Origin of the sequence: Pseudomonas sp. R3-52-08, from assembly GCF_003851745.1 — a bacterium.
In the GTDB taxonomy this organism is placed as follows: Bacteria; Pseudomonadota; Gammaproteobacteria; order Pseudomonadales; family Pseudomonadaceae; genus Aquipseudomonas.
Genome location: NZ_CP027730.1, coordinates 3,590,857 through 3,704,969 on the forward strand (window position 1 = coordinate 3,590,857; position 114,113 = coordinate 3,704,969).

Below are 114,113 nucleotides of genomic sequence, written 5' to 3' on the forward strand. Positions count from 1 at the left end.
CCTGGTACGCAACCCGAGCGCGCGCCTGGCCTGGTCGGAAGTGGACGACGATGTGCTGCTGTTCGCCAGCGGCCAGAGCCGTTACCTGCCGGGCAAACTGCGCGAACTGTTGAAACTGGTGTGCTCGGCAGACGCCCTGCACAACGAAAATCTGGGCGTTTGGCTGGCGGACGAAGACGGTCGCGACCTGCTGTGCGAACTGGTCAAGCAAGGCAGCCTGGGGTTTGCGGATGAATAAGATTCACGTAAGTGTCGCGGACTGGCGAAAGGATATCGACGAGATTCGGCGCATTCGTGAAGCGGTATTTATCGCTGAACAATCGGTCCCACCTGAGCTGGAGTGGGACGCGGACGACGCCGGCGCAATGCATTTCCTGGCCTTCGAAGGCGACTTTCCGATTGGCACCGCTCGCTTGCTGCCCAGCGGCGAGATCGGACGCGTATCGGTGCTCAAGGACTGGCGCGGGCTTAAAGTCGGCGACAAGCTGATGGAAGCGGTGATCGGCCAAGCCGAGAAGCGTGGCCAGACCCGGCAGTTCCTCAGTGCGCAGGTATACGCGGCGCCGTTTTATGAGCGGCTGGGTTTCAAGATCGTCAGCGATGAATTCCTTGAAGTCGGGATTCCGCATGTTGATATGGTGCGCGAGGGCTGAGCCGAGACCGCAGCGCTGCCATCGGGGGCAAGCCCCCTCCCACATTTTGACCTGTGAACCCGATCAAGTGTGGGAGGGGGCTTGCCCCCGATAGCTATCCCAGCCACACCCCAAAATGCCCTGCCAGCCAGGGCATTTTGCCGTCTAGTATTCAACTTGCGACCCGCCGGGCCGACAAACTGGCACTATCCAGCCTTTGACTCGCAGAGATAACGGACATGTCCCTACGCACCCTGCTCACCGCCCTCCTCCTGGCCGCCAGCGCATCAGCCATGGCCGACACCGAAGTGGTCAACCTGAGCAACCGCACCAGCGCCGACCTGCTGCCCGTAGCGCAGAACTTCATCGGCAAGGACGGCACCGTGAGCGCCTATGGCAATCAACTGATCATTAACGCCGACCCCGGCAAGATCCAGGACCTGCGCACCCTGCTCTCTCAACTCGACACCCCTGCCAAGCGCCTGCTGATCACCGTCGACACCAACGAAAACAACCAGCAGAACAGCGGCGACAGCCAGACCCGCATCATCAGCTACGGCACTACCAGCCGCGACGGGGGCATCCAGCAGATCCACGCCAGCGAAGGCGTACCCGCGCTGATCCAGGTCGGTCAAAGCGTACCGCTGACCACGACCCAGCAGGACAGCTACGGGCGCCTGCAGAACCAGACCCAGTATCGCAACGTCACCCAGGGTTTTTACGTGACCGCCAGCGTCACCGGCGAGACCGTTCACCTCGCCATCAGTACCAACCGTGACCGCATGAGCCAGGAACGTCCCGATGTAGTGAACGTGCAAAGTACCGACACAAGCGTCAGCGGGCGCCTCGGTGAATGGATCTCCCTGGCCGGCGTCAACCGCGAAACCCAAGCCGACAAATCCTCTACAACCCGCAGCTACTCTACTCAGGGCCGCGATGACCTGACTTTGCGGGTCAAGGTCGACACGCTGAACTGAAGCACCAAAAACTGACCGTCGAGTCGTCCCGGAACAAATATGTAGTGCCTGAAAAAAAGCACTACAAAACATTTGACGCCCTCAAAAAGGCTGTGCATGATGGCCTCGCTCCTGCTTATCAGGGGCCCTGGCAAGGGCCTTCGAACCCTACAAGACGCGACGACGAGGTTTATCTACATGGCACTGACACGTGAACAGCAAATTGCAGCCCTTGAGAAAGACTGGGCTGAAAACCCACGCTGGAAAGGCGTGACCCGCGCTTATTCCGCTGCTGACGTCGTCCGCCTGCGTGGCTCGGTCCAACCCGAGCACACCTTTGCAAAACTCGGCGCCGAGAAGCTGTGGAACCTGGTCACCCAAGGCGCCAAGCCGTCCTTCCGTCCCGACAAAGATTTCGTCAACTGCATGGGCGCCCTCACTGGCGGCCAGGCAGTGCAACAGGTAAAAGCCGGCATCCAGGCGATCTACCTGTCCGGCTGGCAAGTGGCAGCGGATAACAACTCCGCTGAATCCATGTACCCCGACCAATCGCTGTACCCGGTGGACTCGGTGCCAACCGTGGTCAAGCGCATCAACAACGCGTTCCGTCGCGCCGACCAGATCCAGTGGAAAGCCGGTAAAGGCCCGGGCGACGAAGGCTACATCGACTACTTCGCGCCGATCGTGGCTGACGCTGAAGCCGGTTTCGGTGGCGTACTCAACGCCTACGAGCTGATGAAGAGCATGATCGAGGCGGGCGCCGCCGGCGTGCACTTCGAAGACCAGCTTGCGTCAGTGAAGAAATGCGGCCACATGGGCGGCAAAGTACTGGTCCCGACCCAGGAAGCCGTACAGAAGCTGACCGCTGCCCGCCTGGCCGCTGACGTTGCCGGTACGCCGACCATCATCCTGGCGCGCACCGATGCCAACGCCGCCGACCTGCTGACTTCGGATTGCGACCCGTACGACCAGCCATTCGTCACCGGCGAACGCACCCAGGAAGGCTTCTACAAAGTACGCGCCGGTCTCGACCAGGCGATCGCTCGCGGCCTGGCTTACGCACCGTACGCCGACCTGATCTGGTGCGAAACCGCCAAACCGGACCTGGACGAAGCGCGTCGCTTTGCCGAAGCGATCAAGAAGGAATACCCGGACCAACTGCTGTCCTACAACTGCTCGCCTTCCTTCAACTGGAAGAAGAACCTGGACGACGCGACCATCGCCAAGTTCCAGCGTGAACTGTCGGCCATGGGCTACAAGCACCAGTTCATCACCCTGGCCGGCATTCACAACATGTGGCACAGCATGTTCAACCTGGCGCACGACTACGCCCGCAACGACATGACCGCCTACGTGAAGCTGCAGGAGCAGGAATTCGCTGACGCCGCCAAAGGCTACACGTTCGTGGCGCACCAGCAGGAAGTGGGCACCGGCTACTTCGACGACATGACCACCGTGATCCAGGGAGGCACCTCGTCCGTGACTGCGCTGACCGGTTCGACCGAAGAAGAGCAGTTCCACTGAGTGACTGAGTACACGGCCATTGCGGCCCCAGGGAAGACCTAACCGCAGTGCCGCACAACATCACGCCCCGACTGGTTCGGGGCGTTTTTTTTGTTTCAGTCACACCCAAAATCAAATGTGGGAGGGGGCTTGCTCCCGATTGCTGAGTGTCAGTCAGCACATCTGTTGCTGATCCACCGCCATCGGGGCATAGGTATCTACACAACTTTGTAGCAGCCTACGGTAACCACGATGCGAAGCGAGTCGCTCTTGATCTTGCTCTTGCTCTTGATCTTAAGCGCCCCGTTAAACCACGCTGGCCGCAATTCGATAGTGATTTGGGGGGTAAACCGGCAGGGATGCCGGTTTAGCCGCCCCGCGCCATGGATGGCGCGTGGCGGCGGCCCCCCAAATCACTGTCGGATTACGGGCACACCGAGCCTAGGCGAGGTGCCGAGTGGTGGGGCAAGAGCCCTTTGGTTACTTTGGGGCTCTTTTCCAAAGTGACCCGCCGTCAGGGCGGAACCCTAAGCCGCCGTTACCGCAGCAACGGATATGTACTCGCTCTGATCCAACATCCTGGTCGGCCCTGAGGCCGCCATCGGGAGCAAGCCCCCTCCCACATTTTGGTCGCGGGGCGTCAGTTAGAGAGGCTTCGGCTCTTGGGCCGCCACAGGTTCAGGACCACGCCAAAGTTGTGTAGATACCTATGGCCATCGGGGGCAAGCCCCCTCCCACATTGGAATGCGATGAGCCTGAAGATTTTGTGCAAAACCTTGATCCAGAGCGGTATTCGCTGCAGATAAATCGGTTACAAAATCCGTTCCATCAACCGGCGACAATCACACAAGTAACGGCAACTTCCCCCGCCACACGAGAAACATTCGCTTAAACCCTGCGCAAACAATATTCATTATCATTTAAACCATGAAAACTTTCTTACCGGTCAAACAAAACGCAATTGTTCAAAAGCCCGCTAATGCCCATGCTGCAAGGGCTACAGCCCCACAACGGTGCACTATGTGCTTATTCCATCGAATAATTTCGCCACAGGAATTTTACTTGCCCGGTGTTTAGCCATAAAATCACCGCGATTGATTGCAGTGCGACATATCGTCACTGCATCGTTACTTTTTCGAGCTCAGAGACCTTTGCTCTCTGTTAAGGATTTCCAGCATGACCGACGCGACAGGACTCATGGCCCACAACTGGGGCTTTGCCATTTTCCTCCTCGGTGTTGTAGGCCTTTGCGCTTTCATGCTCGGCGTCTCCAGCCTCCTCGGGTCAAAAGCCTGGGGCCGCAGCAAAAACGAACCGTTCGAGTCCGGCATGCTACCTACAGGTGGCGCCCGCTTGCGGCTCTCAGCAAAATTCTATCTGGTCGCGATGCTCTTCGTGATCTTCGATATCGAAGCCCTCTTTCTCTTTGCCTGGTCTGTGTCCGTTCGCGAAAGCGGCTGGACCGGATTCGTCGAAGCTCTCGTTTTCATAGCAATTCTGTTGGCAGGTCTTGTCTACCTGTTCCGAGTGGGCGCCCTTGACTGGGCTCCGGAAGCTCGTCGCAAGCGGCAGGCGAAGCTGAAACAATGAGGCTTTGGCGATGCAATACAATCTCACCAGGATCGACCCGGATGCTCCTAACGAGCAGTACCCCATCGGCGAACGGGAAACCGTTTCCGACCCGTTAGAAGACCAAGTCCACAAGAACATCTACATGGGCAAGCTGGAAGACGTGCTGAGTGGCGCGGTCAACTGGGGGCGTAAAAACTCCCTGTGGCCGTACAACTTCGGCCTTTCGTGCTGCTACGTGGAAATGACCACCGCCTTCACGGCGCCCCACGACATCGCGCGCTTTGGCGCCGAAGTCATCCGGGCCTCGCCGCGCCAGGCGGATTTCATGGTTATCGCCGGTACCTGCTTTATCAAGATGGCGCCGATCATCCAGCGTCTCTATGAGCAAATGCTCGAACCCAAATGGGTAATCTCCATGGGCTCGTGCGCCAACTCCGGTGGCATGTACGACATCTACTCGGTCGTTCAAGGGGTGGACAAGTTCCTGCCCGTGGACGTCTACGTGCCTGGCTGCCCGCCCCGCCCCGAAGCTTTCCTGCAAGGCTTGATGCTGTTGCAGGAATCGATTGGCAAGGAGCGTCGCCCGCTGTCCTGGGTCGTCGGTGATCAAGGCGTGTACCGCGCCGAGATGCCGTCACAAAAGGAACAGCGCCGCGAACAGCGAATCGCAGTCACCAACCTGCGCAGCCCCGACGAAGTCTGATCCAGTCCGCTTCTTTTATAGAACGAAAACCTGGCTTCATTCTTTACGTTGACCGAAAGCGATAAAAAACCATGACTACAGGCAGTGCTCTGTACATCCCGCCTTATAAGGCAGACGACCAGGATGTGGTTGTCGAACTCAATAACCGTTTTGGCCCTGACGCCTTCACCGCCCAGGCCACACGCACCGGTATGCCGGTGCTGTGGGTGGCGCGTGCCAGGCTTGTCGAAGTCCTGAGCTTCCTGCGCAACCTGCCCAAGCCGTACGTCATGCTCTATGACCTGCATGGCGTGGACGAGCGTCTGCGCACCAAGCGCCAAGGCCTGCCGAGCGGCGCCGATTTCACCGTGTTCTACCACTTGATGTCGCTGGAACGTAACAGCGACGTGATGATCAAGGTCGCCCTGAGCGAGAGCGACCTGAGCGTGCCGACCGTGACCGGGATCTGGCCGAACGCCAGCTGGTACGAGCGTGAAGTCTGGGACATGTTCGGTATCGACTTCCCGGGCCACCCGCACCTGACGCGCATCATGATGCCGCCGACCTGGGAAGGTCACCCGCTGCGCAAGGACTACCCTGCCCGCGCCACTGAATTCGACCCGTTCAGCCTGACCCTCGCCAAGCAGCAGCTTGAAGAAGAGGCCGCGCGCTTCCGTCCGGAAGACTGGGGCATGAAGCGTTCCGGCACCAACGAGGACTACATGTTCCTCAACCTGGGCCCGAACCACCCTTCGGCCCACGGTGCCTTCCGTATCATCCTGCAACTGGACGGCGAAGAAATCGTCGATTGCGTCCCGGACATCGGCTACCACCATCGTGGTGCCGAGAAGATGGCCGAGCGCCAGTCGTGGCACAGTTTCATCCCCTATACCGACCGTATCGACTACCTCGGCGGCGTGATGAACAACCTGCCGTACGTGCTCTCGGTGGAGAAGCTGGCCGGCATCAAGGTACCGGACCGCGTCGACACCATCCGCATCATGATGGCCGAGTTCTTCCGCATCACCAGCCATTTGCTGTTCCTGGGTACCTATATCCAGGACGTCGGCGCCATGACCCCGGTGTTCTTCACCTTCACCGACCGTCAGCGTGCCTACAAGGTCATCGAAGCCGTCACCGGTTTCCGCCTGCATCCGGCCTGGTACCGCATCGGCGGTGTGGCCCACGATCTGCCGAACGGCTGGGAGCGCCTGGTCAAGGAATTCATCGACTGGATGCCCAAGCGCCTGGACGAATACCAAAAGGCCGCCCTGGATAACAGCATCCTCAAGGGCCGTACCATCGGTGTGGCCCAGTACAACACCAAAGAGGCCCTGGAATGGGGCGTCACCGGTGCCGGCTTGCGCTCCACCGGTTGCGATTTCGACCTGCGCAAGGCGCGCCCGTATTCGGGCTACCAGAACTTCGAATTCGAAATTCCGACTGCCGCGAATGGCGATGCCTACGACCGCTGCATCGTGCGCGTCGAAGAAATGCGCCAGAGCCTGAAGATCATCGAGCAGTGCATGCGCAACATGCCGGCCGGCCCGTACAAGGCGGATCACCCGCTGACCACGCCGCCGCCCAAAGAGCGCACGCTGCAGCACATCGAAACCCTGATCACGCACTTCCTGCAAGTCTCGTGGGGCCCGGTGATGCCGGCCAACGAGTCCTTCCAGATGATTGAAGCGACCAAGGGCATCAACAGTTATTACCTGACGAGCGATGGCGGCACCATGAGCTACCGCACCCGGATTCGCACCCCAAGCTTCCCGCACTTGCAGCAGATCCCTTCGGTGATCAAAGGCGAGATGGTCGCGGACTTGATTGCGTACCTGGGTAGTATCGATTTCGTTATGGCCGACGTGGACCGCTAAGCATGAACAGCACGCTTATCCAGACAGACCGTTTCACCTTGAGTGAAACCGAGCGCTCGGCCATCGAGCACGAGCTGCATCACTACGAAGACCCGCGCGCGGCGTCGATCGAAGCTTTGAAGATCGTTCAGAAGGAACGTGGCTGGGTGCCAGACGGCGCCCTCTACGCCATCGGCGAGATCCTCGGCATCCCCGCCAGCGACGTTGAAGGGGTGGCGACGTTCTACAGCCAGATCTTCCGCCAGCCGGTCGGCCGCCACATCATTCGCGTGTGCGACAGCATGGTGTGCTACATCGGTGGCCACGAGTCCGTGGTCAGCGAAATCCAGGCCAAGCTGGGCATCGGCCTCGGCCAGACCACCGCCGACGGCCGCTTCACGCTGCTGCCGGTGTGCTGCCTGGGCAACTGCGACAAGGCGCCGGCGTTGATGATCGACGACGACACATTCGGTGACGTGCAGCCTGCTGGCGTGACCCAATTGCTCGAGGGCTACCCATGACCCTGACATCTTTCGGCCCGGCCAACCTGATCAAGCGTTCGGCCGAGACCCACCCGCTGACCTGGCGCTTGCGTGACGACGGCGAGCCCGTGTGGCTCGACGAGTACCAGGCCAAGAACGGCTATGCAGCCGCGCGCAAAGCCTTCGCCGACATGGCCCAGGACGACATCGTCCAGACCGTGAAAGACGCCGGCCTCAAAGGCCGTGGCGGCGCAGGTTTCCCCACGGGCGTGAAGTGGGGCCTGATGCCCAAAGACGAATCCATCAATATCCGCTACCTGCTGTGCAACGCGGATGAAATGGAGCCCAACACCTGGAAAGACCGCATGCTGATGGAGCAACTGCCCCATCTGCTGATCGAAGGCATGCTGATCAGTGCCCGTGCGCTGAAAACCTACCGTGGCTATATCTTCCTGCGCGGTGAATACACCACCGCCGCCAAGCACCTCAACCGTGCCGTGGCCGAAGCCAAGGCGGCGGGCCTGCTGGGCAAGAACATCCTCGGTTCGGGTTTTGACTTCGAGCTGTTCGTGCACACCGGCGCCGGGCGTTATATCTGCGGTGAAGAAACCGCACTGATCAACTCCCTCGAAGGCCGCCGCGCCAACCCGCGCTCCAAGCCGCCCTTCCCCGCCGCCGTGGGCGTGTGGGGCAAGCCAACCTGCGTGAACAACGTCGAGACCCTGTGCAACGTACCGGCGATCATCGCCGACGGCGTGGACTGGTACAAATCGTTGGCCCGTGAAGGCAGCGAAGACATGGGCACCAAGCTCATGGGCTTTTCCGGCAAGGTCAAGAACCCTGGCCTGTGGGAGCTGCCGTTCGGCGTGACCGCGCGCGAGCTGTTCGAGGACTACGCTGGCGGCATGCGCGACGGCTACACCTTGAAAGCCTGGCAGCCAGGCGGCGCCGGCACCGGTTTCCTGCTGCCCGAGCACCTCGACGCACAGATGTATGCCGGCGGCATCGGCAAGGTGGGCACCCGCATGGGGACCGGCCTGGCGATGGCGGTGGACAACACGGTGAACATGGTCTCGTTGCTGCGCAACATGGAGCAGTTCTTTGCCCGTGAATCCTGCGGCTTCTGCACCCCGTGCCGTGACGGTCTGCCGTGGAGCGTCAAGCTGCTGATGGCCCTGGAAAACGGTGAAGGCCGCGAGGGTGACATCGAAACCCTGCTCGGGCTGGTCGGTTTCCTCGGCCCAGGCAAGACCTTCTGTGCTCACGCACCGGGCGCCGTGGAGCCGTTGGGCAGCGCAATCAAATACTTCCGCCCTGAATTCGAGGCCGGCATCGCGCCGACCCGCGCGGGCGAACTCACTCAGGTGGTATCACCGACCATGGTCGGTGCGTAACGCTTAAAGAAGCGAAGGGTTCGTGCCCTTCGCTTTTCTCATGTGCGGACGCCTTGATGGCTGTGTAGATGCACATGAATAACAAGATTCCATTAGCCACGCCCGCTGACAACGGGCCAACGAAGAACTTTGAACCATGGCCACTATCCACGTAGACGGCAAAGCGCTCGAAGTCGATGGGGCAGACAACCTGTTACAGGCATGTCTGTCACTCGGCCTCGACATCCCGTATTTCTGCTGGCACCCCGCGCTCGGTAGCGTCGGTGCCTGTCGCCAGTGCGCGGTCAAGCAGTACACCGACGAAAACGACACCCGTGGTCGTATCGTCATGTCCTGCATGACCCCAGCCACCGACAACACCTGGATTTCCATCGACGATGATGAGTCCAAGGCGTTCCGCGCCAGTGTCGTCGAATGGCTGATGACCAACCACCCCCACGACTGCCCGGTCTGTGAGGAAGGCGGTCACTGCCACCTGCAAGACATGACGGTGATGACCGGCCACAACGAGCGCCGCTATCGCTTTACCAAGCGTACCCACCAGAACCAGGACCTCGGCCCGTTCATCTCCCACGAGATGAACCGCTGCATCGCCTGCTACCGTTGCGTGCGCTTCTATAAAGACTACGCCGGCGGCACCGACCTCGGCGTGTTCGGCGCCCACGACAACGTGTACTTCGGTCGCGTTGAAGACGGCGTGCTCGAGAGCGAATTCTCCGGCAACCTCACCGAGGTCTGCCCGACCGGTGTGTTCACCGACAAGACTCACTCCGAGCGCTACAACCGCAAGTGGGACATGCAATTCGCCCCGAGCATTTGCCATGGCTGCTCCAGCGGTTGCAACATCTCGCCGGGCGAGCGCTACGGTGAACTGCGTCGTATCGAAAACCGCTTCAACGGTTCGGTCAACCAGTACTTCCTGTGTGACCGTGGCCGCTTCGGCTATGGCTACGTCAACCGCGAAGACCGCCCGCGCCAGCCACTGCTGGCCGATGGCGCCAAGCTGAGCCTGGACGCGGCGCTGGATAAAGCCGCCGACCTGCTGCGTGGCCGTAACATCGTCGGTATCGGTTCTCCGCGCGCCAGCCTCGAAAGCAACTTCGCACTGCGCGAACTGGTCGGCGCCGAGCACTTCTACAGCGGTATCGAAGCCGGCGAACTGGAGCGCATCCGCCTGGTCCTGCAAGTGCTGAACGACAGCCCGCTGCCGGTGCCGAACATGCGCGACATCGAAGACCACGATGCGATCTTCGTGCTCGGTGAAGACCTGACCCAAACCGCCGCGCGTATCGCGCTGTCGCTGCGCCAGTCGGTCAAAGGCAAGGCCGAAGCCATGGCCGACGCCATGCGCGTGCAGCCTTGGCTCGACGCCGCCGTGAAAAACATCGGCCAGCACGCGCTGAACCCGCTGTTTATCGCCTCCCTGGCTGAAACCAAGCTCGACGACATCGCCGAAGAATGCGTCCACGCTGCACCGGACGACCTGGCGCGCATCGGTTTCGCCGTGGCCCACGCCCTTGACGCCAGCGCGCCTGCCGTCGACGGCCTGGACGCCGAAGCCGTGGCACTGGCCCAGCGCATCGCCGACGCCCTGCTGGCCGCCAAACGCCCATTGATCATCGCCGGCACCTCGCTGGGTTCCAAGGCGCTGATAGAAGCAGCCGCCAACATCGCCAAGGCCTTGAAGCTGCGCGACAAGAACGGCTCAATCAGCCTGGTGGTACCGGAAGCCAACAGCCTCGGCCTGGCCATGCTCGGTGGCGAGTCCCTGGACGCCGCCCTGCAAGCAGTGACCGACGGCAACGCCGACGCCATCGTGGTGCTGGAAAACGACCTGTACACCCGCACCGACGCGGCCAAGGTTGACGCTGCACTCAACGCCGCCAAGGTGCTGATCGTGGCCGATCACCAGAAGACCGCCACCAGCGAACGTGCGCACCTGGTGCTGCCAGCGGCCACCTTCGCCGAAGGCGACGGTACCCTGGTCAGCCAGGAAGGCCGCGCCCAGCGCTTCTTCCAGGTGTTCGATCCGAAGTACATGGACGCCAGCATCCTGGTTCACGAAGGCTGGCGCTGGCTGCATGCCCTGCGCGCAACCCTGCTGAACCAGCCGATCGACTGGACCCAGCTCGACCACGTCACCGCCGCTACCGCTGCAAGCGCACCGCAGCTGGCGCGAATTGTCGATGCTGCCCCGTCTGCTTCGTTCCGCATCAAGGGCCTGAAGCTGGCCCGTGAACCGCTGCGTTATTCCGGTCGTACCGCCATGCGCGCTGACATCAGCGTGCATGAACCGCGTACCCCGCAAGACATCGACACCGCGTTCGCCTTCTCCATGGAAGGTTATTCGGGTTCGGCCGAACCGCGTCAGCAGGTGCCGTTCGCCTGGTCGCCGGGCTGGAACTCGCCGCAGGCCTGGAACAAGTTCCAGGACGAAGTCGGTGGGCATATCCGCGCTGGCGACCCGGGCACCCGCCTGATCGAACCTCAGGGCGACGCGCTGAACTGGTTCGCTGCCGTACCGCGCCCGTTCAACCCGGCCCCGGGTACCTGGCAGGTGGTGCCGTTCTTCCACCTGTTCGGCAGCGAAGAGACTTCTTCCAAGGCCGCGCCGGTTCAAGAACGCATTCCAACCGCCTACGTGGCCCTGGCCAAATCCGAAGCCGACCGCCTGGGCGTCAACGACGGTGCCCTGCTCAGCCTGAACGTGGCCGGCCAGACCTTGCGTCTGCCGCTGCGCATCAACGAAGAGCTGGGTGCCGGCCTGGTTGCACTGCCTAAAGGCATCGCCGGTATTCCTCCAGCGATCTTTGGCCAAACCGTTGACGGTCTGCAGGAGGCAGCGCAATGACCTGGTTCACCCCTGAAGTGATCGACGTGATCATCTCGGTCGTCAAGGCCATCGTGATCCTGTTGGCCGTGGTCGTCGCGGGCGCCCTGCTCAGCTTCGTCGAACGTCGCCTGCTGGGCTGGTGGCAGGACCGTTACGGTCCGAACCGCGTTGGCCCGTTCGGCATGTTCCAGATCGCCGCCGACATGCTGAAGATGTTCTTCAAGGAAGACTGGACCCCGCCGTTTGCCGACAAGGTGATCTTCACCCTGGCACCGGTCGTGGCCATGAGCGCCTTGCTGATCGCCTTCGCGATCATCCCGATCACCCCGACCTGGGGCGTGGCGGACCTGAACATCGGCTTGCTGTTCTTCTTCGCCATGGCTGGCCTGTCGGTGTACGCGGTGCTGTTCGCCGGTTGGTCGAGCAACAACAAGTTCGCCCTGCTGGGCAGCTTGCGTGCCTCGGCGCAGACCGTCTCCTATGAAGTGTTCATGGGGTTGGCGCTGATGGGCATCGTGGTGCAGGTTGGCTCGTTCAACATGCGCGATATCGTCGAGTACCAGGCGCAGAACCTGTGGTTCATCATTCCGCAGTTCTTTGGCTTCTGCACCTTCTTCATCGCCGGCGTGGCTGTGACTCACCGTCACCCCTTCGACCAGCCGGAAGCGGAGCAGGAACTGGCCGACGGTTACCACATTGAATATGCCGGCATGAAATGGGGCATGTTCTTCGTCGGTGAGTACATCGGCATCATCTTGATCTCGGCCCTGCTGGTCACGCTGTTCTTCGGCGGCTGGCACGGTCCGTTCGGCATCCTGCCGCAGTTGGCCTTCTTCTGGTTCTTCTTGAAGACCGCGTTCTTCATCATGCTGTTCATCCTGCTGCGCGCCTCGATTCCGCGCCCGCGCTATGACCAGGTGATGGATTTCAGCTGGAGATTCTGCCTGCCGCTGACCCTGATCAATTTGCTGGTGACGGCCGCCGTCGTGTTGTTGAACACGCCAGCAGCCGCGGTTCAGTGAGGATTTGACCCATGTTCAAATATATTGGCGACATCGTTAAGGGTACCGGTACCCAGTTGCGAAGCCTGGTGATGGTGTTCGGTCACGGCTTTCGCAAACGCGACACCCTGCAATACCCGGAAGAAGCGGTATACCTGCCGCCGCGCTATCGCGGCCGCATCGTCCTCACCCGCGATCCCGATGGCGAAGAGCGTTGCGTAGCCTGCAACCTGTGCGCCGTGGCGTGCCCGGTGGGTTGTATCTCCCTGCAGAAAGCTGAAACCGAAGACGGTCGCTGGTACCCGGACTTCTTCCGCATCAACTTCTCGCGCTGCATTTTCTGCGGCCTCTGCGAGGAAGCTTGCCCGACCACCGCGATCCAGCTCACACCGGATTTCGAGATGGCCGAGTTCAAACGTCAGGACCTGGTGTACGAGAAAGAAGACCTTTTGATTTCCGGTCCCGGTAAAAACCCTGATTACAACTTCTATCGTGTTGCAGGTATGGCCGTTGCCGGTAAGCCCAAAGGCGCCGCACAAAACGAAGCCGAACCGATCAACGTGAAGAGCTTGCTGCCTTAAGGAAGAAAGATGGAATTCGCTTTCTATTTCGCATCGGGTATTGCAGTGGTGTCCACGCTTCGCGTGATCACCAACACCAACCCCGTGCACGCCCTGCTCTACCTGATCATTTCGCTGATCGCCGTGGCCATGACCTTTTTCGCCCTCGGCGCACCGTTCGCCGGTGTGCTGGAAGTGATCGCCTACGCCGGCGCCATCATGGTGCTGTTCGTGTTTGTGGTGATGATGCTCAACCTCGGGCCCGCCTCGGTCGCCCAGGAACGCGTCTGGCTCAAGCCCGGCATCTGGCTCGGCCCGGTCGTGCTGGCAGCGCTGCTGCTGGGTGAACTGCTGTATGTGCTGTTCGCTCACCAGAGCGGCCAGGCCATCGGCCACACCACCGTAGACGCGAAAGCCGTGGGCGTCAGCCTGTTCGGCCCGTACCTGCTGGTAGTCGAACTGGCTTCGATGCTGCTGCTCGCCGCAGCCATCACCGCCTTCCACTTGGGCCGCAACGAAGCCAAGGAGCAATGACGATGCCTGCTATCCCTTTGGAGCATGGTCTGGCGGTTGCCGGCATCCTGTTCTGCCTTGGCCTGGTCGGCCTGATGGTTCGCCGTAACATTCTGTTCGTGTTGATGAGCCTGGAAATCATGATGAACGCTGCCGCACTGGCGTTCATCGTGGCGGGTGCGCGTTGGGGCCAGCCGGATGGACAAGTCATGTTCATCCTGGTGATCAGCCTGGCAGCCGCCGAGGCCAGTATCGGCCTGGCGATCCTGCTGCAACTGTATCGTCGCTTCCACACGCTTGATATCGACGCTGCCAGTGAGATGCGCGGATGAACATGATCTTTCTGACTTTCGTATTTCCCCTGATCGGTTTCCTGCTGCTGTCGTTCTCTCGCGGACGCTGGTCGGAAAACCTCTCGGCCCTGATCGGCGTCGGCTCGATTGGCCTGTCGGCCATTGTGGCTGCCTACGTCATCTGGCAATTCAACGTGGCGCCGCCGGAAGGCGGTCACTACACCCTGGTGCTGTGGCAGTGGATGTCGGTGGAAGGCTTCAAGCCCAACTTCGCCCTTTACGTCGACGGCCTGTCGATCACCATGCTCGGCGTGGTGGTAGGTGTAGGCTTTTTGATCCACCTGTTCGCGTCCTGGTACATGCGCGGTGAAGCGGGCTACTCGCGCTTTTTCTCGTACACCAACCTGTTCATCGCCAGCATGCTGTTCCTGGTGCTCGGCGATAACCTGTTGTTCCTGTACTTCGGCTGGGAAGGCGTGGGCCTGTGCTCGTACCTGTTGATCGGTTTCTACTACAGCAACCGCAACAACGGTAACGCGGCACTCAAGGCCTTCATCGTCACCCGCATCGGCGACGTGTTCATGGCCATCGGCCTGTTCATCCTGTTCCAACAGGTGGGCACGCTGAACATCCAGGAACTGCTGGTGCTGGCGCCGCAGAAATTCCAGGTCGGCGATTTCTGGATCACCCTGGCCACCCTGATGCTGCTGGGCGGCGCCGTGGGTAAATCCGCGCAACTGCCGCTGCAAACCTGGCTGGCGGATGCGATGGCCGGTCCTACCCCGGTGTCGGCACTGATTCACGCGGCAACCATGGTCACCGCCGGTGTCTACCTGATCGCGCGTACCCACGGCCTGTTCACCCTGGCGCCGGACATCCTGCATCTGGTAGGCATCGTCGGCGGCGTGACCCTGGTGCTGGCCGGCTTCGCCGCGCTGGTGCAGACCGACATCAAGCGTATCCTCGCCTACTCGACCATGAGCCAGATCGGCTACATGTTCCTGGCCCTGGGCGTTGGCGCCTGGGACGCGGCGATCTTCCACCTGATGACCCACGCCTTCTTCAAGGCCCTGCTGTTCCTTGCTTCCGGTGCGGTGATCGTGGCCTGCCACCACGAGCAGAACATCTTCAAGATGGGTGGCCTGTGGAAGAAACTGCCGTTGGCCTACGCCAGCTTCATCGTTGGTGGTGCCGCGCTCGCCGCGCTGCCGCTGGTGACTGCCGGTTTCTACTCCAAAGACGAAATCCTCTGGGAAGCCTTTGCCAGCGGTAACCAGAACCTGCTGTACGCAGGCCTGGTGGGTGCGTTCATGACCTCGCTGTACACCTTCCGCCTGATCTTCATCACCTTCCACGGTGAAGCCAAGACCGAAGCGCACGCAGGCCACGGCATCTCCCACTGGTTGCCACTGTCGGTGCTGATCATCCTGTCGACCTTCATCGGCGCCCTGATCACTCCGCCACTGGCCGGTGTACTGCCGCAAAGCGTCGGCCATGCCGGCGGCGCCGACAAGCACAGCCTGGAAATCGCCTCCGGCGCCATTGCCATCGCCGGTATCCTGCTGGCGGCCCTGCTGTTCCTCGGCAAGCGTCGCTTCGTGACGGGCGTTGCCAACAGCGGTATCGGCCGGTTCCTGTCGGCCTGGTGGTTCGCTGCCTGGGGCTTCGATTGGATCTACGACAAACTGTTCGTCAAACCTTACCTTGCGATCAGCCACGTGCTGCGCAAAGACCCGCTCGACCAGACCATCGGTTTGATCCCGCGCGCCGCCAAGGCCGGTCACACCGCCCTGAGCCGCAGCGAGACCGGCCAGTTGCGTTGGTATGCGGCGTCCATGGCAGTGGGTGCCGTGCTGGTGATCGGCGCCATCGTCGTGGTAGCGGTCTGACTATGTTTAAGTGCACTGCGTACTTTGCGAACTTGCGAAAGGAAACGAGCCCGTCATGATTCTGCCCTGGCTAATCCTGATCCCCTTTATCGGCGGCCTGCTCTGCTGGATGGGTGAACGCTTCGGCGCCACCCTCCCCCGCTGGATTGCGTTGCTGACCATGTCCCTGGAACTCGCACTCGGCCTCTGGCTGTGGGCCCATGGCGACTATTCATTCGCCCCCGCTCCGGGTGTCGACCCGACCTTCGCGCTTGAATTCAAGCACGTATGGATCCAGCGCTTCGGCATCAACGTGCACCTGGCCCTCGACGGCCTGTCGCTGTTGATGATCCTGCTGACCGGCCTGCTGGGTATCCTCTCGGTACTCTGCTCCTGGAAAGAAATCCAGCGTCACGTGGGCTTCTTCCACCTGAACCTGATGTGGATCCTGGGCGGCGTTGTCGGCGTGTTCCTGGCGCTGGACCTGTTCATGTTCTTCTTCTTCTGGGAAATGATGCTGGTGCCGATGTACTTCCTCATCGCGCTCTGGGGTCACAGTTCTTCGGACGGCAAAAAAACCCGGATCTACGCGGCGACCAAGTTCTTCATCTTCACCCAGGCTTCCGGCCTGATCATGTTGGTGGCGATCCTCGGTCTAGTCCTGGTCAACTTCAACAGCACGGGCGTGATCACGTTCAACTACGCCGACCTGTTGAAAACCAAGATGTCGCTGACCACCGAGTACATCCTGATGCTGGGCTTCTTCATCGCCTTCGCGGTGAAGCTGCCGGTGGTGCCGTTCCACTCCTGGTTGCCCGACGCCCACGCCCAGGCGCCGACCGCCGGCTCCGTGGACCTGGCCGGTATCCTGCTGAAAACCGCTGCCTACGGCCTGCTGCGTTTCGCCCTGCCGCTGTTCCCGAATGCCTCGGCCGAGTTCGCGCCGATCGCCATGACCCTGGGTCTGATCGGGATCTTCTACGGTGCGTTCCTGGCCTTCGCGCAAACCGACATCAAGCGCCTGATCGCCTTCTCGTCCGTTTCCCACATGGGTTTCGTACTGATCGGCATCTACTCCGGCAGCCAGCTGGCGCTGCAGGGCGCGGTGATCCAGATGTTGGCCCACGGTGTCTCGGCCGCTGCACTCTTTATCCTGAGTGGCCAGCTGTATGAGCGCCTGCACACCCGTGACATGCGTGAAATGGGTGGGGTGTGGTCGCGCATCGCGTACTTGCCGGCAATCAGCCTGTTCTTCGCCGCTGCATCGCTGGGCTTGCCGGGTACCGGTAACTTCATCGGCGAGTTCCTGATCCTGATGGGTGCCTTCGTGCAGACGCCGTGGATCAGCGCCATTGCTACCTCCGGCCTGGTGTTCGGTTCGGTCTACTCGCTGATCATGATCCACCGCGCCTACTTCGGCCCGGCCAAGTCCGACACCGTCCTGCAAGGGATGGATGCGCGCGAACTGATCATGGTGCTCGGTCTGGCGGTACTGCTGATCTACATCGGCGTATACCCACAGCCGTTCCTGGACACTTCTGCCGCAACGATGCATGGCGTGCAGCAGTGGTTCGGCACCGCCTTCTCTCAACTCGCTTCGGCCCGGTAAGAGCGCTATGGAATTCACGATCCAACACTTTATCGCGCTTGCGCCGCTGCTGATCACCAGCCTCACCATCGTGGTGGTGATGCTGGCGATCGCCTGGCGCCGCAATCATTCGCAAACGTTCCTGCTGTCCTGTGCCGGTTTGAACCTGGCCCTGCTGTCGATCATTCCGGCCCTCAAGGTCGCACCACTGGCGGTCACGCCATTGATGATGGTCGATGACTTCGCGCTGCTGTATATCGCGCTGATCCTGGTCGCGACCCTGGCCTGCGTCACCCTCGCCCACGCCTACCTCGGCGAAGGCGGCACCGGGTACCCAGGCAACAAGGAAGAGCTGTACCTGCTGATCCTGTTGGCAGTGGCCGGCGGTATCGTGCTGGTCAGCGCGCAGCACCTGGCCGGCTTGTTCATCGGCTTGGAGCTGCTGTCGATCCCGACCTACGGCCTGGTGGCCTACGCCTTCTTCAACAAGCGCTCCCTGGAAGCCGGCATCAAGTACATGGTGTTGTCGGCTGCCGGTTCCGCGTTCCTGTTGTTCGGCATGGCCCTGCTCTACGCCGAAGCCGGCAGCTTGAGCTTCACCGGTATCGGCCACGCCCTGGCCGCCACCAACAGCCCTGCGCCGATTGCCCAACTGGGCCTGGCGATGATGCTGATCGGCCTGGCGTTCAAGCTGTCGCTGGTGCCGTTCCACCTGTGGACCCCGGACGTGTACGAAGGCGCCCCGGCGCCTGTGGCCGCATTCCTGGCCACTGCGTCGAAAGTGGCCGTGTTTGCGGTGATGGTGCGTCTGTTCCAGATCTCGCCTGCCGCCAATACCGGCGTGCTGAGCAATGTACTGACTGTGATCGCCATCGCGTCGATCCTGTTCGGCAACCTGCTGGCGCTGACCCAGAACAACCTCAAGCGTCTGCTCGGTTACTCGTCCATCGCTCACTTCGGCTACCTTCTGATCGCCCTGGTGGCGAGCAAAGGCCTGGCCGTGGAAGCCATCGGCGTGTACCTGGTCACCTACGTGATCACCAGCCTTGGCGCATTCGGCGTGATCACCCTGATGTCCTCGCCGTACAAAGGCCGTGACGCCGACGCCCTGTACGAATACCGCGGCTTGTTCTGGCGCCGTCCGTACCTGACAGCCGTACTCACCGTGATGATGCTGTCCCTGGCGGGTATCCCACTGACTGCCGGCTTTATCGGCAAGTTCTACATCGTCGCCACCGGCGTCGAGGCCCACCAGTGGTGGCTGGTCGCGTCCCTGGTCCTGGGCAGCGCCATCGGCGTGTTCTACTACCTGCGCGTGATGGTCACCCTGTACCTGATCGAGCCGAACCTGCGCCGTGTGGATGCCGAGCTGCATTGGGAACAGAAGGCCGGCGGCGTGATGCTGCTGGCCATCGCCCTGCTCGCCTTCTTCCTGGGCGTGTATCCGCAACCGTTGCTGACGTTGGTGCAGCATGCGGTGCTGGGGGTTTGATCATTTAGGTTGATGCAGTAAAAGAACGGCGCCTTTGGGCGCCGTTTTTGCGTCTCAGAGGGAAACAATAGAGATGCAGTGCAACCACTATCGTCTTCGCGGGCAAGCCCACTCCCACAGGGGTATGCATTCCAAATGTAGGAGCGGGCTTGCCCGCGAAGGCGCCTGAACGGGCACTACGGAAGCGCCTTACCTAATACACAACTCCGTCTGACATACGGTCCCAACTTCCTTTCTTAGAGTGACCCGCTCATACGCAATCTACGTAGGAGCGACTATGACTCGCAATACCGCTTCAGAGCTAATCGAAGGCTTCGACGCCCTGGCCGATGAACGCCAGGGCAAAATCACCCTGCGCACCCACAAAGTCCACCTCAACAAGCTGGCGCCACTCACCGCTGATGAGGTAATCGCCGTACGCCAGCAACTCAACCTCTCCCGCTCGGTATTCGCCATGTATCTGCGCACCAATACCCGCACCCTGGAGAACTGGGAACAGGGCCGCGCCAAGCCCAATGCACAGGCTGTCACGTTGATACGACTGGTGGCGCGTTTTCCCGAGACCGTGGCGCAACTGGCGGCACTGGGCTGACCTGCAAATTGGTTCACATGATCGTTCCCACGCTCTGCGTGGGAATGCCACCCGGGACGCTCCGCGTCCTGCTTTAAGCGCAAGATCCGGCACTTGCGCAAGGGTGACGCGGAGCGTCACGGGATGCATTCCCACGCGGAGCGGGGGAACGATCAACTGGGCTGATCTGAAACAGCTGCAAAAAAAAACGCCCCGACAGTTCGGGGCGTTTTTTTACAGGGCTACAGCGTCAGAACGCGATACCGACCTTGAAGCCATACTCATCACGCTTGAGCTTGGTATTGTCGGCCACATAGGAGTCGTCATCGAGCTTGTACTCGGTACGGGTGTAGTAAAGGCCCGCCATCACCGGCAGGTCGCCCTTCTGGTTCATCAGCAGGCTTACTTCGGCGTATGGGTTGGTGCGGTCCTTGAGGTCGACGCTGTCGCTGCCGACGCCATCCACCTTGAGTTTGGCGCGACCATCGATGGTATGACGGGCGCCGGCTTCAACGCGCAGGGTCATGTCATCGAACTGGTGGTTGTAGCCCAGGGCCGCCTTGGCGAACGGCGACTTATTGGTGAGCTTCATGTCGTAGCCATTGGTGTCCGGTTCATAACGGGTCCAGGTGTAGCCACCGCCGACGATCACGTCGACAAAGTTGCGCGCATCCAGCGCGGCACGCCAGCCGAGGTCGAGGTCGGCCTGGCCTTCCTTGAGTTTGTTGTCGCTTTTCTCACCGTACTTGGCTTCGATACCGGCCTGGTAGATAAAGCCGGATTCAGCGGTGAGCTTGTTGCCGAAGTTATAGAACAGGCCCGCCTCGGGCATGTGCTCCTTGTCGCTGTCGCTACCGCCTTCAAGTTTGAAGTCGTTATAGCTGCCGAGAATCCCGAAGGTGGAAATCGGGTCGGTGGACGGTGCTGCGAACACCACGGTTGGTGCTGCTACCAAGGCCAGCAGCGAGGTGTTCTTGAGAAATTTTCCGAATAGTTTGGACATCGTTTACATCTCCATTTTTGAGTGGGCAAAGTATTCAGGAATCGGTTCGAACCTCGGCGCTTGCAAAAAGTTCGAACGGATTTGCACCAAAATGGACAAAAAACGGTTCAGCGAAGGCTCTAGTTCAATACTCTTCGCTATCGGGCCGGCCCCGGTGTTCAAGTCCCCGCGCAAGTGCCGCTGCGAATTGTGATTTTGAATGAACCTTTCCGCGCGCCTACCTATCCATCTATAACAAGACAGGGAGGCAACATGAGTACCGCTAAGATCTACACCATCCACTATCAACTGCACGGTAAACCCAAGTCTTTCGTGGTACGCGCCGAGGTGATGAACAGCACCGAAGCTTGGCATTGGGCGGCCGTCGATGCCGACATTGCACACGTCAGCCGCATCGGCCGCGTGGGGCACGAGCAAGTAAAGAAAACCACCCGACCCTGGGCTGAAAAGTACGGCATCACTGACGTGAGCTGGAACCCTCCAAAATAAACCCCTCCAAATAAACAAAGCCCCGCAAAGTGCGGGGCCTGGTTCACTTCTTCAAGTCGCCCAGCGGATCGTAGGGCGGCTTTTTTTCCGGCTGCTCTTTTTGCTTGTCCAGCGGCGCGATGGCCGGGCCGACGGGGTCGACCTGCGGGTCAGACAGGTCAGGCGAGTCAGGGTCGAAACCCAACTCATCGTTACCGCTGGCGTGTTCGTCGGAACGCGGACCGTTCGGGGGATTACTCATGAAGACCTCCTTGCTTACAGCGGGCGAGCTTTGTCGTGAAGGTTTTCCAGGTCGTGTTCGACCCGTTCCACGTCGTCGTTGTCTTGACGTTCCGCCGGGTCATTAGGGCGCAGTGCATCGTTATCGCGCTCCTCTTCACCGGGCGTGCGATCAGGATCGGGGGTGCCAGGCGGCGGTTGCTTGTGTTCGGACATGATGGCTTACCTCATGGGGACTTCATGGATTTAGAGGAACCCCTTGTGGCCATCGTTCAACTTGATTGCTTCAAGCATGAGAATATGCCCTCCCGTGCTGGAGGCCCGACCCGAATGTTCGAACTCAAACCTTGTGACCCCGCTGTCTACCGGCAGCAGACCCGCCGCAGCACGCTGATCGTCGCTGTGGTGTTCCTGGCTCTGGCGATGTTGCTGTCGAGCCTGGCGGTGATGCTGTTCGGTGAACCGGGCGGTGATAACTTACGCTTCAATGTCGGCGGGGTGTTTGCCGGGGTATTGATCACCGTCGCCCTGGTACGCGGCCCGTTCTGGAACCAGGCGTGGTTGGCGCCGGCGGTATACGGCTGGCAGCTCAAGCGTAGCCTGATGAGCGTGACCAATGTGATGCATAAGGTCAGCGAACGGGTCCAGGCCAATGACCCCAGCGCGATCAAGCTGCTGCGCTTCTACCACCTGGGCCTGACGCAGATGCATGCCCTGGATGCCAACTCCAGCGCCCAGGCGCAACTGGCCGATGAGATCGACGCGCATGCGGCGAAAATGCAGGCACTGGGCATCGATACCGAACAGACCCGCCTCGATCCGGCGTGGCTACAGCTATAAAGGCTGATCCGTGCGTTTATAGGGCAATAAACGCAGGCCGCTGGCCACGGCCCCGGCCAGCGCGAACACGCACCCCAGCCACAGTGCGTATTGCGGGCCGCTGTCCACGAACAGATGAAAACACAACGCTACCAACGATGCGCCCAACGTCTGCCCCAGCAGCCGCGAGATCGCCACGATGCCACTGGCCCCGCCGCTGCGAGCCAACGGTGCGCTGGTCATCAAGGCCTTGAGGTTGGGCGATTGGAAAAAGCCGAAACCGGCGCCGCAGAGGGCCATGCGCCAGCCGATCTCGAAAGCCGAGGCGTCAGTGCCCAAGGTGGCCAGCGCGGCCATGCCGACGCTGAGCATCAACAAGCCAATGCCGCACAGCAGGCCCAGTGACACGCGATCGGCCAGGCGCCCTGCGATCAAGGCCATGACCGCCACCACGGCCGGCCACGGTGTCATCAGAAAACCAGTTTCCACTTGGCTGTGGCCCAGCGTCGTCTGCAACAGAAACGGCAGCGCCACAAACGCCAGCCCCTGGGCACTGAAGGCACAGATCGCCGTCAACGAAGACAATGCAAACACCGGGCGCTTGAACAAATCCACCGCCAGCATCGGCGCCGGGTGCCCGGCCTCGCGGCGCAGCAGCAACGCGCCGAACACCAGCGCCAGCGCGATCAGTCCCAGGGTCAGCGCGCCCTGTGCGCCATGCACGGCGGCGCCCAATCCCAAGACCAGCAAAGCGAACAAGCCTGCGCACAACAGCGCCGCCAAGCGGTCGAAAGCGTGACCCATGATTGGCAGCACGGGTAACGAACGCAGACCCAAGCCGAGGGCCAGCAGCCCCAACGGCACATTGATCAGGTATAGCCAGTGCCAGGTGGCGACCGAAAGGATCGCCGACGCAGCGGTCGGGCCCAAGGTAAACGCCAGCCCCACCACCAGCGAGTTATAGCCCAGGCCACGCCCGAGCATGTTTGCGGGGTAGATATGCCGCAGCAACGCGGTGTTGACGCTCATCAGCGCCGCCGCCCCCAGGCCCTGCGCCACCCGTGCGGCGGTCAGGGTCAGTAGCGAATCGGCCAGCCCGCACAACAACGACGAAACAATGAACAGCAGCAACCCGCCCAGGTACACGCGGCGATGCCCCAGTACATCGCTCAGCGCCGCGAACGGCAGCACCGTCGCGACAATCGCCAACTGGTAGGCGTTGACCACCCAGATCACCGAAGCCGAGTCAGTGCCAATACCCTCTGCCAGAGTCGGCAAGGCGGTATTGACGATGGCGGTGTCGAGGGTCGCCATGCCGATGCCCAAGGACAGGGCAATCACGGCCGGCAAGCGTTTATTGAGGGGCAGCCCATCGGCAACAGAAGACATGAACAATCCGCACGGGTGGCAAGGCGCTTAGATTACGGCCAGTGCGGATTTTTTTCAGCGGTCATTGGCGTGGCTGTCAATTTTTTCATGTTCGCCGAGGCCAGGCCTGGCCCGGGCTTCAGGGGGCAAGCTGTCACCTGTGGATCGGCGTAGCCGGGGTAATCGCGCTCAGGTCCAAATGCCCCTGTTTCAACGGCGGGCACCAGTAGTAGCCACCGGTCAACGGTGTGCTGATGCGATACAAACCATCGACAATCCCGTCTTCCAGGCCACTCATGCGGCGCAGTTGCGCTTCGAATGCATCGAAGGAATGCCCGAACGCGAGAAACATCAGCCCCGCCTGGCCGTTCTCGGCCCATGGCATCGAACGACGCACCACGAAGGCCTCCGGGGTGAAGCTTTCCTGTGCGGTGCGCTTGGTGTGGGCAAATTGGGGGGCGTCGTCGAGCTCTTCGTTGTCGCCATGGCGGCGGCCGATGATGTGGTCGCGCTCCTGGGCCGGTAGCGCGGCGAAACCGTCGAGGTCGTGCTGCCATTGCTGGATAGCGGCGAAGCTGGCGCCGCTGTCCGTCAGGGCCGCTTCAACGGCCGCGTCGTCGTGGGGATTCTCGGTGCCGTCTTCGTAGTCGGTCAGGTCGAAACCGGTCTTGTAGCGAAAGCCTTCGGTCATTTGTACCAGGCGCAACGCCGGCGCCAGGGCTTTTTCGAACGCGCGGCTGCGCAGCAACAATTCTCCCCGGTCCACGCCATGCAGCCATACCCACAGGGCCTGCTGGGTAGAGGGGTTATGCGCACCCGGGCCGCTGAGGGCCGGGAAGCTACGCAGCCCTGCGATGCGTGCACCCAATGCGTTTACCAGCGGCTCACCGAGACCGACCACCGCCGCGGAATCCGTCAACTGCACCAGTGCGTCCAGCGCAGCGGGCAAGGCCTGCGGTGACTCAATGGCAAAAAACAGATGGCGTGCCTGCAACGGCACCGGTGCGGCAAGAATGCCCGGCTGGTACTGACTCATGTGAACTCCTTCAAGAAAGCCGCGCAGTTTATCCCGAAGCACCCGGAATGCGCAGGGGAAAGCGCGCAAGCCTTGCCACAGAGCCTCGGTATGGGTGACTCTCTAGTCATGATTTGCAACTATTCCAGGGGTAGCGCCATGACCACCAGTAACCTGCTCGCCCAGTTGTTTCCCGCCTCCACCGCCGACATTCCCGAGGCGTTTCGCCTAGGCGCGCCGATTGAACAGCGTGATTACCTGGTCGACGGCCAGTTGCGGGTGTGGAATGGCCCGTTGGCGCGTATCCAAAGCCCGGTGCAACTTGGCGATGAACGCGTGCACATCGGCAGTACCCCGCTGCTGGATGCCGAGACCGCCCTCACCGCCCTCGACGCTGCCGTGCGCGCGTATGACCGGGGCCAGGGTGAATGGCCGACCCTGCGCGTGGCCGAGCGCATCCAGCATGTGGAAGCCTTCCTGCGGCGCATGCGCGAACAGCGCGACGCGGTGGTCAAGCTGCTGATGTGGGAGATCGGCAAGAACCTCAAGGACTCGCAGAAAGAGTTCGACCGCACCTGTGACTACATCACCGACACCATCAACGCCCTCAAGGAACTCGACCGGCGCAGCAGCCGCTTCGAACTGGAACAGGACACCCTGGGGCAAATCCGCCGCGTACCGCTGGGCGTGGCGCTGTGCATGGGGCCATATAACTACCCGCTCAACGAGACCTTCACCACGCTGATCCCGGCACTGATCATGGGCAATACCGTGGTGTTCAAGCCGGCCAAGCTCGGCGTGCTGTTGATCCGCCCGTTGCTGGAAGCGTTCCGCGATAGCTTCCCGGCCGGGGTGATCAACGTGATCTACGGCAGCGGCCGCGAAACCGTCAGCGCGCTGATGGCCAGCGGCAAGATCGATATCTTTGCCTTCATCGGCACCAACAAAGCCGCCAGCGACCTGAAAAAACTGCATCCTAAACCTCACCGCCTGCGCGCCGCATTGGGCCTGGATGCGAAAAACCCCGGCATCGTGCTGCCCGAGGTCGACCTTGATAACGCGGTCAGCGAAGCGCTTACCGGCTCGCTGTCGTTCAACGGCCAGCGTTGCACGGCGTTGAAAATCCTGTTTGTGCATGAGGCGGTGGTCGACAGTTTTATCGAAAAATTCAACGCCAGGCTGGCCACCTTGAAACCCGGCATGCCCTGGGATGACGGCGTTGCGCTGACCCCGCTGCCGGAAGTGGGCAAAGTCGATTACCTCAACGACCTGGTGGCCGATGCCACACAGCATGGCGCCCAGGTGGTGAATGCCAATGGTGGCACCCGCCGTGGGTCGTTCTTCTACCCGGCGGTGCTGTACCCGGTGAGCCCGCAGATGCGCGTGTACCACGAAGAACAATTCGGCCCCGTCGTGCCGATCGTGCCCTACCGTGACCTGGATACCGTAATCGACTACGTGCTGGACTCGGATTTCGGCCAGCAGTTGAGCATTTTCGGTACCAACCCCGTCGAGGTCGGACGCCTGGTGGATACCTTCGCCAACCAGGTCGGCCGGATCAATATCAACGCTCAGTGCCAACGCGGGCCGGACACCTTCCCCTTCAACGGGCGCAAGAACTCGGCCGAGGGCACGTTGTCGGTACATGACGCGCTGCGTGTGTTCTCGATCCGCACCTTGGTCGCGACCAAGTTCCAGGAGAGCAACAAGGCGTTGCTCAGCGATATCCTGCGCAACCGTGACTCGAGCTTCATCAGCACCGACTACATTTTCTAAGCACAACGCCGATCTGAATGTGGGAGGGGGCTTGCCCCCGATGGCGGTGGATCAGTAAAGAGTCTGTTAGCTGACACACCGTCATCGGGGGCAAGCCCCCTCCCACATTGTTTGACCGAGTTTACCCTGATGGATGAGGCCCCTTTACTACCGATGAACCTGCCTATGCTCGCCCGGCGCCTGCTGCGCCCCGTGCTCGACCCGTACCGCCGCTATCGCCATGCCAAGCTGATCCACGCGGTACGCGTGTCCATCGGCTTGCTGGCGACGATCCTGCTGACCACCGGCATCAACCTGCCCCATGGTGAGTGGGCGTCGGTGACCATGCTGATTGTGATCGGCGGGCTGCAGCACCACGGCAATATCGGCAAGAAAGCTGTGGAACGCGCCTACGGCACGTTGATCGGGGCCAGTGTCGGCTTGTTGGTGGTGGTACAACATGCCTGGCTGGGTATGCCGCTGCTCACCTACTTATTGATGTCCGCGGTGTGCGGGTTCTTTTCCTACCACGCCATCGGCAAGGGCGGCTATATCGCGCTGCTGTCGGCGATCACGGTGTTCATCGTGGCCGGGCACGGCGACAACCCGATCTCGGATGGGTTGTGGCGCACCGTCGATATCCTGATCGGCATCGCACTGGCCCTGGCGTTTTCCTTCGCCCTGCCGCTGTACGCGGTGTATTCGTGGCGCTACAACCTGGCCAGTGCCCTGCGCGATTGTGCAGCGATCTATAGCCGGATCATCAATGGCCAATCGGTCACCGATGATGAACATCTCAAACTGCTCAACCGCTTGAACGCGGCCATGCTGCAGCTGCGCTCGCTCATGCCGTCGGTGTCCAAGGAAGTGCGGATTTCCATGACCGAGCTGGATAAACTCCAGCGGCACCTGCGCATGTGCATCAGCACCCTGGAGATTCTTGGCAATACCCGACCGGACCCGCGTGATGAGCAAGCTACCGCGCGGATGCGCGTGATGCTCAAGGCCGAGCATCGGCAGATTCGGGTGCAGTTGGTGGGAATGGCACGGGCGTTGAAATCGGGCGTTACGGAGCGTCTGCAACGCCCTCATACCGCCAGCGGCACCCAAACCACACTGGATGCACCCGTATACAGTGCGCTGGATGGTTATCGATTGTTGACCGTACAACTGGCGGATAACGTGGATCAGATGCGCCAACGGCTGGCGAAAAGTGCCCCTCGCTGGAAAATCTAGAGAAGGCCGTTGGGTAAGTTTGCTCGCATTAACGTATTCACACTTTCTCTTACATATTTTTCACGTTTTATTCACAAGCCGAGACGTAGTGTGAAGCCTCATCCGTTACAAACGTTGCATATCAAGCCCGCCGCCCCAGCGGGCTTTTTTTTGCCCTGGATTTGACCTAGCGCGCGACCTTGCCGGCAGGTGCCGTCGTCTGCTCACGAATCGCCCGCTGGGTCTCCAGCACTTTGGCCAAGGCCGTTTCGGCCTCAGCGCTCTGCTGCGGCACACGAATGGCCGCCGACACCAGGGTGATCAACTTGGCCATCACTTCGGCATCCGTCGCCGGGCGCCCGAGGCTCATGGAGTTCATCAGCAGGCGCAATTCAGTGCCGGCCATCACCCCGGAAATCGCCTTGAGCGCAAATTGCAGGCGCACGCCCAGTTCATTGCGTGGCAAATCCGGCAATGCCAGGGCGAACGCCTCGAAAAAACGCTGGAACACCGGCTGGTAATGCACCTTGAGGTATTCCTGGATAAACGGCGAGGTGTCGCTGTACACCCGACCGAGAAAACGGATGAAGGAACGCCCTTCCCCACTGGCCGGATCGCTGCGTTCCAGGCCCATGGCCGGGGCGAACAGCACGCCAAGCAGCGTGTCGCAGTCCAGCGGGCCATCGGACTCGGCCTCGCAACGCGCCAGCAATTCCAGGCGCTGCTCGTTGAGCGGCTCGAGGCGCTGCATCAGCAGGGTTTTCATCAGGGAGTCCTTGTCCCCGAAGTGATAGTTCACCGCAGCCAGGTTGACCTGGGCGCGCTCGGTAATCTGCCGTAATAAAACCGCGTCATATCCGTACTTAATAAAGAGCGCCTCTGTCGCATCCAGCAGTCGAGTCTTGGTAATGTTTGGAGCGCTGAGCTTCTTCGCGGCCATAAGGGTTCCACGGGGGAAATATTGTTTTAAAAAATAATTTGATTTTTTATACCGGGGCCTTCGTTCGAAAGCAAGTAATGACACGGTGCCATATGAGCAAAAGCCTTGCATGCGAGAATATTCATGGCCGCCAACGGATTTTCAACCCTTCGCGAGGCCTGCGCAAACGTCGTCTCAACGCAACAAACCGCTCTACATCCATAGCTGGCGAAGCCGATTGAACGCGGTTACTATTCAAACAATTTTTTAAAAACAAGAAATTAAACTAGTCGGTGACGGCATCGGCAGCCCCGCAAACTTGTTACAAACATTTGCAGGGCCACCCAAGACCGTCGAGACTGCAGGCGTAGTCATGATGACCGAGACCCCCGCGCACCCCAGCTTGATTTCCCTGCAAGGCATCGGCAAAAGCTATCAGCTTGCCGGGCAACAGTTGTCGATTCTGAATGACGTGTGCCTGTCCATCGCCAGCGGTGACAGCTGCGGCATCCTCGGCGCATCCGGCTCCGGCAAAAGCACCCTGCTCAATATCCTCGGCCTGTTGGACTTGCCCAACTGCGGCCAGTACCACTTCGCCGGCCATGACATTTTCAACGCCACGGCGGATGAACTGGCGGCGATCCGTAACCAGCAGATCGGTTTCGTGTTCCAGAGCTTCAACCTGCTGCCGCGCCTCAGCGCCCTCGACAACGTCGCACTCCCCCTCAGTTATCGTGGCGTATCTCGCCATGAATCGGTGGAGCAGGCCTTGCGCATGCTCGAGCAAGTCGGCCTGGCCGAGCGCGCCCACCATCGCCCCGCCGACCTCTCCGGTGGTCAACGCCAGCGCGTCGCCATCGCGCGGGCGCTGGTCGGCAAGCCCTCGGTCATCCTCGCCGACGAACCCACCGGCAACCTCGACAGCAGCACCGCCCAAGACATCATGGACCTGCTCCTCACCCTCAATCGCGAGCAACAGGTAACGCTGATCATCGTCACCCACGACGCGCAGATCGCCGGGCGGCTGGAGCGCAAGATCCGAGTGAGCAACGGCGTAGTGCACGAGGACCAGCGCCGATGAGCCTGCGGGTCGAGCAGAGCCTGAGCCAACTGCTGCATGAAGCGTTCATCAGCCTGCGCACCCTGGGCAAACGCTCGGTGCTGGCCCTGCTGGGTATCGTGATCGGCAGTTCATCGGTGGTGGCGTTGATCAATATCGGCCATAACGCCGCGATGGACGCCGCGATGATTTTCAAGGACATGGGCACCGACACCCTGATCGTCCAGTTCCCGCCCAAAGGCACCAGCAACGTAGCGATGCGCAGCCAGATTGACCTGGAACCGGTGCGCCAGGCTGTGCCGGGCATCGCCCATATCGGCGCGCTCAGCCTGTTCAGCGGGCCCATCGTGTTCCATGGCCGCAGCGCCAATGCCAACTTCGTCGGCAGCACCCCCGATGTGCACGCCGCCATGCGCCTGGCGCTGCGCGAGGGGCGTTTCCTGTCCGCCTTCGATGCCAATGAAACCTATGGGGTGATCGGTGACCAGGTCGCCCAGACGCTCGGCGCACCCGGTGAGCCGCTCAAACTGGGCGACCGCGTGCGCATCAACGACTACCTGTTCCTGATCATCGGCATCCTGCACAACCAGCCCCGCGCGATGCTGATGCCGGTGCAAGCCAATGAATCGCTGTTCATTCCCGTCGAGGGCATGCGGCGTATCCTCGCCAGCCCGCAGATCAACAATGTGATCATCCGCGCCCAGCCTGGACAAGACATGGAACGTGTGGCGCGGGACGCCGCCGCCGCGCTGCAACCGCAATTGACCGAGCACACGGTCGACATCACCGTACCCCAGCAAATGATCGACGGCATGACCCGCCAAAGCCGCACCTTCGCCTATCTGCTGTTGGCCCTCGGCGCGATTTCGCTGGTGGGCGGCGGTGTCGGGGTGATGAATGTGATGCTGATGAACGTTTCAGAACGGCGCCGTGAGATCGGCATCCGCATGGCCCTGGGCGCGCGCCAGCGGGATATCCGCAACCTGTTCCTGCTCGAAGCCGTCAGCTTGACTGCCGTTGGCGCATTGTGCGGCGCGGTATTGGGCATGACCGCCGCCTGGTTCTACGCGTGGCTTTCGGGCTGGGCATTTTCCCTGGCGGTGGCCGCCCTGCCCCTGGGCGTCGGCAGTACGTTGCTGGTGGGTCTGTTCTTCGGCATCTACCCGGCGGTCTCGGCCTCACGGTTGCAACCGGTGGAGGCCTTGCGCGATGAATAAAGGGCTATTGCTGCTGGCGCTGATCAGCCTGCCCGGCATGGCGGCCGACGTGGTCGTCAAACCCTCGGCGCCCAGCAGCACCCGCAGCGGCTATGACCGCGGCGTATCGCTGAACGCCCAGGTGACGACCTTGACCCTGGGCGACGCCGTGTACCTGGGCCTGCGCAACAACCCGGCGATCCGCAGCGCTTACCTGCAGCGGGTCGCGCAGAAGTTCGACCTGCGGGTCGCCGAAGACGTGTTCAACCCCAAGCTCATCCTCAACAGTTATTACCGTGGCACACGCGGTTCCCAGGACAGCGCGCGCAACGCCAACCTCGCACCGTCCACCAGCCTGCTCGGCGAATACGGCACCCGTTTGAGCATGGCCTGGACCCAGCAACTGAACAACGCCGACCGTGCCGGCCGTTACCGCAGCGACGGCCTTGACCTGGCCGTCATCCAGCCGCTGATGCGCGGCGCCGGCTGGGACGCCACCACGGCGCCGCTGCGCCTGTCGCGCCTGGCGGAGCAGGCCAACCGTCTCAACCTCAAGGCCACCGTGGCGCAAACCATCAGCCAGATCATCGCGACCTACCGCGAGCTGCTGCGGGCCCAGGAACAACAGGTGATCGTCCAGGATGCGCTCAAGCGTTCCAACACCCTGCTGGAGGTGAACAAGGCATTGATCAGCGCCGGGCGCATGGCCGAGTTCGAGATCGTGCAGACCGAAGCCGACATCGCCACCCAGCAATTGGGCGTCGAAGAAGCGCAGAACCAACTGGATACCAGTCGCCTGGCCCTGCTGCGCCTGCTGGCCCTGGACCTGTCCACGCCGATTCGCGCCACCGAAGCCCTGGAGGCCAGGCCCATGCAAATCGACAGGCGCCAGGCGTTCAACCTCGCGCAAACCCAGCAACCGGAATACCTCGCCGCCCTGCTGGGCAGCCAGCAAGCCGACCTGAACCTGGTGATCGCCAAGGACTCCGGGCGTTGGCAAGTTGACCTGGTAGCCGGTGCGAATCAGGTGCGCGACGCCTACGATAACGATAACGGCCGTACCAATAACCGCACCTGGGACAGCTACGCCGGGGTACAGGTGCAGATCCCCATTGGTGACATCAGCACGCGCCAGGCAGAAGTACGCGCGCGGGTGAATGTCGAGGACCAGGAAATCCGCATCACCGACGCCCGCCAGGAACTGGAACGCAACGTCAACGACGTGGTGCGCGACCTCGGCACCCGCTGGCGCCAATATGAAATCTCCCAGCGCGCCGTGGAGCTGTCGCGGCGCAAGATCGAGATCGAACGGGAAAAACTCAGCGCCGGGCGCTCCACCAACTTTCAGGTGCTGAGCTTCGAGACTGACCTGCGCAACGCCGAAAACGCGCGACTCAATGCGCTGATCGCTTATTTGAACGCTCAGACCCAGCTTGACTTGACGCTGGGCATGACCCTGGAAAGCTGGGAAATCGCCCTCAATGACTACTAATCGCAAACGCCTGCTGGGTGCTGGGTTGATCGTGCTGCTGGCAGCGGTGGGGCTGGCCCTGCGCAGCCCGGCCGAAGGGCCGGCCACCCGTGAACAATGGCTGGCGGTGAAGCCCGACCCGTTGGTGCACCAGATCGGCCTGGTGGGCAAGATCGAACCCGACACCACCATCACGCTCACCGCGCCGTTCGACGGCAATGTCTTGGCCAACCTGGTCGAGCAAGGCCAACGCGTCGAGGCCGGCCAGGTGCTGTTGCGCATGGACCCGGCCACCCTCGAAGTGCAACTGCGCGAAGCCCTCTCGGCCCAGCTCAAGGCCCGGCGCACCGTGCAGGAAATGCAGGACTGGGACAGCAGCGCCGCCGTCAGCCGTGCCCGGCGCAGCCTGCGCACCGCAGAAATGACCGCCGGCAATACCCAGCGCAAACTCACTGAAAGCGAGAACCTGTTCAAGCGCGGCATCATCCCGCGCAACGAGCTCGACGACCTCAAGCAACAGACCCAGCAGCAACAGCTGGACCTGACAGCGGCGCGCAGCGAACTGCAACAGGCGCTGGAGCAGGGCAAGGGCGTATACCGGCAGATCGCCGATATGGAGCTGACCAACGCCACGGTCAAATATGACGCCCTGCACACCCTGCTCGAAGGCAAGGAGGTCAAGGCGCCCTTCTCCGGCATCGTGGTGCCCGCGCCCGGCAACAGCACCACGTCCCAGGGCGGCAGCACTAACAACGCACCGGTACAAGCCGGCAGCAAGGTCAGCCAGGGCCAGGTGTTGTTCGGCCTGGCCAATATCGAGCGTTTGAAAATCGTCGCCAAGGTCTCTGAACTGGACATCAACCAACTGCATCAAGGGCAGGCGGTGGAAGTCATGGGCGATGGGTTTGACGGTGAGCGCCTGACGGGCTCGGTGAGCGTGGTCAGTGGCCTGGCGATCGCCAACGACAGCCAGGGCAGCGCGCAGTTTGCGGTGACCTTGTCGATTCCCAGGCTCACGCCGCGGCAATTGCAGCGGGTGCGGCTGGGGATGAGCGCGCGCTTGACCATTGTGACTTACAACAATGCGCAGGCGATTGTGGTGCCGAGCGAGGCGATCGGCCCGGACGGCACCGTCGAGTACCGAGCGGCGATGGATAAACCGGTGGAGCGGGTAAAGGTAACGACCGGGCAATCGACTGCTCAAGGGATTGAGGTGTTCGGCCTCAAGCCCGGACTGGTAAAGACCTCAAGATAAATGAAGATCCAACTGTGGGAGGGGGCTTGCTCCCGATGGCGGTGAATCAGTCACAGGTGCAGTGGCTGATATACCCTCATCGGGGGCAAGCCCCCTCCCACATTTAGATTTGGGTCAGTTTCAAGGCCAGCGCTTTGGCCTGAATCGCCACATCGGTCACCGCCGTACTCTCCCACCACATCCCGCGCAATGGCGGGCCCATGGCGAACAGCCGCCCGCTCACCTGGCCCTGAGCATCGAGCACTGCACCGCAGGCATCCGCCGCAATCCCCAGCGCCAACGGCCCCGGCTGGATCAACCCGCGCTTGAGCAATTGCTGCGGCAACGGCCTGGCCACGCGGCGCCAGTCGTATTCGATGCCGCTGGAGTTGATCAGCGCCGCTCCGTGCACCTGGGTGAGCGCCTGCTCGCCGCGATGGCGCAGGCGAATCGCCACACCGCTGGCCGAAGGCACCAGCCCCTTGAACGACGCCGCGTGAATCTGCAGGCGTCCTTCTGCATGCAAGCGTTCCACCAACTGCGCACTCAACGGCGGCGAACGGTGGTGATGGCTTTCCCACCACGGCCGCACATGCCGCACGAACTGGCGTTTTTCGCGGTCGCTGGCCTGACTCCACAGCCTTGCGATGTGCACCCGCACCGTGTCCAGCGGCGCCTGCCAATCGACGTCCTGGTCGAGCGCGATGCGGCATTGCCGCCGCACCTCACGCACCAGCTGCCGAGGGCTGCGCAGCCGGTGATCAGCGCCAAGAAAGTCGTCCCAGCTCGGCGGCTGGCGGCGCACATGGGGCAACAGACCATGGCGCGAAAACACCTCGATCGGCCCACGGTGCCCGGCCTGTTCGAGGGACACCACGGCATCCACCATGGTCAGCCCGGAGCCGATGATCAGCACGGTCGAATGCGGGTCGAGCCGGGTCATCGCCGGTACGTCCCAGGGGTCCAGCGCCGCAGCGTTCAAGCCGCTGGATTCAGTCTGCGGCGTGCGTGCCGCCGGGAACATGCCGGTGGCCAATACCGCAAAGGTGCCACGCAGGCGTTCGCCGTTATCCAGGGACACCAAGGTGCCGGCAGCCTCAACCTGTAAGTCGACCACCTCTGCACGGACATGCTCGACCGTGGAAGCCGACAGCGCCTTGGCCTCAGCCAGGCGCTGCTGCACATACAGGCCAAATATCCCGCGTGGCGGGAACAGCTCGCTGATGGGCACCGGCTGCTGCGCCGCCTGCGGCCACCCCCCGGCGTCGATGTAGGCGGTGAGCCATTGGGTCAGGTCATCGGCATTGTCCGGGTCGACACTCATGCGCGCCGCATTGCCGTTCAAGGTGTGGCCCAGCTCGACCGCACTGTAGGCCTCGCCTCGCCCCAGTTCCGCGCGCGGCTCAATCACCAGGATGCGCCGCCGGCCTGGCAGGCGCAGCAATTGCACCGCCAGCATCGTACCGCTCAGGCCGCCGCCGACGATCAGTACATCAGCGTTGCGGATCGATTCACTCATGCACGTTCGCCCTTAGCGTTTACCCAGATAAATGTCATGCAAATCACCCCGTGCCAACAGCTCGGGGGCACTGCCACTCAACACCACCCGCCCAGTATCCAATACGTACCCGTGGGACGCATAGGTGAGCGCGACGTTGATGTTCTGCTCAGCGATCAGAAAGCTCACCTGCTCGTCGCGGTTGAGCTGGGCAATGATCGCGAAGATCTCCTGCACGATCATCGGCGCCAACCCCATCGATGGCTCGTCGAGCAGCACCAGCGCAGGACGGGTCATCAACGCCCGGCCAATGGCGACCATTTGCTGCTCGCCCCCGGAGGTCAGCCCGGCGCGGGTGTGGCGCTTGGTCTTGAGCCGGGGGAACCAAGTGTAGATGCGCTCCAGGTCGCTGGCCAGTTCCTTGCGGCTCAAGCGCCGCACGAAGCCGCCGCTGCGCAGGTTGTCTTCCACCGTGAGCTGGCCGAACACATGACGGCCTTCCAGCACATGCACCATGCCCTGGCGCACGCGCTGGCTGGGGTCCACACCCGCCAAGTCGCGGCCGGCGTATTCGATGCGGCCACGGCTGACTTCGGCGCGCTCGGCCCGCACCAACCCGGAAATGGCCTTGAGGGTGGTGCTCTTGCCGGCGCCATTGGCGCCGAGCAACGCAACAATGGCGCCCTTGGGCACACTCAGCGACACCCCGGCCACCGCCAGGATCGCACCGTCATAGATCACCTCGATGTCGTCGACCGTCAGCAACGCCGGGCGCCCTGGCTCAATGGCAGGCTGGTTCATGGTTTATTCATCCCCGTTGCAGGTGCGTGGCGTCAGGTGTTTTTCCTTGGCGAACGCGGCGGATTTTTCATCGATCAGCGGACGCAACAGCGCACGGTCAGCGGCGATCCAGTCGCTGATCAGCGCCCAGTTGGCACCGTCCCACTGCTGCACCCGCGCCGAGCCGCCGCCCTCGTGGTCGCGGCAGGACAGCTTGAGGTTCTGCATCAGGCCCAGGTAGCCCATGTCTTTGAGGCGCGCATCGTCGATATTCAGGTGTTCCAGGCCCCAGCGGCCTTCTTCACCATTGAGCGGGCGCTTGCCGAAGCGGGCCTGGCCGGTGCGGATCGCCTCTACCGCCACGGCGGCGTTCACCAGGCCTGAGTTGTAGTAAACACTGCCGAAGTTTTTCAGGTCCTTGAGGTCGCTGTGGCCCTTGTCGAGGACGTACTGCTTGAGGCGTTTGTGGATCTCGAAGTCGCTGCCTGCCGGGTACGGCGTAAGCGCCAGGTAGCCTTTGGCGGCGACGCCGGCGGGTAACACGTCTTCGCTGGAACTGGCCCAGATATCGCCGATGATATGGTCGACCGGGAAGCCGAAGCGCGCCGCCGTCTTCACTGCCACCGGGGTGGATACGCCCCAGGTGCGCAGGAATACCCAGTCCGGATTGGCCTGGCGGACCTGGCGCCACTGCGCCGACTGCTCGTTGCCGGGGTCAGCCACCGGGATCTGGATATTTTCAAAACCGTATTTTTCGGCAAGCAGCTTCAACGGGCCGAGGGTTTCGCGACCGTAGGCCGAGTCGTGATAGACCGTGGCGATCTTCTTGCCCTTGAGTTTGTCAAAACCGCCTTCGCGCTCGGCGATGTAGTTCACCAGGGTCGAGGCCTCGCTGTAGAAGGTCAGCATCACCGGGAAGTTGTAGGGAAATACCGTGCCATCGGTGGCTTCGGTGCGCCCGTAACCCAAGGTGATCAGCGGGATCTTGTCGACTTCCGCCCGTTCGCTGAGTGCGTAGGCCGCCGGCGCGCCGTTGGGCTGGTACACCGCGACTGGCGCGCCGTCCAGGCCATTCTTGAAGCGCTCGTAGCACTCGATGCCCTTCTCCGCCGTCCACTCGGTCTCGCACTCCTGCCACACCAGCTTCACGCCGTTGATGCCGCCTTCGACTTCGTTGATATAGCGCAGGTAGTCGATCATCCCGGCCCACACCTGCACGCCGCTGGAGGCATAGGCACCGACACGGTAGGTCGCCAGGGGAATGAATTGCTGGTCGGGCGAGGCCATGGCCTGGGGCACGGCGCCAGCCAAGGCCGCCAGCGCGAACGCGGTGCCGACCAGGGAACGTTTCAAGGATGCACGCATGGAGATTCTCTTGAGGGAAGGTTAGAAGCGCAGCGGCCAGTGCCGCAGACGCTCACGCAGGTTGTGCAACAGGCGAATCAGGCCCTCGGGCTCCTTGATCAGGAACACGATGATCAACACGCCAAAGATGATTTTCTGCAGGTTCTGCAACTGCCCCGCATCCACCGCGCCGCCGGACAGCGACTGCCCGGCGTGGCTGAGCAGGATCGGCAGCAAGCTGATAAAGGCCGCGCCGACGAAGTTGCCGGCGATGCTGCCCATGCCACCGATAATGATGATGAACAGGATCTGGAACGAGCGGTTGATATCAAAGCTGCTGGCACTGGCCGTACCCAGGTAGGCGAAGGCCCACAGCGCACCGGCCACGCCTAAATAGAACGAGCTGACCGCGAACGCCAGGCGCTTGTAGCGCACCACCGGGATGCCGACCACGGCAGCAGCAGTGTCCATGTCGCGGATCGCCATCCAGTTGCGCCCCACTTGGCTGCGCACCAGGTTAACGGCGGTCCAGGTCAACAGCAGCACCGTGACCAGGGTCAGCCAGTAGCGGCCCAACGGGGTATTGAGGTCGTGGCCGAACAGCGTCAGCTGCGGGGCGGAAATAGTCCCGGAAGAGCCGTAGTTATAGAACCAGGGGAATTTGACGAACAACCATTCAAGGAAAAACTGCGCCGCCAGCGTCGTCACCATCAGGTAGAAACCCTTGATCCGCGAGCTGGGCAGGCCGAACAACAGGCCCACCAGCGCGCTGATAATCCCGCCGCCGAGCAACGCCACCGGCAAGCCCAACTCCGGCAGGCGCAGCAGAAAACCGTAGGTGGCGAAGGCCCCGACCGCCATGAAGCCCGCCGCGCCGACCGATGTCTGCCCGGTGTAACCGGTGAGCAGGTTCAGGCCCAGCCCGGCCAGCGACAGCACCAGAAACGGCACCAGAATCGCATTGAGCCAATAATCATTGCCCCACAGCGGTACCGCGATAAACGCCAGCGCCAGCCAGGCGAACAGGCCCCAGGGCAAGCGACGCGGCACCAGCAGCAGCGGCGCCGTGGGTTGTGCAACAGAGGTCGACATGGCTTCAGACTCGCTCGATGGCGCGCTCGCCAAACAGGCCGGCGGGACGGATATACAGGAAGGCCAGGGCCACGACATAGGCAAACCACGGCGTGATGCCGCCGCCGATCCACGGGCCGATATACACCTCGGCGAGGTTCTCCGCCGCGCCGACAATCAGCCCGCCGACAATCGCCCCGCCAATCGAGGTGAAGCCGCCGATGATCAACACTGGCAAGGCCTTGAGCACCACCAGCGACAAGGAGAACTGCACGCCCTGGCGCGCGCCCCACAACAGCCCGGCCACCAGCCCGACAATGCCGGCCACTGCCCAGACGATCTGCCAGATGCGGTTGAGGTTGATGCCAATGGACAGCGCCGCCGTGGTGTCATCCGCCACCGCGCGCAACGACACACCGATACGGGTCTTGTTGAACAGCAGCGCGAGCAACGTCACCAGCACCACGGCAGTGGCCGCAGCGATCAGGTCGAACTGGCTGAGCATCAGCGGGCCGACGAACAGCGGCACGTCGTCGATGCCCAAGTCCAGCGCGCGCACCTGCGAGCCCATCAAGCCTTGCGCCAGGCCCTCGATGATGAACGAAAGGCCCAGGGTGGCCATGAACAGGGTGATCTGCGAACGGTTCACCAGTGGCCGCAGCACCAGGCGTTCGATGAGCAAGGCGCCGACGACCATCACGATCACCGTCAGCAGCAACGCCAAGGCAAACGGCACGCCCTGGTCGTGCAGGCTGACGAATGTCAGCGCGGCAAACAGCAGCATCGCGCCCTGGGCAAAGTTGAACACACCGCTGGCCTTGTAGATCAGCACGAAGCCGATGGCGACCAGCGAATACAGGGTGCCGGCGAGCAGGCCGCCGAGCAGGGTTTCGAAGAAGAAGGTCATCAATGTGTCACTCCCAGGTAGGCCGCAATCACCTCGGGATTGGCCTGCACCTCGGCGGGTGTGCCGTCGCCGACCTTGCGCCCGTAATCGAGCACCACCACATGGTCGGACAGGCCCATGACCACGCCCATGTCGTGCTCGATCAACACAACGGTGGTGCCCAGGTCACGGTTCACGTCGGCGACGAAGCGCGCCATTTCCTGTTTTTCCTCGGCGTTCATCCCGGCCATGGGCTCATCCAGCAACAACAGACTGGGCCCGGCGATCAACGCCCGGCCCAGTTCCACGCGCTTTTGCAAGCCATAGGACAGGTTGCCCACCAGCACCTCGCGATAGGCTTGCAACTCCAGGAAGTCCAGGATGCCCTGGGCACGCTCACGGAACGCTTCGGCTTCGCGCCGCGCGCGGGGCAAGCCGAGGGCCTGCTCGATGAAGGTGCTGCGCATATGCCGCGACAGGCCGGTGAGCAGGTTGTCCAGCACGCTCATTTTCTTGAACAGCGCATTGTTCTGGAACGTACGGCCAATGCCTCTGCGCGCAGCGCTCAGCGGGTCGATGCGATGCAGGCGTTGCGCCTCGAACAGGATCTCGCCGGCATCGAAGCGATACACACCATTGAGCACATTGAGCAGCGAGCTTTTGCCGGCGCCGTTAGGGCCGATCAGCGCGCAGATCTCACCGCGCCGCACCTCGAAAGACAACGCGTTGATGGCCTTGACGCCTTTGAACGACAGCGAAATATCACGCACCTGGAGAATGGCCTGGCTCATGCAATGTCCCGTTTGAATTCGGCCAGCCAGGTAGGCTCGGCAGTGGCTTTAAGCGGCTGCCAGATATAGCCCAGGCGCTGGAAGCCCAGCAGCGTACGCACACGATTTTTCAACAACCGGCGCAGGCCGCTTTGGGGATGGGCGATGGCCCAGTCACACAGGCGTCGGCGCCAAGTGCCACGGGGGGCAAGGCGGTTTTCGATGTCGTCGGCCAGGTGCTGCAAGCGTTCGGGCGACAGCAGCAGACCGGTGGGGGCAACTTCGCTGCGATCGCGCCGCGCCGAGGCCAGGGTCTCCGGGAAGGCCAGGCCGTGGCCGCTGTTCAGCCATTGTTTCAACACCACCGCGAGGCCACCTTGCCAGTGAGTGCCCTCCTCGCTCCACAGCAGGGTTTCGCCGGTGGGGTGCCACCAGCGGCTGATGCGTTGCGCGGGATCTACGGGGCCAAGCAACTGGGCGAAGTCCAACCGTTGGGTGAACTCCCAATCGGGTTGGCGACCCTGCACGTAGGCGTGGCTGGGGCGAATGCGCCACAGCTGTTGCTGCAAGGCCTGGGGCTCCAGGCTGTCGGCCAGCGTCAGCACCTGCCCGCCCACCGACTGGGCGGCCAGCGCCAGCAACAATAGGTTCGGCTCAAATGCGCCGCTGAGTGCCAGCCGCGACTGTTCGCTGAAGCCCTGCTGGCGCAAGCCGTCAGCCAAGCGTTCGACGTCGCGCAACGCGTCGATCCAGCGCCAGGCATGCCATTGGCCCTGGCGCTTGTGGCGCAGGGCGATGTGCAACGGCGTGAGTTGCGCCCAGTGGTGCAGGCGTTCCAGGGCGGCTTTGGGTTCGGGCACGCTCATAGGGGTGATGCTCCTATCAGGGGTGGGCGTGCGGTGGTCCGCTGGCTGGGTTCTATCAGGCAATGCAAATCAACTGTGGGAGGGGGCTTGCTCCCGATGGCGGTGGTTCAGTTAAACCACCTTTGACTGGCCCACTGCTATCGGGAGCAAGCCCCCTCCCACATTGGTTTTGTGTAAGGTAGATAGGTCACGGTAGCTGGCGCCCGGATGGTTCGGCCCCAGCCGTGCGCCCTCGCCAAACAACTTCTCACGCAAGGTGCCCTGGGCGTATTCGGTCTTGTACACACCGCGCTTCTGCAACTCCGGCACCAGCAAATCCACCACGTCGATGAAGGTTTCGTGGGTCAGCGCATAGGCCAGGTTGAAGCCGTCCACATCGGTCTCTTCCACCCATTCCTGGAGCAGGTCCGCGACCGTCTGCGGCCCGCCGACAAACAGCGGGCCGAAGCCCCCGATGCCGACCCAGTCGGCCAGTTCATTCGGCGTCCAGACCTTGTTCGGGTCCGCCGTGGAGAAGGCTTCCACCGCCGACTGGATGGCGTTGGTATGCACATGCTTGAGCGGCTCATCGGGACTGAACTGGCTGAAGTCGATGCCGGTCCAGCCGGAGATCAGCGCCATCGCGCCTTCGTAGCTGACATAGGACTTGTAGTCGTCGAACTTGGCCTTCGCCTGCGCGTCGGTCTCGCCGACGATCACCGTTTGCAAGTTGAAGATCAGGATTTTGCGCGGATCACGCCCTGCCTCGGCCGCGCGCCGGCGAATATCGGCCACGGTCTTCTTCAGCAGCACCTTGGACGGCGCGGCCACGAACACGCACTCGGCCTGTTCGGCGGCGAACTGTTTGCCACGGCTTGAGGCCCCCGCCTGGTAGAGCACCGGCGTACGCTGTGGCGAGGGTTCGCACAGGTGAATGCCGGGCACCTGGAAGTGTTTGCCCACATGGCGAATCTCGTGGATCTTGCTCGGGTCGCTGAAAATCCGGCGCTCGCGGTCACGCAGCACCGCGCCCTTTTCCCAGCTGCCTTCCCAGAGCTTGTAGCAAACTTCCAGGTATTCCTCGGCGTAGTCATAACGTGCGTCGTGTTCGGTCTGGGCCTTCTGGCCGAGGTTCTTGGCGCCGCTTTCCAGGTAGGACGTGACGATATTCCAACCGACGCGCCCCTTGGTCAGGTGATCGAGGGTGGAGAGCCTGCGCGCAAACGGATACGGATGCTCGAAGGACAGCGAGGCGGTCAGGCCGAACCCCAGGTGCTCGGTGACCAGCGCCATCGGCGTGATCAGCGATAACGGATCATTGACCGGTACCTGCGTCGCCTGGCGGATCGCCGCGTCGCCGTTGCCGTTGTAGACATCGTAGATCCCCAGCACATCGGCGATGAACAGCCCATCGAATTTGCCCCGTTCGAGGATTTTCGCCAGGTCGGTCCAATATTCCAGGTCCTTGTATTGCCACGAACGGTCGCGCGGGTGCGCCCACAACCCAGGCGATTGATGACCGACACAATTCATGTCGAAGGCATTCAAGCGGATTTCGCGGGCCATCAGAGCACTCCGTTGAGGTGGTAGTTGCCGACGACCTGGTATTTCCAGCGCAACGGGTCATCCACCGACGATGGCAGCGCGGTGCGTTGGCCGGTCAGTTCGAATTCAGCGTTGCTCGCAGCGATAAGGGCTTGGGCCGCCGCGATCTGGGCTTCGGTGAGGGCGACCGGGCTGGGGTCGGTTTCGGCACGCTCGAACAGGGCGGCGGCCACGTCGACACGAATCTGCACATCGCCGAAGCGGCTGATCACATAAGGGTCGTCGCTGCGCTCGACGAAGCGGCGGGTGGTTTCCAGCAGTTGGCGTGCCTGGTTCAATGCGGTCATGGGCAGGGTTCCTCAGTTCCAGGCGTGGCGCGCGGGCTTCACGCCGTTGAGCACGAAGTTGCCGATCAGGTGGTACTTCCAGCGCGCCGGGTCGTGCAGGGTGTGGGTGCGTGCGTTACGCCAGAAACGATCGAGGTTGTACTTGCCCGTGACTGAACGCGTGCCGGCCAGCTCGAAGAGTTGGCTGCTGGCGAGCAACGCCGTTTCGGCGGAAAGCACCTTGGCCTGGGCGACGACCAGCGAGGCATTGGCGACGGTGTCTTCAGTCGGTTCGGCGAGGGCCAGGTCGACCGCTCTGCCGGCCTTGGCGAGGATCGCTTCGGTGCCGTGCACGCGCCACTCCAGGTCGCCGATGGCGGCAATAGTGAACGGGTCCTGCCAGCCGTGCTCCTGCTGGCTGTCGATCCAGGGTCGTGCCTGGCGGGCGTGAATCTTCGCCTGCTCCAGCGCTCCCAGCGCGATGCCGGTATCGACTGCGGCCTGGATAATCTGCGAGATCGGGCCGTTGGCGGTGGGTTGATCGAACGCCAGGTGTGCGGGGATGACCGCACTCGAGGGCACGCTCACACCGTCGAGGGTTACCCCACCACTGGCGGTCGTGCGTTGGCCGAAGCCGTCCCAGCTGTCGATCACCGTGAGGCCGGGCGCATCGCGCTCGATGAAGGCAATCAGCGCCTGCCCGTGCTCGTTGTTGCCGACGGTCGGGACGATGTGCGCAAACAGCGCGCCGGTGCAATAGAACTTCTCGCCGTCAATGCGCGCGGTGTCGCCTTCGACGCGAATCTGCGTGTCGAAGGTCCCGGCGTTTTTGCTCTTGGCTTCGGAAAACGCATTACCGAAGCGATAGCCCGCCAGCACTTTGCCGAAGTAGTGGCGCTTTTGCTCCTCAGTGGCGGTTTGCAGCAGGATATCCACCACGCCGAGGTGGTTCTGCGGAATCTGCCCCAGCGACGGGTCGGCCGCAGAGATCAACTTGATTACCTCGGCCACGGTCACATAGGACACCTCGGCGCCACCGTAGGCTTTGGGAACGGTGATGCCCCACAGGCCGCTGGCGGAAAACTCATCGAGTTCCGCCACCGGCAGGCGCCGCTCACGGTCGCGTTCGCTGGCCTCCAGGGCAAACCGCGCCGCCAGCCGCGTGGCGACCTGGATGGCTTCGGCGTCCGAGCGAATGATATGGGCAGGGTGTTGAGGGTGGGCTGACATGGGCCGACTCCAGGCTCCGAAGGAATAACAGAGCGTTTGCAGGAGTCGTGCCTGAATTTAATCGTCAGCTATATCAAGGTATTACAGGTTAACGAAGGCAGCGGAACGGCTGCCAGGCCAGCAAAATGTCCATCCACTGTTGCCGAGCGAACAGTTAGATCACCACGTTGCGCACAAAACGCACGGTCAGCTCGCCATCGTTGCGATAGCCATGTACCTGACGACTGGCAAACATATAGAACTCACCGGCGGCGACGCGCTTTTCTTCTTCGCCCACCAACAGGGTGAGGCAGCCTTCGAACACAAACAGTTGCACGCTCCAGCCGTCCGGGTCGGGGTCCGGGCTGTAGCGGTCACCCGGTGCCAGGTGCATCTCCCACAGTTCGACTTCACGCCGTGCCGTGGCCTTGGCCAGCAACACGGCTTTGCTGCCGGGGATATCACCCGCCCAGGCCAGCTCGTTGATGCGACTGTGGTCGGCGGCATCCGGCGCCTGGATCAAATCGCTGAAGGCGACATCCAATGCCTCCGCGACGCGGTCGAGGGTCGACAGGCTGACATTCTTCTCCCCCGCCTCGATCGCCACCAGCATGCGCCGGCTGACCCCGGATCTTTCCGAAAGCGCGGTTTGGCTGAGGTCGGCGGCATGGCGCAGGCGACGCACGTTCTGGCTGACGTGTTGCAGGACCGAAGCCCGGTGTGGATTTTCTTTGTGCACTATATTGCTCAATGGGTGGGTGTGCGCAGTATACTGCCCAGCGTGCGGCGCATTGTGCGGTCCGTGCCTTTCCCTTGCAAGACCGAGCCGCCATGACTGCCCCGAACTCCCCTTCGCGTTTCAATCGCTTCAGCAAAGCCGAATGCATCCTGGTGGTGATCACCATGATCTGGGGCGCCACCTTTTTGCTGGTGCAGCATGCCATGGCGGTCAGCGGGCCGATGTTTTTTGTCGGCCTGCGGTTTGCGGCGGCGGCGATTGTGGTCGGCGTTTTTTCCTTGCGTACTTTGCGCGACCTGACCCTGTTCGAGTTGAAAGCCGGGGTGTTCATCGGCGTGGCGATCATGTTCGGTTACGGCTTGCAGACCATTGGCCTGCAGAGCATTCCGAGCAGCCAGTCGGCGTTTATCACCGCGTTGTATGTGCCGTTCGTGCCGCTATTGCAATGGCTGGTACTGGGGCGGCGCCCGGCACTGCTGCCAAGTATTGGCATCATGCTGGCGTTTACCGGATTGATGCTGTTAACCGGGCCGGCCGGCGCTTCTTTCAATTTCAGCCCCGGTGAAATCGCCACGCTGATCTGCGCAATGGCGGTAGCCGCCGAAATCATTCTGATCAGCGCTTATGCCGGGCAAGTGGATGTGCGTCGGGTGACCGTGGTGCAGCTGGCCACGGCGTCGCTGTTGTCGTTCCTGATGGTGGTGCCGATGGGCGAGGCATTGCCGGGCTTTTCGTGGTTGCTGCTGTTCAGTGCGGTGGGCCTGGGCTTGACCAGCGCGGTGATCCAGGTGGCGATGAACTGGGCGCAGCAGAGTGTTTCGCCGACCCGAGCTACCCTGATCTATGCCGGCGAGCCAGTGTGGGCGGGCGTGGTCGGTCGGCTTGCCGGCGAGCGATTCCCGCCGATTGCGATGGTAGGAGCGGCGTTGATTGTGCTGGCGGTGATTGTGAGTGAGATGAAGAGGAGCAGCCCTAAAGTTGTTGATGCCAGGGCCGAAGTTGAAGGGGAAAGTCAGGGGTGATGTTTTGAGCTGCAAGCTACAAGCTGCAAGAAATACGCGGTCGGCTATTCTCTTGCAGCTTGCAGCTTGCAGCTTGTAGCTGTTTTCCACTGCTCTTGTAGGATCCTGCCACATCTTGCCGTTTGGTGATCGAGAAAGCGGCACGTATGATGCATCCCAAACTCCCGCAGATTAGAAGCCTATGTCCCTGATAGTTCTACTGCTTCTGCCATTCATTGGCAGCTGTCTGGCGGCCTTGCTGCCGCACAACGCACGCAACACCGAATCCTTGCTGGCCGGCCTGGTGGCCTTGGTCGGCACCATACAAGTCGCGCTGCTTTACCCCCAGATCGCCCATGGCGGCGTGATCCGTGAAGAATTCATGTGGTTACCCAGCCTCGGCCTGAATTTCGTGCTGCGCATGGATGGCTTCGCCTGGCTGTTCTCAATGCTGGTGCTGGGCATCGGTACGCTGGTGTCGCTGTATGCGCGTTACTACATGTCGCCGGACGACCCGGTGCCACGTTTTTTCGCGTTTTTCCTGGCCTTCATGGGCGCCATGCTCGGCCTGGTGATTTCCGGCAACCTGATCCAGATCGTGTTTTTCTGGGAACTGACCAGCCTGTTCTCGTTCCTGTTGATCGGTTACTGGCACCACCGCGCCGATGCCAGGCGCGGTGCCTACATGGCGTTGATGGTCACCGGCGCGGGCGGCCTGTGCCTGTTGGCCGGGGTGATGTTGCTCGGGCATATCGTCGGCAGCTATGACCTGGACCAGGTGCTGGCGGCGGGCGACCAGATTCGCGCGCACTCGCTGTACCCGGCGATGCTCGCCCTGGTGCTGATCGGCGCCTTGAGCAAAAGCGCGCAGTTCCCCTTCCACTTCTGGCTGCCCCACGCCATGGCGGCGCCCACGCCGGTTTCGGCCTATCTGCACTCGGCCACGATGGTGAAGGCCGGCGTGTTCCTGCTGGCCCGCCTGTGGCCGTCGCTGTCGGGCAGCGAAGAATGGTTCTGGATCGTCGGCGGTGCCGGCGCCATTACCCTCCTCCTCGGCGCTTACTGCGCCATGTTTCAAAACGATCTCAAGGGCCTGCTGGCCTACTCCACCATCAGTCACCTCGGGCTGATTACCCTGCTGCTGGGCCTCAACAGCCCGCTGGCGGCCGTCGCGGCAGTGTTCCACATCCTCAACCACGCTACCTTCAAGGCCTCGCTGTTCATGGCGGCGGGCATCATCGACCACGAAAGCGGCACGCGGGATATCCGCAAGCTCAGTGGGTTGGTGCGCCTGATCCCGTTCACCGCGACCCTGGCGATGGTGGCCAGTGCCTCGATGGCCGGCGTGCCATTGCTCAATGGCTTCTTGTCCAAAGAGATGTTCTTCGCCGAAACGGTGTTTATCTCGGCGACAAAATGGGTGGAAATCACGCTGCCGTTGATCGCGACCATCGCCGGCACCTTCAGCGTGGCCTATGCGTTGCGGTTTACCGTGGATGTGTTCTTCGGCCCGCCTGCCACCAACTTGCCCCACACGCCCCACGAACCCCCTCGCTGGATGCGCGCGCCGGTTGAGCTGTTGGTGTTCACCTGCCTGCTGGTGGGGATTTTCCCGGCCCAGATGGTCGGCTCGATCCTCGCGGCCGCCGCGTTGCCCGTGGTGGGCGGCGTGCTGCCCGAGTACAGCCTGGCGATCTGGCACGGCTGGAACGCTCCGTTGATCATGAGCCTGGTGGCCATGTGCGGCGGTGTGGTGCTGTACCTGATGCTGCGCAAACAACTCAAGCGTGGCCGCTTCGCCTACCCGCCCCTGGTCGGTTATTTCAACGGCAAGCGCGGCTTCGAGCACTGCCTGGTGCTGATGATGCGCGGCGTGCGTCGCCTGGAAAAACGCATCAGCACCAAGCGCCTGCAAACCCAATTGTTCCTGCTGGTGATCGTCGCGGTGATCGGCGCCATGATCCCCATGTTCAACAGCGGCCTGAGCTGGGGCGACCGGCCGAAAATTCCCGGTTCCATCGTGTTCGTCACCCTGTGGTTGCTGGCGATTGCCTGCGCGTTGGGCGCCGCCTGGCAGGCCAAGTACCACCGGCTGGCGGCCCTCACCATGGTCAGCGTGTGCGGCCTGATGACCTGCATTACCTTTGTGTGGTTCTCGGCGCCGGACCTGGCGCTGACGCAACTGGTGGTGGAAGTGGTGACCACCGTGCTGATCCTGCTCGGCCTGCGCTGGCTGCCACGGCGGATCGAAGAAGTCTCGCCGCTGCCCAGCTCGCTGCGCAAGGCACGTATCCGGCGCCTGCGCGACTTTCTGCTGTCCACTGTGGTGGGCGGCGGTATGGCGCTGCTGTCTTACGCGATGCTGACCCGCCAGACGCCCAACGATATCTCCTCGTTCTACCTCAGCCGCGCCCTGCCCGAGGGCGGCGGCAGCAATGTGGTGAACGTGATGCTGGTGGACTTCCGCGGCTTCGACACCCTTGGCGAGATCACCGTGCTCGGCGCAGTGGCGCTGACCGTGTACGCGCTGCTGCGGCGCTTCCGCCCGTCGAAAGAAAGCATGGAACTGCCGCCTCAACAGCGCCAGCTCGCGCCCGATGTCGCCACCGACCTGGTCAACCCGCGCCAGGCCAGCGACACCGCCCTGGGCTTCATGATGGTGCCGGCGGTGCTGGTGCGCCTGCTGTTGCCGATAGCGCTGGTGGTGTCGTTCTACCTGTTCATGCGCGGCCATAACCAACCGGGCGGCGGCTTTGTCGCGGGTTTGGTGATGTCGGTGGCGTTCATCCTGCAATACATGGTGGCCGGTACCCAGTGGGTCGAGGCGCAGATGAGCCTGCGGCCGATGCGCTGGATGGGCTTCGGCCTGCTGTCAGCGACCCTCACCGGGCTTGGTGCGTTGTTCGCCGGGTACCCGTTCCTCACCACCCATACCTGGCACCTGAGCGTGCCGGTGCTGGGCGATATCCATGTCGCCAGCGCATTGTTTTTCGACGTCGGCGTCTACGCCATGGTCGTCGGTTCGACCCTGCTGATGCTCACCGCCCTCGGCCACCAATCGGTGCGCGCGCACAAACCGAGCAACCAGCTCAAAGCCGTCGCCAACCCACAAGGAGCTGCCGCCTGATGGAAGAAGTCATTGCAATTGCCATTGGGGTGCTGGCAGCCTCCGGCGTCTGGTTGATCCTGCGGCCACGGACATTCCAGGTGGTGATGGGCCTGTGCCTGTTGTCCTACGGCGTCAACCTGTTCATTTTCAGCATGGGCAGCCTGTTTATCGGCAAGGAGCCAATCATCAAGGACGGCGTGCCCCAGGACCTGCTCAACTACACCGACCCCCTGCCCCAGGCGCTGGTGCTCACGGCGATCGTGATCAGCTTCGCCATGACCGCGTTGTTCCTGGTGGTGCTGCTGGCCTCCCGTGGCCTGACCGGTACCGACCATGTGGATGGCCGGGAGCCCAAGGCATGAATTGGGTCAATCAACTGATCGTTGCGCCGATCCTGCTGCCCTTGCTGACCGCCGCGCTGATGCTGATGCTCGGCGAGAAACGCCGCCCGCTGAAGGCAAAAATCAACCTGGTCTCGAGCATGCTGGGACTGGGCATCGCCGTGCTGCTGTTGTACTGGACGCAAAAAGGCGGCCCCGGCTCGATCGGCGTGTACCTGCCGGGCAACTGGCAAGTGCCATTCGGCATCGTGCTGGTGGTGGACCAACTGTCGGCGCTGATGCTGGTGCTGACCGGGATCATCGGCGTGAGCGCGCTGCTGTTCGCCATGGCCCGCTGGGACCGTGCCGGCACCAGTTTCCATGCGCTGTTCCAGGTGCAGATGATGGGCCTGTACGGCGCCTTCCTCACCGCTGACCTGTTCAATCTGTTCGTGTTTTTCGAGGTGCTGCTGGCGGCGTCCTACGGCTTGGTGCTGCACGGCTCGGGCCGCGCGCGGGTGTCGTCGGGGCTGCATTACATCGCGATCAACCTGCTGGCGTCGTCGCTGTTCCTGATCGGCGCGGCGATGATCTACGGGGTCACCGGCACGCTGAACTTCGCTGACCTGGCGCTGAAAATCCCGCTGGTGCCGGAGGCCGATCGCGGCCTGCTGCACGCCGGTGCGGCGATCCTGGCCACCGCATTCCTGGCCAAGGCCGGTATGTGGCCGCTGAACTTCTGGCTGGCCCCGGCCTACTCCTCGGCCAGCGCGCCGGTGGCGGCGATGTTCGCGATCATGACCAAAGTGGGCGTGTACACCGTGCTGCGCTTGTGGACGCTGCTGTTCTCCGGCCAGGCCGGCGCTTCGGCGTTGTTTGGCGGTGACTGGCTGGTGTACGGCGGCATGGCTACGATTGTCTGCGCGGCGCTGGCAATGCTCGCGGCGCAGCGCCTGGAACGCATGGCGAGCCTGAGCATTCTGGTCTCGGCCGGCATCCTGCTGTCGGCGGTGGGCTTTGCCCAGCCGAGCCTGACGGCAGGGGCGCTGTTTTATCTGGTCAGCTCCACCCTGGCGCTGAGCGCGCTGTTTTTGCTGGCTGAATTGATCGAACGCTCGCGCTCGGCCAATGACCTGCCGCTGGATGAAGAGATCGACGCACTGCCCAAGGCCATGGAATCCCTGCATCCACGGCCCGGCGTCAACCTCGACGATGAACAGAAAGCCGTGGTCGGCCAGGTGATTCCATGGACCATGGCGTTCCTGGGGTTGAGCTTTGTCGCTTGCGCGCTGCTGATCATCGGCATGCCACCGCTGTCCGGGTTTATCGGCAAGCTCAGTTTGTTAAGCGCGCTGGTCAACCCGCTGGGCCTGGGCAATGCGCTGGATGAACCGATTCGCGCGGCGGCCTGGGGCCTGGTGGCGCTGTTGATCCTGTCTGGCCTGGCCTCGCTGATCGCCTTCGCACGGCTCGGCATCCAGCGCTTCTGGACACCCGAAGAGCGCCCATCGCCCCTGCTGCGCCGCTACGAATGTATGCCGATCTTCCTGCTGCTGGGCCTGAGCATTGCGCTGACCTTCAAGGCCGAGCCCCTGATGCGCTACACCCTGGCCACCGCCAACAGCCTGAATAACCCTGAGCATTACGTAATGGCAGTGATGGCGACGCGTCCGGTCCCCAGCCCTGAAGCCAAGGCCGCCGCCCTGGAGGTGCAGCCATGAAACGCCTGTTTCCCGCGCCGTGGCTGTCGCTGGCCTTGTTGGGCTTGTGGCTGGTGCTGAACCTGTCCATCAGCCCCGGCAACCTGCTGCTCGGTGCGCTGCTGGGCGTGCTTGCGCCATTGATGATGGCGCCACTGCGCCCGCAACCGATCAGCCTGCGCCGTCCCGGCGTGATCCTGCGCCTGTTCCTGCTGGTGGGCCGCGACGTGATTGTCTCCAACCTGCAAGTGGCCTGGGGCGTCTTGACCTGTGGCTCACGCGCGCCGCGTTCGCGCTTTATCAAGATCCCCCTGGACCTGCGCAGCCCCAACGGCCTCGCGGCGCTGTCGATGATCACCACGGTGATCCCCGGCACCATCTGGTCCGAACTGGCGCTGGACCGCAGCATCCTGCTCTTGCACGTGTTCGACCTGGACGAGGAAGCGCCGTTTATCGCGCACTTCAAAGCCACCTATGAGCGGCCCCTGATGGAGATCTTCGAATGAGCGCCCTGCTCTCCAATGCGATCCTGTTCAGTCTGTTCCTGTTCAGTCTGGCGATGGTGCTGACCTTGATCCGCCTGTTCAAAGGTCCCTCGGCCCAGGACCGGGTACTGGCGCTGGATTACCTATACATCCTGGCGATGCTGATGATGCTGGTGCTGGGCATTCGCTATGCCAGTGACACCTACTTTGAAGCGGCGCTGTTGATTGCGCTGTTCGGCTTCGTCGGCTCGTTCGCCCTGGCCAAATTCCTGCTGCGTGGGGAGGTGATTGAATGATGCCGTTGTGGATGGAAATCGTCGTGGCGATACTGCTGGTGCTCAGCAGCGTGTTCGCTTTGATCGGAGCGATTGGTTTGCTGAGGATGAAAGACTTCTTCCAGCGCATGCACCCGCCAGCCCTGGCCTCGACCATTGGGGCGTGGTGCGTGGCATTGGCGTCGATTATCTATTTTTCGGTGCTCAAGTCCGGGCCGGTGTTGCACGGCTGGTTGATCCCGATTCTGTTGTCGATCACGGTGCCGGTGACCACCTTGCTATTGGCCCGTACCGCGCTGTTCCGCAAGCGCATGGCCGGGGACGACGTGCCCGCCGAGGTCAGCAGCCGCCGCTGATTTAAAATGTGGGAGGGGGCAAGCCCCCTCCCACATTTGGTTTTGTGCCAAGCGAAAGGTCTGGTTCCCCCAACCTTTTAGCCCAGTTGCTCACATAGAAATGCGCTGCTGGCGACCCTGGAAGTCGGGTGGAACGCCAACACACGCGTTGCCACCAGCAGATAGGCGACTTCTTCCGACGACATGAACGCCATGCCGCCCATGAGTTCGAAGGCACGCGTGCCGATACGATTGACCGCTTCCTGCACCGCGAAGCGTGTGGCCTGTGCACGCGCCAGGTCGGTGCGCAAGAAGCGGTTTTCGTCTATCGAAGTGGCCAACCCCTGCAACGCCATCGTCGCCCCTTGCAGATCGATCAGCAACAGCGCCCGGTCTTCCGGTGAGCCCTTACCGGCCGTCAATGCGCGCGATGCCAACGCGGACGCCATGCCCAGGTAGGACGCCGCCGCCAGCAACTGGAACCAGATCGCAAACAAATGGTTACCCGTGCCCTGTTGATCCTCATCGAGCTGCTCATCCACGGTTTTGCTGAAATGCATCATGGACTCGGGAACCACCAGGTTATTGAACCGCACCTCGTGACTGTCGGCCGCCTGCAAATGGGGAACAGACCAGAATGTTTTCCGCTCGATACAGGGATCCCCCGCCAACCCCGCGCCAATGCCAAGGTGCATCTGGCCTTGCGGATCAACGTAATTGACGCCAAACGTGATCACATCGAAGTGATGGGTCATGGTGCACGGTTTCTTGCTGCCATTGACCACATAGCCGTCGGCGGTTTTCTCCACGGCCATGGTTGACGCCAAAATATCCGAATGCGCACGTCCTTCGGCGAACCCGGACGCAACCAACAAGTCGTTGCGTGCAACGATGCTCAACAGTCCTTCAAGATCAGGAAAGAAATAACTGCCCGCCATCATGCCGGCGACGGTGTGGTGATGCATGGTCATCATCACCGCCAATGAAGGGCAGTGTGCGCCGACCCACGTATGCAACTGCGCCAACTTGCGCGCACTGACACCTCCTCCACCCAGTGTCTCAGCGATGGCAAGCCCAGGCCGGCCCACTGTTCGAAACAGATCGGCCAACCGTTGCGACTGTCCCCGTTCAAGCTCCAAAAGCGATGCGGATTCAAGGAAGGCTGCCATTTGCGGTATCAGCTCAAAAGCCGTATTGCGTTCTTCTGTCAAAAACATGCGCTTAAAACCCTTCAATGATTCGTGCAATATGCCAACCACACTCAACGGAGTGCCCACTTATTCACTTCAAATAATGACGCGCATAACGCTGATCCAAATTCGATAACGGTAACAACATAAAGAAATCAGCCGAATGAAAATCAGCGTCCCACGCCGGTTCGCCGCACACCCAGGCACCACTGCGCAAATAACCTTTTAATAAAGGTGGCATGGGCGCAGGTTGTGCGCTTTTCACTTCATGAAGCACAAAGGGTATATGAGGGATGACACGATATTCAGAGGGCGCGAATTGTTCAGGCTTAAACGCACGATAGATCGCCGATGCGTGATGACCGCCATCCGTCAAACTGACGCTGGCACACCCCATCAAGTAATCACACCCTTCACGTTGCATATAGGCTGCCAGGCCCGACCACAGCATCATGATCACGCTGCCGCTGCGGTAGTCAGGGTGCACACAGGCATGCCCCGCTTCGATAATACGGGAACGCAAATGATCCAGACGGCTCAGGTCGAATTCATTCTCCGAGTAGTAGTGCCCCAAGTGCCGGGCCGCCGTCGGACTCATTACACGATAAGTACCGACCACGCAGTCCGTTGCGGTATCGCGCACAATCAGATGGTCGCAATAGTCATCAAACTCGTCGACATTCAAACCTTGCGCGTTCTTAAGTGCCGTCGCCTGGAAAGTTTCATTGAACACTTTATAACGAAGGGCTTGTACTTCTCGCAGTTGCTCTGACGTACTGGCGAGGCCGACGATCAATTTACCGCCATGTGGCGGCAAGCCTGAACCCGCGCCCCTGGTCTCTGTAAGCATTTGCATATAGTTTCCCTTCTTACAACGACAAGTAATAAACAAAACATTACCTGTCCTGCTTGAGGGGAGACTGTAAGGAAACTCTGAAACCTAGGGTGAATTCGGCAAGACTATAATCAAAGCGAAAGTCAACATTTTGACCGCCAGTCGGTTCCGACAGTGTTTAGGGTGTTACTTAAAAATGGCTGCACACCCTTCGGCGGTCGCCAAATCCATCGACCGCGTTTCGCCGCCCGGTTAAACTTCGAGCGCACAACGCCCGCACCCAGGTAGCGGGCGTTTTTTTATGCCTGAGCTAAAAATGTGCGATCGATGCCAAGCGATGGACCGTATTCGTGCCGCCCATTTTCGCCACCCTCCAGGAATCGGTCGAATACCGCATGACCGAATGGGGCCAGAGCCTGTGCCTGGTGCTGGACAGGCTGCTCAAATGGCAGGCCGCCAAACCCGCGAGCTAGACCGTAGGCATGGTCCCGCCGTCGATCACGGACTTGGTGCCGCTGTTTGTAGCGACCACGCAGCCCGCGGCGGTCGAACTCATACCAGAATCTCCAATGCAGCGATCCTGCCGCCTTCCAGGCCGAAGACATACCGCAAGTCCAGCGGGCTTCCAGGAAAGTCGCCGACCAGATGGCTGGTGACCACGGTTTTATCGCCCTGTACTTCACAGGCGAAGGGTTCGCTGGTGTAGGTGTACTTGTCGGAGGTGCCGTCCTTCCAGGCCTGGATCGCCGGCAACCCGATATAGGTATGGCCCTCATCCTTCACCACCGCGTCGGCGGTGAAACATTCGCTGAAATCGCCTGTTTTGGCGGCGTCTGCGGCGAAGTAAAGGGCGATGGCTGGGGCAAGCGCGAGGGTCATGGTGGGTATTCCTGAAGATTGGATAGGACTCCAGCATAGAAAACTGGCGCGACTCGCCACAAGAACGCACGAAAAGGTAATGGGCTTACTGCAAAGTAAGTATGAGGCCGGCCCAGGCATCAACGCCTGCTCACACGCTGGATCGGGTGAGTTGATCGTTCCCACGCTCCGCGTGGGAACGCCGCCTGGGGCGCTCCGCGTCCCGCTATCCGTACGGGTGACGCAGAGCGTCACGGAATGCATTCCCACGCGGAGTTTGGGAACGATCGCCCCGAACCAGTCGGGGCGTTTTTCATTCAGCGTGCAGTAACCAACGCTCAGTCAGCCAACCGCCAGGTCGTCCCGCCCTTCCCGTCTTCCAACACCACACCCATCGCAGTCAGTTGGTCACGGATACGGTCGGACTCCGCCCAATCCTTATTGGTACGAGCCGCCAAACGCGCCTGGATCAGCGCGTCGATTTCAGCTGCGTCCACACGCCCTTCGGCGCCGGCTTGCAGGAAGTCATCGGCTTCCATCTGCAATACGCCCAGCACGCTGGCCAGCTCTTTCAGGCGCGCCGCCAGGCCCGCCGCTGCCTCGAGATCAGTCTCACGCAAACGGTTGATCTCACGCACCATTTCAAACAGCACTGCGCAGGCTTCCGGCGTGCCGAAGTCGTCGTTCATGACTTCGGTAAACCGTGCCACAAACGCTTCGCCGCCGGCGGGGGCCACGGCAGGCAGGCCTTTCAACGCATGGTAGAACCGCTCCAGGGCGCCCTTGGCGTCCTTGAGGTTGTCTTCCGAGTAGTTGATGGCGCTGCGGTAGTGGCTGGACACCAACAAATAACGCACAACCTCCGGGTGGTACTTCTCCAGCACGTCGCGGATGGTGAAGAAGTTGTTCAAGGACTTGGACATCTTCTCGCCATTGATGCGGATCATGCCGCAGTGCATCCAGGCATTGGCGTAAGTCTTGCCGGTGGCCGCTTCGCTCTGGGCGATTTCGTTTTCGTGGTGCGGGAACTCCAGGTCGCTGCCGCCGCCATGAATGTCGAAGGTCTCGCCCAGGCAGCAGGTGGACATCACCGAGCATTCGATGTGCCAGCCCGGACGCCCGGCGCCCCACGGCGACTCCCAGCTCGGCTCGCCGGGCTTGGCGGCTTTCCACAGCACGAAGTCGAGTGGGTCCTGCTTGGCCTCGTCGACTTCGATGCGCGCGCCGATGCGCAGGTCTTCGATTTTCTTGCGCGACAGCTTGCCGTAGCCCATGAACTTGGCCACGCGGTAGTACACGTCGCCGTTGCCCGGGGCGTAGGCGTAACCCTTGTCGATCAGGGTCTGGATCATCGCGTGCATGCCAGGGATGTGGTCCGTGGCGCGCGGTTCCATGTCCGGCTTGAGGATATTGAGGCGCGCCTCGTCCTCATGCATGGCGGCGATCATGCGCTCGGTCAGCGCGTCGAACGCCTCGCCGTTTTCATTGGCGCGGTTGATGATCTTGTCGTCGATGTCGGTGATGTTGCGCACATAGGTCAAGTCATAGCCGCTGAAACGCAACCAGCGGGTCACCAGGTCGAAGGCAACCATGCTGCGGCCATGGCCGATATGGCAGTAGTCGTACACGGTCATGCCGCACACGTACATGCGCACCTTGTTGCCATCCAGCGGCTTGAAGACTTCTTTGGTCTTGCTGAGTGTGTTGTAGATCGTTAGCACAACGGCTTCCTTAGAGAATCACTGGCCCCACGAATCACGCAAGGTCACGGTACGGTTGAATACCGGATGACCAGGTTTGGAGTCCTTGATATCCGCGCAGAAGTAACCTTCGCGCTCGAACTGGAACCGATCTTCCGGCTGTGCGTCGCCAAGCGATGGCTCGGCACGACAACCCGTGAGAACTTGCAGCGAATCTGGGTTGATGTTGTCGAGGAAGCTTGCGCTGTCTTCGGCTTTCTCAGGGTTCGGCGAGCGGAACAGCCGATCGTACAGGCGCACTTCGCACTCGATGCTGGCAGCGGCCGGGACCCAGTGGACCACGCCCTTGACCTTGCGGCCTTCGGGGTTCTTGCCCAGGGTGTCCGGGTCGTACGAGCAGCGCAGTTCGACGATGTTGCCATCGGCGTCCTTGATGGTTTCATCGGCACGGATCACGTAGCTGCCGCGCAGGCGCACTTCGCCGTTGGGTTCCAGGCGTTTGTAGCCCTTTGGCGGCTCTTCCATGAAGTCATCGCGGTCGATGTAGATTTCACGCGCGAACGGCAGCTTGCGCACGCCCAGCTCTTCTTTCTGCGGATGACGCGGCAGTTCGAGGTTTTCGACCTGGTCTTGCGGATAGTTGGTGATCACGACCTTCAACGGACGCAACACGCACATGGCACGCGGGGCATTGGCGTCGAGGTCCTGGCGGATGCTGAATTCGAGCATGCCGAAGTCGACCACGCCGTCGGAACGGTTGGTGCCGACCATCTCGCAGAAATTGCGGATCGACGCCGGGGTGTAGCCGCGACGGCGGAAGCCCGACAACGTCGACATGCGCGGGTCGTCCCAGCCGAACACGTGCTTTTCATCCACCAGTTGCTTGAGCTTGCGCTTGCTGGTGATGGTGTAGTTCAGGTTCAAGCGGCTGAACTCGTACTGGCGGGGCTGTGCCGGCACCGGCAGGTTGCTCAGGAACCACTCGTACAGCGGACGGTGGCTTTCGAACTCCAGGGTGCAGATGGAGTGAGTGATGCCTTCGATGGCGTCCGACTGACCGTGGGTGAAGTCATAGTTGGGGTAGATGCACCACTTGTCACCGGTCTGGTGGTGGTGGGCATGGCGGATGCGGTACATGATCGGGTCGCGCAGGTTCATGTTCGGCGAGGCCATGTCGATCTTGGCGCGCAGCACGCGGGCGCCGTCCGGGAACTCACCCGCACGCATGCGGGCGAACCAGTCGAGGTTCTCTTCTACCGAACGGTCGCGGAACGGGCTGTTCTTGCCCGGCTCGGTCAGGGTGCCGCGGTATTCCTTGGCCTGTTCCGGGCTCAGGTCGTCGACGTAGGCCTTGCCGGCCTTGATCAGCTCGACGGCCCAGTCGTGCAACTGGTCGAAATATTGCGAGGCATAGCGCACTTCACCAGACCATTGGAAACCCAGCCACTTCACGTCGCTTTCGATGGCGTCGATGTATTCCTGGTCTTCCTTGGCCGGGTTGGTGTCGTCGAAACGCAGGTGCGTGACGCCGCCGAATTCCTGGGCCAGGCCGAAGTTCACACAGATCGACTTGGCGTGACCGATGTGCAGGTAGCCGTTGGGCTCTGGCGGGAAACGGGTGACGATCTGCGTGTGCTTGCCCGAATCCAGGTCCGCCTGGATGATCGGGCGCAGGAAATTGACCGGGACGGCAGGTCCGGCCTTGGAATTCGAGGTAGGGTCGACAGTGGGCTTGCTCATAGGATCCTTGAACAGACAGGTTCGTGGCCGGGTGAGGCCAGATAAAACAAAGGGCTTATCATAGCCGAACCTGTCAACCGCCTGACAGAGCGCGGTCAAAAACTGCTGGTTTAATTGCCTTGGCGGTAAAAAACCACCTCGAAATTCCTGCAGGGCACGCTAAACTGCGCGACTTGGCCGCCGTTTAGCCAGGCAGGTAAAGCGTTTATTCGCCCAACCCCACGAATTCCCTGAAAAGAGTAGTGAACATGACTCAAGTCAAACTGACCACCAACCACGGTGACATCGTCATCGAGCTGAACGCCGAGAAAGCGCCGATCACCGTCGCCAACTTCATCGAGTACGTCAAAGCCGGCCACTACGAAAACACCGTTTTCCACCGTGTCATCGGCAACTTCATGATCCAGGGCGGCGGTTTCGAGCCCGGCATGAAAGAGAAGAAAGACAAGCGCCCAAGCATCCAGAACGAAGCGGACAACGGCCTTTCCAACGACAAGTACACCGTCGCCATGGCCCGTACCATGGAGCCGCATTCCGCCTCCGCGCAGTTCTTCATCAACGTGGCCGACAACGCCTTCCTCAACCACAGCGGCAAGAACGTACAGGGTTGGGGTTACGCAGTGTTCGGTAAAGTCACCGCAGGCACCGACGTTGTCGACAAGATCAAAGGCGTGTCCACCACCTCCAAGGCCGGCCACCAGGACGTTCCAGCCGAAGACGTGATCGTCGAGAAAGCCGAGATCATCGAAGCGTGATATTGCTGATTTCAGATTTGCATCTGGAAGAGGAGCGCCCGGACATCACCCGGGCGTTTCTGGATCTGCTCCACGGCCGCGCCCGTGGCGCCCAGGCGTTGTACATTCTGGGCGACTTCTTCGAAGCCTGGATTGGCGACGATGGGATGACACCGTTCCAGCGCTCGATCTGCGCCGCACTGCGCGAACTGAGCGACAGCGGCACCCCGATTTTCATCATGCACGGCAACCGCGACTTCCTGATCGGCAAGGCCTTCTGCAAAGCGGCAGGCGCAACGCTGCTCAAGGACCCGAGTGTCGTGCAGCTCGCCGGCGAACCCGTGCTGCTGATGCACGGCGACAGCCTCTGCACCCGCGACCTCGGCTATATGAAGCTGCGGCGCATTCTGCGCAACCCGATGGTGCTGTTCATCCTGCGCCACCTGCCCCTGCGTACCCGCCACCGGCTGGCACGCAAGCTGCGCAGTGAAAGCAGTGCCCAGGTACGGATGAAGGCCAACGACATTGTCGACGTCACGCCGGAAGAAGTGCCACGGGTCATGCAACACTTTGGCGTGCGCACCCTAGTTCACGGCCACACCCACCGCCCTGCCATCCATAAACTGCAGATTGGTGAGCAGGCGGCCAAGCGCATTGTGCTGGGGGATTGGGACAAGCAAGGTTGGGCGTTGCAGGTGGATGAGCAAGGCTTTCAACTGGCGGCGTTTGACTTCGTCAATCCGCAGTTGGCATTGCCTGGCGCTTGATCCTCAAACACCGTTGATCCATGTAAACAAAGATCAAACTGTGGGAGGGGGCTTGCCCCCGATGAGGGAGTGTCAATTGATACATCTGTAACTGACACACCGCCATCGGGGGCAAGCCCCCTCCCACATTGGATTGCATTCCAACCTCTGCGGGTCAGTGCCCGGACGCCTCTGGCCCGGCCTTGGCGCCGAACGGCGGCTTGGCCAGCCACACCAGCAGCATCAACCCCACGAAGACCCACCCCATCAACGTGAAGTAATCCACGGTAGACATCATGTACGCCTGGCTGGTGAGAATCTGGTCCAGTTGCGCATAGGCCTTGTGCCCTGCCCCACCCAGCGCCTGCACGGCATCGCGCGTGGTCGAGTCATAGACGGTCATGTTCTCGCTCATGTAGGCATGGTGCTGGTCGGCGCGGCGAATCCAGATCCAGGTGGTGAGCGACGCCGCGAAGCTGCCGCCCAGGGTCCGCAGGAAGGTCGCCAGACCGGCGCCGTCGGCAATCTGCTGCGGCGGCAGGTCGGACATCAGGATGCTCAAGGTCGGCATGAAGAACAGCGCCACGCCGATACCCATGAACAACTGCACCAGGGCGATGTGCTGGAAATCCACCTCGTTGGTGAAGCTCGCACGCATGAAACAGCTCAAGCCCATCGCCAGGAATGACAGCCCCGCCAGCAGGCGCAGGTCGAACTTGTGCGCGTACTTGCCCACGAACGGCGACATCAGCACCGGCAGAATACCGATCGGCGCCACCGCCAAGCCGGCCCAGGTGGCGGTGTAGCCCATCTGGGTCTGCAGCCATTGCGGCAGGATCAGGTTGATGCCGAAGAAACCCGCATAGCCGCCGACCAACACAATGGTACCGATACGGAAGTTGCGGTAGGCAAACAAGCGCAGGTTGACCACCGGGTGCTTGTCGGTCATTTCCCAGATGATGAACACCGCCAGGGCGATCACCGAAATGGCCGCACCGATGATGATGAAGTTGGACTCGAACCAATCCAGGTCATTGCCCTTGTCGAGGATGATCTGCAAGGCGCCGACCCCGACGATCAGGCTGAGCAGCCCGACGTAATCCATCGGTTGGTGGCTGGTCTGCACCGGGCGTTTCTTGAGCTGCGCACGCACCACCATCACCGCAAAGATGCCGATGGGCACGTTGATGAAGAAGATCCATGGCCAACTGTAGCTGTCGGTGATCCAGCCGCCGAGGATCGGCCCGGCAATCGGCGCCACCACCGTGACCATCGCCAATAGTGCCAGAGCCATGCCGCGCTTGGCCGGCGGGTACACCGCGATCAGCAAGGTTTGCGTCATCGGGTACAACGGCCCGGCAACCAGGCCCTGCAGCACGCGAAAGCCGATCAATTCGGGCATCGAGGTGGAAATACCGCACAGGAACGACGCCAGCACGAATAGCAGGGTCGCCCACAGAAACAGCTTCACCTCGCCGAAGCGCCGGCTCAACCAACCGGTGAGCGGCAAGGCAATGGCGTTGCTCACCGCAAACGAGGTAATGACCCAGGTGCCCTGCTCCGAACTCACGCCCAGGTTGCCGGAAATGGTCGGCAACGCCACGTTGGCGATAGTGGTGTCGAGCACCTGCATGAAGGTCGCCAGCGACAGCCCGATAGTGGCCATCACCAGGCTGGGCGGCGTGAACGAGGCGTTATTGCTCATCAGCGTTGCGCAGCCTTGGGAGCGGCGACGCTGTTGTCATGGATCAACTGATTGATCATGGCATCGGCTTCGGCCAGTTGGCGGTCATACACGTTGGTGGTGAACGAGGCCTTCTGCGGTGCCTGTTGCGCCAGCACCGGGCCGCTCTGGTCATGCAGGTCCACATTGACCACGGTGCTCAAGCCGACCCGAAGCGGGTGCTTGGCCAGCTCTTCGGCGTTGATATGGATGCGCACCGGCACCCGCTGCACGATCTTGATCCAGTTGCCGGTGGCGTTCTGCGCGGGCAGCAAGGCAAACGCGCTGCCAGTGCCGGCGCCCAGGCTGTCGACGGTGCCGCTGTACTTCACATCGCTGCCGTAAATGTCCGATTCGATATCCACCGGCTGGCCGATGCGCATATCACGCAGCTGGGTTTCCTTGAAGTTGGCATCGATCCACAGCTGGTCCAGCGGAATCACCGCCATCAGCGCGGTACCCGGTTGCACGCGCTGGCCCAGTTGCACGGTGCGCTTGGCCACATAGCCTGTGACCGGGGCGATCAAGGTGCTGCGCGCGTTGGCCAGGTACGCCTGGCGCAGTTGCGCGGCGGCGGCCTGCACATCCGGGTGCGACGAAATCACCGTGTCATCCACCAAGGCATTGCTGGTTTTGAGTTGCTGCTCAAGGTTGGTCAAGGCGTTTTTGGCGGCGGTCAGGCTGTCACGGGCGTGGGACAATTCTTCCTGGGAGATCGCCCCGCCCTGGGCCAGGGTCTTACGCCGGTTGTAGTTGTCCTGGGCGGTCTGCACGTCCGCTTTCTGCGCGTTGACCTGGGCTTTCATCCCATCGACGTTGCTGTACAAACCGCGAACCTGGCGCACGGTGCGGGCCAGGTTGGCCTGGGCACTTTGCAGACCGACGGCGGCGTCGTTGGGGTCGAAGTTCACCAGCACCTGGCCTTCGTGGACCAGGTCGCCATCGTCGGCGCCAATGCTGACCACAGTGCCGGTGACCAGCGGGGTGATTTCCACCACGTTGCCATTCACGTAGGCGTCATCGGTGCTTTCGTTAAAGCGCCCGTAGAACTCGTACCAAGCCCAGACGCCGACGACACCGAGGATGACTATCAGCGCCAGGCCGATCAGCATGACTTTGCGTTTGCGCGGATTGTTGTCTTTGGTTTGTTCGGGTGCGGTGTTGCTGTCGGCAGTGGCCATGACAAATACCTCAAATTATTCCGTGCGGTTGGCTGGGGTGGTCGCGGCCACGTTGCTGGCGTTGAACCCGCCACCCAGGGCCTGCATCAATTGAATCGACAGATCGATCTGCGCAGCATTCAAGGACGCCAACTGACGCTGGGCCTGCAGCAATTGCTGCTCGATGCTGAGCACATCCAGATAATTACCGATGCCGGAGCTGTAGCGTTGCACCCCGGTGTCGTAAGACTGCTGGGCGATATCGGCGGCGTGTTGCTGCGCCTGGATCTGCCGTCCGGTGTCGCGCAGTTGCGACAAGGTGTTGCCGATGTCGCCCAAGGCTTGCACCAGGGTTTTGTTGTACTGGGCCACGGCCAGGTCGTAATCGGCGTCGCGGGCGTCGAGGTCGGCGCGCAGGCGGCCACCGTCGAAGATCGGCAGCGATATCGTCGGCGCGATATTGAAGAAGCGGCTGGCCGAACCGAACATGGCATCGCCCAGCAACGATTCGGCGCCGGCGCTCGCGCTCAGGTTGAGGTTGGGATAGAAACGGGTCTTGCTGGCGGCGATGTCCTTGCTCGCAGCTTCCACCCGCCAGCGCGCGGCGACCAGGTCCGGGCGCCGGCCGAGCAGCTCGGCGGGCAACACCGACGGCACGGCGACCGCCGTGGGTTTCAGTACATTCGGGCGCGCCAGTTCGTTGCCACGGTCCGGGCCTTTACCGAGCAGCACAGCCAGGGCGATCTTGGCGCTTTGCAGTTGTTTTTCCGCATCGATCAACTGCGACTGGGAGCTGGCTTCCAGGCTTTCGGTTTGCTGGTATTGGTATTCGCTGTCGATGCCGGAACTCAGGCGGCGCTTGCTCAGGTCGAGCATCTGGCGGGTGCGCTTAAGGTCGTCGGCAGCCAGGTCACGCACGATATGCGCCTGGCCCAGATCGCTGTAGGCCTTGGCCACATTGGCGGCCAGGGTCAGGCGCGCGGCCTGCTGGTCGACTTCGGCGGCGCGGGCCTGGCCCAAGGCGGCTTCCCAGGCGGCGCGCTGCCCACCCCACAGGTCGAAGTTGTAATTGAAGCTGGCGCCGATGTTGCGCACCGTCGAATAGGCATCGCCCTCCCCGCGCGGGTCCTGGTCCTTGGCCAGCCGCGAACGGCTGACACCGGCGCTGGCATCCACGGTGGGCATGCGCGCTGCGTTGGCGGCATAGGCCGCAGCTTCGGCCTGGTGCGCACGGGCACTGGCGACCTGCATGTCGGGGCTGTGTTGCAGGGCTTCCTGGATCAGGCCGTCGAGCTGTGGGTCGCCGAGGCTTTTCCACCAGTCGGCGGCCGGCCAGGCGGCGCTGGACAGGCTGACACCGCTCAGGGATTTTCCGGTTTGCAAGCTATTGGCGTCGAGGTGTTTGCCTTGGGTGTCAAGGCCGCTGTAGTTGGCACAACCGGCCAACGTCATCGCCATCAGCACCAGGCTGAATGCGCGTGTGTTCATCATTGTCCTACCCGCTGAAGGGTGATGGGATCACCCGCAGCTATCAGAATTTTCTTGAGGATCCGTTCCAGGTTTTCCAACTCGCCCGGCTCAAGTACGCCGGCCAGTTGGTTGAGGGCCTGGGCGCCGATGTGCGGCAGCATGTCTGCCAGACGCTGGCCATCGGCGGTCAGCACCAACTGCACCTGGCGGCGGTCCAGCTCGGAACGCTTGCGACTGAGCAGCTTTTTCTGCTCCAGCCGGTCGAGCATGCGCGTCATCGAGCCGCTGTCCAGGGACAGGTTGCGGCACAGCTCGGCCGGCGTGTCGACGCCGAACTGGGCCATGATGATCAACACCTTGAACTGCGCGGCGGTGATGCCGTGGGGTTCCATATGGGTGTCGATGATGCGGTCTTTGAGGATCGCAGCGCGGCCCAGCAACAGCCCGAGATGGCAGTTGTGGAAGTTTTCAGGGGTGAAATGCGGCATCGGAAGTCACCTTATTACTGCCTAGGCAGTGAATGTGTGACGAGATATTACTGCTTAGGCAGCGAATGTCAAATGGAATAGTTAGGTTGCTTGGTAATCACATGAAAACTTGAGTGAAATACATACCAATGTGGGAGGGGGCTTGCTCCCGATAGCGGTGGGTCAGGTACAGATTAGCTGACTGACACACTGCTATCGGGGGCAAGCCCCCTCCCACATTTTTTGACCGCGTGATGCTTAGAAATCGCGCTTGTAGAAGATGTCCAGCGAACTGGCCACGCCGGTGGCCACTTCCAGGTACACCTTCTTGCTCAGCAGGTAGCGCAACGCGATGGTGTTGGCCGGTTCGAACACCCCAACCCCGTAACGCAGGCTGAGTTTTTCGTTGATCTTGCCGCTGGCCACCACCGCCGTGCTGTTGCCGGAGCCCTGGGTATCCAGATCGAAATCCTGGATGCCCAACTTGGTGGCGATGTCCGAGGTCACCCCGGCGCTGCCCATCAGGCCCAGGCCCAGGGCGGCTTCGGCGAGCATATTGTTGTCTTCACCGTTGTTGGTGCGCGAACGTCCCAGCACAAGGTAGGACAGCGCGTCTTCCTGGGCCATGGCGGGCTCGGAGAAGATCTGCGTGGTCGGCTGCTCGGCACTGCCGCTCAACCGAATGCCGGCGGTGACCGTGCGGGAAGACTCGGTGGTCACGCGTACCGCCTCGATATCCAGGAACGGCTGATCCAACGGCCCGGCGAACAACAGGCGCGCACGGCGCACATTCAGGCGCTGGCCGTAGGCCCGGTAACGGCCATCGTTGAGCCACAGTTCGCCACGGGTGTCCATGTTGTCGCCGATATGCACATGGCCTTGCACTTTGGCGGTGAGGCCAAAGCCGGCGAAGTTGAGTTGGTCTTCGCCCACTTCCACGTCGATATCCATGGCCATCGCCATCGGCGGCTTGCCCTCTTCGGTCTGGCTGCCGACGATCACCGTGTCATCGGACACCTTGACCGTCGACGGCGGCAGCTCGCGCACGGTGATATCGCCGCGCGGGATGTGCACCTTGCCGGCAATCGCCAGCTTGTCGTCCTTGAGGCTGATCTTCAGGTCGGGCGCCACTTCCAATACGGCATAGGGCTCGACCGTCACCGGCAGTTGCGAACCCTTGAGGCTCAGGTCCACCACCAGGGCGCGGCCCCAGTCGATCTCGCCCTTGAGGCTGCCCTGCCCGGCCTTGCCGCTGCGCCAGGCGCCATTGAGCTGCACGCTTTCGCCGGCAATCAGCGCCTGCACGTTCAGGCCTTCCAGGCTCACCGGCAGTTCAGGCCCCGAGATTTCGCCATCGACCAGATTCACGCTGCCGTTGACCTGGGGTGCGAGCAGGCCGCCGGAAATCCGCCCGTTGCCATTGAGCTTGCCGCTGAGTTTTTCCACCATCGGCACGAAAGGCCGAGCCACCGCCAGGTCCAGCCCGGTGAGGCTGAAATTGCCGGTGATCGGCTTGTTGGCCGGCAACGGGTCGATCTGCGCCTGCAACAGCAACTCGCCGAGCTTGCCGCCACGGAAGTTCAACTGGGTGTCGATACGCTTGGGGTTGAGGGTGGTTTCCAGCTTGAGGGTGTCGTACGGGAAATCCAACCACTGATTCTTGTCCTTGACGCGCAGGGTGCCGCCACCGGCGTCCACCGACACCACGCCTTTGGGGCCGCTGGCCGGCAGATCGAGCTGCACGTCGGCATTGAGCCTGCCCTGCCAGGCGAAGTCTTTGGGCAAAAAGCCCGCGAGGCTGTCGAGGGGGAATTGCTTGAGGTGGTACCGCAGCTTCGGCTCGGGCATCAGGCGCTGGTCTTCGCCGCACAGGCTGGCGCCACCGGACACCCAGCAATGGGCGGCAAAGGTCAGCTTGCCATCGGCCATGCGCTCGATTTTCGCCGGGGCTTGCAGCCTCCAGTCCTGGCCACCCGCTTGCACGTCGCCGCTGGCCAAGCGCCCGCGCCAGTTGCCTTTATCGAGGTTGCCGTCCAGGGCCAGGGCCAGCTTGAGCAAAGGACCGGCCAGATCCAGCTGGACTTTCTGGCTCTTGATATCACCCTGGGCGCTGGCGGTGAGGGTACCAACCTGGGTCTCGCCGCTCTGGATGCCGCTGCCCTTGAGGTCGATCCTGGCGTGCTGGGCGCTGTCCAGTGTCGCGTCGAGGCTGAGGTTTTGCAGGCGGTTGTCGGCCAATGCCAGTTGCTGGCCCTTGAGGTTGAGCTTGCCTTGCGGCGCCTTCAGGGTACCGGCCACATCGACGCGGCCGTTGATCTGCCCACGCAGTTGCGGCCAGAGCTGGGCCAGGCGGGCCAGCTTGATGTCGATCTGCCCGGCCAGGCGTTGCTGCAGGCTGCCGCTGCCGTTGATGCGGTTGTCGCCCAGGCGGATGTCCAGGTTGGCGAGGGTCCATTGTTCGCCCGCTCCTTCGGCCTTGGCGGCCAGCACGGCGGTTTGCCCGCGCAGACGGCCCTTGAGGTCAAGGTCGGCGTTGAGCTTGAGTTGCTCGTTTCTGAATTCGCCTTTGCTGCGCAGCGGCCCGGCCAGGGTGCCGGGCAATTCGGCGACCCAATAGGCCGGGTTCAACGCGGTCAAATCCAACGCGGTGTCCCAGGCGATGCCGTCTGCGAACTGTACGCTCAAACGCCCTTCGGCCTTGCCCTGGCCGGCCGTCAGCTTCAGCTCGGGCAGAAAAATTTGCTTGAGGTCGCCACTGAACGGTGTGACCACATTGAACTTGCCCGCCGGGCCGTCGAGATCGGCCTTGAGGTTGCCCAGGTAGTTGCCGTCTTTATAGGAAACTTCACCGTTGAAGGTGCGCAAGGTCACCTGCGGTTCGTCGATCAGCGGATACAGGCGATGCCAGGGGAAGTCCAGCCAGGCGACCTTGGCGTCGGCGCTGAAGCCTTGTTGCCAGTCCAGGTTGGCGCTGAGCTTGAGGCTTTGCTGGTCGCCGGCCGTCAGGTCCAGACCGGCGATCTGTGCGCCCTTGGCGTCGACCTTGCCTTGCAGCAGCAGGTCCACCGGGCCTTTTTCCGCCGGTAGCAGCGCTTTGCCCAGCAATTGGTAACCGTTTTTCAGGTCGCCCTTGGCGCTCAGGTCCAATTGATTGAGTTGCAAGGTGTCGGGCAGGTCGGCGCTGGGTTTGAAGGCGTCTGCGGTGATGCGCAATTGCGCCGGCAGATTGTCCACCAGCGGCTGCAACTCGCCACTGAGCTTGGCCGGCAGGTAGCCGCTGCTGTCGGCGTCGAGCTTGAGGGTCTTGAGCAAGTCGCCATCGACCTTGAGGGCCACCGTCCACGGTGCGCCGCCCGGCGCGTAAGGCAGGCTGAGATTACCGCTGGCCGTCAAAGGCCAGTCGCCGACGGGTTGCAGCAGGCCGGCGAGGTCCAGCACCAGGCCGTCCCGTTGCAGGTGCACGGCGTCGATCTGCATACCCGCGGAGGTCCAGTGCGCCGCCAGTTGCAGGCCCTTGAGTTCTTCGCTGCCGTTGAACAACAGGCTACCGACGCGAACGTCGCCCAGCTGGATGGCCAGCGGCAGTTTCAGGTCGGGCAACGCGATGGGCCCGCTGCTGCTCGCTTCGGCGCTGGGGGGAAATTGCAGGCTGACCCGCTCCACATCCAGGCGATCAATACACAGGGTCATACGCAACAGGCACCCCGGCGACCAATCGAACTTGGGCGCATCAAGCTCGACGCGGCTGCTGTCTTGCTGCCATAGCAGGTGATCGGCGCTCCACTGTCCGCCCAGACGCCCCTGGAAGTTTTCCAGGCTCAAACCCGGCACCTGGCCCAGTGCCCAGCGACTGCCCGCCTGGGTTCCCAATACCGACCACAGCGCCAACACCGCCACCGCGAGGATGGCCATCAGGACCAGCCCCGCTATTTTCAAACCACGCATCACAGCTCAGGCCCCATGGAAAAGTGCAATCGAATGCCGCCCGGGTCTTCCAGGGCATGGGCCAGGTCGAGGCGGATCGGGCCAACCGGCGAGACCCAGCGCACGCCCACACCGACACCGGTTTTCAGGCTGGGCATTTCCAGGGTATTGAACGAGTTGCCCTGGTCGATAAACGTCGCGATCCGCCATTTGTCGGCGATGGAATATTGGTACTCGGCACTCAGCGCCACCATATAGCGGCCGCCGATGCGGTCACCGCGATCGTTTTCCGGTGACAGGGTCTGGTATTCATAGCCGCGCACGCTCTGGTCGCCACCGGCAAAGAAGCGCAGCGACGGCGGTACCGACTTGTAGCCGTTGGTGGCACTGCCACCCACTTGCGCGCGGCCCAGGAACCGATGGTTATCCCACAAGGTGGTCAAGCCCTTGATCGTGGCCGTGCCGTACAGCAGATTGGTGTCGGAACCGAGCCCTTCCTTGGCGACCTTGCTGTCGAACATCAGGCGATAACCGTTGTGCGGATCGATACGGTTGTCGCTGCGCAGGTAGGAGTAGCTGAGCCCCGGCATCACCAGGTTGCTCAGGCCCGAGTCATTGCCCAGGCGGTATTCTTCACGCTGGTATTTGAGCGAGATAACCCGTGTCCAGCCGCTGGGCAATTTACTGTGCCATTCGGGCCCGACGGTGAGCAGCTTGCTCAGGGTGTCGGTGTTGGCCAGCTCTTCATTCTGGTAACCGCCGGCGAAGCGCAGTTTGTCGGTGAGCGGTGGGTCGAGCGGAACGTCATACCATAGGCCGACGTTCTGCCGTGGCGCCGAAAGCTCGGCCTCCCAGCCATAACTGTGGCCCTGGGGATTGACCCAGTGGCGCGTCCAGTTGGCCTTGCCGCGCGGGCCCACATCCGTCGAAAAACCCAGGCCCAGGCCCATCGTGCGTGGCTTGCGCGTGTCCAGTTGCACGGCCACCGGAATCACGTCATTGGTCGAGGCCGTGGGGCTGGCGTCCACGCGCACGCTGTCGAAGAAGCCACTGCCTTGCAGGTTCTGGTTGAGTTCGGCGATCAGTTCGGAGTCGTAAGGGGTGCCACTGTCAAAGGGCACCATGCGTTGCAGCAGTTCTTCATCGAATGGAGTGTCGCCGCTAAAGCTGACCTTGCCCATGCTGTAGCGTGGGCCGCTGTCGTAAACCAGCTCGATATCGGCGACGCCCGCCTGGGGATCGACGGAGAGTGTCTGACGCGTAAAGCGCCCGCTGAAAAAGCCGTAGCGCGAGGCCTGGTTCTGGATCAGACGCTTGGCATCATCGTAATGGCCGTGGTTGAGCACCGCCCCGGGCTTGAGATCGTCACTGGCAGGCACGCGAAACGCCTTGAGGTTCGCCGCCGGGCCGTCGACCCGCAGGGTGACGTTGCGCAAATGCACGGGCTCGCCGGGGTCGATGGTGAGGATCAGGCGCGGGTTCTTGCCGCCCTGCACATCGCTGGCGATCTGTGGCTGATAGAAGCCCAGGGCCTGGGCCGCTTTGCGCGCCTGCTCCTCGGCGCCACGGCTGAACCGCAGCAGCGCCTCTTCATCACGATCGCCCACCCCGCCGATGTAGCCTTCGATGTTGGCTTTCAGTGCGTCGTTAGAGGGCTTGATCCGCACGTCCAATTCGCTTTGCGCCCATGCGCCGCAGCTTGTGAACAGCAGGATCAAGCCGCTGGTAAATCTTCCTGGAAACTTCATAGGCGCGGATGCTACACGAGCGAGAGAGGAACTTTGAACCCGGATTTGTCTGAATAATTCTGTCTCAAGTCGCTGCAGCACTTAACGGCTGGGGGTTGGGATGGAAAAACACATGCTCCAGCACAGGTCCTACGGCAATTTCACCGATTTCCTCATAGCCCTGGCGCTTATAGAACTCCAGGTAACGGGAATTGCCCGTGTCGAGCACCACGCCCGATGAATGCGGGTCTTCGGCGCACCAATTGTGAACCGCTTCAAGCAATTGTTCGCCGTAGTGGTGGCCCTGCAACTGCGGGTGAATGCCCAGCAATGGCAACACATGCACCGACTCGCCGGGCAGGCACGCCATAACGGCCTGATGGTATTCAAGGTAACGCCGCGTGCCGCGTACCCCGGTGCTCAGCCACATGCGGATTTGCCAGGCCCAGCTCTCGGTGATGCCCAGGCGCCGTTGCGGCGGGGCGATCAGGGCAACGCCGACCAAACGGTCGTCGACGAACAGGCCAATGGCCGGAAGCTTCTGGAAGAAATGCTGCTTGACCAGCTCGCGCACGGTGGCGCGCACCCGCTGTTCATAACCGGAGCGCTCGGCTTCGAAGATGTAGGCGAAGGTCGGTTCGTGACGGTAGGCCTGGTACAGCAGGGAACGCGCTTCGCGGGAATAGCCGCTATTGAGCACACGAATTTCGGCAGCGGCCGTCGAAGTGTCAGGCATAACAGTCAATCTCCTGGACGCCACTCAAAGAGGTGGCGTTCTTATGGGTACGAACCTGCGCAGCGCCAGTCGTTCCCAGACATTAGCAGCGCATGCGCCCTACCGCCACGCTGGCCCCCGTCCGACTTGTCGGCTAGCATCGCCCTTTTGCCAGACTGGACTGCCGACCATGAAAATCGTCTCCTTCAATATCAACGGGCTGCGTGCCCGCCCTCATCAGCTGGCGGCGCTGATTGAAAAGCATCAACCGGATGTCATCGGCCTGCAGGAAACCAAGGTCCACGATGACCAGTTCCCGTTGGCCGAAGTCCAGGCGCTGGGCTATCACGTTTATTACCATGGCCAGAAAGGCCATTACGGCGTGGCCCTGCTCTCGCGCAAAGAGGCGTTGAGCCTGCACAAAGGCTTTGCCAGCGATGAAGAAGACGCCCAGCGCCGTTTCATCTGGGGCACCTTCGCCGACGAGAACGGCCACCCGGTCACTGTCATGAACGGCTACTTCCCCCAAGGCGAAAGCCGCGACCACCCCACCAAATTCCCGGCCAAGCAGCGCTTCTATGAAGACCTGCAACAGCTGTTGGAAAGCCAGTTCAGCAATGACCAGGCACTGGTGGTGATGGGCGACGTGAATATTTCCCCGCAGGACTGCGACATCGGCATCGGCGCCGACAATGCCAAACGCTGGCTGAAAACCGGCAAGTGCAGCTTCCTGCCGGAAGAGCGCGAATGGATGGCCCGCCTGAAAAACTGGGGCCTGGTGGACAGCTTCCGGCACTTGAATCCTGAGGTGACCGACCGCTTCAGCTGGTTCGATTACCGCAGCCGTGGCTTTGAGGATGAGCCCAAGCGTGGGCTGCGCATCGACGTGATCATGGCGTCCACCGGCCTGGTGCCTCGGCTCAAGGACGCGGGAGTGGATTACGATTTGCGCGCATTGGAAAAACCATCGGACCATGCGCCGATCTGGTTGGAGCTGAGCTGATATCAAGACGGGTGAAGATCAAATGTGGGAGGGGGCTTGCTCCCGATAGCAGTGTGTCAGTCAGCTGATCTGTAGCTGATACACCGCGATCGGGAGCAAGCCCCCTCCCACATTTTGACCTGTGGCGTGTCAGTCACATTGCTGTAATCCCCCTGACTTAATCTCCCGGCACTCCCTTTGGCTGACGAAGGTGTCGGCATGATGCTGCGCGCTCTGTTACTGCTGGCCCTTTTCCCTTTCTTCGCGGTGTCCGCCCCGCTGCCCCTGCCTGATCAAGGCCCGGCATTGCGTATCCAGGGCTCCAACACCATTGGCGCGGGTTTGGTCCCGGCATTGGTCAGGGGCTTGATGGAGCAGCAGGGTTTGCAAGGCGTGCACAGCGAACCCGCCGAGAGCGCCAATGAACAGCGTGTGACCGGCAAGACCCGTGAGGGCAAGACCGTGAGGGTCGACGTCGCCGCCCATGGTTCCAGCACCGGGTTTGCCGCGCTGAAAAACCATAGCGCCGACCTGGCCGCCTCGTCCCGTCCGATCAACGACGGCGAATTGGTTGACCTCGAGTCCCTGGGCGACCTGAAAAGCGCCGGCGCCGAACACGTGATCGCTATTGACGGCTTGGCGATGATCCTTAACTCGCGTAATCCGCTGAACACCCTCAACACCGAGCAACTGGCGCAGATTTTCAATGGCGAAATCAGCACCTGGGAAACACTCGGCGGCAGCGGCGGTGCCATTCACCTGTACGCGCGGGACGATCAGTCCGGCACCTATGACACCTTCAAGGAGCTGGTGCTGAACCGACGCGGCAAACCGCTGGCCGCGTCAGCCCAGCGTTTCGAGTCCAGCGAAGCGCTGTCCGATGCGGTCAGCCAAGACCCCCAAGGCATCGGTTTTATCGGCCTGCCCTACGTACGCCAAGCCAAGACCGTGGCGATTGTCGATGGCGACTCGCAACCGATGCCGGCGCTGAACAGCCTGATCGCCACCGAGGATTACCCGCTGTCACGGCGGCTGTACTTTTATTTGCCGCCGGCGACGCGTAATCCCTGGGCCAAGGCCTTGGTGGACTTTGCTCAAAGCGATCAGGGCCAGGCGATCGTGGCGGCCAACGGCTTTGTCGCCCAGCACGTGCAGGCGATTGGCGTAGCCCCACGTGCCTCGATGCCCGAGGCGTATCAGGCGATTGCGCGCAACGCCCAGCGCTTGACGGTGAATTTTCGTTTCGAGGAAGGCAGCGCCAGCCTGGACAACAAGGCGCGCCAGGATGTGCGGCGGGTGGTGGCGTATCTGCAAAGCCACGGCAAACTGCACAAACAGGTGACGCTGGTGGGCTTTGGCGATGCCAAGAATGATCCGCAGCGGGCGGCCCTGCTGTCCAAGTTGCGGGCGATGGCGGTGCGCAGGGAACTGGTGAAAAGCGGCGTGGTGCTGCGCGATATTCGCGGGTTTGGCGCACAGATGCCGGTGGCGGCAAATACTGAGGATGAGGGGCGGATCAAGAATCGGCGGGTGGAGGTTTGGGTGTACTGAGGTCTGTTGGATCTTCAGTGGCTGAACTGGCCTCATCGGGGGCAAGCCCCCTCCCACATTTGACCGCATTCTCCTGTTGGAACACGGTCAGTGTGGGAGGGGGCTTGCTCCCGATGGCAGGCGACGCGGTGCTACTGCCCGCCCCGCATCAGCTCCTTGGGCACATACTTGCCAATCTCGAACTTGCCGATCGCCGCACGGTGCACTTCGTCCGGGCCGTCGGCCAGGCGCAGGGTGCGTTGCATCGCGTACATATAGGCCAGCGGAAAGTCGTTGGAAACGCCGGCACCGCCGTGAATCTGGATCGCACGGTCGATCACCTTCAGCGCCACGTTCGGCGCGACCACCTTGATCTGGGCGATTTCGCTTTTGGCGACTTTATTCCCCACGGTGTCCATCATGTACGCCGCTTTCAAGGTCAGCAGCCGCGCCATATCAATCTCCATGCGCGAGTCGGCGATCTTGTCGATATTGCCCCCCAGGCGCGCCAGCGGCTTGCCGAACGCGCTGCGGCTGACCGAGCGCTTGCACATCAATTCCAACGCGCGCTCAGCCATGCCGATGGAGCGCATGCAGTGGTGGATACGCCCAGGGCCAAGGCGGCCCTGGGCAATCTCAAACCCACGGCCTTCACCCAACAACACGTTTTCGTAAGGCACGCGCACATTGTCGAACAGCACTTCGGCGTGGCCGTGGGGCGCGTCGTCGTAGCCGAACACCGGCAGCGGGCGCAGGATTTTTACGCCGGGGGTGTCCACCGGTACCAGAATCATCGAATGCTGTTGGTGGCGTGGCGCATCCGGGTTGCTCAGGCCCATGAAGATCAGGATCTTGCAGCGCGGGTCGCAGGCGCCGGAGGTCCACCACTTCTTGCCGTTGATCACCCATTCATCGCCCTGGCGTTCGGCGCGAGCGGCCATGTTGGTGGCGTCCGAGGAGGCCACGTCCGGTTCGGTCATGGCGAAGGCGGAACGAATCTCACCGCGCAGCAGCGGTTCAAGCCAGCGTTGTTTCTGCTCTTCATTGGCGTAGCGCACCAGCACTTCCATGTTGCCGGTGTCGGGGGCGGAGCAGTTGAACGGTTCCGGACCCAACAGCGAGCGGCCCATGATTTCGGCCAGCGGTGCATATTCGAGGTTGCTCAGGCCGGCGCCCAGCTCGGATTCCGGCAGGAACAGGTTCCACAACCCTTCGGCTTTCGCCCGGGCCTTGAGTTCTTCCATGATCGCGGTGGGCTGCCAGCGGTCGCCTTCGCTGACCTGGCGTTCGAACACCGGCTCGGCCGGGTAGACGTAAGCGTCCATGAATGCGCTGACGCGTTCACGCAGTTCCTGAACCTTGGGCGAATAGGCGAAATCCATGAGCAGCTCCCTTCTCTGAGAGGTTGTTTAGGTCATGCAATCGATGCTAGAACAGCGCTGATAATTTACCTAGCCTATTCTCGGCGTGTATTAACATTCATCACCGATATATGATCGGCGTATGAATACCTAACAATAAGAGTGCAACGACATGAATCTGAGCAAGGTCGACCTCAACCTCTTTATCGTCTTCGACGCGATCTATACCGAAGCCAACCTGACCCGCGCCGGGCAGATTGTAGGCATCACCCAGCCGGCGGTGTCCAACGCCCTGGCACGCCTGCGCGAGACCTTCAACGACCCGCTGTTCGTGCGCACCGCCCAGGGCATGGTGCCCACACCGATGGCACAGAACATCATCGGCCCGGTGCGCAATGCGTTGTCGTTGCTGCGGGTTTCAGTGCAGGAAAGCCGGATTTTCAATCCGCAACAGGCGGCCAAGACCTACCGCATCAGCATGACCGACCTGACCGAAGCGGTCATTCTGCCAGCGCTGTTCCAGCGCCTGCGTCGCCTGGCGCCGACGGTGGTCATCGAGAGTTTTTTGTCCAAACGCCGCGAAACCACCAAGGAGCTGGCCGCCGGGCGCCTGGACTTTGCCGTGGATGCGCCGCTCAACACCGACCCGCAGGTGCGTCACGTCAAGCTGATGGAAGACCGCTACGTATGCGCCATGCGCAAGGGCCATCCGATGGCAGGCAAGGACAAATTCAGCCTGGATGACTACCTGTCCCTGACCCATATCCATATTTCCAGCCGCCGCAACGGGCTGGGCCATGTCGACTTGGCCCTGGGCAAGATGGGCATCCAGCGCAAGATCGCCCTGCGCTCCCAGCACTACCTGATGGCGTCGCAGGTATTGCAGCAAACCGACATGGTCATGACCGTGCCCGAACGCTTCGCCCGCCGCCATGAACTGCACTGGTTCAACCTGCCGGTCAATGATGTGCCAGCGGTGGAAACCCACCTGTACTGGCACGAAAGCACCGACCAGGACCCGGCCAACCGCTGGATGCGCGAGCAGATGATCGAGTTGTGCCAGCAGGTGACGGCCCACGAGAAGAAACTCGACAGGCTAACGGTTTGAATCATTGTGGGAGGGGGCTTGCCCCCGACGGGGTGCGCAGCAGTCCTTGACGTTTACGTCAACCTGACATTAGCTTAGCGTCAAGACCTTCCTGAGCACCGCCATGAGCACCACCTACAGCATCTCCGACCTAGCCCGCGAGCTGGATATCACCACCCGCGCCATTCGCTTCTATGAGGAACAAGGCCTGCTGGCCCCGGAGCGTCGAGGCCAGGAACGTATCTACTCGGCGCGGGACAAGGTCAGCCTCAAGCTGATTCTGCGCGGCAAGCGCATCGGTTTCTCCCTGGCCGAATGCCGCGAGCTGATTGAACTCTATGACCCCACCAGCGGCAACCACATCCAACTCAACAGCATGCTGGCAAAAATCGCCGAGCGCCGCGAGCAGCTCGAGCAACAGTTGCTGGATATCGAACAGATGAAGCTGGAACTGGACACCGCCGAAGAGCGCTGCACCCAGGCCCTGGCAACGACCATGAGCCAGGCCGGCCATTGATCAGAAGGTAACCGTCATGTCCCTCCCCTCACACGTACGCCTGGTGGAAGTCGGCCCGCGCGACGGTTTGCAGAACGAAGCCCAACCGATCAGCGTGGCCGACAAGGTGCGGTTGGTGGACGCCTTGAGCGGCGCTGGCTTGAGCTATATCGAGGTCGGCAGTTTCGTGTCACCCAAATGGGTGCCGCAGATGGCCGGCTCCGCCGAGGTGTTCGCGCAGATCCAGCGCAAGCCTGGCGTGACCTACGGTGCGCTGGCGCCGAACCTGCGCGGCTTTGAAGATGCGCTGGCGGCCGGGGTCAAGGAAGTCGCGGTATTTGCGGCGGCGTCCGAAGCGTTTTCCCAACGCAATATCAACTGCTCCATCAGCGAGAGCCTGGAGCGGTTTGCTCCGATCATGGCGGCGGCCCGGCAGCATGGGGTCAGCGTGCGCGGGTATGTGTCGTGTGTGTTGGGTTGCCCCTATGAAGGCGAAATCGCCGCGCAGCAGGTCGCGGCGGTCGCCCGCGAACTGTATGCGATGGGCTGCTATGAAGTGTCCCTGGGCGACACCATCGGCACCGGCACGGCTGGCGCGACACGGCGGCTGTTCGAGGTGGTCGGTGCACAGGTGCCGCGCGACAAGCTCGCAGGGCATTTCCATGACACCTACGGCCAGGCGATCGCCAATATCTACGCCAGCCTGCTGGAAGGTATCCAGGTATTCGACAGCTCTATCGCGGGCCTTGGCGGCTGCCCTTATGCCAAGGGCGCGAGCGGTAACGTCGCCACCGAGGATGTGGTGTACCTGCTCAATGGGCTGGGGATCGACACGGGTATCGACCTGGAACGCTTGATTGACGCCGGCCAGCACATCAGCCAGGTGCTGGGACGGGCGAGCGGCTCACGGGTGGCGAAGGCGCGTAACGCCGGTTGAGTAGCACGGATGTGACAATGTGTTACCGCACGCCGACACAGCGGGTAACGAGGGAACAGAATCCGGCGCATTTTTTGAAAGATATAATCTGCTGAAAAATCAAGGCATTGATTTTAAACGACTTTAAAAAGTTGGCACGGCTTCTGCTATCTCTACTGCATAACAAAAATAAAAAGCGCCAAACCTAATAAAAATAAGACGAAACGACTCTGACATAACAAAAACAACACGGCAGAGACGCAGCTAACAGATTTTTTTGGAGAAGATGTGCTTCGCAGGGTACGGCATGCCGAAACCCGCAACCGGTCAGAGAAAAATAAAACTACCTCAGGTAGCTACCCACTGGTTGGATCGTTTACGAAGAAGCAGATCAGCGTTCAAAAAAATACGTTTGCTCTTGACCCCGGATGGGGGTCGCCAAAACAGCGGTAAAGGGTAACGGTTGCCAAAAACAACAATAGACCGCCCCTCAATAATAAAAAAAGAGCACGCAACGACAAATTAAAGGGGACCTTCGGGTCCCCTTTGTGCTTTCTGGCTGATCGTTCCCACGCTCTGCGTGGGAACGCTTCCTGTGACGCTCCGCGTCGCGCCAGCCGCTGCACATTTCGGCTACTACGCTAAGGTGACGCAGAGCGTCAGGGGCTGCATTCCCACGCAGAGCGTGGGAACGATCTAGCGCGCCTGGAGCTCTTCAATCGAGATTTCGCGCATGCGGAATTTCTGGATCTTGCCCGTCACCGTCATTGGAAACGCGTCTACGAACTTGAAGTGCCGGGGCATCTTGAAGTGCGCGATGCGGCCCTTGCACCAGGTTTGCAATTCCAGCTCGCTCGCCACATGGCCTGGGTGGAGTTTGATCCAGGCGACAATTTCCTCACCGTAGCGCTCATCGGGAATACCGATGACCTGCACATCGGACACTGCCGGATGGGTGAAGAAAAACTCCTCAAGCTCGCGTGGATACACGTTCTCGCCACCGCGAATGATCATGTCCTTGTTGCGCCCGGCGATGCACACATAGCCATGCTCGTCCATGGTTGCCAGGTCACCGGTGTGCATCCAGCCCTCCGCGTCGATAGCATCGCGGGTGCCCTCGGGGTTGTTCCAGTAGCCGAGCATCACGCTGTAGCCGCGCGTGCACAGTTCGCCTGTCTCACCGCGTGGCACCGTGTTGCCGTCAGCGTCGATGATCTTGTTTTCCAGCTGCGGCTGGGTGCGGCCCACGGTGGTCACGCGGCGTTCCAGGTCGTCATCGGCGCCGGTCTGCAACGACACCGGGCTGGTTTCGGTCATGCCATAGGCGATCTGCACTTCACTCATGTGCAACTGGCCAATGACGCGTCGCATCACCTCGATCGGGCAGGTCGACCCGGCCATGATTCCGGTACGCAGGCTGGATAAGTCGAATTCGCCAAGGCGCGGGTGATCGAGCAGCGCAATGAACATGGTCGGCACGCCATACAAGCCCGTGGCGCGTTCTTCGGCGACGGCGGTAAGCGTGAGCAGTGGGTCGAAGCCGTCATTGGGGTAAATCATGGTGGTGCCGTGGGTGATGCAGCCGAGGTTACCCATCACCATGCCGAAGCAATGGTAAAGCGGCACCGGGATCACCAGGCGGTCGTGCGCCGTAAGACCAAGGCTTTGGCCAACCATGTAGCCGTTATTGAGAATGTTGAGGTGACTGAGGGTGGCGCCCTTGGGGAAACCGGTGGTGCCGGAGGTGTACTGGATATTGACCGGTTGGTCGGCGTGCAGACCGGCTTGGCGAGCGTGCAGTTGTTCAGGTGCAACCTGCGCCGCCAACGCCGACAGGTGTGACCAAGACAGAAATCCTGCGGGCGGGTCGGGGTCGAGACTGACGATGGCGCGCAGGTCGGGCTGGAGCGCTTGCAGCATGGCATGGTAATCGGAGGTCTTGAACGAACCGGCGCACACCAGCCACGCGCAGCCGGATTGCTTGAGCACATATTCCAATTCACTGCTGCGATAGGCCGGGTTGATATTGACCAGGATCACCCCGAGCTTTGCGCTTGCCACCTGGCAGATCAGCCATTCGGCGCAGTTGGGCGCCCAGATACCCAGGCGGTCGCCGACTTGCATGCCCATGGCCATGAACGCCCGGGCATGCACCTCCACCGCCTCGGCCAGTTGCTGCCAGGTGTAGCGGCAATCCTGATGACGCACCACCAGCGCTTCACCTTCGGGATAACGCGCGACAGTCCGATCAAAGGCCTGCCCAATGGTCTCGGCCAGCAAGGTCTTGTCCTGGGAGCCACGGCTGTAGCTCAGGTTCGCTTGATCCATAACGGCCCCTGTTGTCTTTTTTGTAGGTTGACGTAAACGTAAACTACGATTGACAGCGCCTCGACGCAAGCTTACGTTAACGTAAAGGTGAGCGCCCTCCTCCGCGCCTCGCCGACACAACAACAAAAGCTCACATTAAGGTGTCTGTCCATGAGTTACCCGTCCCTGAACTTCGCCCTCGGTGAAACCATCGACATGCTGCGCGACCAGGTGCAGGCCTTCGTGGCCAAGGAAATTGCTCCCCGCGCTGCCCAGATCGACATCGACAACCTGTTCCCCGCCGACCTGTGGCGCAAGTTCGGCGATATGGGCCTGCTGGGCATCACCGTGCCGGAAGAGTACGGCGGTGCCGGCCTGGGTTACCTGGCGCACGTGGTGAGCATGGAAGAAATCAGCCGTGGCTCGGCCTCGGTGGCCTTGTCGTATGGCGCTCACTCCAACCTGTGCGTCAACCAGATCAACCGCAACGGCAGCCATGAACAAAAACTCAAGTACCTGCCCAAGCTGATCAGCGGCGAGCACATCGGCGCGCTGGCCATGAGCGAGCCGAATGCCGGCTCCGACGTGGTCTCGATGAAACTGCGCGCCGACAAGCAGGGTGACGCTTACGTGCTCAACGGCAGCAAGACCTGGATCACCAACGGGCCCGATGCCCACACCTACGTGATCTACGCCAAGACCGATCTGGAAAAGGGTGCCCACGGCATCACCGCGTTCATCGTCGAGCGTGACTGGAAAGGCTTCAGCCGCAGCAACAAGTTCGACAAGCTGGGCATGCGCGGCTCCAACACCTGCGAGCTGTTTTTCGATGACGTGCACGTCCCCCAGGAAAATATCCTCGGTGTGCTCAACGGCGGCGTCAAAGTGCTGATGAGCGGCCTCGATTACGAGCGCGTGGTGCTCTCCGGCGGCCCCACCGGCATCATGCAGGCCTGCATGGACCTGATCGTGCCCTACATCCACGACCGCAAGCAGTTCGGCCAGAGCATCGGCGAATTCCAGCTGATCCAGGGCAAGGTCGCCGATATGTACACCCAGCTCAACGCCAGCCGCGCCTACCTCTACGCGGTGGCCCAGGCCTGCGAGCGCGGCGAGACCACACGCAAGGATGCGGCCGGGGTGATCCTCTACAGCGCCGAGCGCGCCACGCAAATGGCCTTGGATGCGATCCAGATCCTGGGCGGCAACGGCTACATCAATGAATTCCCCGCCGGGCGCCTACTGCGGGACGCCAAGCTGTACGAAATCGGCGCCGGCACCAGTGAGATTCGACGGATGTTGATCGGTCGCGAACTGTTTAACGAGACGAAATAAATTTCGTCAGCGGCAAGTGACAAGCTTCAAGTGGCAAGAGGACGGTGCTCTTGCTTCTAACTTGTAGCTTGTAGCTCGAAACTTAAAGCTGCTACGGAGTAGCCCATGCTTCTACACACCCAGCTCAACCCACGCTCGGCGGAATTTATCGCCAACAGCGCGGCGATGCGCCAACAGGTCGACGCGCTGCACAAGCTGCTCGCCCAGGTACAACAAGGCGGCGGCGCCAAGGCCCAGGAACGCCACACCTCACGCGGCAAGCTGCTGCCGCGCGAGCGCATCGATCGCCTGCTCGACCCCGGCTCGCCGTTCCTCGAATTGAGCCAGTTGACCGCCCATCAGGTGTATGGCGAAGACGTGCCGGCCGCCGGTGTGATTGCCGGCATCGGCCGCGTGGAAGGCGTCGAATGCATGATCGTCGCCAATGATGCCACCGTCAAAGGCGGCTCCTATTACCCGCTGACCGTCAAAAAACACTTGCGCGCCCAGACCATCGCCGAGCAGAACCGCCTGCCGTGCATTTACCTGGTGGACTCCGGCGGAGCCAACCTGCCGCGCCAGGACGAAGTGTTCCCGGACCGCGAGCACTTCGGGCGGATCTTCTTCAACCAGGCCAATATGAGCGCCCAGGGCATCCCGCAGATTGCCGTGGTGATGGGCTCGTGCACGGCCGGTGGCGCGTATGTGCCGGCCATGGCCGACGAAGCGATCATGGTGCGCCAGCAAGCGACTATCTTCCTCGCCGGCCCGCCGCTGGTGAAGGCCGCCACCGGCGAAGTGGTCAGTGCCGAAGACCTCGGCGGTGCCGATGTGCACTGCAGGATTTCCGGCGTGGCCGACCACTATGCCGACAACGATGAACACGCCCTGGCCCTGGCCCGTCGCAGCGTGGCCAACCTCAATTGGCGCAAGCTGGGTGAGTTGCGCCAACGTCCGCCAGTGGCGCCGCTGTACAGCAGCGAAGAGCTTTACGGCGTGATCCCGGCCGATGCCAAGCAGCCGTTCGACGTGCGCGAAGTGATCGCCCGGCTGGTGGACGGTTCGGTATTCGATGAGTTCAAGGCGCTGTTCGGCGCCACCCTGGTCTGTGGCTTTGCGCACCTGCACGGCTATCCGGTGGCGATCCTGGCCAACAACGGGATCCTGTTCGCCGAAGCGGCGCAAAAAGGCGCGCACTTTATCGAGCTGGCCTGCCAACGCGGCATTCCACTGCTGTTCCTGCAGAACATCACCGGCTTCATGGTCGGCCAGAAGTACGAAGCCGGCGGTATCGCCAAGCATGGCGCCAAGTTGGTCACGGCGGTGGCCTGTGCCAAGGTACCGAAGTTCACGGTGATCATCGGCGGCAGTTTCGGCGCCGGTAACTACGGCATGTGCGGTCGCGCCTATGACCCGCGTTTCCTGTGGATGTGGCCCAACGCACGCATCGGCGTGATGGGCGCCGAACAGGCGGCGGGCGTGTTGGTGCAGGTCAAGCGCGAGCAGGCAGAGCGCGCAGGCTTGGCATTCAGTGCCAGCGATGAAGCGGCGATCAAGCAGCCGATCCTCGACCAGTATGAAACCCAGGGCCACCCCTATTATTCCAGCGCACGCTTGTGGGATGACGGCGTCATCGATCCGCTGCAGACCCGCGATGTGCTGGCCCTGGCGTTGTCCGCCGCGCTGAATGCCCCTATCGAGCCGAGCCGCTTCGGCGTGTTCCGCATGTAATCGGAGCTGTAACCCATGAGCGATTTCAACACCCTCGAACTGATCACCGACAGCCGTGGCTTTGCCACGCTGTGGCTCAGTCGTGAAGCCAAGAACAACGCGTTCAATGCCCAGATGATCCGCGAACTGATCATCGCCCTCGACCAGGTCCAGGCCGACCCGGCCCTGCGCTTCCTGGTCCTGCGCGGGCGCGGCAAACACTTCAGCGCCGGCGCCGACCTGGCCTGGATGCAGCAGTCGGCCGAGCTGGATTACCACACCAACCTAGACGATGCCCGTGAGCTGGCCGAGCTGATGTACAACCTGGCCAAACTGAAAATCCCTACGCTGGCGGTGGTGCAGGGCGCGGCCTACGGCGGCGCGCTGGGCTTGATCAGTTGCTGCGACATGGCGATTGGCGCCGATGACGCGCAGTTCTGTCTGTCGGAAGTGCGTATCGGCCTGGCGCCAGCGGTGATCAGCCCGTTCGTGGTGCAGGCCATCGGTGAACGTGCGGCCCGCCGCTATGCCTTGACGGCCGAGCGGTTTGGCGGCCAGCGCGCGCGCGACATCGGCCTGTTGGCGGAAAGCTACCCGGCCGACACGTTGGACCAGCGGGTGGATGAGTGGGTCGCCAACCTGCTGCAAAACAGCCCGGCGGCGATGCGCGCCAGCAAAGACTTGTTGCGTGAGGTGGGCAACGGCGCCCTCACCCCTGCGCTGCGCCGCTACTGTGAAAACGCCATTGCGCGTATTCGAGTAAGCGCCGAGGGCCAGGAAGGCTTGCGCGCCTTTCTGCAAAAACGCACGCCGAGCTGGCAATCCCGGGAGCCGCGCCCATGAGCACACTCACTACCGTGCTGGTCGCCAACCGGGGCGAAATCGCTTGCCGGGTTATGCGCACCGCCAAGGCGATGGGGCTGACCACCGTGGCCGTGCACAGCGCAATCGACCGTGACGCCCGGCACAGCCGCGAAGCGGACATTCGCGTCGACCTGGGCGGCAGCAAGGCGACTGACAGTTACCTGCAGATCGACAAATTGATCGCCGCCGCCCACGCCAGTGGCGCCCAGGCAATTCATCCGGGCTACGGCTTCCTCTCGGAAAACGCCGGGTTCGCCCGGGCCATCGAGGCAGCGGGCTTGATCTTCCTCGGCCCGCCCGCCTCGGCGATCGACGCCATGGGCAGCAAGTCGGCGGCCAAGGCGCTGATGGAAACCGCTGGCGTGCCGCTGGTGCCGGGCTATCACGGCGCGGCCCAGGACCTGGAGACCTTCCGCGAGGCCTGTGCGCGCATCGGTTACCCCGTGCTGCTCAAGGCCACGGCTGGCGGTGGCGGCAAGGGGATGAAAGTGGTCGAGGATGTCAGCCAGTTGGCGCAAGCCCTCGCCTCGGCCCAGCGCGAGGCCCTGTCGTCATTCGGCAACGGGCAGATGCTGGTGGAGAAATACCTGCTGCAACCGCGCCATGTGGAAATCCAGGTGTTTGCCGATCAACACGGCAACTGCCTGTACCTCAATGAGCGCGATTGCTCGATCCAGCGGCGCCATCAAAAGGTCGTGGAAGAAGCCCCCGCGCCGGGGCTCGGCAGCGAACAGCGCAAGGCCATGGGCGAAGCGGCGGTCCGCGCGGCGCAGGCGATTGGCTATGTGGGCGCGGGGACCGTAGAGTTTCTGCTGGATGCGCGCGGCGAGTTTTTCTTCATGGAGATGAACACCCGCCTGCAAGTGGAGCACCCGGTCACCGAGGCGATTACCGGCCTCGACCTGGTGGCCTGGCAGATCCGCGTGGCCCAGGGCGAGGCGCTGCCGATCACTCAAGCGCAGGTACCGCTGATGGGGCATGCGATTGAGGTGCGGTTGTATGCCGAAGACCCGGCCAATGACTTCCTGCCTGCAACCGGACGATTGGCGGTGTACCGCGAGCCTGCCCCAGGTCCGGGTCGGCGCGTGGACAGCGGCGTCGAGCAAGGCGACAGCGTCTCGCCCTTCTACGACCCGATGCTCGGCAAGTTGATTGCCTGGGGCCAAGACCGTGAGCAGGCGCGACTGCGCTTGCTGAGCATGCTCGACGAATGTGCGGTGGGCGGGCTCAAGACCAACCTGGGCTTTCTGCGGCGCATCATTGGTCACCCGGCCTTTGCCGCGGCTGAGCTGGATACCGGATTCATTCCGCGCTATCAGCAAGAGCTGCTGCCGGTGGCCGGGGCGCTGGACGATGAGTTCTGGCAGGCAGCGGGGTCGGCTTTCATGCAGAGCCTGCCGGCCAGTGACGGGCCGTGGGCAGACACCCGGGGCTTTCGTGCGGGGCTGCCGGCGCAGGTCTCACTGCATCTGAGCTGTAATGGGCAGGATCGGCTGGTCACACTGGCCGGGCAATCGTCGCAGCTCACAGGCGAGCAACTGGTGATCGAACACCAGGGCGTGCGCCGCTCTCACTTGGCCGTGCGCGATGAAGGCATGGTGTATCTGCGCTGGAACGGCGAGATGCAGGCGGTCAGCCTGTTCGACCCGATTGCGGCGGCCGAGGCCAGCCACTCCCCTCAAGGCGGCCTCACCGCGCCCATGAACGGCAGCATCGTGCGCGTGCTGGTAGATGTCGGTCAACGCGTCGAAGCCGGCGCGCAACTGGTGGTACTGGAAGCGATGAAGATGGAACACAGCATCCGCGCACCTGAGGCGGGTGTGATCAAAGCGCTGTTTTGCCAGGAGGGCGAGATGGTCGCCGAAGGCAGTGCGCTGGTGGAGCTGGAAACGGCGGACTAGAACTTCGCCGTGGCTTGCACGACGACGCCAAGGATGCGGCACTCGTCGGTGAACAGCAGCTTGGGATAGGTGGGATTGAGCGGCGCCAGGTAAAGCTGGCCGCTGTCTGCCTGCAACTGGCGAAAGGTCGCCTGGGGGTTGTCGAGCCATTGCGCAACCACCAGTTTACCGGGCTCGGCTTCGATGGCCGGGTCGACCAGGATCAGCATGCCTGCGCTGATGCTCAAGCCACTGGGCGCGGTCATCGCGTCGCCGACCACCGGTAGCCAGAAGGCGTCGCCGTGGGCATGGTAATCCGTCAGTTCGAAACGTGCCGGCCCATAGCTGGCGCGTGCTTCGCGAAGCTCGCACACGCCGTTCCAATCGCTGACCGGGTAGCGAAAGTACGGGTTGTGGTGGTGCTCCAGTGCCGCCTTGGTGTCCGCCCTCTCGCGAATCTCCAGCGCGACTTCCAGGTAGCCCAGCCCCAGTTCCGCCAGTACCCGGTTCATGTCCGCCAGGCTCGGCACGCGGCGCTTGTTGAGCCAGTGGCCCACGCCGCCCTGGGACATGCCCAGGCGCTCCGCCAGTTCATCCTGCGTGACCTTGCGGTCTTTCATGTTGGCTCGCACCAACGCTATCCAGTTATCCATGGCGCTGACAATACGTTGCGTATTTTCCAGGGCAATAAACAGTTTGTAGTAATCCATAAAACGACATAAATACGATACGTACTATCATCGACATAAGGTTTTCGACACCCACCCGGAGCACCGCCCCTTATGACGACGAGCCCGTATCATCTGCCTGAAACACCCGAACACACTGACCTGCATGACATGCGCTGCAGCGGCGCCGCCCAGCGCGCGCTGGACTATTACTTGAAAGAAGATATGTCTGCGCGAGACGTGGACGAGGCCTTTTTCACCATCAAGCCAGGCATCAGCCAGGAAGAAGCGCTGGTGCATGCCTCTGACCTGCTGCGCAGCGCTGCGGCAACGGCCTACGAATCGGCGAGCAGCCATCAAGGCAATCATCGCGACCTGGCGTTTTCGGTGGTTTACTTGATCGATATGGCGAAAGCGATGGTGGAGCGGTCGTTGCGAGCGACTGAGGCGCAGGCGAACATTTAAAGGACGTGCACGAAAAAATTTCTATCGAGCGGATAAAAACATTTGACTTGCAAATGATAATGATTATTATTGGACCCAGCTGATCGCGAGATCAGTCGATAGACCAAGAGACCTTAGGTCGGACTCTTGGAATATCTCCTCATCAGGCTAATCACGGTTTTTGACCCGGCTCTTTGGCCGGGTCTTTTTTTTGCCAGTTTTTCCTGGCGTGGCTTCAGGCTAATGAAGACTGTGTGGTGCATGATGGCGCGCATGGTAGCAAAAGCCCATCGCGAAAAGAAAGGCGCAGCACCGCTCTAGCCCGGATCTTTGCGATTTAGCGCTTGAGAATCAATCTCATAAACCCTAAGCTGCGGCCGCGTCACGGATGACGCCCCCTCCCCCCGTGCAACAATTTTGCTTCCAGAATGTACCCACCGCCTGTGTAAGATAGCCGCCACATCCTCATATTCAGGCAACCAGACTATGACCGTGGCCTTGACCTCCATCAAGATCAGCACTGCTTTCGACAGCGGCAATATCCAGGTCCTGGATGCCAGCGATGCCTACCAGTTATTGCTGGCCATCAAGCCCGACACTCGTAGCCAGCACTACCAGTGGTTCCACTTCAAGGCCGAGGGCATGCACGTGGGCCACACCCACACGTTTCGCCTGAGCAACGCGGGCCGCTCGTCTTACAAGCATGCATGGAGCGGCTATAACGCCGTAGCGTCTTATGACCATGTCAATTGGTTCCGCGTGCCGTCGCGCTTTGACGGCGAAATCCTGCATATCAGCCTCCAGACCCGGGAAAAACACGCGTGGTTCGCCTACTTCGAACCTTATAGCCGCGAACGCCACGACTGGTTGATCGAGCAGGCCCTGAAGTACGCCGGCGTCAAACTATTGGCCACCGGCAAGAGTGTCGAGGGGCGCGATATCCAACTGCTGCGCCGTGGCAAAGGCGGCGAAGGTCGCCGCAAGGTCTGGATCATCGCCCAGCAACATCCCGGCGAACACATGGCCGAATGGTTTATGGAAGGCGTCATCGAACGCCTGCAACAGGACGGTGACGCCGAGCTGAAAAAGCTGCTGGCGGTGGCCGACCTGTACCTGGTGCCGAACATGAACCCCGATGGCGCGTTCCATGGTCACCTGCGTACCAACGCCATGGGCCAGGACCTCAACCGCGCCTGGCAGAGCGCCAGCCAGGAATTCAGCCCGGAAGTGCTGTTCGTGCAACAGCAGATGGAAAAACACGGTGTCGACCTGTTCCTCGATATCCATGGCGACGAAGAAATCCCCTACGTCTTCACCGCCGGCTGCGAAGGCAATCCGGGCTACAGCCCGCGTATCGAAGCCTTGGAGAACCGTTTCCGTAGCCACCTGAGCCACCTGACCCGTGACTTTCAGACCACCCACGGCTACACCCGCGACCTACCCGGCGAAGCCAATATGACCCTGGCCTGCAATGCGGTGGGTGAGAAATACGACTGCCTGTCACTGACCCTGGAGATGCCTTTCAAGGACAATGACGACGCACCCAACCCGAGAACCGGTTGGTCCGGCGATCGCTCCAAGCAGCTGGGCAAGGATGTGTTGAGCAGCGTGGCCGATATCATCGGCCACGTGCGTTAACGCTCGGTCAGTGTTTGGTGCCGGTCATGCTTTGCAGCACGCCGTCACGGCGGATCAACCCGTGAAACAGCGCGGCCGCCAGATGCACCAGCACCGTCAGGAACAACAGGTAGGCGAGATAACCGTGGGCCTTGCGCAATAGCGCAAACAACGGCGCATTCGCCGAGACCAGTGCCGGCAGTTGTACGGAACTGCTGAGCATCACCGGGTCGCCGGCGGCCGAAATCATTGCCCAGCCCAGCAACGGCAACACCAGCATCAACCCGTACAAAACCACGTGAGAAGCCTTGGCCGCCAACACTTGCCACAGCGGCAAGTCCGCCGGCAGCGGCGGTTGGCGCGTGGAAAAACGCACCACCAGCCGCACGATGACCAGCGCCAGAATGGCGATCCCCAGCGGCTTGTGCAGGTGAATCAACCACTCGCGGCGCTCGGAAACCGACGCCGCCAGCCCCGCGCCAATAAACAGCATGGCGATGATCATCAGCGCCATCAGCCAGTGCAGCAAACGCGCCAACGGGGCGAAAAACCTTGGTTGAACATTCATGGCTTCGACTCCTGGGAGGCACTGTGCAACGGGCCGACTTCACCGGCACGCCGCAGGTAGGAACTGGCATAGGCGGCTGAACGTGCAGCCAGCAGCGGGTCATTGGAGGCCTCGATACCGCTGGGCAGAATCAGCGGGTCGAAGTTGATATCGCGGCAATCGCCGTCGGCTTGTGGCTGGCTGCTCTGCAACACCAGGGTGCCGGCATTGAGCACTTTGTGTTCACCGGCCCAGGTCTTGCTGGCGTCATCCAGCGGGTCGCCGGGGTTGGCCAGCATCATGTTCAATTGCCACTTTAGCGGCCCGGCAGCCAGGCGCTGCACCAGGTCTTTTTCCAGGAAGTCGCCGCCCTCGGGCGCGGTATCTCCGGCGGCGTCGCGGCTCTGCGGCACCACGGCCCAGCGCACGGCCTGGCGCTTGCCGTCGGCGCTCACCAGGTAAAACGCGTTGATGCCGTTGTAGGTTTCGGTCGCGTAACTGGCCGATGGCTTGGCGGTTTTAACCCACGCCAGGAACGCTGCGGTCTCCGGGTGTGCGGCAAAAAACGCCGGCATGCTCGAAGGGTTCGGCTTGCCGGTGGCGGGGTCCGGCGCGCCGGCCTTGAGCAATTGGTAGAACGCCTCGGGCGTGCCCACCGGGAACACCGGCATGCTGTTCATCCCGGTGCGCCACTGCTGACCATTGGCCTGGCTGAATTGCACGGCAAAACTGCGGATCGGCACGCTGCTGTCCGGTGCATAAGGGTTGCCACTGGGCAAGGCAAACCGCCCGATCACCGGGGTTTTCGCCACGCTGAACAACTGAGCGCTGGAGTACGTACGCGCCTCGGGGCTGCTCTCGAAGTAGCCGGCTACGCACACGCCCTTGGCATGGTTACGCCGAAATCCCGGGTGCACACCGTTATTGGTTTCCAGGGCATTGACCAGGGTTTTTGGGCGCAGGCGCTGCGGGTCGAGCGTACCGTTGACGTAGGCAAAGGCACCAGCGACAACCGCTACCACAGCACCGATACATGCGAGCCTGGCGAGCAGGTTGGCGGTACTCAGAGGCGGAAGCGGCGGTGGTGAGTGATCAACCATGAAAAGCTCCAGGGCACGTGGCCGCAGGGGAAAAGTGTCATGAGACGAATCCCATGTAGGTTTATTCCCCCTCTACTGTAGTTTTTTTCATGGCAAACGCACATGCAGGCCAAACGTCCTGCTAACGCTGGTTGAACAATGCAGGTCGTTCATTGAGGAAGGCTTGCATGCCCTCCTGCTGATCCGGGGTGACGCTCCAGCACTACATTCATAAGCACCTCGACAGATTGATATTATTTGCGACACCGCTGTTTCACGAGTCCCAGATTGCGCCATAGGCGGGTATTGCATGGGCTTCGAGCGCTTGCACCACGCGTTGAGTCAGCGCCTGGTTGGCAATGCAGATCACGGCTTCGGCGTCAAAGGTGCGCACCGCGCCGTAGGCCAACTGCACCAGGTCGGGCTTCCCTTGTTTATCGGTGTCCCAGATCAACGCGGTGGGCTGGACGCGCAGAATTTCGTCGACCAATTCATCACCGTAGGTTTTCCTCGGACTGCGGGTGGACCAGATCAAGTGAATCGGCGCCTGCGCGGCCAGCAAGTGCGGCATGACCGGGCCAATGCCACTGCCGGTGGCGATGTACACCACCGATTTGAACAAGGTTTCCACATTGGCCACGCCGGCGGTGGTGATGCCCTTTACCCAGACATGGCTGGGCAAATCCTCGATAAACCGTCCGGTCCAATCCCCGGCGCGGGAGATGATCAGGCGAAAGCCCGCCTCGCCCGGCGCTGGAATGTTCGCAAAGGAATGCCACTCAAGCAGCGGATTGCGGCTGATTGCCGTGGACGAACCGGCGAACGGCGTGGTGTGGCCAAGGCGCGTTACCACCGCATGTCCGGAAGGCCGCGCATGTTCAACGGCCACTTTGCGCAACCGCAACCATGGCAGCAGAATGCTCACTGTCAGCAGTACCAGCATCCAGAACGCGCCACTGTGCAGCAGGTCCGATGAGGCTTGCGTTGCCATCAGCACTGTTTGCCACCAGAACAACAGCAACGCACTCCAACCGGCAAAGCGATGAACCCGTTCGAAACCGTTGTGAAAACGACTGCGAATCGGCGGGAGCGCCATAACCACCATGAGCAGCAACAGGCTGAACAGCGCGACGCTGAGCCACAACCCTGTCGACGACACGCTGCCCGGTTGTTGCACAAAGCTCGACATCTGGACACACACCAACGCTGCAAACCAGGCAGTGGCCGCCAGCGCCGCGCCGCTGTGCAGCCCTCCGAAATGGAACACTTTGGCCGCTCGGCGGCGCACCCACAGCGGCCAACACAGCGGAACCCGCGTGGCCAGCCAGAACAGCGCATTGATCACGTATTGCTGGCGTATCAGAATGGCAACCGACAGATTGATCAGCACCAGGTCCGACAGCATCGCCGGCGTGATCGCCAGCAGGTCAACGGCCAGCAGCACGGCGGCGTTCCCCATCAGCACCAATGCCGCCAAGCGGTTGTAGTAAGAAAACACAGGTAGTGACCTCAAGCGCCGCCATAGTGCCGGCTTGGGTGGCAAAACGGCGCGGGTCGATACTTCAGTCATGGCCAGGCTCCGTGGTGGCGCCCGCCCACGTCGCTGCCTGATAGTCCTCGGCCAGTCGCAGCAAAGCGGCTTTGTCGATCTTGCCCCTGGCGGTCATGGGAAACGCCTCCAGCGCGTAGATGAACTTCGGCACGCAGTAGTAGGCCAGGCGCCGGTGACACTCGGATAGGCAGTCCTGCGTGTCGGCACTGGCCGGCGAGACAAAGGCGACCAGGGTGCGGTCGTCCACTTTCAACGTGACCGCCCGCGTGCACCCGGTGCCGGCCTCCAGGGCTGCGGTTACCGCGTCCAGCTCCACGCGAAACCCGCGAACTTTGACTTGGTCATCAACGCGGCCCAGGTGTTCGAGTTGGCCGTCGGCGGTCCAGCGCCCAAGGTCCCGCGTGCGGAACATCACAGCATCGCCCCCCAGAAACGGGTCCGGGCGGTATCGTTCCTGGGTCAACACTGCGTTGTTCAGGTAGCCCGCAGTCACCCCCGCGCCGCCGGCCCACATCTCTCCGGTCTCGCCTAAAGCGCAGGCGCGCCCCTGATCGTCGAGCACATACACCGTGTTATTGGGCGTCGGCCGGCCAATGGTCAACAGCGTGCCTGGCACGTGGCGGTGCAATGTGTTGACGATCGTGGTCTCGGTCGGCCCGCAACCGTTGTGGAAGGTAGAGTGCTCGGCCCAACGCTCGGCCAGGGCCTGAGCACAAGGCTCTCCGGCCACCGCGACCACGCTCAGGTCTGGGCACTGCAATGGATCAAGGGTGGCCAGTATCGACGGTGTCGCAATCAAGACGTTGCACTGCGCGGCTGTCTGCGCAATGTCCTTGCCACGAATCAGCAAGGTCGCCCCATGGGCCAGGCAACCGAGTATTTCCCAGGCTGCCATATCAAAGCCGATGTTAAGAACCTGCCCTACGGTAATGCCGGGGGCCATGCCCATCTGCCCGGGCGAAGTCAGCAAGATGTTGCACACGTTGCGATGGCTGACACACACACCGTTGGGGCGTCCGGTGGTGCCGGACGTAAACAGCACGAAACACAGGTCATCGGGTTCAGCCAGGGCGACCACCTGCTCGCTTTCTTCGGCGACCCAGGGCATTTGCGCAAGGAACGTGTCCAGGTACAGACTGCGCGGGACCGCATCAGCCGGCAGGCGTTCGAGCAGGTTCGACAAGGTCAGCACCAACGGGCTGCTCAACGCTTCCAGCACCTGGCCCAATTGCAGGGTGGGCACGATTCTGGCGTCCTGCGGGACATACGCGGCCCCCACCTTCAACACCGCCAGCAACCCCACCAGCATCGCAATCGAACGCTCGACGAACAAGCCCACCGTGTCGCCGCGCTTGACCCCCCGTTCAAGCAGGTGCACCGCCAATCGGTTGGCTTGGCGGTTGAGCTGCTCATAACTGATGCGCTGCCCCGCGCAGATCGCCGCCGTTGCCTGGGGCGCCCGCCGCGCCTGCGCTTCGATCGCGTGGTGCACATTGGAATAGGCAGGTTGGACCGACGGACCACACCCCCATTGTTCGAACAGGATTCGCTCTGAGGCAGCCAGGTGGGTCAGTGCCGCGCCAGAGAGAAAGCGTTTATCCATAGGTGACAACGTCATGAACACACCCTCATTGTTTGGCTGCCGGCTTAGTGCCGACAGGTACAAGGGTGGATGGAGCGCAACACCTGGGATTACAGAACCACCATTCAAAAAGACTGATCCCACTCGAATGGCTAAAAAATCTTTCGATCGAATAAGGAATAACTTACGCGCACGCGCGTCTACCCAGCACAACTGAGTAGACTCAACCCATGCATGAACTCGACGAACAGTTACGTGAACTCATCCCCAGGCTGCGGCGCTTTGCCGTGTCCCTGACCCGTAACGCCAGCAGCGCCGACGACCTGGTGCAGGCCACCCTGGAACGGGCGATCATCGCGTGGGCTGACAAACGCATCGAAGGCGACCTGCGCGCGTGGCTGTTTTCGATCCTCTACCGGCAATTCCTCGATGCCCACCGGCGCAGCCGCCGCTACGCCCGCATGCTCGAATTCTTCACCGGCCGCGATGATGCGCAGCCCTCGGTGGAGCGTACAGTGATGGCCCAATTCACCCTGCAAGCCTTCGACCAGCTCACTACCGAGCAACGCGCCCTGCTGCTGTGGGTGTCGGTCGAAGGCTTGAGCTACAAGGAAGTCGCCGAAATACTCAACGTGCCCATCGGTACGGTGATGTCGCGCCTGTCCCGCGCCCGCCAGGCCCTGCGTCAACTCAGCGATGGCGAAATTGCCAGCCCTTCCCTGCGGATACTCAAATGATCAGCCTGCCCCCCAGCGAACGCGACTTACATGCCTACGTCGATCACCAATTGCTCGACAGTGATCGCCGGGCACTTGAAACCTGGTTGGCGAGCCACCCCGACGTGGCTGCCCAAGTGCATGCCTGGCAACAGGATGCGCAATTATTGCGCGCCTCTTTAAGCGGTGCCCTGCAACAGCCGGGCAACCCGGCACTGGACCCGGCGCTGATTCGCCAGCGCATCAAGCGTCAGTCCCGCCGCCACCTCGCCACGGCCGCGTTGCTGCTGATTGCCGTCAGCCTCGGCGGGATTGGCGGCTGGCACGCCCGCAATGTCGCCCAGCCAGCGCTGCTGCCAATGGCCGATGCCATGCAGGCGTATCGCCTGTTTGCCCAGGACGGCATCATGCCCGCCGACTACAGCGCCCAGGACCGCACCACGATGCAAGCCTGGCTCGACCGCTATTTCAACCAGGCCCATCGCTTGCCCGACTTGAGCCAGGCGGGGTTCACCCCGGTCAGCGGGCGCCTGCTCACCACCGACCAAGGCGCGGCAGCCATGGTGTTGTACGAAGACGCGCAAGGACGGCGCATCAGCTTCTACATTCGTCCGCCAGGCCCGAACAACGGCTTTCTGCCCCGTGGCAGTCGCAGCGCCGACGGCTTGCAGGCCGACTACTGGTCGGGCGGCGGGTACAACTATGCGATGGTCAGCCCGGTGGATCAGGCCACTGCGCCGCAAATCAGGTTCTAGGGGCCCATGTCCGGGCGGCTATGCACCGCCTTCTCTATTGGTCAAATCGCATCAAGCGCCCTAAAGTAAGCGACCAACGCAATAACGAGTGAGCTGTATTGGCCGTGCTTTCCCTGATCCGCCGCCTGCTGGGCAACACCCTTCGCATTTCGCACGCCTCGCCTGTTGCGGCGTTTTTCCACGACAAGGCCCGGCAACAGGGCTACACCCTCAGTGCCGGCCAGGTGCAGGCAATTGCGGCCATGGCCCGCGAAACCCAGCACCTGCTCGCTGGCCGACCCACGCGCAGCCTGTACCTGCGCGGCCCGGTGGGGCGCGGCAAAAGCTGGCTGCTCGACGGATTTTTCCAGGCGCTGCCGATCACCGCCAAGCAGCGCGTGCACTTCCACGACTTTTTTGCCGAACTGCACCGGGGCATGTTCCGGCACCGCGAGCAGAACGACGCGCTGGCCGTCACCCTCGACGAACTGCTGGCGGGCTGCCGCGTGCTGTGTTTCGACGAGTTCCATGTGCACGATATCGGCGATGCCATGCTTATCAGCCGCTTGTTCCAGGCCTTGTTCCGGCGCGGTGTGCTGGTACTGGTGACCTCCAACTATGCGCCCGAAGGCCTGCTGCCCAATCCGCTGTACCACCAACGCTTCAAGCCGGTAATCGATCTGATCGCTGCGCGCATGGACGTGCTGGAAGTCAGCGCTCCCGAGGATTTTCGCCGCCTGCCCCAGGCCCATGCCGAGCAGCGCTTCAGCACTGGCCAGTACGTCTGGCCCGGCAGCGTGGCGCAACGTGCGGCGCTTGGCCTGCCTGCCGTCGACAGCCCGGCGCTGCCCTTGGCCGTCGGCAACCGGCAGTTGCTGTGCCGCCGCCGCGAAGCGCGCAGCATCGCCTTCACCTTCAACGACCTGTGCGAGCAACTCACCGCCGTGATGGATTACCTGCTGCTGTGCCAGGACTACGACCACTGGGTCATCGACGGCCTGCCCCACCTCGCCGACTGCCCGATCGCCGTGCAGCAACGCTTCATCAACCTGATTGACGTGCTCTACGACCGCGACAAACAGCTGATCCTGATCGGCGAACAGCCGCTGGAGCACGCCTTGAGTGGCGAGGCCATCGACCTTGCCCGCACCGCCAGCCGCTTGGGGCAATTGCACGTGAGCAGCGCGCAACCGGCGCCCGACCCGGTATCATGAGCGCCTTTTCACGCCTCTTGCCGAGTGACCGCGCCGTTGATCAATACCCTCGCCCAACTCAAGGCCGGCCAATTGGCCGGTGCGACACGCCTGGACCTGGCCTGCGGGCTGACCGAATTTCCCTGGGAAATCTTCGAACTGGCCGACTCGCTGGAAATCCTCAACCTCACGGGCAACGCCTTGAGCAGCCTGCCCGACGACCTGCACCGCCTCAAACACCTGCGCGTGCTGTTCTGCTCGGACAACGCTTTCACCGAACTGCCGGCATGCCTGGGCCAGTGCGCCGCGCTGAGCATGATCGGCTTCAAGGCCAACCAGATCCGCCACGTGCCCGCCGCCGCCCTGCCGCCGCAGTTGCGCTGGCTGATCCTCACCGACAACTGCATCAGCCAGCTGCCCGACGAACTCGGCCAGCGCCCGCTGCTGCAAAAGCTGATGCTGGCCGGCAACCAACTGACGCACTTGCCGCCCAGCCTGGCCCAATGCGAAAACCTCGAGCTGATCCGCATCGCGTCGAACCGCCTGACGCACCTGCCGCACTGGCTGCTGACGCTGCCCAGCCTGACGTGGCTGGCCTATGCCGGCAATCCGGTGGAAATGGCCGTGAACGTGGCCGGCGACGACGAGACAGCGGATATTCCCTGGGCCGAACTGGAACTGGGTGACATACTCGGCGAAGGCGCCTCGGGGATTATTCGCAAGGCCTTGTGGAAGCCCCGCGCGTTACCCGTCGCGGTCAAACTGTATAAAGGCACGATCACCAGCGACGGTTCGCCGCTGCACGAAATGCAAGCGTGCATAGCCGCCGGGTTGCACCCCAACCTGATCAGGGTGCAGGGGCGCATCGTCGACCACCCCGGCGATCAGGCCGCGTTGGTGATGGACCTGATCGACCCGAGCTACCGCAACCTCGCGGCGTTGCCGAGCCTGGCGTCCTGCACCCGGGATATCTACGAACCGAGCCTGCGCCTGAGCCTCGACGTGGCGCTGCGCATGGCCCGCGGCATCGCCTCGGTGGCGGCGCACCTGCACCGGCACGGCATTACCCATGGCGACCTGTACGGCCACAATATTTTGTGGAACAGCGCGGGCGAGTGTTTATTAGGGGATTTCGGCGCGGCGTCGTTTCATGCCACGGCGGACACCCTGGAAACCAGGGCGTTGCAACGCATTGAAGTGCGCGCGTTCGGGGTGTTGCTGGGGGAGTTGCTGGAGCGGGTTGATACGACGGTCCCCGGCGAACTGGAAGACCTGCGCAAAAGCTGCTGCCAGCCCGATGTGCTGGCGCGACCAAGCTTCGAAGTTATCGAAGCCGTGTTGCAATCTTTCCAACACCACTAACCAATGTGGGAGGGGGCTTGCCCCCTCCCACATTTTTCACCGCGTGTTAACCCGCCAGACCGACGAACATATCCTGCACGTCATCGTGGCTGTCCAGGCCTTCCAGGAACGCCTCGACTTCCGCCATCTGCTCCTCGCTCAACCCGGTCACCGGGTTCTTCGAGATGTAGCCCAACTTGGCCGACAGCACGGTGAAACCCTGCTCCGGCAAGGCTTTCTGCACCGCATCCAGGTCGGTGGTTTCGGTGATGAACAGGCTGGTGCCGGCTTCTTCGCCATCTTCGAAATCCTGGGCGCCTGCTTCGATGGCGGCCATTTCCGGGTCAGCGTCCGGGGTGTCCGGCGATGCTTCGATCAGGCCGACGTGGTTGAAGTCCCAGGCCACCGAGCCGGAAGCGCCCAGTTGCCCCTTGCGGAACGCCACGCGGATTTCCGCCACGGTGCGGTTGATGTTGTCGGTGACGCACTCGACGATCAACGGCACCTGGTGCGGGGCGAAACCTTCGTAGGTCACGCGGTGGTACTGCACGGTTTCACCGAGCAGACCGGCGCCCTTCTTGATTGCGCGGTCCAGGGTTTCCTTGGGCATCGAGGCCTTCTTGGCCTGCTCCACCACCAGCCGCAAGTGGGCGTTGGTCGAGGTGTCCGCACCGTTGCGCGCGGCGATGGTGATTTCTTTCACCAGCTTGCCGAAAATCTTGCCCTTGGCATTGGCTGCCGCTTCTTTATGTTTGACTTTCCACTGTGCGCCCATGACTCACTCTCTACTATCCATGGCGCCGAAACGTCTACTGGCCGGCGCTTTGGGGGCAGAGTTTATAGCGCAGCCACGCATCGTTCCACCAAAAAACCCTCAAGGCGCCAACTCGAAAAACGCCTGGATCAAGCGCAACGACCGGCGCCGCTCCAGGCAGCCGAGACTGTGCCGGTTCAGCAGGCCATCGCCGAGGATCGGTACGGCGTGTACGCGCGGGTCCTGGCTGACCTCTATCGACGACACCACCCCCAAGCCCAACTCGGCGGCAACCGCTTCGGTCACCGCTTCCCGGCTGTCGAGTTCCAGCAGCACCCTGGGCCGCACCTGGGCGGCCAGGCACGCGTCGTCAAAGGTACGCCGGGTGATGGAGCTGGGCTCGCGCAGCACCATGATCACCTCGTTCAACTGCGCCAGTTCAATGCCCTCGGCCTGCGCCGCCCACGGATGCGCGGCCGGCACCAGCGCGCAGATACGCGACTCGCCTAAGGGTTGCAGGTGCAGGCCATTGCGCGGTTCTACTTCGGTCAGCACCGCCACGTCTGCATGCTCCGACAACAAGGCCGCGAGGGTTTCCTGGGCATTGCCCAGGCGCAGGTTCACCGTGATCCCCGGATAGCAGGCCCGCAAGCGGGCGATCATCGGCATCACCAGATGCGGGCCGTCCGCCGCCACTTCCAGGCGCCCGGTGAGCAATTGGCGATTGGCTTCAAGCATGGCTTGCGCCTCGTCGACCAAACCGAAAATCGCGCGGGTGATCGCCGCCAGGCGCGCGCCCTCTTCGGTCAACTCCACTCGCCGCGCGGTGCGACGCAGCAAGGGAATCTGGTAGTGCTCTTCCAGGGCCTTGATATGCCCGGTCACCGCCGGCTGGCTGATGAACAGCCGGGCCGCCGCCCGGGTAAAACTGCCCTCGCGGGCTACGGCATCGAATGCGCGCAGTTGGAACAGATTCATAGCTATCGGCCTCACTGATAGCTTGAATAACAACAAACAATTTGATTGATGACAAGCCAAACTGCAATTTAGGCGCCGTAGAGTCGACCCGTTGTTTTACGAGGAGCCAAGATGCGCACTGCCACGCCAATCCTGCTGACCCCCGGCCCCCTGACCACGTCAAACCGCACCCGTCAGGCGATGATGGTGGACTGGGGTTCATGGGATGAGCGTTTCAACCAACTCACCGCCAGCGTTTGCGAGCAATTGCTGGCGATCATCCAGGGTGCCGAGCGTCATCATTGCGTGCCGTTGCAAGGCAGTGGCACCTTCGCCGTCGAAGCCGCCATCGGCACCCTGGTACCGCGCAACGGCAAGGTACTCGTATTGGTCAACGGCGCCTACGGCAAGCGCCTGGCGAAGATCTGCGAGGTGCTCGGCCGTGCATTCAGCACCTTTGAAACCCGGGAGGACGAACCCACCGCCGCCGCCGATGTGGACCGCCTGCTGCACGCCGACACCGCTATCACCCATGTCGCGCTGATCCACTGCGAAACCAGCACCGGCATCCTCAACCCGCTGGCGCAGATCGCCGAGGTGGTCAAACGCCACGGCAAGCGCCTGATCATCGACGCCATGAGTTCCTTCGGCGCATTACCGATCGACGCGCGCGAAGTGCCGTTCGACGCGCTGATCGCAGCCTCCGGCAAATGCCTGGAAGGCGTGCCAGGCATGGGGTTTGTCTTCGTCGAAAAAACCGCGCTGGCCGCCAGCCGAGGTCATTCTCACTCCCTGGCGATGGACCTGTTCGACCAGCACCACTACATGGTCCAGACCGGCCAATGGCGTTTCACCCCGCCCACTCACGTGGTCGCTGCCCTGCACGAAGCGCTGCTGCAGTACCACGAAGAAGGCGGCCTGAGCGCCCGCTATCAACGCTACGCGACTAACTGCCAGACACTGCTGGACGGCATGGCCGAACTGCGCCTGCGCAGCTTCCTGCCGGCGGCGATCCAGGCACCGATCATCGTCACCTTCCACGCACCCAAGGACCCGCGCTACCAGTTCAGGGAATTCTACGAGCGGGTCAAGGCCAAGGGTTTTCTCCTGTATCCGGGCAAATTGACCCAGGTCGAGACCTTCCGCGTGGGCTGCATCGGCCAGGTCGATGCCGCAGGCATGCAGGCCGCCGTCAACGCCATTGCCCAAGTGCTGCAAGACATGAACGTGCTGGACATCTGATTTTCCCCTTACCGACAGGATCTGCACAATGAACTATCAAAACCCCACCACCCTTCAGGCCGTCATCCTCGACTGGGCCGGCACCGTGGTCGACTTCGGCTCGTTTGCGCCCACGCAGATTTTCGTCGAGGCCTTCGCGGAGTTCGGCGTACAGGTTTGCATCGAAGAAGCCCGTGGCCCGATGGGGATGGGCAAGTGGGACCACATCCGCACGCTGTGCGACCAGCCGCAAGTTGCCGAGCGCTACCGCCAGGCGTTCGGCCGCACGCCCACCGACGACGACGTAACGGCCATTTACCAGCGTTTCATGCCGTTGCAGATCGAGAAAATCGCCGAACACTCGGCGCTGATTCCCGGCGCCCTCGACACCCTCGCCGGGCTGCGCGCGCAGGGCATCCGGATCGGTTCCTGCTCCGGCTACCCCAGGCAAGTGATGGACAAAGTGGTCGCCCTGGCCGCCAGCAACGGCTATGTCGCCGACCATGTGGTCGCCTCCGACGAAGTCCCCAATGGCCGCCCGTGGCCGGCCCAGGCCCTGGCCAATGTGATCGCGCTGGGTATTGACGATGTGGCGGCGTGCGTGAAGGTCGACGACACCGTGCCGGGCATACTGGAAGGCCGCCGCGCAGGCATGTGGACCGTGGCGCTGACCTGCTCCGGCAACGCCCTGGGCCTGACCTACGAGCAATTCCGGGGCTTGGACAGTGCCACATTGGCCAGCGAGCGCCAGCGTATCGAAGCGCTGTTCGAAGGCTCACGCCCGCACTACAGCGTGGACACCATTACCGAGCTGCCCCAGGTGATCGCCGATATCAATGCGCGCCTGGCGCGTGGGGAAATGCCGCAAAGCGACTGACCGAGGTCAAGGCAACCGCATTCGCAACGGGCGAAGCGCTTGAAACAGGCATACAGTTACCCTACTCCGTCAAAGAACGGAGGCATGCCCTGACAAGTGAGGAACCCAGTAATGCCGTGGAAAAATTCCGATACACGCTACAGCACCATGTCGATTGCGTTGCACTGGTTGATGGTGGTGCTGCTGGCGGTGGTTTACGCCTGCATTGAACTGCGCGGGCAGTTCCCCAAAGGCAGCGGCGCACGCACGCTGATTGTGGAAATGCACTTCATGCTTGGCCTCACTGTGTTCGTGCTGGTGTGGTTGCGCCTGTTTGCGCGCAGCCTGGGCGTTGCACCGAAAATACTGCCGCAGCCGCCGCAATGGCAGAGCCTGCTGGCAACCCTGATGCACGCTGCGCTGTACGCCCTGATGATCGGCATGCCGATTGCCGGTTGGCTGATCGTCAGTGCCGAAGGGCATTCGGTGATGTTCTATGGGATGGAATTGCCGCCGCTGATTGGCGAGAACAAGGCATTGGCCAAGCAGATCGAAGGCTGGCATGTGTGGTTCGGCAAAGCGGGGTATTGGCTGATCGGGCTGCATGCATTGGCGGGGATCTTTCATCATTATGTGCTGCGCGATAACACCGCACTGCGCATGATGCCGGGCCGGAGTGTTCGCTGAGCTAGGCGTTGAAGCCTCGGCGGCCTTGCAAGCCGCCGGTGTGAACGAAGATCAACCGAGTGCCGGCCGCAAAACGTCCGGCGTCGATCTGCTGCTTCAGCGCCAGCAGCGCCTTGCCGGTGTAGAGCGGCTCCAGGGGTATGCCACACGCCTGTTGCGTGCTGTCGATGAATTCGAGCAATAGCGGGTCGACGCTGGCAAAGCCGCCACGGCTGGCGTCAAGCAAGTGGTAGCCGTGCTGCACGATGGCATTGACGTTCTGCGCCACACCGTGATCATCCGGCACCGCCATCGCCCCGTACACGGCATGCGCGCCCGCCTCGGCCAGCGCCAGGCCGGCCAGGGTGGTGCCAGTGCCGGCCGCCAGCCACCAGGCGTCGTAGTCGCCCCAGCCCAGGTTCGCCAATTGCGCCCGCGCCTGCTCGAGCAATACCGCGCAACCCAACGCTCCGGTCAATCCGCCACCGCCTTCGGGTACCGGGTACAAATGCGGATACTGCTCATGCCAAGGCAACCAGAACCCCGGCGCATGCCGCTCGCGATAACCGCCGTAGCCCAGCCAATGCAGGTGCATGCCTAAGGCTTTCAGGTCGAGCACTGTGGGGGTGTCCTGGGCATGGCCGCGCAACAGGCCGACGGTGGCGAAGCCAAAGCGCTTGCCCGCCGCCGCCAGTGCATGCAGATGGTTGGAGTAAGCCCCGCCGAGGCTGATGATGCCGCTGGCGCAGGCCTGTTGCGCCTGGGCCAGGTGGCCGCTGAGCTTGAACCATTTGTTGCCGCTGATCAGCGGGTCGATACGGTCCAGGCGCAGTACAGCCAACTCAACGCCCTGCAGCCAGTCCAGTTGCACGGGTTCAAGAGGAGCGTGGGGGAGCCAGTCGAAAGGACCCATGAGGGCGCATCTGCCTGAAAAAGAGCGGCAGTCTACCACCGCTCCTGTTCTTCACAGCTCCTGTGCCTCAAAGCTCGGCGGCGAGACGCGAGCCCTGGTTGATGGCGCGCTTGGCGTCCAGTTCGGCCGCCACATCGGCACCGCCAATCAGGTGCACGTGCTGCCCGGCGGCGACCAGGCCGTCGTGCAGTTCGCGCAGCGGGTCCTGGCCGGCGCAGATGACGATGTTGTCCACCACCAGCACCTGGGGCTCGCCCTCGGCGCCGATGCGGATGTGCAGGCCTTCATCATCGATCTTCAGGTATTCGACGCTGTTGAGCATCTGCACCTGTTTGTTTTTCAAGCCGGTGCGGTGGATCCATCCGGTGGTCTTGCCCAGGCCGTCGCCGACCTTGGACGCCTTGCGTTGCAGCAGGAACACCTCACGCGCCGGTGCATGCCGCTCGGGCTTGATCCCGGCCACGCCGCCACGGGCCTCAAGCAGGGTGTCGATGCCCCACTCCTTCCAGAACGCTTCACGGTCCAGGCTGGTAGACACGCCCTGATGCACCAGGAATTCCGACACGTCGAACCCGATGCCGCCAGCGCCGATCACCGCCACACGCTTGCCCACCGGCTTGCGCTCGAGGATCACATCCAGATAACTCAGCACCTTGGCGTGTTCCACACCGGGGATCGCCGGGGTACGCGGCGCGATACCGGTGGCCAGGATCACCTCGTCATAACCGCCCGCCACCAGTTGCGCCACGTCGACACGGGTGTTGAGGCACATCTCGACATGGGTAGTCTGCAATTTGCGCTTGAAGTAACGCAGGGTTTCAAAGAACTCTTCCTTGCCCGGCACACGCTTGGCGATGTTGAACTGGCCGCCGATCTCGCTGGCGGAATCGAACAGCGTCACCTGGTGGCCGCGCTCGGCGGCCACCGTTGCCGCCGCCAGGCCGGCGGGGCCGGCGCCGACTACCGCGATTTTCTTGATCTGCTTGACCGGCAGGTAATTAAGCTCGGTTTCATAGCACGCCCGCGGGTTGACCAGGCAAGTGGTCAGCTTGCCGCCGAAGGTGTGGTCCAGGCACGCCTGGTTGCAGCCGATGCAGGTGTTGATCTCGTCGGCGCGCCCGGCCGCGGCCTTGTTGACGAACTCCGGGTCGGCGAGGAACGGCCGCGCCATGGAGACCATGTCGGCGTCGCCTTCGGCGAGGATCTGCTCGGCGACTTCGGGGGTGTTGATGCGGTTGGTGGTGATCAACGGGATCTGTACCGCCCCGCGCAATTTGGCGGTGACCTTGCTGAACGCCCCGCGCGGCACCTTGGTGGCGATGGTCGGAATGCGCGCTTCGTGCCAGCCGATGCCGGTGTTGATCAGGGTCGCACCGGCCTGCTCGATGGCCTTGGCCAGCTGCACGACTTCGTCCCAGACGCTGCCGCCCTCAACCAGGTCGAGCATCGACAGGCGGAAGATAATGATGAAATTCGGGCCTACCGCTTCACGCACCCGGCGCACGATTTCCACGGCCAGGCGCATGCGGTTTTCAAAGCTGCCGCCCCAACGGTCGGTGCGGTGGTTGGTGTGGGCGGCGAGAAACTGGTTAATGAAGTAGCCCTCAGAACCCATGATTTCCACGCCGTCGTACTCGGCGACCTGGGCCAGCAGCGAGCAGGTGACGAAATCCCGGATCTGCTTCTCGATGCCCTCCTCGTCCAGCTCCTTGGGCTTGAACGGGTTGATCGGCGCCTGGATCGCGCTCGGCGCCACTTGCTTAGGGCTGTAGGCATAACGCCCGGCATGCAGAATCTGCATGCAGATCTTGCCACCGGCGTCGTGCACGGCTCGGGTGACGATCTTGTGTTTTTGCGCCTCTTCGTCGGTGGTCAGCTTGGCCGCACCGGCATACACGCCGCCTTCATCGTTCGGGCCGATGCCGCCAGTCACCATCAGGCCGACGCCGCCACGGGCACGCTCGGCGAAGTAAGCCGCCATGCGCTCGAACCCGCCGGGCTTTTCTTCCAGGCCAGTGTGCATGGAGCCCATCAGAGTGCGGTTGCGCAGGGTGGTAAAACCCAGGTCCAACGGGGCCAGCAAATGCGGGTAGGCAGCAGCGGTCATGGTACAGCTCCACAACGGATCATCACGGGACGTGGAGGGCTCGAATGGCACCCCATCGGTTTATGTCCCACAGACTAAGAGGCGATCACCTACCGCTCAATGACTGAAACTGACAAGTTATTGATCCAAATGCACAGCACCCCTTGGCAAGCCAGGCCATGGGCCCTACCCTAGTCGCGAACCCTGCCCCCGGTGTGTTGTCTGTTGCCCCATGCGTAAATTACTCGTGTTCACCGTCTCCATGGCCCTGGTTGCCGCCCTTGCCGCGTATCTGGTCTGGACCCAGGAGCGCCCCGTGGGGCATTACCTGTCAGACCTGCGCATCACCCTCGCCGTCAACGAAGGCCAGCCGGCCGAGCGTGGCAACCTGCTGGGCATCCAGCCGGAGCTGTTCCCTGCCGACTACCAGAGCCTGGAACGCTTGCACTTGAAGCTCTCGGCCTATCTGCAAAAGGCCCGTGAGCTGGGCTTGATCAACGACAAGACCATCGTGGTGCTGCCCGAGCACATCGGCACCTGGCTGATGCTGGGCGGCGAGAAAAACGAGCTGTACCAGGCGCCTCATCTCAGGGACGCAATGAACTGGTTGTCAGTCAGCAACCCGGTGCAGTTCATGCGCGCCTGGATCAGCGCCACCGGCGAGAACCGCATGGACGATGCGTATTTGCGCATGAAAGCGCCGGGCATGGCGCGCGATTACCAAGTGCTGTTTGGCGGCCTGGCCAAGGAGTTCGGCGTGACCCTGGTGGCCGGCTCCATCGCCCTGCCCAACCCGAGTGTCAGCCTGGGGCAACTGCAGGTCGGCCACGGCGCGCTGTACAACGTCAGTCTGGTGTTTGCCGCCGACGGTTTGCCCCTGGGCCAGCCGCAACGTCAGCTGTATCCAATCTACGACGAACGCGGCTTTATCGAGCCGGGCGATGAAAACATCGTCAGCGTGGTCGACACCCCGGCCGGGCGCCTGGGCATCCTGATCGGCAGCGACAGCTGGTACCCGGATAACTACCGCAAGCTCAACGATCAAGGCGCCCAATTGATCGCAGTGCCGGCCTACGTGACCGGGCGCGACACCTGGGACCGCCCGTGGCGCGGCTTCAAGAGCGTGTCGACGCCGTCGGAAGTCAGCCTCAAGCCCGAAGAAACCAGCGAGGGCGAAGCCTGGCGCCGCCTGACTTTGATCAGCCAGCCACCGATCAGCCAAGCCACGGCGGGCATGAGCGTGTTTTTGCGTGGGCAGTTCTGGGAACTGGGCAGCGCCGGGCAAAGCTTTCTCAGCCGCAACGGGCAACTGTTCGCCGATGGCGATGCCCGTGGCGCGCGCCTGCTGAATATCTGGCTGTAGCCGCGTGAAGCCGGTACGCCTGGGAGATTTGTCGGTGGGCTTCGTGCATACCTTGGCCGATGCCGTGCACAGCCACGGCTTGGACCCGCAACCGCTGCTGCTGCAATACGGCCTGGACCCCGCCCGCCTGGCCGAAGCGGGCGCGCGGTTGTCGATACCGCGCTATATGCGCCTGGGCCATGCGGCCATCCAACTGACCGGCGATGCGGGGCTGGGCCTGCGCATGGGCCAGCTCAGCCGCCTGAGCCAGGCCGGGCTCGCCGGTGTCACCGCGGCCCAGGCACCGAATGTGCGCGAAGCCGCGCGTACGCTGACGCGTTTCGAACCCTTGTATGGCTCCAACTACCGTGGGCAATCGAGTTTTCATGAGGACGCCGAAGGCGCTTGGCTGCGGTTCTATTCGATCAGCCCTTACAACGCCTACAACCGCTTTGTGGTGGACTCGATCATCGCCGGCTGGCTGCATCAACTGTCGAGCCTGGCGCAACAAAGGGTGCAGGCCCAGCGCATCGAAATCGAGTTCGAGGCTCCCGAGTACAGTGAGCGGTATGACGTGCTGGGGTCCGCACCGGTGCAGTTCGGTGCCGAGAACAATCAACTGCGTCTCAGCCAACCTACCCTCGCCCTGCGCAACCCGCACCACTGCCCGAGTACCTGGCAGCTGTTGCTGCAACTGTGTGAACGGGAACTGGAGCAGCTGACGCGCACCCGCAGCCTGCGCGAGCGCATTACCCGGTTGCTCGGGCCGATGCTCAATGGCGGCCGGGAACCCGACCTGGAAGAAGTGGCGGCACGCTTGAAGCTGCCCACTTGGACACTGCGCCGCAAACTGGCCGACGAGGGCACCCAGTTCCGTGCGATTCTCAACGACACCCGCCGCGACCTGGCCATGACCTACATTCGCGATACGGAACTGGCTTTCGGCGAGATCGCCTACTTGCTCGGTTTCGCTTCAGCCCAAGCCTTCCAACGCGCCTTCAGGCGCTGGAACAACCAGACCCCAGGGGAATTTCGCCGCAGTCAGCGGCATTCCGCCTGAAGTCGGGCTTACAGTTCGGTGGCATCGTCGACCGGGTCCAGCGGGTCGAATTCGAATGCCTGGTACTCCAATAGTTCTTCCTGGTAATCGTCCATGGGGGACTCCTTGTTGAGTTAAAAGCGGCCGCACGATTAATGACCTGCACGATCAGCCTAAAGTGCCGTCATGACGAAAAAATGTCTGCGCCATGACGGCTCTGCTCTCGAAGATTAAACGCATCGGCGGCGGACTGATTTAGCGGCTTAGCGCTGACGCGCAATTGCAATCATTGCAATTGCAATTACCAGTCAAATTCCATTAGGGTAGACCCTCTGTTGCCAGGAGCCACGCCCATGCCCGCCTCTACCGCGAACGCTGCGCAATTGTGCATCGACGCACTCACCCCCTGCGCATCCACGCGCAACTCGCCGCTGTACACCATCATGACCATGGCCAACACCTTGGAATCGAGCCGCCAAGCCTGGGTGATTCGCGGGCAGTCACGCAGTCGGCGCGTGGGCAGCTGGCCCACCTGGTTTGCGCGCAACACCGGCGAAAAACCGCTGCTCTACCTGCACAGCGTGACGTCGTCCGCGCAGCTGTGCGCATTGTCAGACCAGACCGCCCAGCGCGGCATCTTGTGCAACGCCAGCGAAACCCAGCCATCGCCTTGGCCGAAGGGCGCGCAGCCGTCGTTGCCATTGTGGCTGTCGGCCAATCCACGCTGCACGCCCTACGACCCCGCCTCGGGCGAAGAAGCACAGGCGATCGTGCTGGCGGGGTTGCGCACGTTATATATCGACGGCACGCCGGGTTTTTATTACCTGGCGTTACATGACCAAGAAAGCGCCATCGCACCGCAGACGCTGGACCGTGAAGGCATAGTCAAGGGCATGTACTCCGTGCGGCGACCGGGCGCAGGGGCGACAGTGCACCTGCTCGGTGCCGGCCGGGCACTGGAGGAGGTGATACACGCGGCGCAGTTGCTGGAAGATGAATGGGGCATCGCGGCGCACGTCTGGAGTTGCCCCAGTTACACCCGGTTGGCCCGCGAGGCGGCGGCCGCTGAGCGCTGGAACCGCCTGCATCCGCATGCGCCCAGGCGCAGCTGCCATCTGCGCGACTGCCTGGCGGGGAGCCGCGCCCCGGTAGTTGCCGTCACCGGATACCCGCAGGCGGTTGTCGATCAGTTGGCGGCGCATGTTGATACGCGCTTCGTGGCGCTGGGCGCAGGCTCCGTGCAGGCAGCCGCACCGAACCGGTATTGGATTGTGGTGTTGGCGCTCAAAGCCTTGGCCGATGAGGGGCATCTGGACACACAAAAAGTGAAAGACGCCCTGCAACGCTATGGCCTGATATGAGCGGAAACGCGGCACCTCAGGTTTTGCGTCGACTGCGGGTTTGTACACCCGCCTCCATGGCCAGCCCCGCCGTACGCTCCAGCGCATCGGCAAAGGCCCGGCGATGCTCAGGCTCGATCTGCGACAGGAACAGCTCGTCCACAGTGCTTTCGTAGATCTTCCACATTTTTTTGCGCAGGGTCCGGCCTGCCTCGGTGATTGAGGCAAACGCCGCCCGACCATCACCGTCGGAACGCGAGCGCACCACCAGGCCGTCTTTTTCCAGGCGGTCGACCAGACGCGTGAGGTTGTAACGCTCGATGGCCAGTACATCGGCCAGTTCATGCATACGGCGAGTGCCCTCAGGACCGCTTTCCAGTCCCCACAACGCGTCGTACCAGGCATACGGCGGCAGTTGCGCCTCGGCCAACCGGCGCTCGATTTCACGGATGACCGTCCTGTGGGCCCTGACAAAACGGAACCATACATCAGGCTCTTTCGACGACATGCACCACCATCCGGGGAATTTCAAGAAGGTTGCAATAGTAGCTCATCCCGGGCTAAATTCGGGCATGTCGTTGCAATTGCAACTATAACCGCGCCACGCCCACAAGGCGTTCGCCGCCTGGAATCCGCTTACCCTGGAGCCTCATATGAACCCGAATAACGCCGCGTCCCTGGACAACGATCCGCAGGAAACCCGCGAGTGGCTGGACTCCATCGAATCGGTGCTGTCGGCCGAAGGCCGCCCCCGCGCCCACTACCTGATCGATCAGTTGCTGGATTTCGACGTCGCGCGCCACGGCGACTTTTACGGACGGGTGACCACCCCTTACGTGAATACCATTGCCGTCGATCGCCAAGTGCCCTACCCCGGCAATCTGGACATCGAACGCCGCACCAACGCATTTATCCGCTGGAATGCCATGGCGATGGTATTGCGTGCAGGCAAACACTCCGGGGTGGGTGGGCATATCGCCACCTATGCGTCAGCCGCAGTGCTGTACGACGTAGGCTTCGACCATTTCTTCCGAGGCCGAACTGACACGTTCGACGGCGACCTGGTGTACATCCAGGGCCATTCCTCCCCCGGCATCTATGGCCGCGCATATCTGGAAGGCCGTATCAACGAAGCCCAACTGGACAACTTTCGCCGCGAGGCCGGCGGCGAAGGCCTATCGTCATACCCTCATCCACGGCTGATGCCGGACTTCTGGCAATTCCCTACGGTGTCCATGGGGCTCGGGCCGATCACTGCCGCGTACCAGGCGCGTTTTATGCGTTACCTGGAGTTTCGCGACCTCAAGCCACACCAGGGTCGCAAGGTCTGGGCGTTCCTGGGCGATGGCGAAATGGATCAGCCGGAATCCCTGGCCGCCATTTCCGTCGCTGGCCGTGAAAAACTCGACAACCTGATCTTTGTGGTCAACTGCAACCTGCAGCGCCTGGACGGCCCGGTGCGCGGTAATGCCAAGGTGATCCAGGAGTTCGAGAGCCTGTACCGCGCTGCTGGCTGGAATGTGATCAAGGTAATCTGGGGCGGTGGCTGGGATGCGCTGCTGGAAAAGGACCACAGCGGCCTGCTGCGCCAACGCATGATGGAATGCGTGGACGGTGACTATCAGAATTACAAATCCCAGAATGGCGCCTACGTACGCGAACACTTCTTTGGTAAATATCCGGAGTTGCTGGCACTGGTTGCAGATATGTCCGACGACGACATCTGGAAACTCTCACGGGGCGGGCATGACCCGGACAAGGTCTACAACGCCTACGCCGCCGCAGTGCGGCACAAGGGCCAGCCCACGGTGATCCTGGCCAAGACCGTAAAAGGCTTCGGCATGGGCGAAGCCGGCGAAGGCCAGAACATCAACCATCAATTGAAGAAGATGGGGGCCGACGCGGTGAAAGCCTTCCGTGACCGCTTCGGGCTGGAAGTGGCGGATGACCAGCTCGACGAAATCCCCTACCTCAAACCCGCCGCCGACAGTGTCGAAGCCCGCTACTTTGCCGCCCGACGCCAGGCCCTGGGCGGCTATGTGCCCGCTCGGCACAGCAGCGTCGCGCCGTTGACGATCCCGCCGCTGTCCGCCTTCGCCACTCAACTCAAGGACACCGGCGAGCGCGCGATTTCCACCACCATGGCCTTCGTGCGCATCCTGGGCACGCTGCTCAAGGACCCACATCTGAGCAAGCTGATCGTCCCCATCGTGCCGGATGAGTCGCGCACCTTCGGCATGGAAAGCCTGTTCCGACAGATCGGCATCCACTCCGCCGTCGGCCAGCTGTACACCCCGCAGGACGCTGGGCAACTGAGCTACTACAAAGAGAGCAAGGACGGACAGATCATGCAGGAAGGCCTGAATGAATCGGGTGCTATTTCCTCGTGGATCGCGGCGAGTACGTCCTACAGCAACCACGGCCTGATGACCGTGCCTTTCTATATCTTCTATTCGATGTTCGGCTTCCAGCGCGTCGGCGACCTGGCCTGGGCGGCCGGAGATGCGCGGGCCCGCGGTTTTCTGCTGGGGGCCACGGCCGGGCGCACTACCCTGATGGGCGAAGGCTTGCAACATGACGACGGGCACAGCCATATCCTGGCGTCAGTGATTCCGTGCTGCGTGGCCTATGATCCGACCTTTGCCTACGAGCTGGCGGTGATCATTCGCGAGGGCATGCGCCGTATGTATGTCGAGCAGGAGGATATCTACTACTACATCACCCTGCTCAATGAAAACTACCCGCACCCGGCGATCCCCGAAGGCGTGGAGGATGGCATTCTCAAAGGTATGTACCCGTTGAGCACACACCCCGACGCACAGGTGCAATTGATGGGCAGTGGTTCGATTTTGCGCGAAGTGATCGCCGCAGCGGCCCTGCTTGAGCAGGACTTTGCCGTACACAGTGATGTATGGAGCGCCACCAGCCTGACTGAGCTGCGCCGTGACGGGCACGCAACAGAGCGCTGGAACCTGCTGCATCCGGAGGCTGAGCCACGCCTGAGCTACGTGGAGCAGTGCCTCGTCGGTAAAGCCGGGCCAATGGTGGTGGCAACGGACTACATGAAATTATTCGCAGACCAGATCCGCCCTTTCGTACACGGCCGCCGCTTTGTGGCGTTGGGAACCGATGGTTTCGGGCAGTCGGATACGCGGGAAGCGCTGCGCGAGTTTTTTGAAGTGGATCGACACTTCATCGTGCTGGCTGCCCTGAAGGCACTGGCAGATGACGGCGTGATAGGCCGTGACAAAGTCGTGGAGGCCATCAGCCGCTACGGGATCAATGCCGACAAGGCAGACCCCGTAGCGGTGTGAATCACTGCGCAGGCGTTGGCAGGGGTGGAATCGCCTCTGTCGGCGCTGGCAGGTTCGGGTTGGTCGGCGCCGGCGCGGGCTCCGCTGCCGGGGCCGGTGCGGTGTCCGGTACGGGCTCCGGCGCTACGCTCGGCGCGATCGGTGCGGCTTCGGCTGGCGGTGCAAGCGGTTGCGCAGCGGCAGGCGTTGCCGGTGTCTCCTGGGGCGCCTCGACCTTCTCGGCGGCCGGTGCAGCCTTCGGCTCAGGCATACCAAGCTCATCCTTGGGCTTCTCGGGGATGTGCGCAGCCTGCTTCACTTCCTGGGGCAGGAACACATCCACCAATGCAAAGTAACGCTCATAGAACTTGGGCGCCGACACGGTCTCGCTCGCCACCTTGACCATCGAGTCATCGGTGGAGCCGATCGGCATCGACACCGAACCCAGTACCCCTACCCCGAGACTCGCGGAGTTGTTGACCTTCTTCAGGGCATAGCGGTCCTGCAAGGCGTTGGCAAACATCGTCGAATGATTGCTGCCTTTGCCATCCGCGGCACACACCACGTTGAAACTGATCTGCAGGTGGCTTTCGCCGGTCTGCTGGAAACTCTTGTTACCGGCCACCAACTTCGGGTCGCTGCTGGTGATGATATAGCCCTGGCTCAGCAAGGCACGACGCGCGGCTTCACAGGCCGCCACATCGCTTACCGGGTAATCGCGGGAAAACGTACCGGAATCGTCGAAATTCTCATGTTCGTAAATAGCGGTCTTGGGCGACGAGCAACCCGCCGCGCCCGCCAGCACCAGCGCCAACCCTAGGTTTCGCAAGTGAAATGATGTCGACATCGAAAATCCTGAGAAAAACAGTCCGGGCGGTATTGTGCAACAGAACGAGGCGTTGGCGCGCGCATTCCTGTCGGTAAAACGTCACAGGCTTTTGGGACCGGTGCCGCTGACTATGACAAGTTTGTTTACAACTTATTCCCCAACTTCCTATTATCGCCCTGGGTGCGCTGCTGCATATGGCACAGCGCAGGTTAAAGGATAAGCGTTGGTCGGGCCGCCAATGGAGATCTGTCGTGCCTGATAAACACCCTGCCATCCCTCGTCCTCAGCGTTTGACCGAGGGCGCACTGTCGGCCCTCGAGCGCTTTTCACGAATTGAAGCCGTCAGCGGCATCGTCCTGCTGCTGGCTGCCATCGTCGCATTGATCTGGGCCAACAGCCCGGCGGCCGACACCTATGAGCACTTCTGGAACACGCCGGTCACCCTTGGGTTGGGCGACTACAGCGTGTCGCGCTCCCTGCATTTCCTGGTCAACGATGGCCTGATGACCATCTTCTTCCTGGTGGTGGGCGCCGAGATTCGTCAGGAAATCAAGGACGGCGCGCTCGCCAACCTCAAGCTGGCCACGCTGCCATTGGGCGCTGCGCTGGGCGGCGTACTGATGCCGGCGCTCATCTACACCCTGCTCAACCACGGCACCGCCGCCGCCAGTGGCTGGGCCGTGCCCACCGCGACGGACATCGCCTTTGCCGTCGGCGTGCTGGCACTGTTGGGTAAGTCGATTCCCGGCGGCGTGCGTATTTTGCTGCTGGCCCTGGCGATTATCGATGACATCGTGGCGATCCTGATCATTGCCGTTTTCTTCACCGCCAGCCTCGATTACATGGGGCTGGTGATTGCCGTCGCCGGGCTGGCGCTGGTGCTGGTTTTCCAGCGCATGGGCATCAGCAAGGCCGCGATCTACCTGTTGCCAGGGGCGATTGTGTGGTTCGGCCTGCTCAAGACCGGCGTTCATCCGACGCTCGCCGGCGTGATCCTTGGGCTGATGACCCCGGTTAACTCCAAGCCCACCACCGAGCGCCCGCTGGACACCATCGGCCGCACGTTCAACGAATTGATGGAGCGCTTTTCCCAGTCGCCTGAAGGCCCAGGTCACGTTACCCAGCCGTTGAAGCAATTGCGCGAAGCACAGCGGGAAATATTACCGCCAGTGCAGCGGGTCCAATCGGCGCTGCATCCATGGGTGGCGTTCGGCGTGATGCCGCTGTTCGCCCTGGCCAATGCGGGTGTCAGCCTGAGCGGCTTCAACCTGGACGATCCCCTGCCCCAGGGTGTGTTCATGGGCGTCATCTTCGCCCTGGTGCTGGGCAAACCCATCGGCGTGATGCTGGCGAGCATCACGCTGGTCAAGCTCAACCTCTGCAAGCTGCCGGACGGCGTTACCTGGACAGGTGTTGGCCTGGTGGGTCTGCTGGCGGGGATTGGTTTCACCATGTCGATCTTCATCTCCTCCCTGGCCTTCTCCGACCCGGCTTTGCTGGCGGCGGCCAAGCTGAGCGTATTGACGGCCTCGACCCTGGCGGCGGTCATCGGCCTGAGCTGGGGCAAGCTCAAGTTCTCAGGCAAGAAATCTGAGAGCTAAGCGCCACCGCCATAAGCGTGCGGCGTAAAAAGCGGCCGACCGGCGCTCCAAACGACGTCAATCGCGATAGCGCAACGCATCCACGAGGAGGCTGAACGCTTGTGTGGGTTGGCGTCGACTTGGGTAGTACAGGTGATATCCGGAAAACGGCGGGCACCAGTCCTCTAGAACACGAATTAAGCTGCCGTGTTCGATGTCCGATCTCACCTGCTCTTCAGGTAGGTACGCGAGCCCTTGACCTGATCGAGCCCCCATCAAAATGAGGGACGCAGATCCAACAACAAGCTGACCGTCCACATGGACGTTTACAGCTCGACCGTTCTTCTCGAATTCCCAAGCGTACAGTCCACCATGTGTAGGAAGTCGCAGGTTGATGCAGTTGTGAAACGTCAAGTCGGAGGGCGCCTGCGGCTGTCCGTACTTCTCGAAGTACACGGGCGTACCGACTACCGCCATGCGCATGTCCGGCCCTATCCGGGTGGCTATCATGCCTTGCGCGACCGTTTCGCC

102 protein-coding genes (2 of these 102 only partly in view) are annotated in these 114,113 nt (G+C 62.0%); 59 read left to right on the top strand and 43 right to left on the bottom strand.

The annotated features are described in order from the left end of the window. The 18 genes from C4J91_RS16365 to C4J91_RS16455 all read left to right on the top strand — a co-directional run. Positions 1-238, top strand: the 3' end of a protein-coding gene (locus C4J91_RS16365; RefSeq protein WP_124363295.1) for a cupin domain-containing protein. 929 nt of this gene lie to the left of the window's left edge; 238 of the gene's 1,167 nt are visible here — the last part of the coding sequence; the start codon falls outside the window, past its left edge; its stop codon occupies positions 236-238. Continuing rightward, entirely contained in the window at positions 231-653 is a 423-nt protein-coding gene (locus C4J91_RS16370) for a GNAT family N-acetyltransferase (RefSeq protein ID WP_124363296.1), read from the top strand. Before C4J91_RS16365 ends, C4J91_RS16370 begins: the two co-directional genes overlap by 8 nt. 218 nt (positions 654-871) lie before the next feature. Next, positions 872-1,609 (top strand): secretin N-terminal domain-containing protein, encoded by a 738-nt coding sequence (locus tag C4J91_RS16375; RefSeq protein WP_124363297.1) that lies wholly within the window; start codon positions 872-874, stop codon positions 1,607-1,609. A 177-nt stretch (positions 1,610-1,786) separates the two neighbouring features. Further along, the gene (gene aceA, locus C4J91_RS16380) at positions 1,787-3,112 is read left to right on the top strand and encodes an isocitrate lyase (RefSeq protein WP_034106845.1); all 1,326 of its coding nucleotides are present in this window, start codon (positions 1,787-1,789) and stop codon (positions 3,110-3,112) included. Positions 3,113-4,267: 1,155 nt separating this feature from the next. Next, on the top strand, positions 4,268-4,681 hold the full coding sequence (locus tag C4J91_RS16390; RefSeq protein ID WP_003192109.1) for an NADH-quinone oxidoreductase subunit A: 414 nt from the start codon (positions 4,268-4,270) through the stop codon (positions 4,679-4,681). 10 nt (positions 4,682-4,691) lie between these two features. Beyond that, positions 4,692-5,366, top strand: a complete 675-nt coding sequence (locus C4J91_RS16395) for an NADH-quinone oxidoreductase subunit B family protein (RefSeq protein ID WP_003174719.1) — start codon at positions 4,692-4,694, stop codon at positions 5,364-5,366. A 71-nt stretch (positions 5,367-5,437) separates the two neighbouring features. Beyond that, complete coding sequence (nuoC, locus tag C4J91_RS16400; protein WP_124363298.1) at positions 5,438-7,222, top strand: NADH-quinone oxidoreductase subunit C/D; 1,785 nt, start codon at positions 5,438-5,440, stop codon at positions 7,220-7,222. Between the two features lie 2 nt (positions 7,223-7,224). Further along, positions 7,225-7,722, top strand: a complete 498-nt coding sequence (gene nuoE, locus C4J91_RS16405) for an NADH-quinone oxidoreductase subunit NuoE (RefSeq protein ID WP_003232080.1) — start codon at positions 7,225-7,227, stop codon at positions 7,720-7,722. After that, entirely contained in the window at positions 7,719-9,077 is a 1,359-nt protein-coding gene (nuoF, locus tag C4J91_RS16410; RefSeq protein WP_057024316.1) for an NADH-quinone oxidoreductase subunit NuoF, read from the top strand. The genes nuoE and nuoF overlap by 4 nt, the downstream gene beginning before the upstream one ends. 136 nt (positions 9,078-9,213) lie before the next feature. Continuing rightward, a complete protein-coding gene (nuoG, locus tag C4J91_RS16415) occupies positions 9,214-11,928 on the top strand; it encodes an NADH-quinone oxidoreductase subunit NuoG (protein ID WP_124363299.1) in 2,715 nt (904 codons plus the stop codon). Next, positions 11,925-12,932 carry an NADH-quinone oxidoreductase subunit NuoH gene (nuoH, locus tag C4J91_RS16420; RefSeq protein WP_003174724.1) on the top strand — a complete coding sequence of 336 codons (1,008 nt, stop codon included), beginning with the start codon at positions 11,925-11,927 and terminating at the stop codon, positions 12,930-12,932. The genes nuoG and nuoH overlap by 4 nt, the downstream gene beginning before the upstream one ends. Positions 12,933-12,943: 11 nt before the next feature. Further along, positions 12,944-13,492 (top strand): NADH-quinone oxidoreductase subunit NuoI, encoded by a 549-nt coding sequence (gene nuoI, locus C4J91_RS16425; RefSeq protein WP_003174725.1) that lies wholly within the window; start codon positions 12,944-12,946, stop codon positions 13,490-13,492. 9 nt (positions 13,493-13,501) lie between these two features. Continuing rightward, entirely contained in the window at positions 13,502-14,005 is a 504-nt protein-coding gene (nuoJ, locus tag C4J91_RS16430) for an NADH-quinone oxidoreductase subunit J (protein ID WP_065884950.1), read from the top strand. 2 nt (positions 14,006-14,007) lie between these two features. Then, the gene (gene nuoK, locus C4J91_RS16435; protein WP_003174727.1) at positions 14,008-14,316 is read left to right on the top strand and encodes an NADH-quinone oxidoreductase subunit NuoK; all 309 of its coding nucleotides are present in this window, start codon (positions 14,008-14,010) and stop codon (positions 14,314-14,316) included. Beyond that, positions 14,313-16,166, top strand: coding sequence for an NADH-quinone oxidoreductase subunit L (gene nuoL, locus C4J91_RS16440; protein WP_124363300.1), 1,854 nt, complete (start codon positions 14,313-14,315; stop codon positions 16,164-16,166). Before nuoK ends, nuoL begins: the two co-directional genes overlap by 4 nt. Positions 16,167-16,221: 55 nt before the next feature. After that, complete coding sequence (nuoM, locus tag C4J91_RS16445; protein ID WP_003232072.1) at positions 16,222-17,754, top strand: NADH-quinone oxidoreductase subunit M; 1,533 nt, start codon at positions 16,222-16,224, stop codon at positions 17,752-17,754. A gap of 7 nt (positions 17,755-17,761) precedes the next feature. Beyond that, a complete protein-coding gene (nuoN, locus tag C4J91_RS16450) occupies positions 17,762-19,225 on the top strand; it encodes an NADH-quinone oxidoreductase subunit NuoN (RefSeq protein WP_124363301.1) in 1,464 nt (487 codons plus the stop codon). A 277-nt stretch (positions 19,226-19,502) separates the two neighbouring features. Continuing rightward, the gene (locus C4J91_RS16455; protein ID WP_124363302.1) at positions 19,503-19,817 is read left to right on the top strand and encodes a DNA-binding transcriptional regulator; all 315 of its coding nucleotides are present in this window, start codon (positions 19,503-19,505) and stop codon (positions 19,815-19,817) included. Positions 19,818-20,046: 229 nt separating this feature from the next. Here C4J91_RS16455 and C4J91_RS16460 read toward each other — a convergent pair whose 3' ends face one another. Continuing rightward, on the bottom strand, positions 20,047-20,799 hold the full coding sequence (locus C4J91_RS16460) for an outer membrane beta-barrel protein (RefSeq protein ID WP_124363303.1): 753 nt from the start codon (positions 20,797-20,799) through the stop codon (positions 20,047-20,049). Positions 20,800-21,051: 252 nt separating this feature from the next. On the opposite strand from C4J91_RS16460, the gene C4J91_RS16465 reads away from it, so the two are divergent. Continuing rightward, entirely contained in the window at positions 21,052-21,288 is a 237-nt protein-coding gene (locus C4J91_RS16465; protein ID WP_124363304.1) for a DUF6555 family protein, read from the top strand. 43 nt (positions 21,289-21,331) lie between these two features. Here C4J91_RS16465 and C4J91_RS16470 read toward each other — a convergent pair whose 3' ends face one another. After that, a complete protein-coding gene (locus C4J91_RS16470) occupies positions 21,332-21,529 on the bottom strand; it encodes a DUF6021 family protein (RefSeq protein WP_124363305.1) in 198 nt (65 codons plus the stop codon). A 14-nt stretch (positions 21,530-21,543) separates the two neighbouring features. Beyond that, positions 21,544-21,723: a hypothetical protein gene (locus tag C4J91_RS16475; RefSeq protein ID WP_124363306.1), complete on the bottom strand. Its 180-nt coding sequence runs from the start codon at positions 21,721-21,723 to the stop codon at positions 21,544-21,546. Positions 21,724-21,837: 114 nt separating this feature from the next. Between C4J91_RS16475 and C4J91_RS16480 the strand changes: the two genes are divergently transcribed. Continuing rightward, the gene (locus tag C4J91_RS16480) at positions 21,838-22,347 is read left to right on the top strand and encodes a DUF3087 family protein (protein ID WP_124363307.1); all 510 of its coding nucleotides are present in this window, start codon (positions 21,838-21,840) and stop codon (positions 22,345-22,347) included. On the opposite strand, the gene C4J91_RS16485 is transcribed toward C4J91_RS16480, so the two are convergent. Further along, complete coding sequence (locus C4J91_RS16485; RefSeq protein ID WP_124363308.1) at positions 22,342-23,715, bottom strand: MFS transporter; 1,374 nt, start codon at positions 23,713-23,715, stop codon at positions 22,342-22,344. The two genes, C4J91_RS16480 and C4J91_RS16485, sit on opposite strands and share 6 nt — an antisense overlap. Positions 23,716-23,848: 133 nt before the next feature. Further along, positions 23,849-24,730, bottom strand: coding sequence for a Dyp-type peroxidase (locus C4J91_RS16490; RefSeq protein WP_124363309.1), 882 nt, complete (start codon positions 24,728-24,730; stop codon positions 23,849-23,851). 138 nt (positions 24,731-24,868) lie between these two features. On the opposite strand from C4J91_RS16490, the gene C4J91_RS16495 reads away from it, so the two are divergent. Further along, positions 24,869-26,485 carry an NADP-dependent glyceraldehyde-3-phosphate dehydrogenase gene (locus tag C4J91_RS16495; protein ID WP_124363310.1) on the top strand — a complete coding sequence of 539 codons (1,617 nt, stop codon included), beginning with the start codon at positions 24,869-24,871 and terminating at the stop codon, positions 26,483-26,485. Between the two features lie 153 nt (positions 26,486-26,638). Then, positions 26,639-27,700, top strand: a complete 1,062-nt coding sequence (locus tag C4J91_RS16500) for an FUSC family protein (RefSeq protein WP_124363311.1) — start codon at positions 26,639-26,641, stop codon at positions 27,698-27,700. Positions 27,701-27,866: 166 nt separating this feature from the next. Here the strand turns inward: C4J91_RS16500 and C4J91_RS16505 are convergent, their stop codons facing one another. Continuing rightward, entirely contained in the window at positions 27,867-28,619 is a 753-nt protein-coding gene (locus C4J91_RS16505) for a TetR/AcrR family transcriptional regulator (protein ID WP_124363312.1), read from the bottom strand. Between the two features lie 352 nt (positions 28,620-28,971). On the opposite strand from C4J91_RS16505, the gene C4J91_RS16510 reads away from it, so the two are divergent. Genes C4J91_RS16510 through C4J91_RS16525 form a run of 4 tightly spaced genes read left to right on the top strand, consistent with a single transcriptional unit; the run spans position 28,972 to position 33,580 of the window. Then, positions 28,972-29,679, top strand: coding sequence for an ABC transporter ATP-binding protein (locus C4J91_RS16510; RefSeq protein ID WP_124363313.1), 708 nt, complete (start codon positions 28,972-28,974; stop codon positions 29,677-29,679). Further along, positions 29,676-30,875, top strand: coding sequence for an ABC transporter permease (locus tag C4J91_RS16515; protein WP_124363314.1), 1,200 nt, complete (start codon positions 29,676-29,678; stop codon positions 30,873-30,875). The genes C4J91_RS16510 and C4J91_RS16515 overlap by 4 nt, the downstream gene beginning before the upstream one ends. Beyond that, entirely contained in the window at positions 30,868-32,346 is a 1,479-nt protein-coding gene (locus C4J91_RS16520) for a TolC family protein (protein ID WP_124363315.1), read from the top strand. Before C4J91_RS16515 ends, C4J91_RS16520 begins: the two co-directional genes overlap by 8 nt. Further along, the gene (locus tag C4J91_RS16525) at positions 32,336-33,580 is read left to right on the top strand and encodes an efflux RND transporter periplasmic adaptor subunit (RefSeq protein WP_124363316.1); all 1,245 of its coding nucleotides are present in this window, start codon (positions 32,336-32,338) and stop codon (positions 33,578-33,580) included. Before C4J91_RS16520 ends, C4J91_RS16525 begins: the two co-directional genes overlap by 11 nt. A gap of 103 nt (positions 33,581-33,683) precedes the next feature. On the opposite strand, the gene C4J91_RS16530 is transcribed toward C4J91_RS16525, so the two are convergent. The 11 genes from C4J91_RS16530 to C4J91_RS16580 all read right to left on the bottom strand — a co-directional run bounded on the left by C4J91_RS16530 (position 33,684) and on the right by C4J91_RS16580 (position 44,572). Continuing rightward, complete coding sequence (locus C4J91_RS16530; protein ID WP_124363317.1) at positions 33,684-35,078, bottom strand: FAD/NAD(P)-binding protein; 1,395 nt, start codon at positions 35,076-35,078, stop codon at positions 33,684-33,686. Positions 35,079-35,090: 12 nt separating this feature from the next. After that, entirely contained in the window at positions 35,091-35,858 is a 768-nt protein-coding gene (locus C4J91_RS16535; RefSeq protein WP_124363318.1) for an ABC transporter ATP-binding protein, read from the bottom strand. Between the two features lie 3 nt (positions 35,859-35,861). Further along, the gene (locus C4J91_RS16540) at positions 35,862-37,202 is read right to left on the bottom strand and encodes an ABC transporter substrate-binding protein (protein WP_124363319.1); all 1,341 of its coding nucleotides are present in this window, start codon (positions 37,200-37,202) and stop codon (positions 35,862-35,864) included. 21 nt (positions 37,203-37,223) lie between these two features. After that, complete coding sequence (locus C4J91_RS16545; RefSeq protein ID WP_124363320.1) at positions 37,224-38,273, bottom strand: branched-chain amino acid ABC transporter permease; 1,050 nt, start codon at positions 38,271-38,273, stop codon at positions 37,224-37,226. Between the two features lie 4 nt (positions 38,274-38,277). Next, positions 38,278-39,159 carry a branched-chain amino acid ABC transporter permease gene (locus tag C4J91_RS16550; protein ID WP_124363321.1) on the bottom strand — a complete coding sequence of 294 codons (882 nt, stop codon included), beginning with the start codon at positions 39,157-39,159 and terminating at the stop codon, positions 38,278-38,280. Further along, positions 39,159-39,929, bottom strand: a complete 771-nt coding sequence (locus C4J91_RS16555; protein ID WP_124363322.1) for an ABC transporter ATP-binding protein — start codon at positions 39,927-39,929, stop codon at positions 39,159-39,161. Before C4J91_RS16555 ends, C4J91_RS16550 begins: the two co-directional genes overlap by 1 nt. Then, the gene (locus C4J91_RS16560; RefSeq protein ID WP_124363323.1) at positions 39,926-40,774 is read right to left on the bottom strand and encodes an AMP-binding protein; all 849 of its coding nucleotides are present in this window, start codon (positions 40,772-40,774) and stop codon (positions 39,926-39,928) included. Before C4J91_RS16560 ends, C4J91_RS16555 begins: the two co-directional genes overlap by 4 nt. A gap of 111 nt (positions 40,775-40,885) precedes the next feature. Next, positions 40,886-42,319 carry an LLM class flavin-dependent oxidoreductase gene (locus C4J91_RS16565; RefSeq protein WP_124363324.1) on the bottom strand — a complete coding sequence of 478 codons (1,434 nt, stop codon included), beginning with the start codon at positions 42,317-42,319 and terminating at the stop codon, positions 40,886-40,888. Further along, positions 42,319-42,645, bottom strand: coding sequence for an acyl-CoA dehydrogenase (locus tag C4J91_RS16570; RefSeq protein ID WP_124363325.1), 327 nt, complete (start codon positions 42,643-42,645; stop codon positions 42,319-42,321). The genes C4J91_RS16565 and C4J91_RS16570 overlap by 1 nt, the downstream gene beginning before the upstream one ends. Before the next feature lie 12 nt (positions 42,646-42,657). After that, on the bottom strand, positions 42,658-43,854 hold the full coding sequence (locus tag C4J91_RS16575) for an SfnB family sulfur acquisition oxidoreductase (protein ID WP_124363326.1): 1,197 nt from the start codon (positions 43,852-43,854) through the stop codon (positions 42,658-42,660). 154 nt (positions 43,855-44,008) lie between these two features. Further along, positions 44,009-44,572, bottom strand: a complete 564-nt coding sequence (locus tag C4J91_RS16580; RefSeq protein ID WP_124363327.1) for a helix-turn-helix domain-containing protein — start codon at positions 44,570-44,572, stop codon at positions 44,009-44,011. Between the two features lie 92 nt (positions 44,573-44,664). On the opposite strand from C4J91_RS16580, the gene C4J91_RS16585 reads away from it, so the two are divergent. The 7 genes from C4J91_RS16585 to C4J91_RS16615 all read left to right on the top strand — a co-directional run bounded on the left by C4J91_RS16585 (position 44,665) and on the right by C4J91_RS16615 (position 51,818). Beyond that, a complete protein-coding gene (locus C4J91_RS16585) occupies positions 44,665-45,594 on the top strand; it encodes a DMT family transporter (protein WP_124363328.1) in 930 nt (309 codons plus the stop codon). A 181-nt stretch (positions 45,595-45,775) separates the two neighbouring features. Next, positions 45,776-48,700, top strand: a complete 2,925-nt coding sequence (locus C4J91_RS16590; RefSeq protein WP_124363329.1) for a monovalent cation/H+ antiporter subunit A — start codon at positions 45,776-45,778, stop codon at positions 48,698-48,700. Next, entirely contained in the window at positions 48,700-49,044 is a 345-nt protein-coding gene (locus C4J91_RS16595) for a Na+/H+ antiporter subunit C (RefSeq protein WP_124363330.1), read from the top strand. Before C4J91_RS16590 ends, C4J91_RS16595 begins: the two co-directional genes overlap by 1 nt. Next, entirely contained in the window at positions 49,041-50,723 is a 1,683-nt protein-coding gene (locus tag C4J91_RS16600; RefSeq protein WP_124363331.1) for a monovalent cation/H+ antiporter subunit D, read from the top strand. The genes C4J91_RS16595 and C4J91_RS16600 overlap by 4 nt, the downstream gene beginning before the upstream one ends. Continuing rightward, positions 50,720-51,208 carry a Na+/H+ antiporter subunit E gene (locus tag C4J91_RS16605; RefSeq protein WP_124363332.1) on the top strand — a complete coding sequence of 163 codons (489 nt, stop codon included), beginning with the start codon at positions 50,720-50,722 and terminating at the stop codon, positions 51,206-51,208. Before C4J91_RS16600 ends, C4J91_RS16605 begins: the two co-directional genes overlap by 4 nt. Next, positions 51,205-51,483 (top strand): K+/H+ antiporter subunit F, encoded by a 279-nt coding sequence (locus C4J91_RS16610; protein ID WP_005789171.1) that lies wholly within the window; start codon positions 51,205-51,207, stop codon positions 51,481-51,483. Before C4J91_RS16605 ends, C4J91_RS16610 begins: the two co-directional genes overlap by 4 nt. Then, positions 51,480-51,818 (top strand): Na+/H+ antiporter subunit G, encoded by a 339-nt coding sequence (locus C4J91_RS16615; RefSeq protein WP_124363333.1) that lies wholly within the window; start codon positions 51,480-51,482, stop codon positions 51,816-51,818. Before C4J91_RS16610 ends, C4J91_RS16615 begins: the two co-directional genes overlap by 4 nt. Before the next feature lie 77 nt (positions 51,819-51,895). On the opposite strand, the gene C4J91_RS16620 is transcribed toward C4J91_RS16615, so the two are convergent. Both C4J91_RS16620 and C4J91_RS16625 read right to left on the bottom strand, forming a co-directional pair. Next, the gene (locus C4J91_RS16620) at positions 51,896-53,044 is read right to left on the bottom strand and encodes an acyl-CoA dehydrogenase family protein (RefSeq protein WP_124363334.1); all 1,149 of its coding nucleotides are present in this window, start codon (positions 53,042-53,044) and stop codon (positions 51,896-51,898) included. Between the two features lie 34 nt (positions 53,045-53,078). Beyond that, on the bottom strand, positions 53,079-53,843 hold the full coding sequence (locus C4J91_RS16625) for a GNAT family N-acetyltransferase (RefSeq protein ID WP_124363335.1): 765 nt from the start codon (positions 53,841-53,843) through the stop codon (positions 53,079-53,081). Between the two features lie 329 nt (positions 53,844-54,172). Here C4J91_RS16625 and C4J91_RS16630 point away from each other — a divergent pair, with 329 nt between their 5' ends. Next, the gene (locus C4J91_RS16630) at positions 54,173-54,295 is read left to right on the top strand and encodes a hypothetical protein (protein WP_256681595.1); all 123 of its coding nucleotides are present in this window, start codon (positions 54,173-54,175) and stop codon (positions 54,293-54,295) included. Between the two features lie 79 nt (positions 54,296-54,374). Here the strand turns inward: C4J91_RS16630 and C4J91_RS16635 are convergent, their stop codons facing one another. The 3 genes from C4J91_RS16635 to C4J91_RS16645 form a co-directional block, all read right to left on the bottom strand. Next, positions 54,375-54,701: a nuclear transport factor 2 family protein gene (locus C4J91_RS16635; RefSeq protein ID WP_124363336.1), complete on the bottom strand. Its 327-nt coding sequence runs from the start codon at positions 54,699-54,701 to the stop codon at positions 54,375-54,377. Between the two features lie 317 nt (positions 54,702-55,018). Beyond that, positions 55,019-56,401 (bottom strand): cysteine--tRNA ligase, encoded by a 1,383-nt coding sequence (cysS, locus tag C4J91_RS16640; protein ID WP_124363337.1) that lies wholly within the window; start codon positions 56,399-56,401, stop codon positions 55,019-55,021. Positions 56,402-56,419: 18 nt separating this feature from the next. Continuing rightward, complete coding sequence (locus C4J91_RS16645; protein WP_124363338.1) at positions 56,420-58,120, bottom strand: glutamine--tRNA ligase/YqeY domain fusion protein; 1,701 nt, start codon at positions 58,118-58,120, stop codon at positions 56,420-56,422. 248 nt (positions 58,121-58,368) lie between these two features. On the opposite strand from C4J91_RS16645, the gene C4J91_RS16650 reads away from it, so the two are divergent. Then, complete coding sequence (locus tag C4J91_RS16650; RefSeq protein WP_065877469.1) at positions 58,369-58,875, top strand: peptidylprolyl isomerase; 507 nt, start codon at positions 58,369-58,371, stop codon at positions 58,873-58,875. Continuing rightward, positions 58,872-59,621 (top strand): UDP-2,3-diacylglucosamine diphosphatase, encoded by a 750-nt coding sequence (gene lpxH, locus C4J91_RS16655; RefSeq protein WP_124363339.1) that lies wholly within the window; start codon positions 58,872-58,874, stop codon positions 59,619-59,621. Before C4J91_RS16650 ends, lpxH begins: the two co-directional genes overlap by 4 nt. A gap of 154 nt (positions 59,622-59,775) precedes the next feature. On the opposite strand, the gene C4J91_RS16660 is transcribed toward lpxH, so the two are convergent. From C4J91_RS16660 to C4J91_RS16690, 7 genes are all read right to left on the bottom strand, one after another. Beyond that, positions 59,776-61,305 (bottom strand): DHA2 family efflux MFS transporter permease subunit, encoded by a 1,530-nt coding sequence (locus C4J91_RS16660; RefSeq protein ID WP_124363340.1) that lies wholly within the window; start codon positions 61,303-61,305, stop codon positions 59,776-59,778. Further along, positions 61,305-62,504: an efflux RND transporter periplasmic adaptor subunit gene (locus C4J91_RS16665; protein ID WP_124363341.1), complete on the bottom strand. Its 1,200-nt coding sequence runs from the start codon at positions 62,502-62,504 to the stop codon at positions 61,305-61,307. Before C4J91_RS16665 ends, C4J91_RS16660 begins: the two co-directional genes overlap by 1 nt. Positions 62,505-62,519: 15 nt before the next feature. Then, positions 62,520-63,971: an efflux transporter outer membrane subunit gene (locus C4J91_RS16670; protein ID WP_124363342.1), complete on the bottom strand. Its 1,452-nt coding sequence runs from the start codon at positions 63,969-63,971 to the stop codon at positions 62,520-62,522. Continuing rightward, complete coding sequence (locus tag C4J91_RS16675) at positions 63,971-64,441, bottom strand: MarR family winged helix-turn-helix transcriptional regulator (protein WP_124363343.1); 471 nt, start codon at positions 64,439-64,441, stop codon at positions 63,971-63,973. The genes C4J91_RS16670 and C4J91_RS16675 overlap by 1 nt, the downstream gene beginning before the upstream one ends. A gap of 237 nt (positions 64,442-64,678) precedes the next feature. Continuing rightward, positions 64,679-68,365, bottom strand: coding sequence for a translocation/assembly module TamB domain-containing protein (locus C4J91_RS16680; RefSeq protein ID WP_124363344.1), 3,687 nt, complete (start codon positions 68,363-68,365; stop codon positions 64,679-64,681). Then, positions 68,365-70,092, bottom strand: coding sequence for an autotransporter assembly complex family protein (locus C4J91_RS16685; protein WP_124363345.1), 1,728 nt, complete (start codon positions 70,090-70,092; stop codon positions 68,365-68,367). Before C4J91_RS16685 ends, C4J91_RS16680 begins: the two co-directional genes overlap by 1 nt. Positions 70,093-70,156: 64 nt before the next feature. Next, positions 70,157-70,807, bottom strand: coding sequence for an N-acetyltransferase (locus tag C4J91_RS16690; protein ID WP_124363346.1), 651 nt, complete (start codon positions 70,805-70,807; stop codon positions 70,157-70,159). A 169-nt stretch (positions 70,808-70,976) separates the two neighbouring features. Here C4J91_RS16690 and xthA point away from each other — a divergent pair, with 169 nt between their 5' ends. Together xthA and C4J91_RS16700 are read left to right on the top strand one after the other, a co-directional pair. After that, complete coding sequence (gene xthA / locus C4J91_RS16695; protein WP_124363347.1) at positions 70,977-71,789, top strand: exodeoxyribonuclease III; 813 nt, start codon at positions 70,977-70,979, stop codon at positions 71,787-71,789. 198 nt (positions 71,790-71,987) lie between these two features. Next, on the top strand, positions 71,988-73,319 hold the full coding sequence (locus C4J91_RS16700) for a substrate-binding domain-containing protein (protein ID WP_124363348.1): 1,332 nt from the start codon (positions 71,988-71,990) through the stop codon (positions 73,317-73,319). Positions 73,320-73,450: 131 nt separating this feature from the next. Here C4J91_RS16700 and C4J91_RS16705 read toward each other — a convergent pair whose 3' ends face one another. Further along, positions 73,451-74,680, bottom strand: coding sequence for an acyl-CoA dehydrogenase (locus C4J91_RS16705; protein WP_124363349.1), 1,230 nt, complete (start codon positions 74,678-74,680; stop codon positions 73,451-73,453). Between the two features lie 151 nt (positions 74,681-74,831). Between C4J91_RS16705 and C4J91_RS16710 the strand changes: the two genes are divergently transcribed. The 3 genes from C4J91_RS16710 (at position 74,832) to C4J91_RS16720 (ending at position 77,179) form a co-directional block, all read left to right on the top strand. Continuing rightward, complete coding sequence (locus C4J91_RS16710) at positions 74,832-75,767, top strand: LysR family transcriptional regulator (RefSeq protein ID WP_124363350.1); 936 nt, start codon at positions 74,832-74,834, stop codon at positions 75,765-75,767. Positions 75,768-75,870: 103 nt separating this feature from the next. Beyond that, positions 75,871-76,263 (top strand): MerR family DNA-binding transcriptional regulator, encoded by a 393-nt coding sequence (locus tag C4J91_RS16715; protein WP_124363351.1) that lies wholly within the window; start codon positions 75,871-75,873, stop codon positions 76,261-76,263. A gap of 16 nt (positions 76,264-76,279) precedes the next feature. Continuing rightward, positions 76,280-77,179 carry a hydroxymethylglutaryl-CoA lyase gene (locus C4J91_RS16720; protein ID WP_124363352.1) on the top strand — a complete coding sequence of 300 codons (900 nt, stop codon included), beginning with the start codon at positions 76,280-76,282 and terminating at the stop codon, positions 77,177-77,179. A 675-nt stretch (positions 77,180-77,854) separates the two neighbouring features. On the opposite strand, the gene C4J91_RS16725 is transcribed toward C4J91_RS16720, so the two are convergent. After that, positions 77,855-79,486, bottom strand: a complete 1,632-nt coding sequence (locus tag C4J91_RS16725; protein ID WP_124363353.1) for an AMP-binding protein — start codon at positions 79,484-79,486, stop codon at positions 77,855-77,857. 150 nt (positions 79,487-79,636) lie between these two features. On the opposite strand from C4J91_RS16725, the gene C4J91_RS16730 reads away from it, so the two are divergent. From C4J91_RS16730 to C4J91_RS16745, 4 genes are all read left to right on the top strand, one after another. Continuing rightward, the gene (locus C4J91_RS16730) at positions 79,637-80,800 is read left to right on the top strand and encodes an isovaleryl-CoA dehydrogenase (RefSeq protein ID WP_124363354.1); all 1,164 of its coding nucleotides are present in this window, start codon (positions 79,637-79,639) and stop codon (positions 80,798-80,800) included. Positions 80,801-80,905: 105 nt separating this feature from the next. Next, a complete protein-coding gene (locus C4J91_RS16735) occupies positions 80,906-82,510 on the top strand; it encodes a carboxyl transferase domain-containing protein (RefSeq protein ID WP_124363355.1) in 1,605 nt (534 codons plus the stop codon). A 15-nt stretch (positions 82,511-82,525) separates the two neighbouring features. After that, a complete protein-coding gene (locus tag C4J91_RS16740; RefSeq protein WP_124363356.1) occupies positions 82,526-83,332 on the top strand; it encodes a gamma-carboxygeranoyl-CoA hydratase in 807 nt (268 codons plus the stop codon). Next, positions 83,329-85,254, top strand: a complete 1,926-nt coding sequence (locus C4J91_RS16745) for an acetyl/propionyl/methylcrotonyl-CoA carboxylase subunit alpha (protein WP_124363357.1) — start codon at positions 83,329-83,331, stop codon at positions 85,252-85,254. Before C4J91_RS16740 ends, C4J91_RS16745 begins: the two co-directional genes overlap by 4 nt. Here the strand turns inward: C4J91_RS16745 and C4J91_RS16750 are convergent. Further along, positions 85,251-85,886: a LexA family transcriptional regulator gene (locus C4J91_RS16750; protein ID WP_124365171.1), complete on the bottom strand. Its 636-nt coding sequence runs from the start codon at positions 85,884-85,886 to the stop codon at positions 85,251-85,253. The genes C4J91_RS16745 and C4J91_RS16750 overlap by 4 nt on opposite strands. A gap of 129 nt (positions 85,887-86,015) precedes the next feature. On the opposite strand from C4J91_RS16750, the gene C4J91_RS16755 reads away from it, so the two are divergent. Both C4J91_RS16755 and C4J91_RS16760 read left to right on the top strand, forming a co-directional pair. Next, a complete protein-coding gene (locus tag C4J91_RS16755; RefSeq protein WP_124363358.1) occupies positions 86,016-86,366 on the top strand; it encodes a DUF6124 family protein in 351 nt (116 codons plus the stop codon). A 465-nt stretch (positions 86,367-86,831) separates the two neighbouring features. Then, a complete protein-coding gene (locus C4J91_RS16760) occupies positions 86,832-87,983 on the top strand; it encodes a M14-type cytosolic carboxypeptidase (RefSeq protein ID WP_124363359.1) in 1,152 nt (383 codons plus the stop codon). A 7-nt stretch (positions 87,984-87,990) separates the two neighbouring features. Here the strand turns inward: C4J91_RS16760 and C4J91_RS16765 are convergent, their stop codons facing one another. The 4 genes from C4J91_RS16765 to C4J91_RS16780 all read right to left on the bottom strand — a co-directional run bounded on the left by C4J91_RS16765 (position 87,991) and on the right by C4J91_RS16780 (position 92,758). Then, on the bottom strand, positions 87,991-88,530 hold the full coding sequence (locus C4J91_RS16765) for a cytochrome b (protein ID WP_124363360.1): 540 nt from the start codon (positions 88,528-88,530) through the stop codon (positions 87,991-87,993). Further along, positions 88,527-89,609: a catalase family peroxidase gene (locus tag C4J91_RS16770; RefSeq protein ID WP_124363361.1), complete on the bottom strand. Its 1,083-nt coding sequence runs from the start codon at positions 89,607-89,609 to the stop codon at positions 88,527-88,529. Before C4J91_RS16770 ends, C4J91_RS16765 begins: the two co-directional genes overlap by 4 nt. A 253-nt stretch (positions 89,610-89,862) precedes the next feature. Beyond that, on the bottom strand, positions 89,863-91,158 hold the full coding sequence (locus tag C4J91_RS16775) for a hypothetical protein (RefSeq protein ID WP_124363362.1): 1,296 nt from the start codon (positions 91,156-91,158) through the stop codon (positions 89,863-89,865). After that, the gene (locus C4J91_RS16780) at positions 91,151-92,758 is read right to left on the bottom strand and encodes an amino acid adenylation domain-containing protein (protein ID WP_124363363.1); all 1,608 of its coding nucleotides are present in this window, start codon (positions 92,756-92,758) and stop codon (positions 91,151-91,153) included. Before C4J91_RS16780 ends, C4J91_RS16775 begins: the two co-directional genes overlap by 8 nt. Positions 92,759-92,952: 194 nt before the next feature. On the opposite strand from C4J91_RS16780, the gene C4J91_RS16785 reads away from it, so the two are divergent. The 4 genes from C4J91_RS16785 (at position 92,953) to C4J91_RS16800 (ending at position 96,727) form a co-directional block, all read left to right on the top strand. Then, positions 92,953-93,459: an RNA polymerase sigma factor gene (locus C4J91_RS16785; RefSeq protein WP_124363364.1), complete on the top strand. Its 507-nt coding sequence runs from the start codon at positions 92,953-92,955 to the stop codon at positions 93,457-93,459. Continuing rightward, positions 93,456-94,193 (top strand): anti-sigma factor, encoded by a 738-nt coding sequence (locus tag C4J91_RS16790; protein WP_124363365.1) that lies wholly within the window; start codon positions 93,456-93,458, stop codon positions 94,191-94,193. The genes C4J91_RS16785 and C4J91_RS16790 overlap by 4 nt, the downstream gene beginning before the upstream one ends. Positions 94,194-94,291: 98 nt before the next feature. Beyond that, a complete protein-coding gene (gene zapE, locus C4J91_RS16795; RefSeq protein ID WP_124363366.1) occupies positions 94,292-95,386 on the top strand; it encodes a cell division protein ZapE in 1,095 nt (364 codons plus the stop codon). 39 nt (positions 95,387-95,425) lie between these two features. Next, complete coding sequence (locus C4J91_RS16800) at positions 95,426-96,727, top strand: protein kinase (protein WP_124365172.1); 1,302 nt, start codon at positions 95,426-95,428, stop codon at positions 96,725-96,727. 46 nt (positions 96,728-96,773) lie between these two features. Here the strand turns inward: C4J91_RS16800 and C4J91_RS16805 are convergent, their stop codons facing one another. Continuing rightward, complete coding sequence (locus C4J91_RS16805) at positions 96,774-97,481, bottom strand: YebC/PmpR family DNA-binding transcriptional regulator (RefSeq protein ID WP_124363367.1); 708 nt, start codon at positions 97,479-97,481, stop codon at positions 96,774-96,776. 99 nt (positions 97,482-97,580) lie between these two features. Beyond that, positions 97,581-98,438: a LysR substrate-binding domain-containing protein gene (locus C4J91_RS16810; RefSeq protein WP_124363368.1), complete on the bottom strand. Its 858-nt coding sequence runs from the start codon at positions 98,436-98,438 to the stop codon at positions 97,581-97,583. Positions 98,439-98,549: 111 nt separating this feature from the next. Here C4J91_RS16810 and C4J91_RS16815 point away from each other — a divergent pair, with 111 nt between their 5' ends. From C4J91_RS16815 to C4J91_RS16825, 3 genes are all read left to right on the top strand, one after another. Continuing rightward, entirely contained in the window at positions 98,550-99,659 is a 1,110-nt protein-coding gene (locus C4J91_RS16815; RefSeq protein ID WP_124363369.1) for a 2-aminoethylphosphonate--pyruvate transaminase, read from the top strand. 28 nt (positions 99,660-99,687) lie between these two features. Next, the gene (gene phnX / locus C4J91_RS16820) at positions 99,688-100,515 is read left to right on the top strand and encodes a phosphonoacetaldehyde hydrolase (RefSeq protein WP_124363370.1); all 828 of its coding nucleotides are present in this window, start codon (positions 99,688-99,690) and stop codon (positions 100,513-100,515) included. A 111-nt stretch (positions 100,516-100,626) separates the two neighbouring features. Further along, a complete protein-coding gene (locus C4J91_RS16825; RefSeq protein ID WP_124363371.1) occupies positions 100,627-101,181 on the top strand; it encodes a cytochrome b in 555 nt (184 codons plus the stop codon). A gap of 1 nt (position 101,182) precedes the next feature. On the opposite strand, the gene C4J91_RS16830 is transcribed toward C4J91_RS16825, so the two are convergent. Together C4J91_RS16830 and C4J91_RS16835 are read right to left on the bottom strand one after the other, a co-directional pair. Then, on the bottom strand, positions 101,183-102,073 hold the full coding sequence (locus C4J91_RS16830; RefSeq protein ID WP_124363372.1) for a 1-aminocyclopropane-1-carboxylate deaminase/D-cysteine desulfhydrase: 891 nt from the start codon (positions 102,071-102,073) through the stop codon (positions 101,183-101,185). Between the two features lie 67 nt (positions 102,074-102,140). Next, a complete protein-coding gene (locus tag C4J91_RS16835; RefSeq protein ID WP_124363373.1) occupies positions 102,141-104,180 on the bottom strand; it encodes an NADPH-dependent 2,4-dienoyl-CoA reductase in 2,040 nt (679 codons plus the stop codon). 211 nt (positions 104,181-104,391) lie between these two features. On the opposite strand from C4J91_RS16835, the gene C4J91_RS16840 reads away from it, so the two are divergent. The 3 genes from C4J91_RS16840 (at position 104,392) to C4J91_RS16850 (ending at position 107,901) form a co-directional block, all read left to right on the top strand. After that, complete coding sequence (locus C4J91_RS16840) at positions 104,392-105,522, top strand: carbon-nitrogen hydrolase family protein (RefSeq protein ID WP_124363374.1); 1,131 nt, start codon at positions 104,392-104,394, stop codon at positions 105,520-105,522. A gap of 4 nt (positions 105,523-105,526) precedes the next feature. After that, positions 105,527-106,561 carry an AraC family transcriptional regulator gene (locus tag C4J91_RS16845; protein WP_124363375.1) on the top strand — a complete coding sequence of 345 codons (1,035 nt, stop codon included), beginning with the start codon at positions 105,527-105,529 and terminating at the stop codon, positions 106,559-106,561. Positions 106,562-106,893: 332 nt separating this feature from the next. Continuing rightward, on the top strand, positions 106,894-107,901 hold the full coding sequence (locus C4J91_RS16850) for a pyruvate dehydrogenase (RefSeq protein WP_124363376.1): 1,008 nt from the start codon (positions 106,894-106,896) through the stop codon (positions 107,899-107,901). Positions 107,902-107,917: 16 nt separating this feature from the next. Here the strand turns inward: C4J91_RS16850 and C4J91_RS16855 are convergent, their stop codons facing one another. Then, complete coding sequence (locus C4J91_RS16855; protein ID WP_124363377.1) at positions 107,918-108,388, bottom strand: MarR family winged helix-turn-helix transcriptional regulator; 471 nt, start codon at positions 108,386-108,388, stop codon at positions 107,918-107,920. Between the two features lie 145 nt (positions 108,389-108,533). Between C4J91_RS16855 and aceE the strand changes: the two genes are divergently transcribed. After that, positions 108,534-111,194 (top strand): pyruvate dehydrogenase (acetyl-transferring), homodimeric type, encoded by a 2,661-nt coding sequence (gene aceE / locus C4J91_RS16860; protein WP_124363378.1) that lies wholly within the window; start codon positions 108,534-108,536, stop codon positions 111,192-111,194. Position 111,195: 1 nt separating this feature from the next. On the opposite strand, the gene C4J91_RS16865 is transcribed toward aceE, so the two are convergent. After that, on the bottom strand, positions 111,196-112,020 hold the full coding sequence (locus tag C4J91_RS16865) for a DUF2242 domain-containing protein (protein WP_124363379.1): 825 nt from the start codon (positions 112,018-112,020) through the stop codon (positions 111,196-111,198). 233 nt (positions 112,021-112,253) lie between these two features. Between C4J91_RS16865 and nhaA the strand changes: the two genes are divergently transcribed. Then, positions 112,254-113,603: a Na+/H+ antiporter NhaA gene (gene nhaA / locus C4J91_RS16870; protein WP_124363380.1), complete on the top strand. Its 1,350-nt coding sequence runs from the start codon at positions 112,254-112,256 to the stop codon at positions 113,601-113,603. A gap of 57 nt (positions 113,604-113,660) precedes the next feature. Here nhaA and C4J91_RS16875 read toward each other — a convergent pair whose 3' ends face one another. After that, on the bottom strand, positions 113,661-114,113 hold the 3' portion of the coding sequence (locus tag C4J91_RS16875) for a LysR family transcriptional regulator (RefSeq protein ID WP_124363381.1). Its footprint extends 441 nt past the window's final position; only the last 453 of its 894 coding nucleotides appear in the window; the start codon falls outside the window, past its right edge — the gene reads right to left on this strand; its stop codon occupies positions 113,661-113,663.

Coding starts and splice junctions, on each gene's coding strand:
- C4J91_RS16690 (WP_124363346.1), bottom strand. CDS start 70,807: ATGCCTGACACTTCGACGGCCGCTGCCGAAATTCGTGTGCTCAATAGC.
- C4J91_RS16835 (WP_124363373.1), bottom strand. CDS start 104,180: ATGACCGCTGCTGCCTACCCGCATTTGCTGGCCCCGTTGGACCTGGGT.
- C4J91_RS16715 (WP_124363351.1), top strand. CDS start 75,871: ATGAGCACCACCTACAGCATCTCCGACCTAGCCCGCGAGCTGGATATC.
- C4J91_RS16465 (WP_124363304.1), top strand. CDS start 21,052: ATGAGTACCGCTAAGATCTACACCATCCACTATCAACTGCACGGTAAA.
- C4J91_RS16515 (WP_124363314.1), top strand. CDS start 29,676: ATGAGCCTGCGGGTCGAGCAGAGCCTGAGCCAACTGCTGCATGAAGCG.
- C4J91_RS16685 (WP_124363345.1), bottom strand. CDS start 70,092: ATGAAGTTTCCAGGAAGATTTACCAGCGGCTTGATCCTGCTGTTCACA.
- C4J91_RS16810 (WP_124363368.1), bottom strand. CDS start 98,438: ATGAATCTGTTCCAACTGCGCGCATTCGATGCCGTAGCCCGCGAGGGC.
- C4J91_RS16755 (WP_124363358.1), top strand. CDS start 86,016: ATGACGACGAGCCCGTATCATCTGCCTGAAACACCCGAACACACTGAC.
- C4J91_RS16605 (WP_124363332.1), top strand. CDS start 50,720: ATGAAACGCCTGTTTCCCGCGCCGTGGCTGTCGCTGGCCTTGTTGGGC.
- C4J91_RS16725 (WP_124363353.1), bottom strand. CDS start 79,486: ATGGATCAAGCGAACCTGAGCTACAGCCGTGGCTCCCAGGACAAGACC.
- C4J91_RS16855 (WP_124363377.1), bottom strand. CDS start 108,388: ATGTCGTCGAAAGAGCCTGATGTATGGTTCCGTTTTGTCAGGGCCCAC.
- C4J91_RS16475 (WP_124363306.1), bottom strand. CDS start 21,723: ATGTCCGAACACAAGCAACCGCCGCCTGGCACCCCCGATCCTGATCGC.
- C4J91_RS16665 (WP_124363341.1), bottom strand. CDS start 62,504: ATGGCCACTGCCGACAGCAACACCGCACCCGAACAAACCAAAGACAAC.
- C4J91_RS16815 (WP_124363369.1), top strand. CDS start 98,550: ATGCGCACTGCCACGCCAATCCTGCTGACCCCCGGCCCCCTGACCACG.
- C4J91_RS16660 (WP_124363340.1), bottom strand. CDS start 61,305: ATGAGCAATAACGCCTCGTTCACGCCGCCCAGCCTGGTGATGGCCACT.
- C4J91_RS16480 (WP_124363307.1), top strand. CDS start 21,838: ATGTTCGAACTCAAACCTTGTGACCCCGCTGTCTACCGGCAGCAGACC.
- C4J91_RS16645 (WP_124363338.1), bottom strand. CDS start 58,120: ATGAGCAAGCCCACTGTCGACCCTACCTCGAATTCCAAGGCCGGACCT.
- C4J91_RS16500 (WP_124363311.1), top strand. CDS start 26,639: ATGAACCTGCCTATGCTCGCCCGGCGCCTGCTGCGCCCCGTGCTCGAC.
- nuoC (WP_124363298.1), top strand. CDS start 5,438: ATGACTACAGGCAGTGCTCTGTACATCCCGCCTTATAAGGCAGACGAC.
- C4J91_RS16595 (WP_124363330.1), top strand. CDS start 48,700: ATGGAAGAAGTCATTGCAATTGCCATTGGGGTGCTGGCAGCCTCCGGC.
- C4J91_RS16670 (WP_124363342.1), bottom strand. CDS start 63,971: ATGAACACACGCGCATTCAGCCTGGTGCTGATGGCGATGACGTTGGCC.
- C4J91_RS16750 (WP_124365171.1), bottom strand. CDS start 85,886: ATGGATAACTGGATAGCGTTGGTGCGAGCCAACATGAAAGACCGCAAG.
- nuoN (WP_124363301.1), top strand. CDS start 17,762: ATGGAATTCACGATCCAACACTTTATCGCGCTTGCGCCGCTGCTGATC.
- C4J91_RS16730 (WP_124363354.1), top strand. CDS start 79,637: ATGAGTTACCCGTCCCTGAACTTCGCCCTCGGTGAAACCATCGACATG.
- C4J91_RS16545 (WP_124363320.1), bottom strand. CDS start 38,273: ATGTCGACCTCTGTTGCACAACCCACGGCGCCGCTGCTGCTGGTGCCG.
- nuoK (WP_003174727.1), top strand. CDS start 14,008: ATGCCTGCTATCCCTTTGGAGCATGGTCTGGCGGTTGCCGGCATCCTG.
- C4J91_RS16775 (WP_124363362.1), bottom strand. CDS start 91,158: ATGACTGAAGTATCGACCCGCGCCGTTTTGCCACCCAAGCCGGCACTA.
- nuoL (WP_124363300.1), top strand. CDS start 14,313: ATGAACATGATCTTTCTGACTTTCGTATTTCCCCTGATCGGTTTCCTG.
- C4J91_RS16850 (WP_124363376.1), top strand. CDS start 106,894: ATGCCCGCCTCTACCGCGAACGCTGCGCAATTGTGCATCGACGCACTC.
- C4J91_RS16615 (WP_124363333.1), top strand. CDS start 51,480: ATGATGCCGTTGTGGATGGAAATCGTCGTGGCGATACTGCTGGTGCTC.
- xthA (WP_124363347.1), top strand. CDS start 70,977: ATGAAAATCGTCTCCTTCAATATCAACGGGCTGCGTGCCCGCCCTCAT.
- nuoG (WP_124363299.1), top strand. CDS start 9,214: ATGGCCACTATCCACGTAGACGGCAAAGCGCTCGAAGTCGATGGGGCA.
- C4J91_RS16760 (WP_124363359.1), top strand. CDS start 86,832: ATGACCGTGGCCTTGACCTCCATCAAGATCAGCACTGCTTTCGACAGC.
- nuoJ (WP_065884950.1), top strand. CDS start 13,502: ATGGAATTCGCTTTCTATTTCGCATCGGGTATTGCAGTGGTGTCCACG.
- phnX (WP_124363370.1), top strand. CDS start 99,688: ATGAACTATCAAAACCCCACCACCCTTCAGGCCGTCATCCTCGACTGG.
- C4J91_RS16525 (WP_124363316.1), top strand. CDS start 32,336: ATGACTACTAATCGCAAACGCCTGCTGGGTGCTGGGTTGATCGTGCTG.
- C4J91_RS16740 (WP_124363356.1), top strand. CDS start 82,526: ATGAGCGATTTCAACACCCTCGAACTGATCACCGACAGCCGTGGCTTT.
- nuoH (WP_003174724.1), top strand. CDS start 11,925: ATGACCTGGTTCACCCCTGAAGTGATCGACGTGATCATCTCGGTCGTC.
- C4J91_RS16780 (WP_124363363.1), bottom strand. CDS start 92,758: ATGACGTTGTCACCTATGGATAAACGCTTTCTCTCTGGCGCGGCACTG.
- C4J91_RS16590 (WP_124363329.1), top strand. CDS start 45,776: ATGTCCCTGATAGTTCTACTGCTTCTGCCATTCATTGGCAGCTGTCTG.
- C4J91_RS16560 (WP_124363323.1), bottom strand. CDS start 40,774: ATGAGCGTGCCCGAACCCAAAGCCGCCCTGGAACGCCTGCACCACTGG.
- C4J91_RS16460 (WP_124363303.1), bottom strand. CDS start 20,799: ATGTCCAAACTATTCGGAAAATTTCTCAAGAACACCTCGCTGCTGGCC.
- C4J91_RS16650 (WP_065877469.1), top strand. CDS start 58,369: ATGACTCAAGTCAAACTGACCACCAACCACGGTGACATCGTCATCGAG.
- C4J91_RS16600 (WP_124363331.1), top strand. CDS start 49,041: ATGAATTGGGTCAATCAACTGATCGTTGCGCCGATCCTGCTGCCCTTG.
- C4J91_RS16485 (WP_124363308.1), bottom strand. CDS start 23,715: ATGTCTTCTGTTGCCGATGGGCTGCCCCTCAATAAACGCTTGCCGGCC.
- C4J91_RS16390 (WP_003192109.1), top strand. CDS start 4,268: ATGACCGACGCGACAGGACTCATGGCCCACAACTGGGGCTTTGCCATT.
- C4J91_RS16700 (WP_124363348.1), top strand. CDS start 71,988: ATGATGCTGCGCGCTCTGTTACTGCTGGCCCTTTTCCCTTTCTTCGCG.
- C4J91_RS16865 (WP_124363379.1), bottom strand. CDS start 112,020: ATGTCGACATCATTTCACTTGCGAAACCTAGGGTTGGCGCTGGTGCTG.
- C4J91_RS16530 (WP_124363317.1), bottom strand. CDS start 35,078: ATGAGTGAATCGATCCGCAACGCTGATGTACTGATCGTCGGCGGCGGC.
- C4J91_RS16790 (WP_124363365.1), top strand. CDS start 93,456: ATGATCAGCCTGCCCCCCAGCGAACGCGACTTACATGCCTACGTCGAT.
- C4J91_RS16625 (WP_124363335.1), bottom strand. CDS start 53,843: ATGCAAATGCTTACAGAGACCAGGGGCGCGGGTTCAGGCTTGCCGCCA.
- C4J91_RS16825 (WP_124363371.1), top strand. CDS start 100,627: ATGCCGTGGAAAAATTCCGATACACGCTACAGCACCATGTCGATTGCG.
- C4J91_RS16635 (WP_124363336.1), bottom strand. CDS start 54,701: ATGACCCTCGCGCTTGCCCCAGCCATCGCCCTTTACTTCGCCGCAGAC.
- nuoE (WP_003232080.1), top strand. CDS start 7,225: ATGAACAGCACGCTTATCCAGACAGACCGTTTCACCTTGAGTGAAACC.
- aceA (WP_034106845.1), top strand. CDS start 1,787: ATGGCACTGACACGTGAACAGCAAATTGCAGCCCTTGAGAAAGACTGG.
- C4J91_RS16370 (WP_124363296.1), top strand. CDS start 231: ATGAATAAGATTCACGTAAGTGTCGCGGACTGGCGAAAGGATATCGAC.
- C4J91_RS16765 (WP_124363360.1), bottom strand. CDS start 88,530: ATGAATGTTCAACCAAGGTTTTTCGCCCCGTTGGCGCGTTTGCTGCAC.
- C4J91_RS16540 (WP_124363319.1), bottom strand. CDS start 37,202: ATGCGTGCATCCTTGAAACGTTCCCTGGTCGGCACCGCGTTCGCGCTG.
- C4J91_RS16570 (WP_124363325.1), bottom strand. CDS start 42,645: ATGACCGCATTGAACCAGGCACGCCAACTGCTGGAAACCACCCGCCGC.
- C4J91_RS16735 (WP_124363355.1), top strand. CDS start 80,906: ATGCTTCTACACACCCAGCTCAACCCACGCTCGGCGGAATTTATCGCC.
- C4J91_RS16395 (WP_003174719.1), top strand. CDS start 4,692: ATGCAATACAATCTCACCAGGATCGACCCGGATGCTCCTAACGAGCAG.
- C4J91_RS16705 (WP_124363349.1), bottom strand. CDS start 74,680: ATGGATTTCGCCTATTCGCCCAAGGTTCAGGAACTGCGTGAACGCGTC.
- C4J91_RS16550 (WP_124363321.1), bottom strand. CDS start 39,159: ATGACCTTCTTCTTCGAAACCCTGCTCGGCGGCCTGCTCGCCGGCACC.
- C4J91_RS16555 (WP_124363322.1), bottom strand. CDS start 39,929: ATGAGCCAGGCCATTCTCCAGGTGCGTGATATTTCGCTGTCGTTCAAA.
- C4J91_RS16830 (WP_124363372.1), bottom strand. CDS start 102,073: ATGGGTCCTTTCGACTGGCTCCCCCACGCTCCTCTTGAACCCGTGCAA.
- C4J91_RS16770 (WP_124363361.1), bottom strand. CDS start 89,609: ATGGTTGATCACTCACCACCGCCGCTTCCGCCTCTGAGTACCGCCAAC.
- C4J91_RS16510 (WP_124363313.1), top strand. CDS start 28,972: ATGATGACCGAGACCCCCGCGCACCCCAGCTTGATTTCCCTGCAAGGC.
- C4J91_RS16675 (WP_124363343.1), bottom strand. CDS start 64,441: ATGCCGCATTTCACCCCTGAAAACTTCCACAACTGCCATCTCGGGCTG.
- C4J91_RS16505 (WP_124363312.1), bottom strand. CDS start 28,619: ATGGCCGCGAAGAAGCTCAGCGCTCCAAACATTACCAAGACTCGACTG.
- C4J91_RS16535 (WP_124363318.1), bottom strand. CDS start 35,858: ATGAACCAGCCTGCCATTGAGCCAGGGCGCCCGGCGTTGCTGACGGTC.
- C4J91_RS16375 (WP_124363297.1), top strand. CDS start 872: ATGTCCCTACGCACCCTGCTCACCGCCCTCCTCCTGGCCGCCAGCGCA.
- nuoI (WP_003174725.1), top strand. CDS start 12,944: ATGTTCAAATATATTGGCGACATCGTTAAGGGTACCGGTACCCAGTTG.
- C4J91_RS16710 (WP_124363350.1), top strand. CDS start 74,832: ATGAATCTGAGCAAGGTCGACCTCAACCTCTTTATCGTCTTCGACGCG.
- nuoM (WP_003232072.1), top strand. CDS start 16,222: ATGATTCTGCCCTGGCTAATCCTGATCCCCTTTATCGGCGGCCTGCTC.
- C4J91_RS16575 (WP_124363326.1), bottom strand. CDS start 43,854: ATGTCAGCCCACCCTCAACACCCTGCCCATATCATTCGCTCGGACGCC.
- C4J91_RS16745 (WP_124363357.1), top strand. CDS start 83,329: ATGAGCACACTCACTACCGTGCTGGTCGCCAACCGGGGCGAAATCGCT.
- C4J91_RS16455 (WP_124363302.1), top strand. CDS start 19,503: ATGACTCGCAATACCGCTTCAGAGCTAATCGAAGGCTTCGACGCCCTG.
- C4J91_RS16490 (WP_124363309.1), bottom strand. CDS start 24,730: ATGAGTCAGTACCAGCCGGGCATTCTTGCCGCACCGGTGCCGTTGCAG.
- C4J91_RS16470 (WP_124363305.1), bottom strand. CDS start 21,529: ATGAGTAATCCCCCGAACGGTCCGCGTTCCGACGAACACGCCAGCGGT.
- nuoF (WP_057024316.1), top strand. CDS start 7,719: ATGACCCTGACATCTTTCGGCCCGGCCAACCTGATCAAGCGTTCGGCC.
- C4J91_RS16785 (WP_124363364.1), top strand. CDS start 92,953: ATGCATGAACTCGACGAACAGTTACGTGAACTCATCCCCAGGCTGCGG.
- C4J91_RS16720 (WP_124363352.1), top strand. CDS start 76,280: ATGTCCCTCCCCTCACACGTACGCCTGGTGGAAGTCGGCCCGCGCGAC.
- C4J91_RS16680 (WP_124363344.1), bottom strand. CDS start 68,365: ATGCGTGGTTTGAAAATAGCGGGGCTGGTCCTGATGGCCATCCTCGCG.
- C4J91_RS16565 (WP_124363324.1), bottom strand. CDS start 42,319: ATGGCCCGCGAAATCCGCTTGAATGCCTTCGACATGAATTGTGTCGGT.
- C4J91_RS16610 (WP_005789171.1), top strand. CDS start 51,205: ATGAGCGCCCTGCTCTCCAATGCGATCCTGTTCAGTCTGTTCCTGTTC.
- aceE (WP_124363378.1), top strand. CDS start 108,534: ATGAACCCGAATAACGCCGCGTCCCTGGACAACGATCCGCAGGAAACC.
- C4J91_RS16520 (WP_124363315.1), top strand. CDS start 30,868: ATGAATAAAGGGCTATTGCTGCTGGCGCTGATCAGCCTGCCCGGCATG.
- C4J91_RS16805 (WP_124363367.1), bottom strand. CDS start 97,481: ATGGGCGCACAGTGGAAAGTCAAACATAAAGAAGCGGCAGCCAATGCC.
- C4J91_RS16585 (WP_124363328.1), top strand. CDS start 44,665: ATGACTGCCCCGAACTCCCCTTCGCGTTTCAATCGCTTCAGCAAAGCC.
- C4J91_RS16840 (WP_124363374.1), top strand. CDS start 104,392: ATGCGTAAATTACTCGTGTTCACCGTCTCCATGGCCCTGGTTGCCGCC.
- C4J91_RS16495 (WP_124363310.1), top strand. CDS start 24,869: ATGACCACCAGTAACCTGCTCGCCCAGTTGTTTCCCGCCTCCACCGCC.